The following is a 115,343-nucleotide window of genomic DNA, read 5'->3' as shown; positions in this document are numbered from 1 at the left end:
AAATATTTAGCCGCGCTTGAAGTCGCGATATCGCTTTGCCTATCGCAGATGACAAGAGGCCATCTTGCGTCGGCCTCAGTGCACTTCGTGTCTCGGCCGCGCGTACGAAAACATTGAGTGCGCCGGTTCGGTACATCGCACCGGCAGTCACACCATTCACTTCGTTACGCGCTGATTTTTTGAACCTAGGATATGTCTTAAGTAAGCCCAACACGCCGTCCCAAGTCGGCGCCTCGCTGCAGCATTGGATAACTTGCGCTCGCGGATCGCATCGTCGATGGTGGGAGAGTGTGGCTACCGATAAGCAGATGATTTGCGTACGCAAATTGTAAATGAAACAGGTTAGTACCACCAACGGTAAGTCAAGTTCGGGAGTGGGTCGGACGATGTCGGCAGAAGCACTAATGCAAGAACAAGGTGGTTTGCTAGCGCGCGCCTTCGCACACGAAAATGCTGTTGAACCTGTTGGTTAGCAACAGCAAGCCATTGCTAACCTTTTTGGTTCGCTCGTTTAATATCGTACAGCGCCTTAGGCACCGGTGATCATATCGTTGAACTGCGTGACGAATGCGGCCTCGTTTGGCCCGGCGTTATTGCGCATGGGTCTAGCGATCTCAACAACGGCCTCATCTGCGTCTTTGCTGAGTTCGTGCATTGTTTGTTCGATGAACGGAGCGAGCGGCATCGCCCTCGGTTCGTTCTTGCTATCCAGCAGATCGGTTTGAACCCAAGGCGGCGCAATCTCGATGACACGCACTGACGTGTCTTTGAGCCGGTAACGCAGCGATTGTGTGTACGAATGGATAGCTGCTTTTGTCGACGAATAGACTCCGGTAATCGCCATCGGCACAAACCCAAGTACGGACGATACATTGATAATCGTCGCGTCGTTTTGCAGTTTTAGATGTTCGACGAGCGCACCTGTTAAGCGGATCGGTCCCATCAAATTGGTGGTCAGCGTCGATACCATCATCGCGTCATCGATGGGGCGACTCAGATCGTCGATATGCATCACCCCCGCGTTGTTAAGCAATACGTTCAGCGATGGCCACTTGGCGAGAATTTGTTCTGCCGCCAAAGAGATGCTCTGCGGATCGGTGATATCGAGTTCGACCGCCTCCATTCCGGGATTCGCGGCGATCGTTTCGTTGAGATTAGCGCGGCGTCGTCCCGCGATAATGACTTGGTTGCCAAGTCGATGGAACGCTTCGGCAAGGCCTCGGCCGATGCCAGATCCGCCGCCAGTGATGAGTATAGTGTTGCCAGTTGTTTTCATGGATTTTCTCAGTGTGGAATTACATCGACGATGTCATACGAATGCTTGCTTTCGAAATGATGTCTATCACAGTAGAAGTTGAGAACGCGCCTGAGCCAAATGCGAAATCGTGAGGCCCAAACGGCTGCTTCGCATAGAAAATTGCGTATGGCGAGGCATTGTACGAATCAAGTTCGTGCCAGACCAAGTCAACGGCAACCTCATGCTAGGAGAGATTCGCTTATAAATTCGACCATTTCCGTCTGCGAGAACAAGGTTTCAAACTTTGAAAGTTCGCTTTCCTCTTCTAAACAGATTACATCGGCAAGGTAAGCGAGAGAGCAATAGGTCCGGGATGGGCGAGACGGTAGCCTACAGACACCTCTGATACCTAACGCGCTTCGCACGAAGTCTGGGACGCCTACACGTCCACTGTTGCAACTGCCGGGCCTTGTTTGAAAGGCGGCAAGTTGCGCGAGTTTTGCGCGGCCCATTCGAACTCGAACGACAGAGGCAAGCCGCATATGACCAGGCAAAAATTCGAGCTATCCCGCCGCTTGACCTATCAAATCGGCGACTGCCTGTGGGTGAGACAGCATTGGCAGATGGCTGGACGCCACGGTAAGGACTGTCGCGCTCATCCGGGCCGACATTTTCTGTTGAAGCTCCGGATGGATAGTGCGGTCTTCGCTAGCAAGCAGATACCAGCTCGGCTTTTCCCTCCAGGCCGGGGAAGTTATTTCAGCGCCAAGCGCGGCACCCGCCAATGGATTTTGCGTTGCGAAGATCAGGGCGCGCTCTTCTTCTGCAAGGTCTTGGGCGAACACCTCATCGACGCCTTCGCGAGTCAGCTTATAAAAGCCGTTTGCGTCAGGGCGCACAACCTCGAGTAATCGGGTAGAAGGTCCGCCCGCGCCGAGCGATCCTGCTGATTCGCCGGTATCGGGTGCGAACGCGGCGACGTACACAAGCCCCGCAACGTTTGGCTCGGAGCCTGCCTCCGTTATGACCGCTCCGCCATATGAATGGCCGACCAACAATACTGGCCCGTCGATCAGCGCAATCGCTCGCTTTACCGTTGCCACATCGTCTGCAAGTGATGTCAGGGCGAGTGAGACTGCGGTACCGCCGAGGCCCGCTGCTTCGGTGAGTGGCAGAACCCTTTCCCAAGCTGAAGAATTAGCCCATGCGCCGTGAACAAAGAGAATATTCGATACCCTCGCCATATTAATGGTCCTTTCTTTCAAGTCAGCAACGCGCTGTGTGTGCAATTTTAGACAAGTTTTGCGTCCTCGCGACCATCATAATGCGTCGATCTTCCCACCTTTTAAGTCGTCAGGCATTCGGTGCCGGTTGCTAAGCAGCGGGAAATCTACAATGGTCGAACGCTTGGCACTTTCCTGCCTTTAAGACAGGATTACGCACACGTAATTCGAGGCAGTGATTAGTGTTAAGCGTTTACTTAGGGTAACTTGGAGGCAACTGCAACGCCCGAACGATCAACTTTTCAATCGAGGAAGTTTTATGTATAACGTTTCTGTACTGTCATCTCGCGATTGGATCGCACTAATCAACCAACCATCATTAGATTCGTTCGCAATGCGGTTTTCGAAAGACGTGGCGCTCGAAGCATCTGTACTCAAAACGCCGATAATTGGCACCCAAGACATCCGGCGGTTCTTCGATGCGACTCGGAGAATGTACGAGTCGATTGCGTTTGTGCATGAGGCCTGCACTGACTCTCACACTTATCTTGCGTGGGAAGGTATCTATGCCGGCCATCCGGTCGCTGGCGTCACAGTTCTCGGCCGCAACGCTAGCGGCGTCATCAGCCACATTGGGCTGCACCACCGCCCCTTTGCGCAAGTTGTTGCTTTTTCAGCTGGCCTCGAAGCGATTCTATCGCCTAGCTAATTCGATCCATATCCATTGCCTGTGCGGACAAACCATCTGACGCTTCATAAGCCAAACACCGCGCACTCGTCAGATTCGCCGAGTGCGTGGTATGCAACTGCATCGCTTCAACTGCCGATATTCGATCGCATGTAGCCCATTACGTTTCAAGCAACTCTTTTAACGTCGACTCGCGTGTGCGGAACGTCATGATCACGAGCAGGCTGAGAGCAGCGAGTATGCCGCCGAAGCGCATGGTTGACGCAATGCTCAGGTGGTCGACCACCACACCGCCGCCGAGCGAGCCCACCGCAATAGCGATTTGCACGATACTGACGAACATCGATGAACCTGCTTCTGGGCGATCTGGTGATGTCAATTGCATCCACACGCTCAGACAGAGCGGTATTGCGCCATACACAACGCCCCACACCATGACCGTCGCAATCACGCCGATGTGCGATGCCTGCAACAACGGAAGCGCGAACAACGCGATCATCACGAGCGCACCCAGCACGAACAGTGAAGCCTTCAAATGGCGCGTGACGAATGCCGAAATCGCGAAGTTCGAGACGAATCCCACGATGCCAAATCCCAGCAGCACGGCAGTGATTCCTTGGCCGCCGAGCGACGCATTGCGCTCGAGAAAGGGCGCGATATACGTGTACGCCGCGAAGTGCGCGCCAAAGAGCAAGCCAACCATCAACAGGCTGCGTCGAACGTTTGAACGTGAGAGCATCGCGCGGAAATCGCTAGTTCGCATCGCGGCCTTCGGGGGGATCGAAGGCAATAATACGGCTTGGGCGGCCAACGCCAGGGCCGCGAGGATCGCGGTGGCGAAGAACGATATACGCCATGAAGTCATATCGGCGATCAACGTGCCGAGCGGCACGCCGATCACAGTGGCCAGCGTGATTCCCATGAAAATGGTTGCGCTCGCCCGGGCGGCTTGGTTTTCCGGGACCAACTGTCCCGACGCGCCCAGTGCGACGGTCCAGAAGCCGCCGAGACTCGCGCCGAGCAACGCACGGCCGATCAGCATGACAGCAAAACTCGGAGCGATAGCCGAGATCAAGTTTGAGGCCAGCAGCAGGGCGGCCAGTGCCAACAAAATCAACCGCCGATTGATGCGGCCGGCAGCGAGCAGCAGGACGGGTGCGGAAATCGCGGCGATGATGCCTGGCGTCGTCGTCATGAGGCCCGCCGTACCCGGAGTGACGCCGAGTTCACGCGCGATCTGCGGCAAGATGCCGACCGGCATGTATTCCGTCGCGACAAATGCAAAAGAACCCACCGCGACCGACAAAACGGCCAACCACGAATTCTGGCTCGACGCCGGCTCGACAGAAGTCCGGAGCACGTCCTCTGCGACAAGCGGCGGACTGGTAGACGAGTTGGCAAATTGATTGGCATCCATGATGTTCTCCGTTTCAAATAAATAATGTGTCAACGGTGCGTTGGACAGATCACAAACCAACCGTCGAACAAAACTGCTTCTAAAACGGAGAGTAGGCGGTTCAGTGGGGAAAGTGCGTCCCCTTAGAGACGACACGGGATCGCGATACCGGCAAACCCTTGCCCAGAGGCCCTGACCGACGGTCGCATCGATGTATGATCGAGGCGCACCGTTTTTAGGCGCACCTAAACAAGCCAATCCGAATATAGGTTGCTCATGGACAAGTTTCAGGCGATGCGAGCTTTTGTACGTGTAGTTGAAACGGGAACGTTCACAAGGGCTTCGGAAACACTCGACATTCCGAAGCCTACGGTCACACGACTCATTCAGACGCTCGAAGCGGATCTCGACACCAAGTTGCTCAACCGCACGACCCGTAAAGTCAGTCCGACCACTGACGGCATCGCTTACTACGAACGAGCCGTGCGCTTACTTAACGAGCTGCAAGAGGTCGAAGGCGTCATGACTCGGGCGAAAAGCAATCCGCGCGGCCGGTTGCGCGTAGATTTCCCTGTCCCGATAGGTCTAGGACTCATCATTCCCGCGTTACCTGATTTCGTCGCCCGTTACCCTGATATCAAACTGGATTTTGGCATCAGCGATCGGCCGCTCGACCTGATGGCCGAAAACATCGACTGCGTTGTACGAACAGGAAAAGTCTTGGATCAATCCTTGGTCGCAAGAAGGCTCGGAGATGTACGTCAGGTGCTTTGCGCGACCCCGGATTACTGGCTGAAACACGGGCGTCCCAAACATCCGTCTGGACTTGAGCACGGGCACGACGTGATCCAGATGGTTGCGGCTCAAACGGGACGGGCTTTCCCTATTGTGGTCAAGAGAAATGAGGAGGCGGTCGAAGTGATACCCGAGCGCACACTGACCGCCAACGATTCGACTGCATGCCTAGCGATGGGATTGGCGGGGCTGGGCGTTGTGCATGCGCTAACGTTCTTGAGCCGTATTCACATCGATAGCGGCGCATTGGAACCTGCTTTCGCCGATTGGTGGGCTGATCCCATTTCCGTCTTTGTCGTCTATCCGCCAAACCGGCATCTCAGCGCCAAGGTCCGAGTGTTTGTCGATTGGTTAGTCGAATTGTTTCTAAGCAGCGACACGGCGAACAAACCCGTTCTGCGCCAATGAAAAAGCTTTGATTGTTCCACCTATGAAATAAAGCACGCTGAAAACGGTTATTTATTGTTCAATAACGATCGCCTACTCTGTCTCCATTGCCACCCGAGCAGTCGCCAGCTAGGAAATGGAGTAATCGTATTTCCTCTGACTGCGCAACTAGCCCGTCGGCGTAACACTCATAGAATAGGTGAAGAACATGTCTAATCTCTTTAGCCCCATTAAGTTGGGTCAGTATCAACTCGAGCACCGCATCGTGATGGCGCCGCTTACCCGTATGCGTTCAGGAAAGGGCGACGTGCCCAACCAATTGATGCGCGACTACTACTCACAGCGTGCGTCGAAAGGCGGATTTGTCGTGTCGGAGGCGACCGTCGTATCGCCTAACGGCAACGGCTATCTCGGCGCGCCTGGCATTTATTCGGACGGACAGATTCTGGGGTGGAGAAAGATTACTAATGCCGTTCACGAGAAGGGCGGTCGCATCTTTCTTCAGCTTTTCCACGCAGGCCGTCAGTCGCATCGCGATATGCAGCCCAACCGGGTATTGCCTGTCGGGCCGTCCGAAGTCGAATCGGAAGGTCTGGCCTACACCGCCAATGGCTGGGTTCCGAGTACGCCTAATCGGGCATTGACCCAGGCTGAGGTAGTGTCGCTGGTCGGAGATTTTCGTGCCGCATCAGCCCGCGGTCTCGAGGCAGGATTCGACGGGGTCGAGATTCACGCGGCGAACGGTTATATCATCGACCAGTTCTTGCAGGACGGTAGCAACCGACGCGACGATGTTTATGGCGGCTCGATAGAAAATCGCACGCGTTTCCTTCTTGAAATCACGAAGGCGGTGATCTCGATATGGGGTAGCAATCGGGTGGGCGTGCGCCTCGGACCGGACGGCTCGTTCGGTGACATGTCGGATACCGACCCGGTGTCGCTCTTTACACATGCTGTCAAAGAACTCGACCGGCTGGATTTGGCTTATCTCCATCTGATCGAACCGAGGGTGGCCGGCAATGCTGCCGACGATACCCGCGTCCAGTATCCCGTCGCAGCTCGTCAATTCCGCGAGTCATTCCGGGGGGTGATCATCGTAGCCGGCGGTTTCGATGAGGCATCGGCGAAGGCGATCATTTCCGAGGGTAGCGCTGACCTGGTGGCGTTTGGTCGCTTCTTTATCTCGAACCCTGACCTGCCTGAGCGCTTTCGCCGAGGCCTTCCGCTCAATAACTATGACCGCGATACGTTTTACGGCGGCACAGAAATCGGCTACACCGACTACCCGTTCTATCAGGACTCTGCTGAGAGTCTCGTAGGCTCGACGGAGCAGTTTGCCTGAGTCGTAACGTTAGGGGTCCTACGCCGCGTTCTAAGGGTGGTGCAGGACTCTTCGATCTCCGAGGATAAGGCTGTGGCACTTGGCAACGTGAACGACATTGCGACGTTCGTCGCCGTGGTGAAAGCAGGGAGCTTCACGGCGGCGGCTCATCAACTTGGCATTACGCGCTCGGCGGTCGGAAAAATCATCGCCCGCCCTGACGTGCGTCTGCAAGTACGCTTGCTTCACCGTACGCCACGAAGTATCGGCCTCACAGATGACGGCTCGGTTTTCTTTGCGCGCTGCACACAGATTATTGAAGATCTCGAGGAGGTCGAAACGGCGATGGCTGCGCGAAGCGCGACGCCGAAGGGTGCTCTTCGAATCAGCGTTCCCGTCGCGCTCGGCCACACGTAGGTTCGATCGGTAATGGAATCGTTTCTCGCGAGTTGGCCAGCCGTGACCGTCGACATCAGTTTCACGGATAGATTCGTGGACTTGGCGGACGAGGGTATAGCATCGCCATAAGAATTGGCGAGCCAAAGCCGGACTCGCGGTTGATCGCGCGTACTGTGGCGACACAGCGGCTTGCAGTTTGCGCTTCCCCGAGTTATTTCAAAGAGAGGGGGCTACCGGCCGCGCCGTCTGATCTCGTTAATCATGAGTGTCTTCATTTGTAAGTGCCGGACGAATTCAGCCCTGGAGCTTTACTGGCACCGGGAATCTGGCAATAGAGACAAGCGGCCGCTTGCGCCTGGACAGCGCCGAAGCGCTTGTCGCAGCGGCTATCAACGGCGCCGGCGTGATCAATCTTCCGACCTATCTCCTCGCGACGGAAATTCGCCAAGGACGACTACAACCAGTATTGGAGACGTTTGCCGTCGCGGGAACTCCGATTCGCGCAACCTATCCGTCGCGCCGACATTTGACTCCCAAGGTACGCGTTTTTATCGATCAACTCGTCGACGCTTGGCAACCTGCACCGCCATGGGAAACATGAAACTACCGAACTGGTGCCGGATAAAAGGCCTATATTTAGCTTTTGGTTTCCGGTGTCACGAAAGGTGGGAACCGCGACCTTTGACAAGGGGGAACTTCGGTTAGATTGCTGCGTGTTGGCAACGCCGCCTGGAATGATCTTAAGGAGCTGGATATGAACGACTTGTCGGAATTTGCAGTGAATGCTCACGGCGGACTGCAGCGGTGGAATGAATTCACAGAACTCCATGCGCCGGTATCGATTGGCGGCGCTATTTGGCAGTTCAAGCAGCAACCTGGTCTATTAACCGACAAGGTGTTCTCTCTCAAGACGCATGTGGAACAGCTAACCATTACGCCGTTCACCACCGAAAACCTGCAAAGTGTCTTTGTTCCTGGGCGGATGACGCTGGAAACACTCGCTGGCGATGTGGTCGAGACACGCGATCGCCCAGAAGAGGCTTATGCGGGCCACACGATTGAGAGTGCGTGGGACAAATTTCACGTCGCATACTTTGCTAGCGAGGCGTTGTGGACTTATTTGACCTCGCCATTCCTTTACACCTATCCAGGATTTGAGACGGAAGAAATCGAACCATGGACCGAAAATGGGGAGACGTGGCGTCGCCTGAAAATCACGTTCCCCGACTATATTGCGAGTCACACCAAAACACAGATCACCCATTTTGGACCTGATGGGCTGATGCGGCGCCACGACTATACGGTCGACATTCTCGGTGGGGCGACCGGCGCGAACTATCCGACGAATTATCGGGAATTTCAAGGCATCAAGATGCCGACTACGCGACGTATCTACGCCTACGATGATCGCCTCCAGAAGGTGCCGGAGCCTTTGCTTGTCTCGCTTGACTTCGGCGATCTCAAGTTCATCTGACGCAATTTCTCCTAAGCATGAATATCGCAAGGCCGTGCCGTGACTTATGACGTCTTTTTCACTCCGCTTCGATTGGGAGCACTCCAGCTCCCAAATCGAATCGTCATGCCGCCCCTGACAAGGATGAGAGCCGATGCGTACGGCACACCCCAGGCAATTAGTGCGACGTATTACGCCCAGCGAGCGGCAGCGGGTTTGATTATCACTGAGGCGACAGCGATCATCCGCCAAGGCCACGGGTATCCGCAAATGCCCGGCATTTACACGCCTTCGCAAATAGCGAGCTGGCGCGACGTGACCGATGCCGTGCACGCAGAAGGCGGCCGTATCGCGCTGCAGATTGTCCATCACGGACGTTGGTCGCATTCTTCATATAACGCAGATGGCAGCCTGCCTGTAGCACCGTCAGCGATTGCCGCGCCTGGAATGGCTTACACGCCACAGTTCCAGCAGGTACCGTATGAAACGCCTCGGGCACTTGAATTCGCCGAACTTGCGAACGTCACGGCAACGTTCAGGCGAGCTGCAATCAATGCAGTCGAGGCAGGATTCGACGCCGTCGAAGTACATGGTGCCAATGGGTTTCTGCTCGACCAGTTTCTGCAGGACGGTAGCAACCGCCGTACGGACAGCTATGGTGGCTCAGTTGAAAACCGCGCTCGTCTGCTGCTGGAAGTGGTCGACAGCATTTCAAGCGAGATCGGTTCAAACCGCGTTGGCGTAAGACTGTCGCCACATGGCAATCTTGGAGGGCTAAGCGACAGCGCCACTGTTCCTCACTTCAGTTATGTGATCGGCGAACTCAGCAGGCGCTCTATTGCTTATCTTCATTTGATTGAGCCACGCGCGTCTTCGGCCGGATTGGGAGACGATGCAAGCGTGGACAGCGCAAATAACGCTGCGTTATTTCGTCATCTATTTGCCGGACCGGTGATCACCGCTGGCGGATATACGGCGGAGACTGGCGCCACGGTTTTGACTGATGGTCTTGCCGACGCAGTCGCGTTTGGGCGGATGTTCATCTCCAACCCTGATCTTCCTGAGCGCATTCGTCGTCAGGTCCGACTTAACACGTTCGATCGGGCAACAGCGTACGGTGGGAGCGCTGTGGGCTATACCGACTATCCAAGTATGACCGACTAGGGAACGGCAGTCTGAGACTTTGCAATTTAAAGTGTCGCTCGTTTCGGCAGCATAGTCCTCGCTCCATACGCGAAGACGTCGAAATCGACTAACTATTCTCCCGGGTACAGAAAACTTATCCATCTAAAGTAGCAACTAGCTCGGTACTTTCGGCTCACAAGCGTGTAGTCTCGTTCCACTGAGGGATCCTTAAATATGAACGATCATGCTACTAAAGAAGCAAATGCGCTAGCCATCGTAAAAGCCTTCTATCAGGGTGCGGCGGAGGGGAGAATTATAGATTTCGAGAAATTGTTGGATGATGATTTCAGGTTATTCGTTCCTGATTATCTTCCGTGGGGCGGTCAATACGACAAAGCAGGGTATGTGTCGATTCTTCCCAAAGTAGCGGCGATACTTGACTTCACCAGATTGTCGTATGAAAGCTTAACTGTCCAAGGTGAGCACGTCGTAGCGTTAATACGAATTGCTGTGCAGGGCACTGACGAATCAATACTAATCTCCGAACACTGGGATTGTGCTCAAGGCAAGGCAACACGGCTTTTGGTTGCCTATTATGATCCAAAAGTCCTGCTGGATAGGGTCGTGTAACGCTGGGAAGTACCTACATCCAAGGAGCTTCAATGACCGCACAAGACTTCTCTTCTCGTGACGATGTCGTTAATCACAACGTTTATGCCTCGGTGAGACGGAGAGACGGTCTCCCGCAGGAACTCTTTGCAAATTATTGGCGCGATGTTCACGCAACGCTTTGTTCGCGCTTGCCGGGACTCAACTTTTACGTCCAGCAGCACTTTGATAGAAATCACTACGCAAATTTTTGGCCCATGGCAGAAGGCGTCCGCCGGATCAATGCGATACTTGATGGTTCAGCTGAACTAGGTTTTGCGAACCTCGAGCAACAAGCTATCTTCGCTGAGGCGGGGACCATTCTTTACCACGACGAGGCTAATTTTATTGGTGAAGCGGTTGCCTACAATTTGCGTAGTGGGTCGCTCACGCTCATTGACAAAGATGAGAATGCTTCTCGTAATGGTGCCGACCCGTTTCATCGTATCCACTTGTATATGAGTCGCAAACGAGGCAAGGACACAACAGCGTGGCTTACGGAAACGAGCACGGCTCTATCGCAACATGACTCGGTTATCAAGTGGAAGCTGCATCTCTTGGATCCGTACGACAACAACAGGCCCGCGCCCCCGTCTCCGAATGTTGAGCACTATGTGGAAGAGGACCGATTGAATCTAGCGGTTGCAGAAATCGCATTTTCTAGCCCCTTAGCGGCACAATCGCTTTTCTCCTCTCGAATATTCAAAGAAGTGCATGCCCCGCAGGCACAACATGTTGGTGCGATTGGCGTGTATCTCGTAAAAGGGTTCTATACGTTCGTTCGTGACGGTTGTCCAACCTTAGCCGGGCTTCGCGGGAGTCGAGTTGCAGAGCTGATCACCGAATTAGGCGCAACGAACCAGCTCGATGAAAAGGTGATGGCGCGATTCGCTTCTCGTTAGCGCTTACTCTTTGTGTTTGTTGAAGGTAAGCGGCTCGGCTGGGCCGTGTCCTCACGCGCGCGCGAGTGAGGCATGATGCTGATGGCGTGTTGGGGTCCGTGTAGATCAAGGGAGATCGTGTCCACGATCGGCGATCGTGGGCACGATCCATCCAAATCTATCCAGATCTACCCGATTGAGAGTGTGGCGGGGTGAGGGGTTTTAGTTTGTCAGCCACATTCCAAGGCAGCAATTCGTCGATGCGAGAGATCTTGTGATTTGGCAGCAGTTCGCAGCTAAGCTCGCTCACTTGCTTGACCTGCGTGAGAAGCGAGATCCGGCAGCGAGCAGCCAGATCAAGAAAGCAAGTTACAGCCTCTCCAATGTGGTCACGTATCTCGAGAGCAAGCTTGAGTCGCTGATCGACTATCGCACGTGGCAACGTGTAGGACGGCGAATCTCTACCGGCTTCGTCGAGTCATCGATCAACCGAATAGTTGGCTGTCGAATGTGCAAGAGCCAGCATATGCGCTGGAGTCGCGTGGGAGCACACAGTGTCGTACAGCTGCGCGTCGCGCTGTTGAACCAAGAATTCCACGAACTCGCACGGCGACAGTTTCCGTGGATTGGACAGCGACGCGTTACGTGGCCCTGGCAGAGAACATCCCAGGGTTTTTAACGGCTTCCAACAACACCAGATGTGACGCCGATGCAAACCCCGTGGCGAGAGCAATGTCAGCCACCGGCACATTCGAATACACCAGCAGATCGTGCGCACGTTCGAGCCGCAACTGCACGTAATAACGTGCGGGCGTCGCGTTCAGATGGCGTAGGAAAAGCCGCTCGAGCTGGCGCGAGGTCATGGCTATATCGGTGCCGATCTGCGATATGGGCAATGGCTCGTCCACATGCGCGCGCATCAGTTCGATCGCGCGCCGGATGCCGCGCGGCAGGCTTTCGTGGTTCTGATCGCGCCAGCCGCGCTGTTCGTCGTCGCTGTCGCGGATGCGTTCGTGGTGGAACTGGTTCGCAACGCGGACCGCGAGTTCAGGACCGTGTTGTTCCGAAATCAACTGCAGCATCATGTCGATCGCAGCAATGCCGCCCGAGCACGTCATGCGGTCGCGATCGATCTCGTATATCTTCCCTGAGCACATCAAGCCGCGAAACTCTTCGGTGAAGGCGGAAAGATTTTCCCAATGGATGGTGCACTGGTATCCCTCGAGCAGGCCGGCGCGCGCAAGCAAATAACTTCCCGTCGATAACGAGCCGATCACCGCGCCCGTGCGAGCCGCCCGGCGCAGCGCACGCAGGTATTCCGGCTCGAGCGTGGGGTCGAGACGCAGGCCGCCGCAAACGAAGATGTACTGCGCGCGGGTCATGACATCGTCGAGCTTGTGCGCCTGTAATTCAATGCCATTCGATGCATGCACCGGATTGCCGTCGAGACTTGCGAGCGTCCAGCTATAGAGCGACTTGTTCATCAGCCGGTTCGCCGAGCGAAGCGGTTCTATGGCTGAAGAAAGACTCATCATGGAGAGGCCGTCTACCAGCAAGAACAAAAAGGCGCTTTCGGCATCGGATGAATCTGGCTTGTCGGCGGATGCGTCTGGGCGCGCGTGGGAAGTCTGTTTTGTCATCACACCTGGGCGTTGCTTAAAGGGCTTCGTCGGATTGCGCTGGCAGCCGGATGTGTCGCTCGATCATAGTCGAAGTCTACGCCGATGGCAGGCAAAAAAAGAGCCAAGGCACGTCTGCCCATGCCGCCACGCACGCTTATTTTGAGCGCGAAGCGCGGCGATGCCTGATCCATACGACGCCAGAAAAACACAACACTGATAGTGGTAAGAATCGTGCCCGCGACCGCGCAAATGGGCGTGAGCGCAGGGAAAAAGTCTCCGCTTTTATCGCGCGCAAAAGCTCATGCGCCGGCGTCGAGCATCAACCCGCAAAAGCCGGTGGCAACAGCCGGTTCAAGGCCGCTGGACCCAGTCGGCAGTTTGCCAGGCAAATCGGAAACCGGCTCGCGTTTAAATGGCGCTGCGGTTTCGCGCGGCTTATCGGTGGGATCTTCTGCAGGCATGGCGTAGTCGACGTGGCACAGAGTGCCAGTGTATTGCGATAAGGTCGTCTTCGCGCGTTCCACAATTGCACCGGCATTCGACCGGTAAGATTCAGGGCTTATATTATGGATTGCGCGACGCCATACGACCGGTCAATTCAAGAGCAAACGGTAGCCCAGACAACTACTGGCCTTAAGGTCTGAAGATGAACGAACCGCTTACCGCAAGCTTGGAAACACCTGACGCTGCAGACGCTGGTGAAGGAACGCTATAGCAACGCATGGTCGCTACAATCGATGCCGCCGACACGCAGGTCAGCGAGGTGCTTGGAACCTTGCCGAGCCATCGGTCATTGCGTAACTATTCGGACGAGCCTCTGCCTGCGGATATTCTCGAGACGATCATGGCTGCGGCCCAGTCGGCATCGGGTTCGTCGAATCTTCAGGTGTTCAGCGTAGTGGCCGTGCGCTATACGGAGCGCACGGCGCGCCCTGCTGGCTTTGCGGGCAAACAGAGGCATGTGGCGGCGGCGCCCTTGCTGACCGTGCTTATTGCCGACCTGTGCGGCTTCGGCGAATTTCTCATGCGACCAGCGTGAACGCCCTCGACCCGGATTACTATGAACGGCATTATCGCCTTGCGGAAAATGAGGCGGCACGACGGAGGTGGGACGACTAATCAGAAAGCAGTCGACGGATTTTGGGCGAGTTCGGCGAATTCGCGCCATGCAGCGAATCGCGCTGCGAGCTGCTCGCGATAAAGTGAAGCGCCCAGCAGATGCCGCTTGAGTGCGAAATGTTGCCGGATCGGTCCGAAACACGAGAGAAATTTCTGTGTGCGTTTAGGGTCGCGAAAGCCGCGCATGCGTCGCTCACGTTCGCGCGTGGGTTGGTGGCTGTTCTCGGCTCGGTTGTTCAGTCGGGCTGCAGCTTTGACGAAGACAGGCTTCACGTTAGCCAGTTCTAGGATCTCGGCTTTTGCCGCCGGATAGCTGCGTAACTGATCGGTGACGATTTTGCGCGGTGTCGGGCTCGAACGCGCACACGCTTGAAGAAGCGTTTGGCAGCGGCTTTATTACGCCGTTTTTGCAGCAGGATGTCGAGTTCGGCACCATGCTCGTCGACCGCACGCAACAGCAGGTACGGTTCGCCACGTAGCGCGACGAACATCTCGTCGGGTGCCACGTGCTACCCTTCTTGCGTCGCATCGCTTTCACTCGATGGGCAAAGCCCTTACCCAACTTGTCACACCAGCATCGGATGGTCTCGTATGTCACGATCACGCCGCGCTCGAAAAGCAGTTCCTCGATTTCGCGCAAGCTCACTGGAAGCGGAAATATTATCGAACAGCGCAGCTGATGAAACCAGCTGGGAAACGGTGACCGCGATAGAGCGATTTCGATTTCTTCACCGCGTCATCTTTTACGACCCGTCACGCAACCTGACAAGGCCATTAGCAGTCCAAGGGTGCGTTTTTGTGCGGGTCGCGTTTCGTATTGCAGCAATGGCACCGAATTGATGCGCAGTGAAGCTTGCATCTAGACCCTGCAGTCGGCCCTCGATCTGTGTTTGGTGGGGCGAATCAAAAGCTGTTTATGGGGAAATTGGCGTAGAGGTTGCACAGCTGTCTCAAATCCAGAGGAAATGTGGTTCTACGTCTCACTTGCGCCATATACGAAAATGGACAGGAATTGGATTGGAGTTTTGATTAACCGCTCGGGTCCATGAGGAACGCTAGCTTCGAAAGTCATAGTATCCCCGGGATGCAACACGTAGGTTTGCTGACCGTGGCGGTATTCGATGACGCCCTTAAGCATGTGTATGAATTCGATGCCCGGATGCTCGAAGACGGGGAAAGTTTCTGATTCGTCATCCATTGTTATTAGGAAAGGCTCAAAGTTTTTCCGCGGGCCTTGGTCGTACGCGAGCAAGTGATAGGTATGACCGCGTTTGGTGCCCTTACGGACCACTTCCATCCCTTCGCCTTTCTTAACAAGCTGTGCGCCACCTTCCGGTACATCGAATCTGCGAAAAAGCGTGGACATGGAAACACCGAGCGCATTTGCAATTCGACTAAGTACATCGAGACCCGTCGAGGTTTGAGCATTCTCGATTTTAGAGAGCATGCCGCGGCTGATGTTGGCTTGTTCGCAAACTTGCGCGATGGTCAGCCCGTGGCGCTGGCGAAGTTCGCGAATCGTCGTGCCGAGATAGCGCTCTAGCGAGTTCTTGTTGTCTTCGCCGTTTGGCATTGCTGGACCTCGTAGAAAGCCAAGAGAGTAGCAGATCGTAGATACGAGTCTGCCCGATAAGTTTCATGGAATGAAGTTTTGTTGCATGTTAATAATTTTTTGCTCATACTTCGAACCTGCTTGCCTAAGATGATTTTAGCGAGAGCTGGACGCTCTTCACTGGCCTCGAGCCGGAGTTCTCGCTCCTCAAGCGCTCGGTGACCGGCACGCTTGAACCGTGTGACCCGAGCGATACGCTCGCCAAGCCTTGTTACGACTATAAGGGGTTGTCGCGCACCCGCGCCTTCCTCGAAACGCTGACCGAATCGATGCGCGCGGTCGGGATCGACGTCTATCAGATCGATCACGAGGACGGGAATGGCCAGTTCGAAATCAACTACACGTACACCGACTGCCTGACATCATGCGATCACTTCGTGTTCTTCAAGATGGCGGCATCTGAGATCGCGAACGAGCTGGGTCTCATCTGTTCGTTCATGCCGAAGCCCTTCGCGAACCGTCCGGGTAACGGAATGCACATGCATATGTCGATAGGCGACGGAGAACGCAATCTGTTCGCCGACAAGAGCGACAAGCTTGGCATGGGCCTATCCACATTGGGTTACCAGTTCACAGCGGGTTTGCTTGCGCATGCGCCCGCGCTCGCCGCGCTGTGCAACCCGACGGTCAACTCTTACAAGCGCCTTGTGGACCATGGATCTTTACAAGGATATTGGTTCACCCGCACAAGTGGCCGCGCGATATGACTTCGCCGGCCTCAAGGGCACGCATCTGGTCGGCCATACGCGCATGGCGACGGAATCGGCCGTCACGCCGGATCGCGCCCATCCGTTTACGGCGGGTGACGACTTCTGCTTGGTGCACAACGGCTCGCTTTCCAACGCGCATGGCGTGCGGCGCAAGCTGGAACCACAAGGCATTCACTTCGATACCGACAACGATACCGAAGCCGCTTGTCGCTTTCTCGAATGGCGCCTGCGCGAGGGCGACACATTACCGGTTTCATTGCAGAAAGGCTTCGAGGAGCTCGACGGTTTCTATACATTTTTGATGGGCACCGCTAGCGAGCTCGCGCTGATCCGCGATCCGTTCGCGTGCAAGCCCGCGGTGGTTGCGGAAAACGACGACTACGTCGCGATCGCGTCTGAATTCCGGTCGCTCGCGCATTTGCCGGATATCAAGAACGCCAGGGTCTTCGAACCCGCACCCGAGGAGATGTACGTATGGAAAGCCTGAGTTTCGACCTGGGGCGCTCGACAGTACGGGAATTGAACCAGTTTCTGCATCAGCCGGCGAACGAGCTGGCCGGGCAGGTCGTCTCCGTGCTTGCCCCGAATGGCGCGCACAACCTCGCGGTGGGCGTCGATGCGCCCGTCAAGGTAACCATTGCCGGACATGCCGGTTATTACGCGGGCGGCATGAACCAGCATGCCACCATTGAAATCGATGGAAGCGCGGGCACCGGCGTCGCTGAAAACATGATGAGCGGCCGCGTGCATGTGAAGGGGTTTGCGTCGAACGGGGCGGGCGCGTCGGCGCATGGGGGGCTGCTCGTGATCGATGGCGACGCGGGGCTGCGCTGTGGAATCTCACTGAAAGGTGGCGACATCGTGGTCGGCGGCTCGGTAGGCAGTTTCTCGGCGTTCATGGCGCAGGCGGGCCGCATGGTGATCTGCGGCGATGCAGGCGACGCGTTAGGCGACTCGCTGTATGAAGCGGTTCTCTATGTGCGAGGTCACGTGAAATCCCTCGGCGCGGACGCCCAGTACGAACCAATGACAACTCCCGATCTTGAGGCGGTGCGCGAACTTCTCGATGCGGCCGGCATGGACCATGATCCGGCGTCGTTCAAACGGATCGCGTCGGCCCGCACGCTCTACCACTGGAACGCCGAAGCGAACCAGGAATATTGAACACACGCTCTCTGAGAAGGTCTCCATGGAAGCAAAATCGGTTCATTTCGCCCGCTTGCAGCAGGAAGAGTCGCAAGGCTACGACCGCAAGGCGATCGACTACATCCACTCGGCCGCGCAACGCGGGCTGTATGAAATTCGCGGTTTGGGCGCGAAGCGCCGCGTACCGCATTTCGACGACCTGCTTTTTCTGGGAGCATCGTTGTCGCGCTATCCGCTCGAAGGGTACCGCGAGAAATGCACGACGCGGACCGTGCTCGGTACTCGGTTCGCAACGAAACCGGTCGTGCTCGACATTCCCATCACGATTGCGGGCATGAGCTTCGGCGCGCTGTCGGCGAACGTCAAGGAGGCGCTCGGCCGGGCCGCCACAGCGATGGGCACCTCGACCACTACGGGCGACGGCGGCATGACACAGGAAGAGCGGCGTTCGTCGAAGACGCTGGTCTATCAGTGCCTGCCATCGCGTTATGGCTTCAATCCGGACGATGTGCGCCGTGCCGACGCCATCGAAATAGTGATCGGCCAGGGTGCAAAGCCGGGCGGCGGCGGCATGCTGCTCGGCCAGAAGATCAATCCGCGCGTGGCGTCAATGCGCACGCTGCCGGCAGGCGTCGACCAGCGTTCGGCGAGTCGCCATCCGGATTGGACCGGCCCCGACGACCTGGCGATCAAGATCCAGGAACTCAGAGAAATCACCGATTGGGAAAAGCCGATTTACGTGAAGGTCGGCGCGACGCGCGTGTTCAACGACGTCAAGCTTGCGATACACGCGGGCGCCGATGTCGTCGTGGTTGACGGAATGCAGGGCGGCACGGCGGCGACGCAAACCTGCTTTATCGAAAACGTGGGGATTCCGACGCTCGCGGCGGTGCGTCAGGCGGTGGACGCGCTCGAAGAACTCAACATGAAAGGCCAAGTGCAGTTGATCGTGTCGGGAGGCATCCGGACGGGCGCCGATGTCGCCAAAGCAATCGCGATGGGTGCGGATGCGGTGGCGATCGGGCAGGGCATGCTGATGGCGCTGGGCTGTAACAGCGACACCTATTTCCAGGACGGCGCGCTTCATTCGGCGGCGGCAGACTACGCCGCCCTGAACACGTCGCCGGGATTTTGCCATCACTGTCATACGGGCAAGTGCCCAGTCGGCGTGACCACACAAGACGCGTCGCTGGAGCAACGCCTGCAGCCGGACGAAGGGTCGCGCCGCGCACGTAATTACCTGAAGACGCTGAACATGGAACTCGCCACGATAGCCCGCGCCTGCGGCAAGCAAAACGTCCATCACCTCGAACCCGAAGATCTTGTCGCGTTGACTGTCGAGGCTGCGGCCATGGCGCGTATTCCGCTCGCGGGCACATCGTGGATACCGGGCTGGAAAGAGTAAGTCGAGTTGTCTCAGGAGATCTTACGGTTCTGCAAAGTTGAACGCCTTCCAATTTGATCCACCCATTCATCTGAGGCCCACCATGAGCAATCCGCAAAGCAGCACGCCCGCAGTGCCGGCATCTTCCGACGGCTTGCGTCCCGGCACATTGGGCTTTACCGAGGTTATCGGTCAATCCATCGCGAACCTGTCTCCGACCTTTACGCCGTCGATCAACGTGACCGCGATTGCAGCACTGGCGGGTGCGGGCACCTGGTTGATCTACGGCCTGTCAACCATCGGGCTGTTGCTGGTCAGCATGAGCATCATTGCGCTGTCAAGCCGGATCGCGACGGCGGGGTCGTTCTTCATTTACATCGCTCGCGCGCTCGGGCCGATGGCGGGCGGTATTGCGGGGTGGGGGCTGATTGCAGCCTACGTGGGAACCGCGATGGGGGTCGGCGCTGCCGGCGTGGTGTTCGTGCAGAATGCATTCGTGGCATGGGGCATCAATGTCCCATCGTGGGCGATTTACACGGTCTTCGTGGGCTTGGCCTGGTTCTTCTCCGCACGCGATGTAAAGCTTTCCTCGCGGTTATCGCTCGGGATCGAAGCGGCTTCCGTGGTGATCGTGGGCGGTGTGCTGATCTACGTGCTGGCGTTGCATCCGGAACATATCGTCGATCCCACGCAGCTGAAGCTGCAAGGGGTAAGCGGCAAAGGCATGGCGCAGGGAATGGTGCTGGGCATCTTCTCTTACGTCGGGTTTGAAAGCGCGGCCTCTCTTGGCCAGGAGACGAAGAACCCGTTGCGCGTCATTCCGCGCGCTGTCGTCTGGAGCCTGATATTGTCGGGGCTCTTCTTTATGTTCGTGGCGTATTCAATGACGATTGCCTATCATGATGACGCGACCAAACTTGGCGGTGATTCGGCCGTGCTCAACACTTTGCTCACGAGCGTCGGTGCGTCGTCACTGGGCCCGGTGTTTTATCTGATCGCTTCGGTCAGCGCGTTTTCGTGCGTGCTTGCGTGCATCAACTCATCGAGCCGATTGTTGTATTCGATGGGACGTTACCAGTTCGTGCACCGTTCCATGGGCATGGTTCACCGGACGCACCGGACGCCTTACTTAGCTGTCGCGTTCTCGTCGGTCCTGACCTTGGTCGTCTGCATTGCGATGCTCGGCACTGGCCCACTCAATACTTTCGGCTATACCAGTACGTTCGCTACCTTTGGTTTTCTTGTGACGTATTTTCTCGTCGCAGTGTCAGCGCCGATCTATCTGAAGAAGCAGGGCGAACTGAAGTCGATCAATGTCGTGTGGGGCGTGCTCGGCGCGCTTGCAATGGTCGGTGCAGTGATCGGCAGCGTGTACCCGGTGCCCGATTATCCCTACAACATTTTGCCTTATCTATTCGTTGCTTATATGCTTGTCGGCGCTGTCTGGCTGATGGCACTCAAGAAGCGCTCACCCCAGGTGCTGCAGAAGATCGAGCACGATCTGGAAGTTAGCGACGTGATGACTCACGGCAAAAAATAGATGAACGAACTTTTTTTCCTGGATAGCTCACCTGCATTGTTCGCGAGCAAGGTGCCGACGTTCTCGGTGACCGATCCGCTAATCGAGGCGGAATGAGCATCCAAGAATACGACATCCGGGTTCAGCCTGAGCGCGGCGAGTGCGCCGCGCTCGAGATCGGTTGCGTTTCTTCCACGGCCCGCAGCGCCAAAGCGGATCACATCAACGCAGACTATGTTGGCGTAATGTCTGGTGACCTAGCCGCCCGGGCTGCGCGCGGCATCACGATTGCGTTGGCCGATGGCATTAGCGGCAGCAAGGGCGGCCGGGTCGCGTCCGAACTCGCCGTGCGAACATTCATTGATGCTTACTACGGGCTGCCGCACACGTTACAGCCGGACGTGGCAGCAGGGCGTGCGCTTGAAGCAATACACGGTTGGCTGCATCATATCGGGCGTGTCGATCCCGAATTGAACCAGATGGCCGCTTGCTTCGCGGCGCTGATCGTGCGCCGAGCGACCGCTTATCTCGTCGCGGCGGGCGATGTACGGCTCTATCTGCTCCGAGATAGGCAACTCACCCAGCTAGGCGACGACGATGTGGTGCCGGTCGCCTTCGGCGCTTACGTGGCGCATGCGGTCGGCATGCATCCAGCGCTGGTAACGCGAATCGAGGCCATGGAGTTGCGAAAAGCGGACCGTCTGTTGCTGTGTTCCGACGGGCTGTATCGGCGCGTTCCGGTGCGTGAGTTGCAGGCGGTGCTGGCGGCAGGAGGCGCTGCTCTTGACACCGCGCGTCGGCTTAATGCGCTGGCGGTCGCCCGCGGCACGAAGGACGATGTGACCAGCGCAGTGATCGATGTCGGCAGTCTGCCTTTGCTCGATTTAGGCTACCTGGAGCGAGTGGTCGGCGCTTTACCCATTTTGGCTGTTCCAGATGCAGGAGATGTCGTCGACGGATACCTGCTGAAGAGCGTCCTGAACGACGGCTTTTATTCGCGGATTTTTACCGGCTACGATCTGGTTGATCCAGACACCGCGCTTGCATTGAAGTTTCCCAAGCCCCGTGTCGAGCAGGACGACAATGTACGCCAGTCGATCGTGCGCGAGCGCTGGCTGGCCGGCAAGATTGGCGATGAAGGTGTCCTCGCGCCGATACCCGTCGATCCCGCCCGGCAGACCCGGCTCTACGTAGTCATGCCGCTCGGCAAGGGTGTCACTCTCGAAAAACTGTTGGCAACACCGCCGCCTATTGCCCTGAACCGTGCGCTCGCGATCGCGCGAAATTTGGGCCGTTCAATCCACGCGCTGAATCGCCGCGAGATCTTTCATCGTGATATCAAGCCCGAGAACGTGCTTATCATCAAGGGCGATGCGACGCGCCTGCTCGATCTGGGATTCGGACATATGCCGGGCATGGGTGTACCTGAACCCGACGCTGCACCCGGGTCGCCTGCCTATATGGCGCCGGAGTTGATGAGAGGCGCAAAAGGGGATGCACGATCCGAAGTTTTCGCGTTCGGTGTAACGCTTTACCGCCTGTTCAGCGGCGGCCAGCTGCCCTATGGTTTCAATGGTCGCGTGCCGCTTTACCAGTACAGACCCGACGCGCCGGAATGGCTCGATCTGATCCTTGAAAAAACGATGCAGCCTGACCCTTCTCGCCGATATCAAGACGTGCTTGAAGTCTGCGCCGATCTCGAACGGTTTTCTAACGGGCGTGACACCTTGACGCCTGTTCGTCGCAAGTCCTTGCTCGAGAGAAATCCGGTGCTGTTCTGGCAGTTACTTGCGCTGCTATTGCTCGCGTTGGCAATGGGGTCGTTGATGCGACATTGAACACCATGATTTGGAACCAATGCTATGGACATCAATGCTGAAATCGCAAGAGCGGAAGCCAAGTGATTTGGAACATCGATGAGAGGTCTAAAGGCAAGAAGTATTGTCGACAAACCCTGTTTGGGACGAGAGGATGCCGCTTGGGCACAAACATCGAAGTTTCAAGTAATGACATTGCGGAGCTGACGCCGGGCGCTGAGAAAACCTAGAGCCGATATTATAAGCGGCTAGACCCTGTGATGTATGGAAGAGGGCGCTTTCGGCAATAGCCGAAAAGTGTCCAATTTTGCAGGTCAGTCCAGCCTGCGCCTTTTTCAGCCATTGACGGCAAGCATGTAAAAGAAGCGCAGGCCCTGCACAGTCAGGCGTACTTGATCGAGCCCGCCTCATGAAGTGAATCAGCAGGCCCTTGATGCTGATGGCTGTCCAGTTTTAATCGCGAAGATCCGCGATATACCGAAGTCGAATTTGGTCAGCAATAACGGCTGCGATAAGGATTGCTCCAATTACGACGGTCTGCAAGTAGGAATCGATACGTCCGAGGTTCATGCCGTTTTGTACCAAGTTGATAAAAATGGCGCCTAAGATCACGTTCTCAACCTTTCCGATCCCCCCTCTTAAACTCACGCCAGCAATAACGCATGCAGCGATGGACTCCAGGGGCATCGTGGTGCCAATGTTAGCTTCTCCCGAATCCAAGCGTGCGGTGAGCAGGACCCCAGCGACCCCCGAAAGTCCAGCAGACAGCACAAAAACAAGGAATTGCGATTGGCGTGTATTGATGCCAGATAGTAGCGCAGCCCTCTCGTTGCCGCCAACCGCGTAGAACGCGCGTCCGACCCGCGTCCAGTTTATAAGTAGATAGGAAGCGCCAATGAGCAGAATTGTGATCCAAATCGGGAAGGGAATACCAAGGAACGAACCGAAGCCGACGACCGAGCCAAATTTGGGTGGCATCCCATAGATTGGCGTACCACCGGTTAGAAAAAGTGCAATCCCAAAACCCATTGAAGATACGCCAAGCGTCATGATAAACGGCGACACGCCAAAGAACGCGACGCCGAAACCGTTGACGACTCCGACGAGGACACCGGAAAGGAAACCCGCCAGGCAGCCAACCATGATGACTAATGGGATCATGTTAGGCCATACGGTCGCCAAGAACGACATCGTCAATGCTGAAACTACCGACGTTAGGGCAAGGATTGTTCCAACGGAGAGATCGAACCCACCGGCGAGAAGGACCATCATCTGACCAAGGGAGACAATAATAAGGAATGCAGATTGGCGGATTACGTTAGTAAGATTCTCAAGCGTGAGGAAGTTCGCGGACATTGAAGTAAAAATTGCTACCGCAACCACTAGCAGGATTGGAAGCACGCCAAGCTTAACAAATATTCGCTTGAGTTTTTGCGAAAGCACGTCGGTGCGCTGCTTATCAAGAATGACGAAGTCCACACCAATATTGAGCTGCCGCTGAGCAGCATCGAAGTCAACACTTCGAACATACCAAAGAGCCGTGATACCGAGGGCGGATTCAAACAATTGATTCGTCATAGCTGGTTGGTTTTACAAGGGTGATTCTCGCATTCTGCCGCAATCACCCATGACCCATCTTACTGGGTGGGGCGCGCCTCAAGGGCTCGCTACGCCGGGCTCACGCCCGCCCTTGACCCGCCAAACCCACTATATGAACGGCCTCCTTTGCGCTTGGATTTCGTGTGCTTTGACGGACAGGATAGGCTGCGCCTCTATATTCGTACATGGACTCCCGCCTATGAGCAAGATCGGTTTGCATTTTGAGGGTCACGACTGCGTCCGTACATTCGGCTTCTGATGTGCTTACTGCCGCACGAGCCATCATGGAAATCTGCGCGCTTGCTCCTCATCGGCCTTCTGGCTTCGTACTGCAGCCGTCGGATATATCAGGATCTGCAAGCGCCGGTCCGACCGGTTCGCCATGCTTGCCGCTTCTTGCGCAATCGCGGAAGAAATGAAACAGTACTCGATATCTGAAGCCTGCTATGCAGCCCTGAAACAGCCGTTGCCCGTCAATATGGCCCAAGCGATGCGCGCCGTCTTGTTCGCCAGGGCGATCGCCGCGATGCTCACGTGACGGCGTTGCATAACGGATTTGATCCACTGGCTGTGACTGTCATTGCGCCGACTCACGAAGTGCATTACCGCGCGGGCACCCTGTACAAGCAAAGTTCTTAGATAAGTGTCGCCGCGCTTTGTGATACCGCCTAATCGCGTTTTGCCTCCACTCGATCTTTGCATCGGCGTTAGCCCCAGCCAGGCTGCGAACTGTCTCCCATTCTTGAACTGCGAGGGATCGCCCACACTGCTCACGAGCGCAGTCGCAATAACCGGCCCAATTCCCGGAACTGTAGCGAGCCGCTGGCAGGCCTCATTGCTTTTGAATATCTCCGCTATCTCGGTGGCAAGTTCGTCGAGCCATTGCTGCAATGCCTTCAGTTGCTCAAGGTACATTGATCCAAGCCGTCTTAGCAAAGTGGTGATGCCGGAATCGGGGTCGTTGACCAGCGCCATCACCCCCTTTTTTAACTGCGGAAGACCAATCGGGAAGATCACACCCTCTTCGGCAAACATGCTTCGGATCTGATTGGACTTGGCAGTACGCTCCAGGACCAGTCGTTGGCGCATGCGATGCACCGATTGCAGCGACTGCTGTTCCGCGCTTTTTATCGCGACAAAGTGGATGCCCGCACGAGTGACTGCTGCACAGATCGCAGCCGCGTCATTCGCATCGTTTTTGCCGCCGATGAGGAATGGCTTTACGTACTGCGTTGGTAGCAACCGGACCGTATGACCTAAGGCAGTCAATTCACGAGCCCAAAAATGCGATCCGTGGCAGGCCTCGATGCCAATCAGACCAGATTCGAGTTTTGCGAAGAACTTCAGCACGTCACTTCGGCGAAGCTTTCGCTGAATGACCACTTTCCCGTGGCGATCAACGCCGTGAATCTGAAACACGTTTTTTGCGATGTCTAGACCGATGGTAAGCGTAGGCATTGACGTTCTCCCAGGAGTTGGTGCGGTCAGTGTCGCCCCGGAGGGGGCGGGAGTCCATACCATCAACCTTGTTGCAGCCTGTTTAGCTGCGGGTCCCTATGAAAGCCGCTGACCCGCGCCTCATTCCACTCACGAGCTCAAGGCTCATGTGGGTTTTCAGGCTTAGCGGATCCCGGTCCAACCTGGTTCGTCATCACATTTGATAGCCAACGCAACCTTTCGATGAGGCATCCTGTCTTGTTGGTACTGCTTTAACAACACCAGCTATTCAAGCTGGCTTCACGCTCAGGTGATCTTTTCGGTAAGGGGTATCATGCGCCAATATTGCCCAGATCGTTCTCGCCATCTTGTTGGCGAGTGCGACTGTCACAACGTTCAATGGTCGCCGCTTTTTCATTTCTTCGATCCATCTACCAGGCTCCTTTGCGTGAAATAGCACACTGCGGGCGCCGTGAATTAGCAAGGTGCGCACATAGGTGTCCCCTCTTTTACTGATACCCAATAGCTGTACCTTGCCACCCGATCCGGTTTGCCCCGGAACCAGACCAAGCCACGCAGCAAACTCTCGTCCCGATTTGAAGGCTTTCGCGTCACCCATCGTTGCGACTGCAGCTGTCGCGGTCAGCAAGCCAACGCCTGGTATGGCAGATATTGCCTTGCACGCTTTATCCTCTTTCATCCACGCCTGCAGGCGTCGTTCAATTTCGACAATTTGCTTATCCAGAGTTATCAGCCCATTCCATTGTTCACGCAGCGTGTCGATCAGGATCGCAGGTAGCCTATCAACCAACCGTTCGAGCACGCTTGGTATCGCCTTGTCCAGCGCCGTGCGCCCCTGGCCCATCACTTCACCGTATTCAGTCAGCAAACCACGAAGGCTATTGATTTGCATCGTGCGGAATTTCACGAGTTGCTGTCTCATTCGGTGCAGCGCCAGAACAGCTTGCTGGGCTTCGGTCTTCACTGCAACTGCTTTGCTGGGCATTTGCGTTGCCATCCAGATAGCGCGCGCGTCGGCAGCGTCATTTTTGTTTCCAGTATTGAAAGCCTTGACGAATTTAGCAGGCATCAGCTTTACCTCGTGACCCATTTCGACGAGTCGCCGTGCCCAATGTTGCGCACCGCCGCAAGCTTCCATCCCAATCCGACACGGTAAGCGATTCGCGAAGTGTTCGAGAAACGCTGCGCGCTTGACCGGTTTGTTCACGATTTCACCGGTGTCAAGGTCGACCCAATGCAGCTGGATGACGTTCTTTGCGATGTCTACACCCACGATCGTATGTTGCATTTTGGACCCTCCGGTTTGTCTACGAAGATCTTCATGATCTCCCAATTTAGGCAGTTTGATGCCATTGGCCCGTGAGGCGCCTCGCGTGCGTCCTGACCGATGGGCGGAGGCCGTTCATATCATTCCACTACAAATTCAAAAGAGGCATATTTTCTTTGCAGAAGGACGGCTCGAGCATCCCACGAAGTCCGTATCCGAGACCAATGTTATTTATTAATTAGTATAACTAAGTAATCGATTAGCTGTGGAGGCTATCGAAGATGCTGCGTCAATACCAGTAATTTTTTGTGGCGTGATGCCCGTTCCTAAGTTGAATCCGACGCCATGCAGGAGGGAATGGCGCTTCGCAATCACCCTGTGAAGCATACGGCGAGGCGTCGAAGAGGAGGCTCCGTAATTCGCTTTCGTCAAATAGCCCTTTAGGGAAAACCCCCTGCGCACAAACGGAATTTAGCTCCAAAACCGCGAGTTGAATGATATGGACGCTCCCCACCTAACGTGGTGTTTGACGTTAATGGCACTGCCGCAACAGAAATGCAAAATAGGGTAGATCATATTAGCTTCGCCGGTTAATCAAAGGGGATCCGTCATGACACATACCGTCGTTGGTGTGGATATCGCAAAGAACGTGATGCAAGTTCACTGGGTTGATCCTCAGACGGGCGAGGTCGTGAATCGACCGATAAAGCGAGCCGCTTTTCTCGAATATTTTGCTAACCGCTCGCCTTGTCTGATAGGAATGGAGTCGTGCAGCGGGTCACAACATTGGGCGCGGCAACTGGTCCAGATGGGTCACCAGGTAAAGTTAATGCCTGCAAAGTTCGTGAAAGCGTTCAATATTGCAAACAAAAGCGATGCTGCCGACGCACGTGCCATATGGATGGCGACTCAGATGCAAAGCAAGCCTGTGGCAATAAAGACAGAGTCTCAACAAGCTGTCCTAGCATTGCATAGGATGCGTCAGCAGCTCATCAAATTTCGAACGATGCAGATCAATAGTCTGCGAGGCTTGCTCACCGAGTACGGCGAAGTCATTGGCACTGGCCGCGCTGCTTTAGAGAAAGGCATAATCGGAGTTTTCGCCCGACTATCAGATCGGTTGCCTGTGATGTTGATCGATACGCTTCGTGAGCAGTGGAACGGGGTTGATGAGATCGATCGGCAAGTCGCGCAGATTGAACGGCGTTTAAATGAATGGATGAAGAACAATGAGGCCGTCAAGGCGATTGCAGCCATCCCGGGCGTCGGATTGCTTAGCGCGACGGCGGCGGTTGCAACGATGGGCGACGCAGGAACGTTCAAGTCCGGCAGGGAGTTCGCGGCGTGGCTTGGTCTTGTTCCCGCGCAGAGCGGCTCCGGAGGCAAGGTAGCGTTACTCGGCATAAGTAAGCGAGGCGATACCTATCTCAGAACATTACTCGTGCATGGCGCTCGAAGCGTTATCTATCATGTCAAAGAGCCCGGGGCGTGGGTGGAACAGATGAAACTACGGCGTCCACTAAATGTCGTCATAGTAGCCATGGCAAACAAATTGGCTCGAATTATATGGGCAGTGCTCGCCCATCAAAAGCCTTATCAGAAAGGTCACAAGAGCGTTCGACCCATCTGACACCAAGTTTAAAGGCACGATGCTGTAGGAAAGGATGGAGTGTCCAAAGTTGCGGCGGTATTTGAGTGTAATGACAGAGCAGGTCGGACCTGGGATTCACCAAGCCTGAAAATTTGTCTGAGCCACTGAGCTCGTGAGTTGAATGAGGCGTGAATCCGCGGATTTCATAGGGGCCCGCAGCGAAGCAGGCTGCAATAAGGCTGATGGTATGGACTCCCGCCCCCTCCGGGGCGACACTGACCGCACCAACTCCTGGGAGAACGTCAATGCCTACGCTTACCATCGGTCTAGACATCGCAAAAAACGTGTTTCAGATTCACGGCGTTGATCGCCACGGGAAAGTGGTCATTCAGCGAAAGCTTCGCCGAAGTGACGTGCTGAAGTTCTTCGCAAAACTCGAATCTGGTCTGATTGGCATCGAGGCCTGCCACGGATCGCATTTTTGGGCTCGTGAATTGACTGCCTTAGGTCATACGGTCCGGTTGCTACCAACGCAGTACGTAAAGCCATTCCTCATCGGCGGCAAAAACGATGCGAATGACGCGGCTGCGATCTGTGCAGCAGTCACTCGTGCGGGCATCCACTTTGTCGCGATAAAAAGCGCGGAACAGCAGTCGCTGCAATCGGTGCATCGCATGCGCCAACGACTGGTCCTGGAGCGTACTGCCAAGTCCAATCAGATCCGAAGCATGTTTGCCGAAGAGGGTGTGATCTTCCCGATTGGTCTTCCGCAGTTAAAAAAGGGGGTGATGGCGCTGGTCAACGACCCCGATTCCGGCATCACCACTTTGCTAAGACGGCTTGGATCAATGTACCTTGAGCAACTGAAGGCATTGCAGCAATGGCTCGACGAACTTGCCACCGAGATAGCGGAGATATTCAAAAGCAATGAGGCCTGCCAGCGGCTCGCTACAGTTCCGGGAATTGGGCCGGTTATTGCGACTGCGCTCGTGAGCAGTGTGGGCGATCCCTCGCAGTTCAAGAATGGGAGACAGTTCGCAGCCTGGCTGGGGCTAACGCCGATGCAAAGATCGAGTGGAGGCAAAACGCGATTAGGCGGTATCACAAAGCGCGGCGACACTTATCTAAGAACTTTGCTTGTACAGGGTGCCCGCGCGGTAATGCACTTCGTGAGTCGGCGCAATGACAGTCACAGCCAGTGGATCAAATCCGTTATGCAACGCCGTCACGTGAGCATCGCGGCGATCGCCCTGGCGAACAAGACGGCGCGCATCGCTTGGGCCATATTGACGGGCAACGGCTGTTTCAGGGCTGCATAGCAGGCTTCAGATATCGAGTACTGTTTCATTTCTTCCGCGATTGCGCAAGAAGCGGCAAGCATGGCGAACCGGTCGGACCGGCGCTTGCAGATCCTGATATATCCGACGGCTGCAGTACGAAGCCAGAAGGCCGATGAGGAGCAAGCGCGCAGATTTCCATGATGGCTCGTGCGGCAGTAAGCACATCAGAAGCCGAATGTACGGACGCAGTCGTGACCCTCAAAATGCAAACCGATCTTGCTCATAGGCGGGAGTCCATGTATGAATGTAGAACTGCAGCCCATCCTGTCCGTCACGCACTGAAAGACCTGGCGCAAAGGGGGGCGTCCATGTAGACCGATTTATGCCCACTCGGGCCGACATGATTTTGTCAATTCACATCAGTGCGACATAAATCTGTCAATTGGCGTTCATCCCAAATCCCGAAGTCAAACGATGAGAAGAATTCGAATCCCTACCGAAGTTGCGAAGCTATCTCGATGCAGTTATCGCGTATCTGGCCTGACGAGCCCGGTGAGGACCGGGATCGCTTCATATTAAAAGTTGGTGCTCAAGAGGCCTAAATCAGGAAGCTGCTGGCGGCATTTTCCTACGCGCAGGATGCAGAAATGCCGAACGGTCACGCTACGGTATGAAGAGCAACCACTATGCTTAAACAGATGACTTCTAATTTTTTGGCCTACCTGTATCCCATATTTTCTTTGCGGAAGGACGGCTCGAGCATCCCACGAAGTCCGTATCCGAGACCAATGTTATTCGTTAATTTGTATAACTAAGTAATCGATTAGCTGTGGAGGCTATCGAAGATGCTGCGTCAATACCAGTAATTTTTTGTGGCGTGATGCCCGTTCCTAAGTTGAATCCGACGCCATGCAGGAGGGAATGGCGCTTCGCAATCACCCTGTGAAGCATACGGCGAGGCGTCGAAGAGGAGGCTCCGTAATTCGCTTTCGTCAAATAGCCCTTTAGGGAAAACCCGCTGCGCACAAACGGAGTTTAGCTCCAAAACCGCGAGTTGACGGATTTATACGCGTAGTGTTGACGAAATTATGTCGGTCTACGAAAGGTGTCGGTCAGCGCCCGCCAGATAAGAAGATTCAGGCAAAAAAAGGCAGCAAACTGCGGGACCCCAAATCACCAAAAAAATGTCCACTCTGTGGATAAATTAATGTCCGCGAAAGAGACGCTCCCATGTCGACGTGGTGGACTCTTTTGGATCGCGCCGACGAGGTGTTCTGCCGGAACGGCCGCTGGGCTGGGGTTACGCTTCCTAATCGAGTGGTCGGGGATGGCGTGCGAGGGTTGGAGCACGGCGACCCGAAACTGAACGAGCAGGCCAAACGGGGATCTAAAAATGTGGGGAATGCCGGAAACACTGCGATTCTCTACAAAGTACAAACATCACGTTCGCTGCCAACGTGTTGCCTACCGCTGCCTCCGGTTTTGACTGCACTCGGATGCCGTGACATCTCCTCGCGAGTTATGCGCTGTCTATGATTTGTAATAGCTGATCCCTGGCGATCGTCAATTACACGCTACAACCAGCGTTAAACGTTATGACCTGGCCATGCGCGGCTGCGAAACATATCGATGAAGGCACGCAGCGGTGCGGGAAGTTGCCGCCTGCCGGGATAATAGAGAAAAAATGTTGGCAGGGTCGGGCACCATTCTTCTAGAACGCGCACCAGTTCGCCTCTTGCGAGCTGGTCTGCCACCAGCGCCTCATGAATGTGCGCCAGGCCAATGCCGCTGAGCGCACCAGCAATGATCAGAGCCCGGTCGTCCGCGATCAGCGGCCCGGACACATCGATCTTGATCTCTTCGGAGTCTTTCGCGAAAACCCACGGGTATATCGCGCCACTTGGATAGCGTCGGCCGATGCAAGCATGTCCGGTCAGATCGTGAGGTGCTCCTGGCATGTCGCGGCCAGTGAAATAGCCCGGGGAGCCAACTACGGCAAAGCGCAAACGGGGGCCCACAGGGATGGAGATCATATCCTGGCTCAGATCCGGGGCCGCCCGAATTCCGGCATCGAAACCTTTGCCCACGATGTCTACGATCCCGTCATCGGTGACGACCTCGAGCGTGATGCCAGGGTAGGCTGCGAGGAACTCAGTCATTACGGGTTTAATGACGAGCTCAGCCGCATTGCGAGGCACGTTGAGGCGCAGCGTGCCAGTTGGTCGGCTTTTCAACAGGCCAATCTCTTCGATCGCCTCTGCGATTTCACCTAATGCTGGCGCCACTCGCCGAAGTAGATGCTCGCCCGCTTCAGTCAAGCAAATGCTTCGGTTGGTCCTGTTGAACAGCCGCATGTCGAGCGTTTCTTCAAGGCTACGAACGGCGTGGCTCAGCGCAGACGGGCCGACGCCTCGCTCTTTCGCGGCTCGACGGAAGCTTTGATGCCGGGCCACTGCAAGGAAAACCTCGAGCGCCGGCAGATTAGGCATGGTCACAGATGAGCTTTTTTTCACCATATCGTTGAGCAAATTGCCGGGGTCACAAGTGGGCGATAGGCCGCTACCATAGGTTCTAGCCTGTGCGGACGTGAAGTTTCGCAGCCATTCGCGCAGGACCGAGCGCCGCTAACTATCAGAGGATAAAGACATGACAACTGTTTTTTTTCCAAAGATGCCAGGAAGTCACCATCGGGTGGAATTGAATGGCATTCGGATTCACTACACCCTGGCGGGTGCTGGGGATCCGCTGGTGCTGCTTCATGGCTTTCCAATGACATCATATTATTGGCGCAAAGTCATTCCGGCGCTAGCGGAGCACTTTACCGTTATCGTGCCCGATCTTCGCGGCTGCGGTGATTCCGACCGGCCCTCCGCTGGCTACGATAAGCGGACGGTAGCCGAGGATATACATCGACTGGTGCAGCATCTCAAACTTGGGCCTATCAACCTCATCAGCCACGACGTAGGAATGATGGTCGCCTATGCTTACGCGAGTCGTTTTCCGGCGGAGGTCAAGCGATTGGTGCTGACCGAGGCCGCGCTTGCCGGCTTTGGCCTGGAGGCCCTGTTCGATGCCGACAAAAATCCGCGCATGTTTCATTTGCCGCTTTTTGAAGCGCCGAATGGATTAGCCGAGGCACTTATTACCGGGCAAGAATCGCTTTTCGTGGCTCACATGATGCGTCAACAAGCCTACGACACGACGGCATTGGATCACGACGCGCTGGAGGAATACTCGCGCCACCTCGCCGCCCCTGGAGCATTGCACGGCGGTATCGAATATTTTAGAGCCCACCGCATCGACAAGATTCATAACTTTGAACATGCGAGCTCAAAGCTACCCATGCCCGTCCTCACGATTGGTGGAACAGCAAGCTTCGGTGTCAATCTGGAGTCCGAGATTCGTCCGCTTGCGCAAAACTTACGCAGCGCGATGATCGACGAGTGTGGCCATTATCTTGCAGAGGAGCGGCCGGAGAAGCTAACCGAACTGCTGTTGAATTTCCTCTTGCAACCCGCGTGAGTACGATATGACTCCCATTCCGGACCATGAGAATCGTGCGACCGCTATCATCGAAGGGCGACACTTTAACGAAAATGATATTCAGGATGCCGAACTTAATCGCGCCCGGCACGCACTGGCTTACTTGAAGCGCAAGCTGGGCAATGAGGCGATGCGAGCCTTGCTCGACGACGACCTGCGCACGATGCACGCTCAGGTCCGTCAATGGGTGCAGGCGTCGTCCGGCCAATGGCGTACCGCTTCCGTGGAGTTGATCGTTCCTGGACCCGGTGCACATTCTTTCCAGGATTGGTATGTCGAAGCAATGGCCAACAAGCGTGAAGCTGAATTGCGTGCCGGCCATCCCGAACATTTCGTTAGCCATCCTCTATCGAATCAGGTTGAAGTGATCGAGAACATTGGCGAGACCGAATTGCCTTGGCGGGTGTTTTACCGCGGGCTGCCTGACGATTTCGTTTATCCGGCTCCCTGGGACCCCAGCTATGCATTGCACTACGGCATGGAAATCCTTGATGCCGATGGGGTAAGGGTGGGGTTCAGCATGCGTCAGTCGCGCGACATTGAAGAAGGGCTAAACCTTAAATTTACTACTGTTTTACCGTCGGCCGTCCCGGAGCAGATACTGAGCAAGCATCTGAACCACTTTGCGGTCGAGTTCCGAAACTGGACTCGTATTGCACGTGAGCGAGGCAACGAGACCTAAACAGGAGAACAGCTATGAAACTAAATTACTCAGGTGATGTGCCAAGCCAGACCGTCAACTCCGAATGGTATAGCGGCCAGGTGTGGACAACCGCACTTGCAGAGAGCGAAGCTCCGCAACGGCTGCATGTGGTACTGGCGACCTTCGCCCCGGGTGCGCGCACTGCGTGGCATACCCACCCGTACGGTCAGATACTCATCGCTACATCGGGATCCGGGCGCGTGCAACTCGCTGGCGAACCGGCGAAAACACTCAATCCGGGCGATAGCGTCACGATCGCCGCAGGTGAGCGCCATTGGCATGGCGCAGGACCGGACCAGGTTTTTACCCATATCTCGATTCAGGGGGCACGTCCGGACGGCACCATGGCGGACTGGTTTGATCTTGTCACCGACGAGGTGTACGCACAAGCGGCGCGGGAGACGCACTCATGACCTACCAGTCAATCAACCCATTTACGGAAGCTGTTCTCCGATCGTTTCCTGAGCACACTGATGCCGAGTTAGAAGCAGTTTTGGCCTCAGCCGAGCTGGCATTCCAAAATGACTGGCGGGGTCGCTCCTACGAGCAGCGCGGGGCGGTTTTGCGAAGGGCCGCGACGATACTTAACGATCGCATCGACCACTTCGCGGTTATTGCCACTCGGGAGATGGGCAAGTTGTTGCGCGAGGCCAGGGAGGAAATCGCTCTTTGCGCTGATATCCTACGCTACTACGCGGACAACGGGGAGGCGATGCTCGCCGAACGCCCGCTCGTTCTCGAGCGGGGCGAAGCGGTAGTGCATAGTAAACCCATCGGCGTGATATTTTGCATTGAGCCATGGAACTTTCCCTACTACCAGTTGGCGCGTGTTGCCGGCCCTAACTTGATGGCCGGGAACACGCTCATTGTGAAGCACGCGCCTAGCGTTCCTGAGTGCGCCTTGGCGTTCGAGGAGCTGCTCCGCGAGGCCGGGGCGCCAGCGGGCGCGTACTCAAACGTGTTCATCTCGAACGAGCAGTGCGCGAATGCCATCGCTGATCGCAGGGTGAAGGGCGTCGCGCTTACAGGCAGCGAGCGCGCTGGAGCTGCCGTTGCTTCAGAGGCAGGGAAGGCGCTTAAGAAAAGTACGATGGAACTAGGTGGTTCGGACGCGTTCATCGTGCTTGACGACGCCGATATCGACGAGGCAGTGCGTCTGGCTGTACAGGGACGGATGAACAACATGGGCCAGGCCTGCGCCGGCTCAAAGCGTTTTATCCTGCACGAAGCCATAGCGGACGCATTTACTCGCCGTTTTTGCGATACGCTTGGAACGTATGTTCCGGGCGATCCTATGGATGACCAAACGTCGCTAGCGCCGCTATGCAGCTTATCTGCGCTCGAACGTGCCTTGGCGCAGATCAACATCGCGGTCGCGCGCGGCGCCAAGGTGCTTTCAGGAGGCAATAGGCTGCAACGCTCAGGATATTTCCTGGCTCCGACGGTGCTGGTCGACGTCAGCCCGGATAACCCCGTCTTTAGACAAGAGTTCTTTGCGCCAGTGGCGATGGTCTTCAGGGTGGCAAGCGACGGCGAGGCGGTAGAGCTTGCCAACGACTCTCCCTATGGACTCGGCGGCTCCGTTGTTACCACCAACATCGAGAGAGGCAAGCGTATCGCGGCCCAGATGGATACCGGCATGGTGTTCATTAACGACACGGTGATATCTGCTCCCGATCTGCCTTTCGGTGGCGTCAAAAATTCAGGCTACGGACGCGAGCTCTCCGATCTCGGTATCCAGGAGTTCGTTAATAGAAAGCTGGTCACTGTGACGACGACTTAGCGGGTCCGCAAATTTTGGTACGCCGTTGGGGCGGGGCTTATGACTTACAAGCGATGAAGGAGACTTTCGTGAGCAGCAACTTGCAGACTGGTATTGTCGGCGCGAGCGCTGAGCGTGGATGGGCCAGGATATCCCACGTCCCGGCCATCCAGCAACTCGACGGGCTCGAGCTCCGGTCCGTCGTCACTCGGAAACAATCATCCGCAAACATGGCGGTTGAGGCGTTCGGCGCAGCAAAGGGATATGACGATCCGAAGGAATTGTTCGTCGATCCCGAAATTGACATCGTGGCAGTTGCGGTTAACGTTCCCTCGCACCGCGATCTTGTATTGGCCGCGCTCGCGGCGGGCAAGCACGTCTACTGCGAGTATCCGCTTGGCCGCAACGTCGCCGAGGCCGAAGAAATGGCTGAGGCCGCACGTAAGGCCGGAGTTCATGTTGCCATCGGCCTGCAGCTACGCGCCAACCCTGCGGCTGTCCGCGCGCGAGAAATGATTATGGCGGGCAAAATCGGGCGTGTGTTGAACGCACGCGTCGTGTCGTCGACCGTGGCGTTCGGTTCTCATATCGAGCACGCGATGACGTTCGCGGAGAACCCTGAGAACGGCGTCACCCTGGTCAGTATCCAGGGCGCACATACAATCGATCTCGCAATTGCTTTGCTTGGAGAATTTACTGACATCACCGCGCTAGCGTCTACCCAGTTTCCGCAGATTGCAATCGCAGGTGGCGCACCGCAACACCGGACGACCCCCGACCATCTTGCGCTTATAGCGCGGCTAGCCGGTGGCGCGCCGCTTTCAATCGAGGTGATAGGCGGCCGGCCTGCTGATCAGGCGGCCTTCCGTTTCGAAGTGATCGGCGAAACAGGAAAACTTGTCCTCATCGGAGGCGCTCCTCGCGGCGTTCAGTCGGGCGTGCTGCGCCTGTTTCTCGATGACGAGGAGCAAACCGTGGACGCGGGAGCAGTCGCTACCCCAGAGTCTGCCGTCAACGTCGCTGGCGTATACATGGCGCTGCGCGACGACATCACAAGCGGCACCCGAACTGCACCCGACTTCGACCATGCAGTTCGCGTAACGCGGTTGATAAAGGACGTGATGGCCGCATCACAGAGTGGTTCTCGCGTCTCTGCGTCCGACTGGCCCTGTTACTGAAGGCGACACGACTGACACGCACCCGCACGTGTACCGCGGCGGGGCGGCACGTCTCCAAGAGGATGCGCCGCGCCTATGAATCTCCACATAATCTATTGACGAGACCAGACCGTGCAGCGACGCTGTACCGCCCGCCGAGACGTGTGCGACATCCGCGCGAGCGCGGTCGCAAGCCCGCGCTCCCGTTCCCGAATCGACCAATAGCGTCCTAGTACTACTGTGTCATAAAACAAGGTGGCGCAATACAGCAATACGGACATCTCTGTAGTTGCTTGGAGATGTGGGCAGCAATTCGCCAGCGCAGCGTTGCGATCGAATCAGATACGTGTCGCTGCATGCGCTGGGGAGCCGCGTGGGGTGTAGTCCGCGGGTAAGGCAGGTATGCTGCGGACTTCGGAGTTTTTTTTACTGCCTTGACTCAGGCGCTGTGCGACGAGAAACCCGTAGGCGGCAATGCATAGGGATGCGTGATGATGAAAACCCCGCCACCCACGCCCCTCGAAGTGTCCGAGGCCAAACTCCTGCTTGAGATCCTGATAGTCACGCTCAATGCGCCAACGCATTTTGGCAACGTGAACGAGATGTTGCACAACCGTCTCTTCCGGCAAAGTTGAAAGCCAGTATTTGGTCGGTTCGATTTCGCCAATGGGCCATTCGATAAGCAGCCATTCTTCATCGCGTGGTGTAGCCTGCCAATTATCACGGTGAGAGGTCCGCACGCGCAACGCCGCAAAACGGGAACTTAGTGCGGCACGAGTGCCTTCACGCCACGAAACCGTGTGATAGCAAGATGGATCGAGCGCTAGTGCCAGGTCCTTGACCGCGACTGGATTATGTCCCGGTACCCGGCGTTGCAGGCTTCGAGGTCGGCCAACTTTGCCGGTTGAGGGTACAGCCGGCAGCGGGGCAAGTCCCGGTGGCCACACGCGTGTGCTCGACTGGATGCCCACGGCGTATTGCAAGCCGAGTTCGCCAACGCTGGCACGAAACGCTGCGTCGTTTCCATAACCCGCGTCAGCCAGCACCACTGCGTTCGGCGCACCACTTTGCCTTGCCTCACGCAGTTGCGCGATGGCGATCTGCGGCTTGGTCGCAAACTCAATCTCATCGGGCACACCGGCCTGCTGCCGTCTTGCCGGGTCGTCCGCCCATTCCCGCGGCAAGTAAAGTTGATAAGTGACTGGTAGGCTCGCCTCCTCGGTGGCTACAGACAAGCTCACAGCAACCTGGCAATTATCCGGCTTACCCAACTGCCCGCAGTATTGCCGGGCCACGCCCACCGAATGCTTTCCCTTCTTTGGAAAGCCAGTGTCGTCGATGATCCAGTACAGCCCGTTTGACGGGTCCATGTGCGGCAATACCCAGCGCCGAACCTGTTCCATCAATGCGGCGTCAGACCATTCGGATTTTGAAACGAAATGGTGTAGGGACTGATGACGCGCACTCACGCGATGCGGCTCGAGATGGGCTGCCAGCGGCTCGACACTTTTACGCGCAATCGGCAGCATCAACCCTTGGCAATAGCCCACCAGGCCGGCATGGCGATCACTATGTCCAATTGTGTCGCATAGGTGCTCCAGGTACTCATCGAACGATGTCTCCCAGTCCATCGCTTCCTCTTGTAAAGGATGAAGAAGCTCCTATAATGCCATGAATCTTATGACACAGTAGTACTAGCTTGAATCTCTATTTGATCCAATTGGCACCGTACTGCCCCTCGAAAGGCGGTTAATGGAGATTGTCACCTTTCGTGCGGCAGACTTACGATCGCAAACCGCAGCAGTTTAATGTCCGAGCGAAAAAATCGTAGCTCACACGCATGGTTGGGACTTGAATATTCATCGGAATATATGTTCAAGAAATCTTGCATCGATCATGCGATGCTATCGCTACGCTGTAATACCTCATGCAATATTGGAGTCTATTTTGACAATACATAGATTGCGCATGTCCGATTGCGTGGTGCTAAAAAATCCCGGGAAAAATTCCGTTCAAATTGTTTGGCCCGAGAACGCCCCGGATGCGATGGCCACCATAACCAGGGTCACAATGGAACCAGGAGCCGTTTCAGAGCGGCACGTCCACACGTCGTCTGAGCAAATTTGGATTGTGGAGCGGGGTGAGGCACTGCTACTTCTGACGGACGCAAGACCGGAGATTGTCAGGCAAGGCGACATCATCCGTACGCCTGCTGGTGAGATCCACGGGATCGAGAACACCGGAGCTGAAGTCTTTGCTTACCTTGCAGTCACTTGCCCTCCAGAAAATATGGCTACCTTCTATAAATCGCGAGAGAAATCAATGGGCCAAAAGTAACCAATGGGTTCTCGTCTAATCGACGCCCCCTCCCTCCGCAGTCTCGGGAGTACCTAATCTGACAGATCAGGCCATTGATATTTGTGACCTCATGGTCAAAGCGCGTAACGCTTTGCTCGCGTCCGTGCTATTAGTTTTCAGATGTAGAAATAGCTTAAACAGGCCCACACTCATGGCGAGAATGACGACGATCGCATGCACCTCGTTGACGCCAACTAAGCGGGCGATCGCCGCGTTGCTGAGCGATCTGAACAACCGGCCCTTCAAGAAGCTGCCTGGCTCACGCCTTAGCGTCTTCGACGAAATCGATCGCCCGGCACTTAGGCCGTTGCCCGAGCAGCCCTATCAGTACGCGGAGTGGAAGGTCGCGCGTGTCGGCCCGGACTATCACGTCGAGCTAAATCACCACTATTACTCGGTGCCGTATCGCTACGCGCGCGAACAGGTTGACGTGCGTCACACGAACAACACCGTCGAGATCTTCCATCGCGGTCAACGCATTGCCGCTCACGGCGAAAGCGCTCGCCGCCGTTCCCACACCACGATCGACGCGCACATGCCGCCGGAGCACCTGGCTGTCGCCAAGGGCTGGGATCCGGAGCGGCTGCGCAACTGGGCCGCCGACATCGGGCCCCCATACGGCGGCCGTCATCCAGCGCTTGCTGGGTGCCCGCAAGCATCCCCAGCAGTCGTATTGCACCTGTAGGGCTACGGGCGCGACCGGCTCGAAGCTGCCTGCCGCCGCGCCATCGATCTGAAAGCGCCGAACTACAACTTCACTGACTCGACGCTGAAGAACGGCCTGGACCGGAAGCCCGAACCCGCTACCGGGCAGGCCGACCTGCCGCTTGTGCATGCCAATATGCGCGGGCCTTCGTACTATCACCGAAGCTGAAAGGGAGTCCATATACTGCATTATCCCACTGTCGACAAACTGCACGCGCTGCGCCTGCCCGGCATGGCGACGGCGCTTGCCGAGCAACAGTCCCAAGACGGCATTGACCGGCTGGGCTTTGAAGAACGTTTGGGGCTGCTGGTCGAGCGTGAATCCAGTGAACGTGACTCGCGACAAACGGCGGCCCGGCTGCGTCGGGCCAGACTGAAGGTCCCCGACGCGTCGCCCGAGGACATCGACTATCTCACCGCCCGCGGCCTGGACCGGGCGCTCACCGCCCGGCTGCTGATGGCTATATTCATTCGTTGTACGTTCATCTACTGATCATTCTCGTGCATGGTCGAAGTTTTTTTGATCACGTCGGCATTCTCCTATCGGTTGCGATAGAGTGCCGCCTCGAGACGAGGAGTATTGATGGCCGACAAGCTCGCTGGAATGCAAGTCTTCGTAAAGACCGCCGAGTGCGGCTCTTTCACCGCCGCGGCCTCGCAGCTAGGTATGTCGGCACAGATGGCAGGGAAACATGTGGCGACCCTGGAAAAGCGGGTGGGCGCTCGCTTGATCAACCGATCCACCCACAGTCAGAGCTTGACTGAAGCGGGAAGACTTTATCTCGAGGGTTGCAAGCTGGCATTGGCCGCGGTTGAGGATGCTGAGGCCCGAGTGACTGACCAGATTGGTGTGCCGCAGGGGGCGCTACGAATCGCAGCCCCGATCGGTATTGGGTCAAGTCTTCTCATTCCGCACCTAATTAGCTTCCTCAAAGCCTATCCAGGTGTTTCCATCGAACTCAACCTGTCGGACCGAATCGTGGACGTCGTTGCCGAGGGATTCGACGTCGCCTTGAGAATCGGTAACTTACCCAATTCGGCACTCATTTCGAGGGTGCTCTGTCCCTACCGTATGATCACCTGTGCTTCCCCGGAATATCTTGCGGATCAGGGGATACCAGCAATGCCTGAAGAGCTCGAAGGTCATCAGTGTTTGGACTTCACTTTTCCGTCGCATCCGGCACCTAACCTGTGGTTGTTCAAGTCCGGTGAACACGTTGTGCAAGTTCAGCCGAAGGGCCGCCTAGTCGTGAACGACAGCCGATCCCTTATTGCTGCAGCACTCCTAGGATTCGGCATCATCCAAATCGGTGAGTCAAAGGTGCAGCAATACGTACGGAATGGATCCCTTGTCGAACTTTTCAAAGACTACGAAGGCCTGAGTCGACCGCTTCAAGTAGTTTTTGCTTCGCAAAAGCATCAGAACCCGAAGGTACGCGTCTTCATAGACTGGTTAGTACAAGCTTTCGCTGAACTCGGCTGAATTAGGTTCCATCGGAAAAGGTGCAATGGTCCCAACCAATCGTTTCGAATCTTTCGCCCCTGCCACGCTGTCTCAGTTTCATGATCAGCTTCGCAACAATTGGAGAGAAGACGAAGAAATTATTGCGGGTCGGCGTGACCAGGGTAGATATGAAGACGGGTTGGGCTGCAGTCTCCCACCTGCCGGCCTTTCGAGAGATTGACGGACTCGAACTGGCGGCACGGCGCCAAAATTCGGCCACACTGTTCGCCTCTCCTACTTGATTGCTGACTGCACCCTTTCGGCGCATAAAAGGTTAAGCGGTTAAACGCCACGAGTTGGCTAGTCTAAAGAGAGTCTGCTTATTTCGGGCGACTAACCTCCTAAAAGTAGCTCTTTACTTTCAACGATTTTATTTCATCGGCAAATTTCGCAAACGAAAGGGACGGTATCGCATGACTCACCCTGACTTGGAAGTCTTATTGAAACTGCGCATTAACGAGAAGCCGCTCGAGCTACAGGTCGATTCGCGGACGACATTGCTCGACCTTCTGCGTGAAAGGCTGGATCTGACCGGTACAAAAAAGGGATGTGATCACGGGCAGTGCGGAGCCTGCACGGTTCACATCAATGGGGAAGCGCAGCTGTCTTGTCTGACACTGGCCGTCATGTGTCAAGACACCGATATCCGGACAATAGAGAGCCTTGCCACGAGCGACGTTCTCCATTCGTTGCAACAAGCATTTATCGAGCACGATGCGTTTCAATGTGGCTACTGCACGTCCGGGCAGATCATGAGCGCGGCGACCCTTATAAATCAGCCGGTGCTAACCGATCCTGAGATCCGCGACGGGATGAGTGGCAATTTGTGCCGCTGCGCCGCATACCCCAATATCGTGGCGGCCATTAAGGCGGCATACCTCTCGAAAGGAATTTAGTCCATGCAGCCGTTCGAGTACGTCTGTGCAACTGATGAGGCCACCGCGATCGAACAGGTTGCCTCGGACCATACCGCCTCCTTCATCGCCGGTGGAACCACAATGGTGGACTTGATGAAGGAGCAAGTATTTCGACCAAGCCGGCTAGTCGATATTTCCCGCTTACCGATGTACGAGATTGCAGAGCTACCAGGTGGCACTTTGCAGATTGGTGCAAACGCCAAGAACGCAGTTGTCGCCAATCATCCCCTGGTCCGTTCACGTTTCCCAGGGCTTTCAGAAGCAATCTCCGCTGGTGCGTCCCGCCAAATTCGGTCCATGGCGTCTGTAGCCGGAAATATCCTGCAGCGAACCCGATGCCCTTATCTGCGTGATGTTCACCAGCCGTGCAACAAGCGGTCCCCCGGCTCCGGCTGTTCGGCTATTATTGGTTTCAACCGGCTACACGCGATACTCGGTCACACCGACGACGGTCCGACCGGAAGTCACAGCTGCATCGCAACCTACCCATCGGATATGGCAGTCATGCTCGCTGCCCTGGACGCAGTGGTGGTCACTCGCTCACGCGTTGGGGAAGAACGCTTCCTGATTAATGATTTACTGCGTCTTCCAGCTAACGAGCCCGGTCTCGACTCTAACCTGCCGCATGGATCGCTCATCATTGCGATTGAGCTTCCAATGTTTGGTGGGATTTCGCACTACCTCAAGGTTCGCGACCGAGCTTCGTATGCTTTCGCGCTGGTCTCCTGTGCGGTGGCAATTGATCTGCATGATGGACGGATCGACCACGTAAAGATTGCTTTGGGTGGATTGGCCCATAAACCGTGGCGCGCGCGGGAGGCGGAGGAGATGCTGTCCGGACACATTCCTTCGGACGAGCTTTTTCGAAGCGCCGCCCAATTGGCATTAACCGGTGCCAAGTATTTCTCACAGAATAACTTCAAGGGCCCCATGGCTATCGAACTTATCGCGCGCGGATTGCTGGAAGCTGCCGGCTTGGAACCTTTATCCGGTCCGGCGGGCTCTGTTTTCGCAGCTAACATCGGAGGCGTCGCGGCAAATCATGTTCAATAAATCTGCAGAAACTAAGTTTGTCCCGGTAGCCGTGGGACAGGCGACGCAGCGCGTCGATGGTCGCGCCAAGGTCACCGGAGGCGCACTCTACACTGCAGAGCACTCCCTGGAGGGTCTACTGTACGGCGTGGTCGTCGGCAGCGCCATTTCGAGCGGAAGCGTGACTTCCATCGATACAGAGTCTGTCATGGCATTGCCTGGTGTCGTCGCTGTTATCACACCCGAGACGGCGCCCCGGATTGGCGAATTACCCGAGAAGACCCAGGGAATTCAATATTCTGGCGAAGGAGGCCTCATTGAGATGATGGTTCCGATGCAAGACAATTCCGTAAGCTATGCTGGTCAGGCGATAGCTGTAGTTGTTGCTGGAACGTTTGAACAGGCCATTCACGCCGCAGAAATGCTCCATGTCGAATACCGGCGGAGAGATGCCGAATTGAACTTAGAGACGGCGAGCCGACGGTCGAAGCCAGCGTCGTATTGCGGAATGGAGCCACTCCAGCTTGAAACCGGGGATCCTGCCAAGGCATATGACGCGGCGGCTATCCGTATCGAGCGAACTTACGAAACACCAGTACACCACCACAATGCTATAGAGATGCTATCGACGATCGCGAAGTGGGAAACAAAGAACGGCGACGAACACCTGTTGCTTTACGACACGACACGAGTTCTCAAAAGTCTTAGCGCTGTGATAGCCCACTGCCTGGACGTGCCCGAATCGAATATCAAAATTGTCGTGAAGTTTCTTGGCGGCTCATTTGGTTCGAAAGCCTGGATGTTTGGGAACACCCTATTGGCAGCGGCATGTGCTCGGAAACTCGGGCGCCCCCTAAAAATCGCCTTCACTCGACAGCAAATGTTCGAGCTAAACGGTCACCGGCCGGCGACGCGTCAGGTGATGCGTCTAGGCGCATCGCGGACCGGACGAATCGCCTCATTGCGTCACGAGGCCGTCTCACATACTTCCATGGTGAGCGGATATCCCGAGCCGTCAACCGGCATGACGATGATGATGTACGGGATAAAGAATCTGGCAATCGCACAGGAAATTAGGCATTTAAACCTGCCAACCCCCATGCCCATGCGGGGCGTTGGCGTTATAGCGGGAGGCTGGGCACTGGAAAGTCTGCTCGATGAATTAGCGCACGAGCTCGAAATGGATCCCATTGACCTTCGTCTGGCAAACGAGGCAACTAAGGGCCCGTTCACTGATCTGCCGTTCTCGTCCAAGCATTTGCGAGAGTGCTTCGAGAAAGGTGGGGAGATTTTCGGCTGGAAACGGAGAAAGATGCAGCCTGGACTAATACGCTCTGGCAATGAAATGATCGGTTTTGGGGTTGCAAGCAGCACGTTGCCTGCCGTACTAGACGATGCCACCGCCCGCATTACCTTATTCGCGGATGGGACAGCGAAAGTACGGAGCGCTACCCACGAAATCGGCAACGGGGCTTACACCGTTTTCAAGCAAATCGCTGCTGACGCCATGTCGATGCCGATTGATGCTGTTGAGTTCGACCTCGGCGACTCCACCTTTCCTGACTCGCCCATCACCGCAGGATCACGCACTACCGCAAGCGTTGGCGCGGCAGTCCTGACGGCCGGCGCCAACCTTTTATCTGCGATCAAGGAAGTTGCCCGCCACGATCCTAATTCGGCTCTCTTCGGCCTGCCCGTCGAGCGAATCGTTGCGTCAAATGCCAGCCTTTCAGACAACACCGCGGGCGGAGCACGCGAAAGCTATTCTCAGGTGCTGCGCCAAGCAGGACGTGAGCTTGTGACCGCAACCGGAGTCCTCACGCCCGACAGAGACGACAAGAAATTCGAGCTCCACTCATTTGGAGCGATTTTCGCGGAAGTTCGAGTTGACCTTTCGACCGGGGTGGTTCGCGTCCCTAGGCTCACTGGGGTGTTTGACGTAGGCCGAGTCATCAACCCGCTCACAGCTAGATCGCAACTCATGGGCGGAATGATCGCAGGACTTGGTGCGGCACTGATGGAAGAGTCTTACTACGATCCGTACACAGGAAGAGCGGTAATCCGAAACCTAGCGGATTACCACATACCGTGTTGTGCAGACACGCCCGATATTACGGTAGAGACATTAGGAATTCCCGATGAGCAGATGGGACTGCTCGGCGCCAGGGGGCTGGGCGAACTTGGAACGAATAATGTCCCCGCGGCGATCGGCAATGCGATTTTCAACGCCACTGGCAAGCGGCTCAGGAATTTGCCGTTGACCCCAGATAAGTTCTTCTAAGAGACGGTTTCAAAAAGCCGGGTTTGTGTACCGCTATGACTTCGGTGACGACTGGCACCACGATATCCACGTCGAAGACGTAGTATGCATCGGTCATCAAGTCAGCCGTGAGGCCTGTGTCATTGCAAGTGCCGCTGCATGGCCGTCGGAAGACGTAGGTAGCGCTAGCGGCTATCAAGAAATGTTGAGTGTTCTGGGCCAGCGAGCCCAATAGCGAGGAGACTCAGGAATACAGGATGTGCGCTAGTCCACTGCATCATTGACTTGGCACCGGGCGAATTCGACGGGAAGGATCGTCATATTTCCATTTGATTGGTTTACATGCCGGCCAGTCGCTCGTTGAGGAAGCGCCCCGACCAACGTGCGATGAAACGTGAGTCGCAGCCCAGTGCGCTCATGATCCCGTCGCGCGATTCACCGTCCTCGAGCATCAAGATCAGTTTTGCATGTCGCACGTCCGCCGCGCGCACCGTTCGGCTGCGTGCCGCTGAAAGTAATTGCGCACGTTCGGTATCAGTCAGATTCATTTTTCCCATGCCCTAAATTCGAACATAGACGGGGTGCCAAGTCAATGACGCAGTGGACTAGTGATGACTTCGATATCGAGTTCTTCGACCGGCGTGCCACCAACGCTACCCTCTTACTCATGGCCCGGAACAACTGGGGCAAAAAAGACACGCAAATCACCGGCCCTATCGATCATAAAAACCACTTCGGTGCGCTTAACTGACTGCTTACCGTCAAAGTGAATCAAGATTTCAATGCAAATCGAAGACATGCAACAGTACAAGGGCTTGGTCGTTTCTTCCGACCACTAAAATTTGTGTCTCAGTCCCGTCGATACGCTTACCTGCCGATTAGTAGACGACGGAGCGCCTACGGTATAGATGGACGCGATTTTGACATAGTGTCCATTGACCAAGGTCGACGCGTCGCCAGCGGCCAGTTGATATTCGGCAGTGACATACAGCTCCGTACGCGTTGAAAGAAAGTAATCTGCGCCAAGAGTGAGTTGATGCCACTTAGGTTTACTGCTTTTCCCCGCCTGACCGGGAAGATCGGTGGCATGGCCATCGGTATAAACGTAGTCCGAAATCAACAAAAGGGACGGCTTAATCAGATAACGGAGACTGACATCGTAATTGTCCAGCTTTCTGCCCGCGCCATCGTTATAGTCGAGAATGACGCGGCTGAAACTGCTCGCAAGCGTTGCCAGACCCAGCTTGACGCTGGCTGAGGCCGTACCAATGCGCTGGCGCGCGACCCCGCCATCAATGTTGTAGAAGAAGGCGCCGCTATAATCGTCACCCGACGTGGTGGTCGCGCCGCCGACTGCACCGCTTCCGTTCGTCGACGAGTTGGGATGATTAAGCTCGAAGTAGCCGGCTCCAAACGTGACCGGGCCGCCTGTGTAATTGAGCGCGGCCGACCATGCACGGTTATTTGCGAAGCCGTCTCCCGGTTGCGATCCGGCTTGATTGCTGAAGCCGTAAAGGCCGTCGGCGGAGAGGCCGCCGAAGGACGCCGACCGAAACTTCACCGAATTGTTCACCCGGAAAGTTTGTGTGAGATTGTCGCTATCGCCGATATGCGTTGACGGTGCCCAGATGTACGAACCCACGGACGGCGCCACCATGTCCGCAAGCGGATCGTATTGTCGGCCGAACGTTAAAGTGCCCACGTTCGCTTGCGACAGTCCGACGAAGGCCTGCCGCCCGAACAGACGTCCTCCTTGTTGCAAACTGCCATTTGCAGCGTTGAATCCGCTTTCAAGCATGAAGATTGCAGCAAGGCCGCTGCCCAGGTCTTCGCTTCCTCGCAGGCCCCAGCGGCTTCCGCCCAGCTTGCCAACGGTCTCTTGCCAGGCGCTCGCGCCTTTCACATTGTTAGTGTAGGAAACCCCGGCGTCGATAATGCCATACAAGGTTACTGAGTTTTGCGCATGGGCACTGGGCAGGAAAGCAGTCAATGCACCTGCGGCGAACACGGTAAGGCCTGGCCTTTTTCGGATCATGGCTATTCCAGATATTTAATATGGATAACTGAACAAACAGATTTTGGGTTACATCAGGAAGTACACAACCGTTGACCGCTTACATCATCGCGCAAAGGGCGATCAACTTTCCATGTCCCGCGTGCTCTCAGATTGCAAGACGATGCAGGCCACCATCGATCGGGATCACCGTCCCGGTCACATAGCTCGCCAGCGGAGACAACAGGAACGTAACCACGTTGGCGAACTCCTCCGGTTCGCCGAACCTGCCGATCGGGATGTTGCGCGAGATGTACTCCTGGCGCGATTCGGCTGTCGGATGCAAGGTTTCGAGTATCTGGCGGCTATTGATCCGGCCCGGGGCGACGCAGTTCACCGTGATGCCGTTTGGCGCGAGTTCGGACGCAAGCGCCTTCGACCAGCTCTGCAACGCCGCCTTTGCGGGGGCCGCCGCGTTCATTTTTGCGCCGACGACTGCACCTGTCACATTGATTATGCGGCCCCACCCAGCCTTGATCATCTGCGGTGCCATTAGTCCCGTAAGCCGGCGCGCGGCGTAAAAATTAAGGTCGATGGCTTCGCTCCACACGTCCTCGTCATTATTGTCACCCATGGGACGGGAACCGCCCGCGTTGTTCACCAGCATTGCTATCTCGCCCAGTGAGTGCATGGCTTGCGCTGCCACTTGTTCAACACCGGCCGTCGTCGATACATCGCCAATGCACAGAGTGGGCTCGGACAGTCCCAGTGCTCTCAATTCGTCTCGTAACGCCTCGAGCGCTTCGGCATTGCGCCCGGCAATCGCGAGCCGGGCGCCTTCGCGCGCCATAGCTTGCGCGATCGCGCGTCCAATGCCTGAACTGGCGCCGGTAATCAGGCAGGTGCGTCCGTCGAGTTGCAGGTCCATCGGTTCACCTCTTTTAAGTCATCGATCCGATATTAGATGCGGTAGGTTTTTTCGGCATTGCTCTGGAACAACGCGGTGCGCTCGCTTTCGCTGAAACCGAGCGTTATATGATCGAACGCGTTCCAATAGCTCGCATAATCTCGCGACATCTTGTCGACAGGAAAATTGCTTGCGAACATGCAGCGGTCAATACCGAAGATTTCGATGGTTTCGAGCACGAGTGGCCTGATGCTGTCGACGTTCCATTGGCGGTCGAGGAACCCGAAACCTGATATCTTCACCGCTACGTTCGGGCGCTGCGCGAGCAGCCGCATGCCCGTACGCCACGCTTCGAGATACTGCACCGACGTTTCCATTGGCAAACCCGTATGCGTGAGTACGAACTGGACATCGGGATTGCGTCCGATCAAGTCGGCTCCGAAGGCCATGTCGGAATGGAAGAGCTGGATATCGAACGACAGATTCATTTGCCGTAGCAGCATGAAATTGCTAGCCCAAAGCTTACTCTCACGCGGGTCCGTGGCGGCCGGATCGACCTTGTGCTGGATCAGGCTCTGCCGGATACCACGCATGTTTGCGGACTCACAGTGTGCTGCGAGGACATCCGCAGCATTTGTTGCGCCAAGATCCGCATACGCCACAATAGCGTGTGGAAACCCGCGCGATGCGGGTGCGTCGGCAACTTGCTGCAGCCAGCGCGTTTCGCGGACCGGATCGCGGGAATCATGTTCCGCCTGGATATGTACCGCCTTTTCCACGTCGGATCCCGCGATGTCGCCGAGAAAATCTTCGATTAGATAGTCTTTGCGGATCGCCGCATAATCGCCGATTACGCGTGGCTGGACGTTGTCAGTCAGCCAGGGATAGTAGTTTGTTTGAAGGTCCCAAATATGAAAGTGGGTATCGATCTTTTGCATGCGATGCTCCAATGAAGAGGTTTAGGCGAAGACGATGACACCGTCGTACTCAGAGAAAACCGGTGGATAGCCACGGGAACGCTGCAACGATCACGGTGCCCGCGAACAAAACCAGCAAGTAGCGCGCGATCGGGCGCATGCCAACGGAAGGATCGATGCGCGCGACGGCGCAAGCAGCGTAGTAGCCCACCCCGAACGGTGGGGCGAAAAGCCCGATTCCCATCGAGAGCACGACGACCATTGCATAATGAACTTCGTGCACGCCGAGCGCTTTGGCAATGGGAAACAGCAACGGGCCGAACAACACGATGGCGGGTATACCCTCCAGCACGCTTCCCAACACCATGAACGCCACGATCGAGACCGCTAGGAATGTGGCTCTTCCGCCGGGCAGACCCGCCAGCAGCGCGGCAAGTCCTGTCGAGAAGCCCGACTGCGTGAGTGCCCATGCCATGGCCGTTGCTGTGCCGATGATCAGCAGGATGGCGCCGGAGAGCGACGCAGTGTCGGCGAGCGCGTGCCAGATGCGGCCCCATGCGACCGGCTTGCGAAACAGCACGCTGATCAGGACCGCATAGGCGAGCGCATAGGCGATTCCGACGGTCGAAACCTCAGTTGCCGTCGCGATCCCTTTAATGACGGCGAAGCGCACGACGAACGGCAACACGAGCGCGGGGAGCGCAACGACAAACGCGCGCGCGATCTCGGGCCAGGTGGAACGCGCTGCCTGGTCGCTGTCGTGTCGATACTTGAACCACACGCCCGCGCATAGCATCAAGCCAAGCAGCAGAGCGGGCATGAGGCCGCCGACGAAGAGATCCGCGATCGACACGCTCGTGACGGAGCCGATCGTGATGAGCACGATGCTTGGCGGCACGGTTTCGGTCTGCGCGCCGGTCGCTGACAACAGCGCGATCAGATCGCCATCCTTGGCACCACGCGCTCGCATCTCGGGAAACAATACGGGAGCGACCGCCGCCATGTCGGCGGCCTTCGAGCCCGAGATACCGGATACCAGGTACATCGCGCCGACCAGCACATAATGCAAGCCGCCACGCACGTGACCGAAGAGCCGGGCGAGCAGCCCGACCATGGCTTTTGCCATGCCCGTCACAACCACGAGCGCGCCGAGAAAGATGAACAGGGGCACTGCGAGCAGCACAAGATGCGACATGCCTTCTTCCATGCGGCCGATCATGACGTCGGTCGGCGCGTGCGTGACGATGCTCAGATAGGCGAGCGTCCCCAGCCCGAAGGCGAAGGCAATCGGAACGCCGGCGAAGATTGCGCCGCCGACGATCACCACAAAAAAGATCAGCAGGTTGTAGAGACCCATTGCGACAATCGACGGCTTGCAGAGATAAAGCGCGGTGGCGATGACAGCGATCAGCGCGAGCGCCAGTGCGAAATCGGGCAGGCGGACTTGGCGTCCCAGGCGTAGCAATCCGAATACGATCATGAGCCCGATCCCTGCGGGCAAAGCGGCTGCGCGCCAGACACCGGAGATCGCCAGCGAGTCGGTTTCGATCGGAAATTCGCTCACCGCATACTGGATCGCCGGCATCAGCAAGATGGCGAGCAACATGAGGCTTGCGGTCATGCTGAAGGCATCGAAGCGCGCGCTCGGCCCGCGTCCCTGACGGCTCACGAACGCGACCATGCGCATGTGCTCCATGCGACGGTACGCGATCGCGGCGCCCAGGCTCGCGACCCAGGCGAACAGCGTTGACGCGAGTTCATCGCTCCAGGTCAGCGGCTGGTGCAGCAGATAACGGCATGACACGCCCGCGAGCAGCAGCGCAACTTCGATTGCCAGTGCGCAGGCGGTGACAGTTTCAACGAGGGTGCCAAGCCACCTGTCGCAGATGCCGGCGCACCGTTGCCATAGCGACGATGCGTCGTGCTCGGCGCGTGACATGCGGGTTTCGATCATAGCCTGTAGATTTCTCACGCTGAACTCCCGGAGAAGACGGCGATATTAAAAGCGGACTCAGCCGATGTGCCCGGCGTACTTTTCGAGCAACGCCCACATGTCGGGACCGAAGCGCTTCTTCCATTCTTCGTAGTAACCGGCCTGGCGAAGCGCCACGCGAAACGGCTTCGGGTCCACCTCGATGACCTGCATCTTTTTATCCTTGGCCAACACCCCGGCGAAGCGCGCTTCGAGCGCGACCACGTCCGCGCGTTGCGCAAGGGCGGATTCGTTGAGATTCCTCGATACGACCGCGCGCAGGTCTGCCGGGATCTGGTCCCAGGTCGCCTTATTGACGAGCGATAGCCAGCCGTCCCACATGTGGCGCGTGAGCGAAACCGACTTTTGCACTTCGTACAGCTTCGCGAAGTAGAAGGTGGTAAGCGGAAGCTCGGTGCCGTCTACCACCCGCGTCTGCAACGCGGAGTAAATCTCGTTCATGTTGATCGTGGTCGGCGATGCGCCGAAGGCTTCGAACAAAGAGATCCAGAGCCGGCCGGGCGGTACGCGCAGCTTGAAGCCCTTGAGATCTTCGGGCTTTCTCACCGCGATGGCGGACGACGTGATCTCCTTGAAACTTAGGTCCCATACCTTCTCCTGACAGAAGAGGCCGGCCGCCGAGATCCTGTCGCGCAACGCGGCGCCCAGGTCGCCGTCCATGGCCGCCCATATTTCCTTGTAGGAGGGAAAGGCAAAGCCAACACCGACGATCGCGCATTCGGGCACGAGCCGCGACAGGATCACGCTCGAGAGCGTGAACATGTCGAGCGCGCCGGAGCGTAACTGGCTGAGCATTTCCGTGTCCGAGCCAAGTTGACCGTCGGGGAAAAGCTGGATATCCACGGCGCCGTTGGTCTGTGTGCGAATGCGCGTGAACGCCTCGTTCAGCCTGACGTTGAGCGGATTCTCGATATTGACGTTAGTGCCGTATTTGAGCTTGATGGGCGCCGCGGCACGCGCGAGCCGAGGCATGGCGACGGCGGCGCACACTGCGGCGCCCGTTGTGAGCACGCGGCGGCGCGCCTGGGATTTCTTTGACATGGTCACGCTTGTCTCCTGCTATTTTGTTTTAGCGCCGCTTAGCACGGCTACCTGCAGCCAATTCTTGACGAATGTTCAGATGACGTTGAGCGCACGCAGTTCCGCGAGCCGGGCAGCGCCGATGCCGAGTAGCGAGTTGAGTACGCTGTCGGTATGCTCACTAAGTACGGGTCCGAGCCAGTTGACTTGTCCAGGCGTGCCACACAAGCGGGGGACAACATTGGCCATGGTCAGTTCGCCCACACGATCGTCCTTAACCGTCAGCAGATTGCCACGCTGCTGGTAGTGCGGGTCGTCGAAAATCTCGTCGATTGCATATACCGGACCGCAGGGAACCTGCGCCTTGTCGCAGGCGTCGATCACCTCCTTGAGCGTACCCGAGCGGGTCCATGCGGTGACGATCCGGTCAACCTCATCGCGATCCGCAAGGCGCTGTGCCATGGTCGCGTAGCGCTCGGGCGTCGCGAGTTCCGGCTGCAACATCAGCACCGCAAGCCGCTCGAAGAGCTTGTCCGTGGTGCACGCTATGGCTACCCACCGGCCATCGCGCGTTGGATAGTGACTGTGCGGCACGACAATGGCAGTGGCCGCGCCCATTCGCTGGCGAATGATCTTCTTCGCGCCGTAGGCCGGAACGAGTTCATCCAGGATGCGGAACATGCTCTCGTACAACGCGACGTCGACGACCTGGCCCTCGCCCGTGATGTCGCGCGCGCGCAAGGCGAGCAGCACGCCGATCGCGCCGAAGAGCCCGGAACCGTAGTCGGCGAGTGTCGCCGAGCCGGGCGTGACGGGTGGCCCGTCAGGATCGCCAGCGAGGAAAGACAGGCCGCTGAATGCGTTGGCGATGCGCCCGAAGCAGGGGCGGCCGGCGTACGGGCCGGTTTGTCCGTAGCCTGTTATGCGCAGCATGATGATGCGCGGGTTGATCGCCTTCAGGTCTTCGTATCCCAGCCCCCAGCTTTCGAGCGTGCCGGTCTGGAAGTTCTCGCACACCACGTCTGACTCTGCCACGAGTCGCTTAAACAGGTCAGCTCCCTCGGGCTTGCGCAAGTCAAGCGTGACGGATTTTTTGTTCCTTGCCTCGGTAAGCCAGGCAAAACTGTCGCCCGATGCCGACGCATTGCCAAGTCTCCTGCACGGGTCGCCAACATCCGGCAATTCGACCTTGATGACCTCTGCACCGAACTCGCCCAGCAAGGTGCTGGCGAACGGGGCAGCGAGAAAGGTGGCGGCATCGATCACGCGGATGCCTTGCATCGGCATGGTCTCGGCCACGGGGGACTGGGGCGATGTATTTAACGTCAAAATGAGACTCCTGAGGGTTTTGATTCAGACGTGTTCGGGCTTGCTGGCGCGCGTCGCGAGGCTGTGTCTTTCGATCAGCCGCTGGGCGCGGGACACGATGGGATAGTCGACGAATCCGCCCTCCACGCGAATTGCCGATATCCCGGCCGCTTCCGCCTGCCTGAAGGCATCGACGATCGCCCGTGCTTTCGCCACTTCGGCCTCGCTCGGAGTGAACACCTCGTTCACCACCGTCACCTGGTCCGGATAGATACAGAACTTGCCGCCGAAGCCGAGCGTGCGTACATGCACCGCGGAGCGCCTGAGACCTTCTATGTCGGCTATATCGACGTGGGCGGTGTCGATGGGCGGCGCGAGTCCCGCGGAGCGCGAGGCAACACACAGCCGGGAGCGGGCAAAAAGTAATTCTTGCTCGGCGGCGGTCCACTCCATGCCGAGATCGTTGACGTAATCGCCCGCGCCGAAAGCGAGGCGCTTGACACGCGCCGAGCATCGGGCGATCGCCTCGACGGTATCGAGTCCGCGTGCGGTTTCGATGATTGGCATGAGTTCGATCGCTCCGCTTTCCAGCCCGCGCTCACGCTCGAGTTGGCTGATGATCCAGTCGGCGATGGCAACATGTTCGGGGCCTTGCACCATCGGCAGGATCATGCCTCCGAGACCCGCGACGACGACGGCCTGGAAATCCGCGAAGGCATAAGGCGTGTCGAGCCCATTGATCCGCACGAACACGGGGCCATTGGTCAGACCTGCTATCACGCGGGCGGCGGTAGCGCGCGCCGTCGCTTTCTCGCTAGCAGCGACAGCGTCCTCCAGATCGAAGATCGCGGCGTCCGCACCGCATTGGGATACTTTGGCGAGATGTCGTTCGTTGGAAGCCGATGCAAAGAGTAGTGTGCGCACTAGTTGCTCCTCGCTTGCGGCGGCTGGCTATGCCGCAGGTTTACCCGCGATTGAGGTTGCATGTCTTGTCTCCATTCGTTTTAGGTCTTGGCGACCTTATGGTGATTGAAAAGTATCACCTGAAGGGGCAAAATAAAAGTGCATAAGGAACATACGGCTAATAACGTTTTTGCATGAGTAAGCGTGAATCCTAAAAATCTCCGGTCTTTCATGAAGGTGGTCGAGTTCGGCACGTTCAACCGCGCGGCGGGGCAGTTGCGCATTACGCAGCCGGCGCTGAGCCGCCGCATTAGTTCGCTCGAAGACGAGGTGAAGACCAAGCTATTCGACCGGCACGGCCATGGCGTCACGTTGACTGACGCGGGTATCGTGTTGAGGGATCATGCGGAGGGCCTGTTGCGCCATCTGGAGCAGGTGCAGTGTGAGTTGACGAGCCGAGCGTCTACGCCGAGCGGTAGCCTCTCGGTCGGACTGCCTGCGCCGTTCAGAAGCATCGTGTCCAGCACGCTGATACCGGCGTTCTGCCTGGAACACCCGCAGGTGAAGCTGCATATCTTCGAAAACACACCGCTCTTGATCTTCAACCTCCTGCAGGCGGGTTCGCTCGAACTTGGGGTGATTTCGGGCGAAGAGCCGCCTTCGGGCCTGACCTGTGACCCCTTTCTCACGGAGAGTCTCTTCCTGGTCGGCGCGACGAAGCACGGCCTGCAACTCGACTGCCCTGTGTCCGCGGCGCGCCTGCCCACACTGCCGCTCGTCCAGGCGCCATTTCCAAGTGCCGTGAGAACGCTGCTAGCGCGCTACTTCTCCGGCGGCGAGGCGCTCAGCTACAACGTCGAGGTTGACAGCTATCACCTGATGATCGACATCGCGGCATCAGGTCACAGCTTTACCATCCTGCCTTTCTCGGCTATTCGGGAGCATGTCCAGTCGGGACAGATATGCGCGGCTCCCATCGCCGAACTGCAAATGCATTGGGTTGTCGCACGTCCGGTCGAACGCCAGATTTCGGTCGCTGCGCGGCGCTTCGAGAACTCCCTACGGCGCCTGACGTATGAAGAGGTGCAGAGCGGTCGTTGGCTTAGCGCGAGTTACCACGACGCGCAATAGGCCCGCATTTTCAAAGTGAAGTGCGATAGGGATCAATGTCCAACACCGGAAGACGGGACTGGCCGACCCTCGTTTAAAAGCTGCGACTTCGAGCAGGCGAACGGAAAGATAGCGCAGTGGATAGGCATTCGAATCTGCACCGACATTGGTCCAACAAAGCCCCTTGGAAAGATGGCTGACCACCTTGCCGGGAAGAATGCCGGCCGTTGACCTAAGTTAGGTGAGGGGTGTGATCCGCGAGACAGGCGTGCGGCCTATGGCATCGCTTGGACGCCCGCATTGGAAGGCGCGTGCGTGTTCCACGGCGGCGGATCGAACAGCGCCGCTATCCAGTCGATGAAAGCCCGCGTCTTCGCGGGCTCGTGCCGCAGCGACGCGCGCACAATATTCAGCTTCTCATCCACCGCGCCGATCCATTCTGGCAGCACATGTACGAGGCGTCCGTCGCGCAGTTCGCGGCCGATGAGCCAATCGGTGGCGAGCATCACACCGGCGGAGCCGAGCGCGGCGTGGATGGCCGTGTCGATATCGTCCGTCGAGAGGCGCGAGCGGATTCGCACCGTCTGATGCGCATCTTTCTTGCGCAGATGCCTGAGATGCCAGACCGGATGCGTCATGAGCGGCGTGAAGCCAATGCATGCATGGCGCTGCAGATCGCGCGGCGTGTCAAGCGGGGGGTTTGCCGCGAGGTAGGCGGGCGACGCGCACAGCAGCCTGCGCATCGTGAGCAGCGGCTTGGCGACGAGACGGCTATCCTGCAACTCGCCGATCCGCACGCCGACGTCGTGCCTTCCTGCGATCAAGTCGACGAAGCTGTCTGTATAGTTGCATTCGACGTCCAGCAGCGGATAGCGCACGAGCAATTCGGGTAGACGCGGAGCGATCCATTTACGCCCGAAGCCAGCCGGCAGACTGATTCGTAACAGGCCGCTGGGTGTGGTCGAAAGCACACGGGCTTCCTCATGGGCGGCGCGGAGAATCGACAAGGCTTCGTCAGCCCGGTCGCGAAAACGCTGGCCGGCTTCGGTGGAGGAAACCCGCCGTGTAGATCGTTCGAGCAGGCGAATACCGATACGCGCCTCGAGCGCGGCGACACGGCGCGACACGACCGACCCGTCGCGCCCGAGTTGCCGCCCCGCAGCGGTGAAACTTCCCGTTTCAAGTACCGCGAGGAATGCGCCGATCTCGTCCGCCTCGATCCCATCCATTGCTGCGCCTCCTGCAAGAGTGTCGTGTTGCAACGGTGGATTATAGTGCCCGCCCGCTGTTACGCTGGTTGCTACTTAATTCAAGGAGCAATCAATGAACACGACCATGCGTGCCTATACGCTGGAAACCGGCAAGAACTACAAACTTGCACAGCGCGATATGGGAGTTCCCAGCCCGCAAGCCGACGAGGTCTTGATCCGCGTGCATGCCGCTGGCCTGAACTATCTGGATCTAATGGTTGCATGGGGACGCTTGGGCGCAGTCGACGCGGCGTTCGTGCCAGGCACTGATGGAGCCGGAGAAATTGTGGCTGTCGGCGAGCGCGTGCGCGGCTGGCGGGAGGGAGATCGCGTGATTGCCGGATCGATCGTGGACTGGGCGGCGGGACCGCTCACGCGCGAAGCCGGCAAGCGGCTTCGTGGCGTTTCGATGCCAGGGTCGCTTGCGGCCTTTGCGGTCGTCCCCGCGACTGCACTCGTGCGTATTCCGGATGCGCTGCCCTACGTGCAGGCCGCGACATTACCGATTGCGGCGACCACCGCGTGGAATGCGATCGTTGCGGGGAACGTGCGGCCCGGATCAACGGTCGCGTTGCTCGGCACTGGCGGTGTGAGCCTTTTTGCGCTGCAGTTTGCGAAAGCGGCGGGCGCGCGCGTTTTCATCTCATCGTCGTCGGACCAGAAACTTGCGCAAGCGCGCACGCTCGGCGCCGATGAAACCATAAACTACCGTACGACGCCAGCCTGGGATGAGGTGTTGCTCGCAGCCACCGACGGTCGGGGGGCCGACCTGGTCGTCGAGACCGTGGGCGGCGACTCGTTCAAGCGCTCAGTCAACGCGTCGGCGATAGGCGGCACGCTATACTCCGTCGGTTTTGTCGGTGGAATGGATGCGTCGTTTCCACTGCTGGATGTGATGGCGAAGACGTTACGCATCATCGGCAGCCAGACGGGATCAACGGCTAATCTCGCGGACGCGGTGCGCGCGCTTGCACAATCGGCTATCGAACCGGTTATTGACCGAGTATTCCCTTTCTCGAATGCACAGGATGCCTATGCATATCTGGAAAAGGGTGGACACTTCGGCAAGGTAGTGATCGATGTCGATGCATCTTTGGGGGACAAATGACCTAAACGTCACCGCAGCGAAGCATCAATTTGTACAAGCGAACGCGGTATAGGCGAGCAAGGATGTATGCGCGCGCTAACCGCTTTTCGCAAAGGCGACAATGTATAGTCATCCGCCTCTGAATCTGGGGTGGGCGGGTTTGGCGGGCCAAGGGTTCGCTACGCCGGGCTTCCGCCCGCCCTTGACCCACGAACCCGCCCACTTCAAATTCAAAGTAGGCTGTATAGCTTGGCCTATATCTATGGGTGCGCTTGATGTTAAAACCTGTAAGACTGGTAGTTGCCCCGATCGCGGTGGTGTTGTCTGGTTTTGCTGTGGCGGCGGAGCGGCCAGCGCCAAGTTATTTGCCGGCGTCAGTTGCCGCGGCGCTCGAGAATGCGCCTGCAATCGTAGAAGGTGCTTCGGGCAAAAACGTCAAATCGACGATCTATGTCTTTATGGACCCCAACTGCATCTTCTGTCATTACGCGTGGAAGGCGTTCCAACCGTACGAAGCTGCCGGGTTGCAGGTGCGTTGGATCCCGATAGGCTTCCTGAAACCGGATTCGCCAGGCAAGGCCGCTGCGTTACTTCAGGCGCAGAACGGTCCGGCTTTGATGCGAGAACTTGAGACTAAATTCTCCGAGAAGGACGAGTCCGGTGGTATCAAGCCATTGGAAAAGGTGCCGTCGGCGACGCAATCGAAGCTGGACCGCAATGCAAAGATATTTCATCACCTTGGCTTTGATGGTACGCCGACGATCATCTATATGACGAGCGGCCCCCGGTGGGCTGATGTCAGCGGCTTGCCGCCTTTGAGCTCATTGCCGACCATGCTGAATTTGCCGGAACAACCGATTATCGATCCGTCTTTGCAACGGTTCCGCTAAAAGTCATTCGCACGTAGTGTGAAAACGGCTGTGCCGCGGTTCACGGTCCGCTTCGAGGATCGCTTCCCTTCGGACTGAACCTATGGTTTGCAACGGGTTTTTGCTTCGGTATGCGTCAGTCGCAATCGGCTGAGAGTGGCCGATTCTGTTCGCAAGGACTTCCCCTCAGAGTCAAGTTTGGGGTTAAGTTTTCTCACGCTGGCGGTTCCGTAGTGATGGCCATGCAGGTGGTCCAGTCGTTTGCGCGGTCATGACACATCTCCGGTTTTTCCCACTGCTGTGTGCGATGCAATTCCAGGAATAGACTGCGTCTTTGCAAACGGCCTTGGTGCCCTTTATGTCGGGCGGGCCACGATATGAGCCGCACAGGAGAACCCTGTTTGAAAAACCGGCGATCAGGCATGGGGCCGTGACCCGCATGCAGTTGTGAGTCGCCAAGAATCGTCGGGTTCTTCTCCCGTTCGGTCCGACCTCGTCTTGCTATCGCGTTGAGCGGTAATTGAGTTTCAGGGCAATCAGGTCATGTTGCTGTGGGTGATACAGATGGCAATGGTGGGTTCATGGGATGGCGCTGCCAGGCATTAGCGTCGTAGCGCTCGTCCTTGGCGAGCATCGCCCAAAGCATTCTCGCGTGCTTGTTTGCAATCGCGATCAGCGTCTTGTAATAGCCTTTGCGTTCGTGAAGCTGCCTGATCCATCGTTGCAGGCGGCCTGCGTGCGTGGGGTCGGCACGCAGTGCCGACTGCAACGTACTTCGGGCTCCCTGGACAAGCAGCGTTCGCAGATAGACGTTTCCGCGCAGGCTGATGTGACCCAGCCGCGTCTTGCCACCCGAGCTGTGCTGGCGTGGGGTTAGGCCAAGCCAGGCGCCAAATTGTCGGCCATTTCTGAAGACCTTCGCATCGGGAACTGCCGCGGCCTGCGCACTTGCGGTCACCGGGCCGACGCCGAGGAGCTCGCTGGCACGCCGTGCAACGTCGCTGCTCCTCGCGTGAGCGGCAATCTGCCTGTCGCAGGCGTCGTTCGACGGAATTCTGTCAATCCGGAATCGCTGTACAGCAAGGAAGGGCCGATCCGAGTTGACCTTGGCGTTCATTCCAAACCCCGAAACCAGCTGACGGGAAGAATTCGGATTTCTACCAACGATTCGTAGCCGCTCCCGCTTCGGTATCTTCAATATCGATTTTCTTCCATTTAGTCGAGTTTATACACGACCTATGGAAGACGAAAAATTTCAGGGAACCTCAGGGTTTGGTTGCGCTTGCTGCCGAGCGCCATCACGACAGCAAGCAGAACATTCGCATTCTGATTGCATTTGGTCAGCTGGGAAAGTCCGTTGCCTCCGATGACGTCGTTCGACGGAATTCTGTCAATCCGGAATCCATGTACGCCAGGAAGGGCCGGGTCGAGTTGACCGATTTATGCCCACTCGGGCCGACATGATTTTGTCAATTCACATCAGTGCGACATAAATCTGTCAATTGGCGTTCATCCCAAATCCCGAAGTCAAACGATGAGAAGAATTCGAATCCCTACCGAAGTTGCGAAGCTATCTCGATGCAGTTATCGCGTATCTGGCCTGACGAGCCCGGGAGGACCGGGATCGCTTCATATTAAAAGTTGGTGCTCAAGAGGCCTAAATCAGGAAGCTGCTGGCGGCATTTTCCTACGCGCAGGATGCAGAAATGCCGAACGGTCACGCTACGGTATGAAGAGCAACCACTATGCTTAAACAGATGACTTCTAATTTTTTGGCCTACCTGTATCCCATATTTTCTTTGCGGAAGGACGGCTCGAGCATCCCACGAAGTCCGTATTCGAGACCAATGTTATTCGTTAATTTGTATAACTAAGTAATCGATTAGCTGTGGAGGCTATCGAAGATGCTGCGTCAATACCAGTAATTTTTTGTGGCGTGATGCCCGTTCCTAAGTTGAATCCGACGCCATGCAGGAGGGAATGGCGCTTCGCAATCACCCTGTGAAGCATACGGCGAGGCGTCGAAGAGGAGGCTCCGTAATTCGCTTTCGTCAAATAGCCCTTTAGGGAAAACCCGCTGCGCACAAACGGAGTTTAGCTCCAAAACCGCGAGTTGACGGATTTATACGCGTAGTGTTGACGAAATTATGTCGGTCTACGAGCGCGGGAAGTCGAGCACCTGGCAAACCCGTTGCAATCCAAAGGGCTTGCCGACGCTTACGGAGATCTCGTGGCTCATGTCGATGATCTCCGAGCGCTCAACGGGCGACGGGCCTGCCGCTCGCGGTCTTTGTTCAAAATCTCGATTGTCATCGTGAGCTCGCCGACGCGCCGGACGGCCTCGTTGAGTTGGGCTTCCAACGGATCGCTAGTGCGTGCCTTCAGGCCTGCCTCCATGCCCGCCAGAGCCTGTTTACGCCAGCATTCAAGCTCGGCGATCGTCACGCCAACTTCGCGCGACACGGCATCGACGGGTTCGCCGCGCAGCAATCGAAGCACCACGCCACGTTTGCGCCCGGTCGACCAGCGTTTGACTTCGGCGGCGCCAGAGGCGTTTCCAGTCGCGCTACGCGCGCCTTCCAGCGCCTCTGGCGCAACTGCATTCGCATCAACTTTCTTCAAGATGAACTACTCCAGTTTGGAACACATGTTTTACCCTAAATCTGTGTCCAGAAAAACCGGAGGCGCCGCACCCTTAACAGATCTATTTCCTCCTTAGGTTCATGCAGCGGCCGAGTTTGTCCTGGCCCGTCGTTCGAAAGGATTCTTTCGATCGGAACCTTTACCCAGCGGTGCGAGCAGGCGTCGACGCGTGAGTCCTTTTTAACTTAAGTGGAGCCGCGCCACTTACGTTAGTTGAAGGCTCGAAAACTATTGCAACGGGGCTTCATGTGGACATGATATATCTCGGTCTACGTCCAACAAGGAGATAACCCCGCAGGAGCCATGACCCTTGAACATGGCAGCCATGACGATAATTCGTTTGCGAGCGTTTTTTTGCGAACCTAAATTCAGTTTGCGCGCTGGACATCACCCGGCGGCATCCTCACCACGGAGCCGATAGTGCCATCGATTAAACCAGGCAGAAGACAAGTCATCAAGTCACTGGGTGCCGCGATTGCGGTCTCGGCGTTACCGGCACCGTTTATTTCAGCGCGCGCGCAAACAGAGAAGTTCAATGGTACGACGCTGCGCCTCCTTACGTGGTCCGACGACACCGGGCTCGCGGCGCTCAAGAATATCGCTGCGACGTTCACAGCCAAGACCGGTGCAAAAGTTATCGCGGATCGCGCCGATGGCACCTCCGGAATGGTGGCTAAACTGAAAGCGGCCGGCGACAAGCCCCAATATGATGTCATCACGCTCGCGGGCGTGGGTGCATCCGGTCTCGCTGATGCCGGCTTGCTGACCATGCCGGATCCCGCGAAGCTGCCGAATCTGAAGGACGTGCCAGCGGCATATCGTTCTGGCGCGAATGGCTTTGGCGTAGGCTATCTGCTATGGACCGATGGCCTGATCTACAGCACGTCAACCTTTAAGCAGGCGCCCAACAGCTACGAAGTCATGTGGGACCCGAAATACGCCGGACGCATTTTTTTGCCGCCTCCCGAGTGGGTCGAAGCGGTTGATACGGCGATCATCGCTGCTCGGCTCGCGGGCGGTTCTCAGCAAAACATTGATCCAGGTTTCAAGAAGCTCGCAGAGCTGAAAGACCGCGTGATGACGCTCGGCGAGAATCCCAATCAAGTGGCGGACCTGTTTCGCACAGGCTCTTTGGATATCGGCGGCATCTATTCGCCAGCATTTTTCCCTGATGCAATTCGTAAGCCCGAATACAAGATGGGCGTGACGTATGGAATGAAAGAAGGGTTTGCAGCGCAACTTATGTTCACGGTGATTCCGAAGGCGCATCCCGGCGATATCGACCTGATCCACGCGTTTATCAACCATTCGCTCGATGCAGGGGTGCAGGGCAAGATGGCTGCCGACGTACTGAACGGGCCAGTGAATTCGAAAGCCGTGATCGCGCCGCAAAGCCTCGCGCTCGTGCCAAGCCCGAAGTTGATCGCGGAAAAAGCTATTCTTCACGACGATAAATCGCTCGCCGCCGTCCAGGAAGCTTGGATCAAGCGTTATACGGAGATTTTCTCGGCATGACGGCGGCGCCGTCTCGCGCTGAGCTATCTATCGCGCGCCGGACGGCGCAGATGAGCGCGTCCGCGTCCAACAGGCGCGCGTGGCTGCTGCTGATGCCGATCCTGCTATTCCTCGCCGTGCTGCTCGCCGCAGCACTTGTCGTGGTGCGCATGAGTTTCGGCGTACGCGCGGAAGACGGGCATGGTTTCACGCTGGAAAATTATATAGCGCTGGCCGAACCCTACTTTATGCGGTCGATGTGGCTCACTGTGCGGCTCGCCGCTGAAAGTACGGTGATAGCCGTGCTCCTGGCGGTACCCGTCGCGCTCGCCATGTCGCGCGTCGAATCGCGCATCGCGCGACGTCTGCTGTTGGCCGGCGTCCTGCTGCCGTTGCTCGTGAACCTGCTTCTGCAAGGCTATGGCTGGCTCGTAATTCTTGGGCCGGCGGGATTACTAAACCGCTTGCTGATGGCGCTGCACATCACACATCGGCCGTTGCTATGGTTGTATCGCGAGCAAGGCGTCTTGCTCGGGTTGATTCAGACTGCGTTTCCGCTGGCCGTTCTGCCGTTGTCGAGCGCGTTCAAAGCAATTTCGAGGTCGTATGAAGAAGCGGCTGCCACATTGGGTGCGAGCCGCCTGCAAGTCCTTCGCGATATTATTTTGCCGCTCGCTGCGCCGGGCCTTGTTTCAGGCGCGATGCTCGTATTCGCATATAACATGAGCGCGTTCGCTGTACCGTTGTTGCTCGGAGGCCGGCGCGTACCAATGCTCGCGCTGCTCGTGCACGATCAGGTTGCACCGCTGCTGAACTGGCCAGGTGCGTCTGCATCGGGCGTTGCTCTGATGGTCGTCGCGCTCGCCGTGGCGTCGTCTTCGCGGCGCTTGGCCAGGCGTGTTCACGGCTGGCTCGGAGTCGACCGGTGAGCGTGTTGCTCTCCCGCCGCCTGCCTGGGGAACTGGGGCGCGCGACCAGCGTGTTTGCCACGATCGTACTCTTTCTGGCCGCGGCGCCAATCCTCACGATGATCGTGATGTCCTTCGGCGTCTCCGGCACGCTCCAATTTCCGCCTGCCGAATTTAGTTTCAAGTGGTATCGCGCTGCGTGGCAAACCTTTGTCTCACCGGATGCTACCGATGTTCTGTCAATCGGCGAAGCGCTGCGCACGAGCTTAACAGTCGCGGTATCAACCATGATCATTGCAATTGTGGTGTCCGTACCTGCCGCGTACGCATTGAACCGCTACACCTTTCGCGGCAAGGATCTAGTCGAGCAACTGGTTGCGATGCCGCTCGTCTATCCGATGGTCATGCTGGGACTCTCGCTCCTGCTCGTGTTCAATGCCCTCCCGGTTGAGCTGGGCATTGGCCGGCTCATCATCGCGCATGTGATTCTGGCGTTGCCCTTCACGGTGAAGAATTGTGCGGCATCGGTGGCAAATATCGGCGCCGAATTCGAGGAGGCGGCCACGGTTATGGGCGCATCGCCGCTGCGTGCGTTAGTCGATGTGATCCTGCCTCTAATGCGCCCCGGCATTCTCGCTGGCATGTTATTCGCATTCATCGTGTCGTTCAACGAATTCACGGTGACATTCTTTCTATACAACATCGACACGATGACGCTGCCCGTCTGGCTCTACAGCCGTACGGTTTCGTCTCTGGATCCGACAGTTTTTTCATTTGCAGTTTTCATCGTGCTGATCGATTTCGCGCTGATCTGGCTCCTTGAAAAACTGGTCGGCGATGCCGGTGTCGCGATCTGACTCAATGCCACTTTCATCCAGGAGGCCGTGATGAGCGATCTAAATATTCAGCATGTATCGAAGTATTTCGGCGCGGCTACTGCGCTTGATGACATCAACCTGAACCTTCCAGATGGCAAGCTCGTCTGTTTTCTTGGCCCGTCAGGGTGCGGCAAGACAACCTTGCTGCGTCTGATTGCGGGCCTCGATACTCCCGACGAAGGTAGTCTACGTTTCGGTGACCGCGAGATCACGAATGTTCCCGCGAATCGCCGCAATTTTGGCATGGTCTTTCAATCACTCGCGCTTTTTCCACACATGACGGTAGCGGCGAACATTGCCTATCCGTTGCGACTGCGTAAGCTCGACAAAGCAGCGCAAACGCAGCGTGTGAACGAGATGCTGGAAATGATTCAGCTGCCACATATGGCGCAAAGACCTGTGGCGCAACTGTCCGGCGGTCAGCGGCAGCGCGTTGCAATTGCCCGCGCGATCGCGTCGTCGCCGCGTCTGTTGCTGCTTGACGAACCGCTTTCCGCGCTCGACGCAAAACTGCGCGAAGCCATGCAAATTGAGATCCGCCGACTCCAGCAACGCCTGGGTATTTCGATGATCATGGTCACGCACGATCAGCGTGAAGCAATGACAATGGCCGACCAGATCGTCGTCATGGGGGAGGGCGCATCGCGCAGATCGGTAGCCCGCTCGATATCTATCGGAATCCGGTTAACGAGTTCGTGGCTGATTTCATCGGTCTAGGAAATCTGCTGCCGGTCACGGCTGACACGCCTGGCACTGTGCGGCTAACAGGAGGACAACCGGTCGTGGTGAATAACGTCGTGCCAGCAGGCGCGTCATCGCTCAGGTTGCTCATCCGACCCGAGGACGTCCGCCTGCGAAGCAATTCGGAATCGTGTGGTCCAAATCGGCTGGAAGGCCGCGTCACGTTCATTCGCGATGTCGGTGCGTCGCTTGAGGCCACCGTCGATTGCGCCGGGGTCGTGTTCACGGCGGCGACTACGTCTTGCACAACCCCCGGTCTTATCCTCGGCGCGCACGTGATCGTGGATTTGCCAGTGAAATCGTGCAAGCTCGTCGCTGCGTGATTACGGTTGATCTGCTTTCGGTGTTGTCGATTTAAGCAGACTCTCGAGCGCGGGAGTCGTGAATGGTTAATACTGCGATGCGGCGGATTTCGCGCGGAGGCATTGTCAGGTTGTTGGGTCGGTCAAGTTAGATGTCGCGATGAAGAAATCGAAATTGCTCTATCGTGGTTACCGTTTTCCAGCCGAGGTCTTCAGTTGGGCGGTGCGCTGGTATTTCCGCTTCCAGTTGAGCTTGCGTGACATCGATGAACTGCTCTTCGAGCGCGGGGTGATCGTGACCTACGAGACGATCCGTCCTGGTGCGACAACTTCGGTAAGGCTTTGCTCACCGAGTCGAAGCCGCGCGGCGCAAGCCCAGTAGTACGTGGCACATTGACGTGATACTTGTCACCCTGCGTGGCCAGCCGTACCTGCTGTGGCGTGCGGTAGACGAGCATGGCGCCGAACTCGACATCCTGGTGCAAAAGCGGCGCGACAAGGCTGCCGCAAAACGCTTCTTGAAGCGAGTGCTGCGTTTGCAAGCGGTGTCGCGTAAGATCGTCACCGATCAATTGCGCAGCTGTCCGGCGGCAAAAGTCGAAATCCTGGAACTTGCGAAGGCAAAGCACATGTTCGTCAAGGCGGCAGCCCAAATTAAACAACCGGGTTGAGAACAATCATCAACTGACACGTGAACGCAAGCGTCGATGCGTGGCTTTCGAGACGTGCGCATGCAGCGACACGTGCCTGATTCGATCGCAAGACTGCGCCGCCGAATTGCCAACATCTTCAAGCGATTTCAGAGATGTCCGCGTTGCTGCGCTGCTCCCTATGGTTTTAAGATGGTAGCCCCTCACCCTTCCGGGTATAGGGCCACCGAAGAACGGAGCGTGCGACTTTCACCGCACTCCGCTCGCGCACAGCATTAAGCGTCCTGTGACGCCGGTCCCGTCGCAACGCACGAGCCCTTCGCAGGCGATCATATTGTTGATTCGCCTCATCGCTGAGGCGAGGAGCCCTGGGCGATTTTGCAATGGTCACCCACAAGCTTCCCCTCTATGAACCGCAAACATGGACCTACGACAACTGCACCACACGGAAGTCTGCATTTTTTCAGATCAGGGCAAATTTGGACCCCTATGTGCCCTATTACTAGCCACCCTTCGATTTTTCCGCGTTCTCATACCCACTTGTCCAACAGCTTCCCTTGCAGGTCACCTGCCTTAACCGAAACACTGGCGTGGGCGGACACTTGGGCTTACCGTGTTCCACGTAAAAGACAAGAGCGGGCAGGTTCTGCCTTTTCGCCGGCAGTCATGTTTGTCCGCGTGCACCGAGTGTCAAACGGAGCATCCGACTGCTTGCCTTTTTGGCTCAAGCCTAACAGCGCCTTTGGCTTGCATACCATGACGACGTTTATCAGCAGTTCGCTTCTGCTAACCATACTGCCCAACCTAGCACCCGATCCGCCTTGGCGCTGGCAGACAACGGCTCTCTCTCACGAGATCACCGCCGCTCGATGAGCGAGTTACATTGTCCCAGTGGCTTCACCCGGAGCTATTACCAATTCCGCATGCACCGGTAGGTTACGATTGAAGGCACAATCGGTTTCCTTCCGGCCGAAGCTAGATGAAACAATCTTCTACGCGACTTCACGTCGCACTAACACAGTAGTACTAGGGCTTTCGGACTCGTTGCATCCGTGCACCTTGGCATGCGGCACCAATGCGAGACCTCGTCGATTGGACGTGCCGCAGGGCGGCGGCCTGCCTGTCGCGCACAACACCGCATGCAGCGCATCGCCGCTTTGTCCTTTAAGCCAACAACGTCGCATGCCATGGTCTTGCTTCACGTGGTCAATGATCGGTTCAATTGCCTGGCGTCGCTTGAGCCAGCGCCGCTGTGGGTTGGTCAACGTCTTGTGTTTGCCACGGTCAATCAACTGTACCGGGCCAAGTTCAGCGTCAACACCGCGAAAGCCGAGATCAGCAAGTAAATAAGCAGGGAACTTTCTCAGGAGAAGAGTCATACTCGGTACATCCAAGTGAGTGGTCCTTGGATACGGTTGCACGCCCCGTCATTTTTTGGATTATCTCGAAGCTACCTGGGCACGTGACCTGCCAGGGTGACAGTGGAGGCGTCAAGGAAAGTTCATGGCTGCATTCAAACAGGCGAGATGGTCCCACCGTATTGCCATACTGCTAGCGTGTATTGCTCTGGTTATCGTAGGCGGTTGGGGCGTCATGGTGCACGAACTCAAACTACAAGTGGCCGAGTTACTAGGTCCCAACGGGTCCGCGGAGCGCATCGACGTGGGATTTTTCACCGTCACGCTTAAGCGCGTCGAGTTACGCGCTCCACGAGAATGGCCTACAAAGGATTTGTTTCGTGCGGAACACGCGGCAATAAAACTCGAATGGCGAACGATTTTTACGCCCAGCGTTCACGCTGAGTACGTCTTCGTCGATCAATACTATTTATCAGTTGTTCGGGCGCGTAACGGTAGCCTTCGCGTGTTGCCGCGCTTCACGTCCGAAGAGCGGGAAGCGGATGGGCAGTCCTGTGCAGCAGCCAAGCGCGCGAACGCCGACAAGCTGATCGACTATATCGTGCTCCGCAACGGCACCGTTGATCTTGTTGATGAGACAATTCGAACGCCACCCTACCGCATCGTGATCACGAACGCCGGCGGTGAAGTGCGTCATTTACGCCTTCCCGATCTGTCAAATCCTACGATCATTGAACTAACGGGTTCTTTGCACGGGCCGTCGCACGAAGGGGTAGTGTCGAGCAAGGGGTCGATCATCCTTGCGAACAGCGACTCGCGATTGCAAACGCACCTGCGCAACGTCGATATCACCTTGTTTGACCCCTATCTAATCAGGGAGGCAGGCAGCACGGCGAAGGCGCGCGGCGGAACGATCGATCTCGCATTGGACGCGACCATTCAAAACGGACGTATCCGTGCCCCCGGCTCCGTCGTTCTCAAGAATCTAGAACTCGCACAAAGCAAAAAAGCGGGCGATACCATCGCGTCCGTGCCAGCGAAATCAGCCGTAGCGGCGCTTAAAGACTCTTCAGGAACCATCAAGCTCAAGTTTGAACTGGATGGCAACCTTCGCGACCCTCATTTTTCCCTGACACAGAGCGTGGGCGCGGAAATCATGAAAGGCTTTCCCAATGCGGTGGCTTCGGGAGCCAGCGGGATAGTGAAAGGGGCAACGCAGGCCGTAGAAGGCATCGGGCGCAAATTGGGAAGCTTGCTCTCGAAATAACTCCATTGGACGGGCCGTTGTCAGGCTGGCCAAGCCCTGAGAACCACCAATAAAGACAAATTTATGGAGCGTTCTTTTTTCCCGGGGCAACGCGCCATATCGCGTTGCCGACATCGTCCGCGACTAGCAAGGCGCCGTCTTTATCGACAACGACGCCAACGGGCCGTCCTTTCGCATGACCTTCTGAATCGAGGAAGCCATCAAGGAAATCTTCGGGAGGACCCGACGGTCTTCCATTGGCGAACGGCACGAAAACCACTTTGTATCCTGTGCGAGGTTTGCGGTTCCAGGAGCCATGCTGCCCGACGAAAGCGCCGTTCCGGTAGTGATCCGGAAACAATGATCCTTTATAGAAAACAAGGCCAAGCGAGGCCGTATGGTTGCCTAATGCGTAGTCTGGAACGACGGCTGTCGCCACGAGATCGGGCCGCTGCGGTTGCACCCGTTGGTCCACATGCGAACCATAATAGCTATAGGGCCATCCGTAAAAGGCGCCCTCGTGTACTGCGGTCATATAGTCAGGAACCAGGTCGTTGCCGAGATCGTCGCGTTCGTTGACGGCGGTCCACAACTCGCCGGTTTGGGGTTGCCATGCGAGCCCATTTGCATTGCGCAAACCGGTCGCGAAGGGACGCATAGTCCCTGTCTTGATATCAAAAATGAGAATTCGTGCACGGTCCGATTCCACATCGATACCGTTTTCAGCGGCATTGCTGTTCGAGCCGACCGTGATGAACAAGTGAGCGTTGTCCGCGCTTGCGATGATATTTTTTGTCCAGTGATGATCGATCGGACCGGCCGGCAGCTCAGCTACCTTTACGCCCGGGCTATGGATCATAGTTTCGCCCGCGACATAGGGAAACCGCAGAAGGGCATCTGTGTCAGCTATGTACAGATCGTTGCCGACCAACGCCATGCCGAACGGCGAATGGAGGTTCTCGATCAGGACGGTCTTGGTCGCGGGTTCGCCGCTCTCGCTCGCCTTGCGCAACAGGATGATTTTGTCGGGGCTCGGTACGCCTGCGCCCGCGCGTTTCATGACCTGCTTTCTGACCCACGCCGTGAACCGTTTGATCGGTCCGCCTGTCTGATCGTGTACCTCTGGCGCGTCAGCTTCGGCAACGAGCACGTCGCCGTTCGGAAGCACGTACAGCCAGCGAGGGTGATTGAGGTCACGCGCGTATGCGTTGACGGTGAATCCCGCCGTTGCCTTTGGACGATCCGCTTGGCTGAAGCTTCTGACAGGTGCGATATTGACCGTCGTGATTATTGATTTCGCGGGAGCGGGCAGAGGCGGTGCGGGACCGAATCCGGTTGTTTCCGGCACAGTGGAGGTCGCGCCGCATGCGGCAAGACATCCGCTTAGAATTGCGACCAGTGCGATTCTTGCAATTCCATGGCTCATGTCGCGGGTCCTGATAAAGACAGGTTGATGTGGGTTTGCATGCGTGGAAGATGAGCGTACTGACTAAATGATTAAGCAACACTGCCGGTATTGTTGCGAACGCCGGCCTGCTTCCATCTGGCGAAGGCAGCCCAGCCGGCCCACGTCGCGGCGAAAACGCCGACGACCGCATAGCCGATTGCTTCTGAGTGATCGTTGAGACTTGAAATCGCGTCCCAGAATCTGCCGTGCAGATCGAGATAGCGGGTAATCAGTCCAAAGGCTTCAATGGCACCAACCACGACGGCGACGCCTACAGAAAAGCCCGTGATAATGATGTTGTACGAAAGTTTTCGAACCGGATCGATTTGGGCCCAACCGTAAGCGCCTTGCATCAGGATGCTGTCGCTGGTATCGACCAGGGCCATGCCGGCGGTGAAAAGCAACGGGAAAATCAGAATAGACCAGACCGGAAGTCCGCGGGCGGATCCGGTAGCCGATATGCCGAGTATGCCGACTTCGGTGGCGGTATCGAATCCCAAGCCAAAAAGAAAGCCTAAAAAATACATGTGCCAGCTCTTGTTGATGAGCCGGAAAAGCGGACGGCACAATCTGGCGAACAAACCGCGACTGACGAATAGCTGTTCAAGGTGTTCATCGGTGTGGGACACCCCGGTGTGAACGCGCTTGAGCGCGGTAATGGCCGAGCACAAAACTCGCAGATTGACGCAAGCGATGGCGATGAGAAATAACGCAGATATCAGGGTACCAATCACCGCGCCAATCTCTTTGAGATTCGAATACCGCTGATCCAGCGTTGTAGCTGTGACTGCAACGAACGCCGAGGCAAGGACGACGATTGTGGAGTGCCCAAGTGAAAAAAGCAGACCGACGCACAGGGGGCGTCGACCTTCTGCTCCGAGCTTGCGCGTTACGTTGTCGATTGCGGCGATGTGATCCGCGTCGACTGCGTGACGCAATCCGAACGAATACGCAAGAAAGCTGGTCCCAATCAACAAAGGGTAACCGCGGAACTGCAAGAACGCCATTGCCCATGCGGCTGCGTTGAAGGCAAATAGTCCGAGATAGAGCAGCTTGATCTTGCTCCTTATCGAAGCGCCGAAGCCATCGGGCAATAATGCGTAGGGTTTAGGCATGGGCACTTGCGAGCCTCGATCGAATGAGTCGGAGCGTTAAGAGGACCGCACCCGGCGCCATCGGGGAAAGTCAGCGGTGGGGCAGGGCGCTTTTGCACAACCGGCGCATCAGGTCGCAGGGCCCGGCGCGAGGTCTTCAACTCCGGGCGTCAGTCCACCGAGAAAGTCGGGGTGCTTGGCAGTCGTATCAAAATAGTTTGATGTTTTAAATAGCTCGTACTTACCTTCCATTGCCAGTTGCCTTGTCTGATCGGCCATGGCTGCCACTTGGTCTGCACTCATTGGCTTGAATGTACGCGTAGCTTCGAAGGCCTGATTCAGTACTTTTTCATTGTCGATGCCAGTGATGACCACCGAAGTCGGCATATTCAAGGAGAAATGAAGCATGTCCAGAGGCGTAAGCGACAAGCCGCTTTTTAGGATCACACTGTCGCCGAAAGTCTTCATGCCCAGCACGCCAATTTGTTGTTTAACAAGTTCAGGAACCACCAGATGTCCAAAACTGCGAAAGTGCGCGTCCATGACATTGAGGGGCATCTGGACCGTGTCAAACTGGAAACCGTGGCGTGCCGCAGTGGCCAGCATGTAGAGATGTATGCGTGGGTCCTTGTGACCCGTAAAGCCGATGTACCGAACCTTGCCGGCCTGCTTGGCGGCCACCAGCGCTTCGAGCGCGCCATCTTTTGCAAAGATGCGGTCAGGATCGTCGAAGCGGAGGATTTCGTGAAACTGCACTAGGTCAATATGATCAACCTTCATACGTTGCAGCGACTCGTCAAGTTGTTGCTGCGCGGACATCTTGGTGCGTCCGTCTATCTTTGTCATAAGGAATGCCTTGTTCCTGTAGCCGCCTTGTGAAAGCGCGGTGCCCATGCGAATCTCGCTTTGACCGCCGTTGTAATCCCACGAGTTGTCGAGGAAATTGATGCCGCGGTCAAGCGCGGCCTGAATCAACTTGACCGCCATTTTTTCATCGACTGGCGGCTTGCCTATGTGCGAACCGCCCAGCCCAATCGCAGACACCTTTTCACCCGTGCGCCCTAGTGTGCGGTACAACATGTCACCGCGCCGTTCGCCTGGATCGGTGACCCGAAGTAGCATGCGCGGGTCGAGGTTACCAACAGTTCCGTCTGCGTTGGTCGACATGTCTGCCGGGGAGGCCTGCGCCGAGGCCGTTCCATGAGCGGCGGCTGCCGCGGCGCCTGCTGCCGTGCCTTGCAGGAAGGTACGTCGTTTCATGACCGGTTCTCCTGAGATATCAATGAGGATTCGTGCGATGTGGAAACCGCCTGCACGGCGGCGTCGATGGCATTGACAATGCGTATTGCCGCGCAGGCAGCGCCAAAGCCATTGTCGATATTCACAACTGAAATGCCCGGCGAACAGGTTGCGAGAATGGCGTCGAGTGCGGTGCGCCCACCTGTCGCCACGCCGTAACCTACCGACGTCGGCACCGCGATCAAGGCGCTTTTGATCAACCCTCCGACGACTGTCGGCAACGCGGCGTCCATTCCGGCAATCGCGATCACGACCGGGAACTCGCTGATCGCTTCGATACGCGTCATCAGGCGCCACAGTCCGGCGACACCGACATCCACGAAGAGGGTCGCGTCTTCGCCATAGTGGTGAAGCGTGCGTTCAGCTTCCCTAGCGACTGGAATGTCCGATGTACCGGCTGCAAGCAGCGCAATGCGTGACGCCTTCGACAGAGGTAGCGCGCTGCCTGCTCGCGCGGTGGAGGACACCGCGCAGTAATCCAAGCAGCCGCGTACCGTCTCGGGAATCGCATCAAATTGCGACTGCGACAGCCGTGTGATGAGCAGACGTGCTCCACGTTCGACTGCTGCTTCCACAATGAACGCGATCTGTGCGGGCGACTTGCCTGCGCCATAGACTGCTTCTTCCAAACCGGTCCGCTCGGCGCGCCTGAAATCCAGTTTAACTTCGTCCTGAATCATGCCTGCCTCGTCAGAAATGCGCTGCCAACCTTATAGGGCGCGAAGTATGGCGGCGACCCCATGAGCGGCCGACCTGTTGCTTCACCTTCTGCCTTGATCGCAGCGATCAGGTGAGCGGTTATCGAAGGCGTCAGCGCTGCGAGACTCTGGTCGTCTAGCTCGATAACGACGCTCAACGCCCGCACGCGGCATCGCACCGTGGCAGCTGTGAGCGCCGCTGCAACCAGCTTCTCGACTCGATGAACAAATTCAAGTGATGGCGCTTCAATGCGTATTCCCGTTTCTATGCGGCTGGACAAGCATGGGGACGACGGCAGGTCGGCGATCGATTCCAGGCCCATTTCGCGGGCAATGCGCCGTACGCCGGCCTTGTCGATACCCGCTTCTATATAAGGATGCCGGACGTCGCGCTCACGCGCCGCATCGAGTCCCGGCCGATATTCACCCAGATCGTCCGTGTTCGCGCCCGACACGATCTGTACATTTGTTTGCGCCTGAATGGTGGAGTAAAGCTGGCTCTTGCAGAAGAAGCAGCGATTGACCGGATTCTCGCGGTAGTGCGCATTGCCGAACTCATTGGCGTCGATCACGGATAGCGACCAGCCTTCCACCGCCGCGACATGCCTGACACGCTCCGTAGCTTCGGCGGGCACAGCGGGCGAGCTCGCGTGCAACATCCTGACGGTGGCACCGTTGCGCTTCCCAGCGCGATGCGCGACACAGGACAGTGTCATGCTGTCGACTCCGCCGCTGACCGCGACGGCGATATCTCCAAGCGAGTCCAGTATCTGGATCAAAGCAGCGAACATGGTTTCCTCTGAGGTAAGTCAGGCTTTGTCGGTTAATGCGGCTTGCACGGCCCGCGTGCGTGTCGCCATGCGTTGAGCATGGTCTTGCCGAGCCATGACGTCATCGGCCTCGGCTTTCGCAGAGATCCCGCCGGGCCGCTCGACACTTTTCACCCGCACGCGCTCGCCGTCCACGTCCACCTCGACTGCCCGGCGCGCGAGGGCAGCTCCGTGAACTAGGTGGTATCGGAGTCCAATGGTGGTGGTTTCGCGGAAGCAGGCATCGAGCACAGCGTCTATCGCTCCCGGCGATGCCAGCACCCGCACCGATGTCGCCATGCGTCCTTTTTTTCCGAACACGGCAGACTGCACGACGTCGAAGATGTGCTCGTGCGCGCGCAGGTGGGAAAGGCCCATTGCGAGATCCTCCGCGCTCTGATCGTCAACTTCGAATTCAATTACAGCAAGTTGGCGATGCGTGTCGCCCGTTGGCGCTATAGATCTGGTGTCGTCAAACACGAGCGCTCGAACGCAGTTGCTGATGCCATCGAGTTTGCGCGTGCCAAATCCGAGTCCAGAGCGAGACAATTTTCCTGAGACCCGGTTCGTCGCAGCTTCGCCGCGACACAGGTATTTGAGGATTGCCGCACCGGTCGGTGTGACGCGTTCTCCCGGGACCCCGTCGTCCACCATGTCGAAACCTTCGAGCAGTAGTGCGGTAGCTGGAGCCGGAACCGGCATGATTCCGTGCGCAGTCTTGATTCTGCCGCCACCGATCGGGATGGCGCTGACGGTCCAGCTCGCACTAATCACATCGATCAGATAAGCCGCGCCGACGATATCCGCAATCGAGTCCCATGCGCCTACCTCATGAAACACAACCTCGCTCGGCGGGACGCCATGTACCTTTCCTTCAGCTTGCGCGAGAAGCTCAAAGATGCTAACCGCATGCTTGGCGATTGCCGCAGGCAGGTCTTGCCGGAGTCGCGCGCGAATATCACTCCAGTGCACATGGTCGTGACTGTGTCCGGGCGCATGTTCATGACGTATGGAAGCGAGATGCCGTCCGCCTGATCCTGCCAGTTCCACACTGAACGTGAAACCATTGAGTATCGAATCGTTGTGCGGATGCAAAGTGCACTGGACACCTCTATCGCTGAACATACGCTCGACAACGCGAATCGTTTCACTTGCATGTTCAGGGAAGGCACTCAGCATGGTTGCGATGAACATATCGCCAGCTATTCCACCAACTAGGTCGAGATGAACTCTCATGTGTTTGGTCTGTGCAAAAAGCGAGGGAGGAGAAACGTACGAACTGCAATAGCATGGTTTGTTCCTGTGCCAGAATTTGGACATCGCCCTTCGTTTTTCCATTGCGTTCAATTGAAAACCGAACCTGACCTGTGCTTTAAGCCGCAGATACCCTTCACTACATGAAATTGAGGTGAGGCCTGCCGACAAGTTTTTAACTTAAGGGTTCAGCCGAGATCTTTCTCGATCCGATGTGGCACGACCCCTAGCTTTCGGTTTGGTGAAAGTCGTAATGTCTCGCTAAGTTAGTACAGCAATTGTTCAAGTATCCTGTCATAGGAAGCCGCGCGTTTAAGAGCCGGTGGTGCCTTAAGTCTTACCCAAATCGGACCGAAAGCCAGACGTTCGCATGGCATCAATCAGTCATGCTGAATAGCGCGGAGACAACCCTTTCGTATTGCTTCAAGCCAACATTTCATCGGTAACCCCGGAGTGTTCATGAAAACACTTTTTCTGCAAGCGCCTTCGTACGATGGTTTCGATGGCGGAGCCGGATCGCGCTATCAGGCCAAGCGGGAAGTACGATCATTCTGGTATCCCACGTGGCTTGCGCAGCCCGCGGCGCTGGTACCGGACAGCCGCGTACTCGATGCGCCCGCCGACGGTTTGTCGGTCGCAGATACGCTTGAAATTGCAGCCGGCTATGAACTCGTTGTCATCCATACCAGCACGCCCTCGTTCCCCACCGACGCGCTCTTTGCCGAAGACCTGAAAAGGAAGAACCCGACTGTCTTCATCGGCATGGTGGGTGCGAAGGTCGCAGTCGATCCGCACAACTCGCTGGCGGCGAGCGATGCTATCGACTTTGTGTGCCGGGAAGAATTCGATTTCACTTGCCGCGATGTTGCGCAGGGTATTCCCTTGGCCAATATCCAGGGCCTGAGCTATCGCGCAGCGGATGGTTCGCTTGAACACAACGAAGCGCGTCCAATACTGGAAAACATGGACGAACTGCCATTCGTCGCGCCGATCTATAAACGCGATCTGAAGATCAAAAATTATTTCATCGGATATTTGAAACATCCGTATGTATCGATCTATACCGGTCGCGGCTGCCGGTCAAAATGCACGTTCTGCTTGTGGCCGCAGACCGTTGGCGGCCACCGGTACCGCACACGGTCGGTTGATAACGTGCTGGATGAAGTGAGGTGGATTCGCGACAACATGCCTGAAGTAAAGGAGATCATGTTCGACGACGACACTTTCACCGACTTCAAGCCGCGCGTTGAAGAGATTGCGCGGGGGCTCGGCAAGCTCGGCGTGACATGGTCGTGCAACGCAAAAGCGAACGTCCCTTTTTCCACGCTGAAGATCATGAAGGAAAATGGTCTTCGCCTCTTACTGGTGGGTTATGAATCAGGCGATGACCAGATTCTTCTCAACATCAAGAAAGGATTGCGCACGGATATCGCGAGGCGGTTCAGTGAGGACTGTCGCAAGCTCGGCATCAAGATCCACGGCACGTTCATCCTCGGCCTGCCAGGCGAGACGCGCGACACAATCGAAAAGACCATCGAATACGCAAAGCAAATCAACCCGCATACCATCCAGGTGTCGCTTGCCGCGCCATACCCGGGCACGACGCTTTATAAGCAAGCCATAGAAAACGGCTGGATGCAGGAAAACAAGGTCATCAACCTCGTCAGTTCAAAGGGTGTGCAGCTGGCGGCGATTGGCTATCCGCATCTGTCGCGCGACGAGATTTATCACGGGCTTGAGACCTTTTATAAGCGCTTCTATTTCCGTCCATCGAAGATTTGGGAAATCGTGCGGGAAATGCTGGTGAGCTGGGAAATGATGTGTCGGCGCTTGCGCGAAGGCGTTGAATTCTTCAGCTTCCTCAGAGCCCACAAGGCATGAGGGTTCGTGTAACCCGGCTCGGCATTGGGCGATGAAGCATTCCCTCTGGATTGCCTGCGTTGTCGCGATCCTTTGTTCGACGGCATTGCTCGCCTATCTGCTTCCGGGCGATTTTGCGCAATGGGTGCAGGGCCCCGCTATGTGGATCACCGCGTCATGCGTGGTCTTCGGCGTCAGCTACACCGTAGTCGCTACCTTACTCGTGCGGCGCTTTTTCTCGCGGCCGGTGGTCGAGGCCACGACGTTTCCCGCGGTGACCATCGTAAAGCCGCTGCATGGCGCGGAACTCGCGCTGATGCAAAACCTCGTTTCGTTCTGTGAGCAAGACTACCCGGGGCCTATCCAGTTTCTGTTCGGCGTGCATGATTCGCGCGACGTTGCGCTCGACGTGGTCCGCCACGTACGCGGGCTTTTTCCGGATGCGGACATCACCGTAGTGTCCGACGCCCGCTTGTACGGGCCGAACCGCAAGATGAGCAACGTCCTCAACATGCTGCCCGAGGCCCGTCACGATATCCTTGTCTTCGCGGACAGCGACGTGGCTGTGGAGCAGAACTATCTACGACGCGTGCTCGGGGAGCTGCATCAACCTGGCGTGGGTCTTGTAACGTGCTTGTACTGGGGGAAACCCGACGCCGGTTTCTGGGGCAGTCTTTCCGCCGATGCCAGCAATTATCAGTTTCTGCCGGGCGTTGTACTTGGTCTGGCGTCCGGTATGGCGCGGCCGTGTTTCGGACAGACGCTCGCCATGCGCCGCGCTACGCTCGAGAAAATTGGCGGCTTTTCGCAGTTCGTCCATCATCTTGCCGAAGACCATGCCATTGGCGAGGCGGTACGTCTTGCCGGGGAGAAAGTCGTCGTGCCTGCATTTGCGGTGACCCATGCGTGCGTGGAAAAAAACGCGGCCGAGTTTGTCGCGCACGAGTTGCGATGGAGCCGAACGATCCGTACTATCGATCCTGCCGGACACCTGGGTTCGGTGCTGACGCATCCGCTGGCCTTTGCCTTGCTGAGTGTGGTGGTGTCGGGCGGCGCAATGTGGGCGTGGACCACCGTCGGAACGGCAATCATCGCGCGGCTTGCGCTCAAGCTTCAGATGAACAAGGCGCTAAGACGACCGGCTGCGGGCATCGCGCTGTTGCCGATCTGGGATATTGTGCTGTTCGCGGTCTACCTGCTGAGTTTTGTTTCATCGCGTGTGGTGTGGCGCGGTTTCAATTTCACGGTGGGACGGGATGGCTTGCTGGTTCCGGTCACCGAGGAATGAATGTGGTGAAGCGTTATTTGGGAGGCGCGGCGGCGCTCGCCGGATTGATCACCGCGGTATGGCTGGTCGCGCACGAGAACCCCGGCGCGGTGGTCGCGCTCATGCGCACGGCCGGGTGGGGATTGTCTATCGCGGCGATGGCGCATGTGCTGCCCATGATCGCAAACTCGCGCGACTGGCAAACGCTGATTCGCGGGGCAAACCGGCCCGCGCTGTGCCGCATGCTGCACCTGGTATGGATTCGCGAGTCGGTCAACAGCATGCTGCCCGTCGCGCGGATTGGCGGCGAAGTCGTGTCGTTCCGATTGATGGCGCGCCGTGGGCTGCGCCCAGCGACAGCAGCGGCGAGCATCATTGTCGATATGCAGTTGACCGTCATTAGCCAGCTCGTGTTCACGCTTGGCAGCATCGGGTATCTGGCGGCGCAGTCGAGTTCGAGCATGCTGCGACTGTCCGCCGAACTCGCACTTGGCGCGGCCGTGCTCGCGCCATTTCTCATTCTCTTCGCACTGGTTCAGCACGCGCGTCCGTTTGAACGCATGGCACGGTTCGTCAACCGGATGTGCGGCGGTCAGCTTGCCGAACTCGTTGGGCACTCTGGCCGTATCGATCAATCGATGAAACTGATTTGGCGCCGCCGCGGCGTCATACTCCGATATGTCTTTTTCTGGCAGCCGGTTCAGTGCCTGCTGACTGCACTCGAGTTATGGCTTGCGCTGCATTTTCTTGGTGTCACGGCGGGTTTCGGGAAAGCGGTCGTGCTGGAACTGCTCATTCAGGCTGTGAGCAGCGCTGCGTTTTTCGTACCCGGCGCGCTCGGGGTGCAGGAAGGCGGGTTCGTGCTGATCGGTGGCGCATTGGGGTTCGATCCGGCAACAAGTCTCGCGCTTGCGGGCTCACGGCGCATCCGCGACCTCATCATGTTCCTGCCCGGACTGGTCGCGTGGCAAGTCGCCGAAGCAACCGGCGCATCCTATCCCCCCGAAAGCCGTCCCGCCGGCGCGCGCATCAGTCCCTGACTTACGACCTGTGCGCGACGCGTTCGGCATGTGCGAAGACATCGGCGAAACCGCCGCGCAAAGCGCCGGTGGTGCGCACCGCTGCCGCCACGCGCGGTGAGAGCAAAGCGGCGAGTTCATCGGCCGGGCGATAGCCGGCCATCGATGGCGTTACGGGCGCAGCGCTTTCATCGGCGCTTGCGGGGTGCAAATAGATCTCTGTGACGCCATCGTGCAAGTGTTCCAGCGCCTCGATCAGCGCTGCCTCGTCCATCCGGCCGCTTTGGGTGATACCAATGACCCGATCGTTGTGCGCAATGCCGTGACGGTCGAGCCGCGCATTGACCAGCGATATCCATGGAACCAGCGCGGCAGGGATGTTATTTTCGCGAGGAAGCCGCATTGCACGCATGCCAAACCCGCGGCCAACCTTGAGGATGATCGTAAGCACTGTCGGATGGAGGTGAAAGTGCTTGTGGGTGTTCACGTGGTCGAGCGCAAGGCCGGTTGCAGCAAACGCCTCGAATTGCGCGCGAATCTCGCGTTCAAGCTGAGCGCGTGCATGCGGCAGGAAGAAGAACCGTATGCCGTCCCGGACCATCGCGTCGCCGAAGCGCCCGGTGCGATTGACCAAGGAGGGTATCTCCGATGCCGCCAGGGTTGCCTGTCCGTCCGCCAGGACCAGATGCAAACCCACGCGCAGATCCGGCATCTGCCGCGCGCGTTCGATGGCGTCTGCCGCTGCATCTGCGCCGACCATGAGGCTTGCCGCGCTTAGCACGCCTTCTTTGTGCGCACGCTCCACGGCGACGTTGACGCGTTGGTGCAAGCCGAAGTCGTCGGCGGTGATGATAAGCGCACGCGATACGCGGCTTGTGTTTGCGAGGCGGGTGGCCAATGGCATGCGCAATGTTTTCATGCGGACTTTTTTTTCACGATGCTAGGTTCGATCAAAGGCTTCGGGACCATCCGGCTGGTTTTTGGCCGGAGCATTCTCGTCAATGCGGATCCGGCTCCCGCGCCACATCACGTGCGATCCGAACGCCGCCACTACCCACTCGGCCCAGAAGAGCAAGTCGCGCAGGGGAATCAGTGGCAAGTCGCGCAGAAACGCACGCCAGTCACGCGCCCGGCGCCAGTGCAACAAGACGCGCGCGCTGACGCCGAACGACGTGCAGAGGTCCGCCAGCATGTCTGCCATCCCTGCTGAGATCGAGCCGCCGTTTGCGTTATAACCGAGGCCGAGAATGAAACTCGTCAGCAGCCAAGGAGATGCAAACGAGATGAGAATAAATGCAAAGCCGAGTGGATGAACTGTTCGGATCGTGCGAAGCCAGCGGGTCTCGCGTTGCCAGAGCGAGACGAAATCACGCTCGGTCACGTCCGTCGAAACAACGACTTCAGACAAATAAGTGCATAGCCCCCGTTGGCGGATTTCGTGAGCGATCGAATAGTCGTCGGCGACGCAGTTTTTCACCGCCGTCAATCCGCCAATAGTATCCAGGGTCTCCCGGCGCATGGCGAGCGTCGCGCCGAAACCAAAGCGCTGCGAACCGGTGGCATGGGCGAGATAAACGGACGGCACAAACCATTCATCGATAAAAAGCGCACCCAGGCGCGTCCAGAAGTTTCCGACCCGGCGCGCGCGATACAGGCAGGTCACAATGCCGACGCCCGGTTGTTCAAGCGGTGCAGTGACTTTCACCAGGTAATCCGGCTGAACCGCGATGTCGCTGTCGGCCATGACAAACACTTCATGGCGCGCGTGCTGCTCCATGTTGATCAGGTTGCTGACCTTGTGGTTCGCTCCGTGGAGTGTTGCGTCCACAACCAGCGTGATGTCGACGTCGGGATAGGTGGCCCGCAAGCGTTCCACCACTGCGACAGCAGGGTCGCTATGCGAAGACACACCGAAAATGAGCTGAAAGCAGGGATGGGTTTGTTCGCAGAAAGTTTCGAGGTTCGCGTAAAGGCGAGGCTCGAATCCACATAACGGTTTAAGCACGCTGACCGGTCGCGGCTTCGCCGGAACGGCGCTATTCACCATTGGAGGGGCGTATCCGTGTCGAACGAGTGCAACCACGGTGATGTAGCACGCCGAAAGACAGCATAGTGCAATCAGAATCCATTCCGTCGCGGGCAGCGGCGTCCAAGTCATCGCGATCCCCGTCAAATCGTTGCGGGCCCCGCTCATTTGCACCGGCAGGCACGAATGACCGGGAATCCGGGATGTCATCAGGTCGTGAGGCGACTCGCCAACACCTCGATTGAACCTGGCTGCGTCCGATCATAGATAGACATTCAACGATTACAATTAGCGCGCGCTTACATAGGTTTGCATGAACGTAAGCATTGCTACGCGAAATGGACCGATACTTTGGTACTTCAAGCGCAAATGTAGACACCCTCGCTTCCACTAAGTATTTTCTAAGTATCCGGGCTCAGGCTGCTCGATTCAAACCTTTAAGGACATACACATATGCGGCAGGACTCCCTAACCATACCGTCTGCGTATAGCAGCCCTGCACGTTTTTTTCATTGGGCAACCGTGCTTCTTCTTGCGGGCCAATTCGCGATTGCGTGGACCATGCCCGATGTGCATCATGGCACCCAGCCGGTCGGGCTGATTGCGTGGCATTTGTCGGTGGGCATCCTGATCTTGCTGCTGGTGGCCGTGCGAATTGTCTGGCGCTTCACCCATCCGGCACCGCCCGAGTTGCCAAGCATTCCCCGTCCGCTAGCAACGGTTGCGCGCTTTACCCACTGGGCTCTTTATCTTTTGCTGATCGCACTGCCGCTGATGGGATGGGCCAACGCTTCATCCAGAGGGTGGCCGAGCTTTCTGGGCACGCTGTTGCCGTTGCCGGCCTTGACACCAGAAGGATCGCCATTCGGACATTTGCTTGGCGACTGGCATAAGGTTTTTGCCTGGGTTCTGCTCGCGCTTGTTGGACTGCATGCGGCGGCTGCACTTTTTCATCACTTTGTTCTCCGTGATGCCACGCTTCGGCGCATGCTCCCCACATCGCGTGAATAGCGCTTAGCAAGCCGCCAATTGCGGGATGAGAAATAGTTGCATCGCACTCAACCGCGGTCCAAGGGTTATAGCGTCTCGTTGCATACGTGAACGTTATTGTGCGAATCGTTCATTCACGCAAAATGCGGAGACGCAGCATGGCATCGAAATCCGAGCTCAAACGATTTCGCAGCAACTTATCCGATGAACTCGACAGCGCCGCGCTCTACGAGACACTTGCCGGCGCCGAGCGCGATAGCGAACGCAAGCAGGTTTATGCAGAATTGGCTGCATCGGAGCGCGACCACGCGCGCGTCTGGTCCGAGAAATTGCGCGCCAACGGCGTGAATGTGAGTACGCATCGGGCAAGCGTCAAGACGCAAATGATGCGTGCGCTCGTGCGTGTGTTCGGCCGGAACTTCGTGCTCAAGACGGTCGCAGCGTCGGAATACGCCGATCGGGACAAATACGCCGGTCAGCCGGATGCCGCGGGTATGTCGGAGGAGAGCATCGTCATGCGGGCATCGTGCAGGAGGTTGCTAATCGCGGGGCGCCCGGACAGTCGCGTGGCAAACAAATCGCATCGGCTGAGTCGTGGCATCCGGGGGTAATGCCGGGAAACGATTTGCGCGCGGCCGTGCTTGGCGCGAACGACGGACTAGTGTCGAATTTTTGCCTGATCATGGGCGTTGCTGGGGCGGGCGCACCTGCCAGAACCATTTTGCTGACTGCGTTTGCCGGACTCGTGGCCGGCGCGTGTTCCATGGCGCTTGGGGAATGGCTGTCGGTCACGAACGCACGCGAACTCGCGCGTACCCAGATCGCGAGAGAAGCCGACGAACTCGAACACACGCCCGACGCCGAGCGACACGAACTCGCGCTGATCTATCAGTCGAAGGGGCTCGACGCGGCAGAAGCGCGTCGCGTCGCAGCGCAAATCATGCGCGACAAGGATAAGGCGCTCGATACATTGACCCGCGAAGAACTCGGACTCGACCCAGCTGAATTGGGCGGCAACCCCTGGACTGCCGGTCTTGTTTCGTTCTTTCTGTTTTCGATTGGTGCGGTGTTTCCCGCACTGCCGTTCGTCTGGGCGCATGGCGTGAGCGGGATTATCCAGTGCATCGTGCTCAGCAGCGTGGGATTGGCTGCCATAGGCGTGTTCACGTCGCTTTTCAATGGCCGAGGGGCGGTGTATTCAGCAGTAAGGCAGATTCTGATCGGGATGGTGGCCGCAGGGTTTACGTTCGGTGTGGGCAAGTTGCTGGGTGTATCGATGTCGTGAGATCAACTGACCCGGATGCTTTTCGCATGCTATGTAAGCCCCTGCTAATTGTTGTAACGCCTTCTGAACCTATGATGAAGCGTAGGCCGGCTTTGAAGTGGGGGGGCTGACAAATAAATACAAACCCCGACTGTCGCGGTGAGATAGGCCGGTCCACCCATATCCCGCCGACGCGTCTCGCGGCGGCACGATGAAAGCACAATGTTTCAACAGGTTCGAAGGTAGGGCGTCATGTCAAACGGTTGGCTGGATAGGGTGGGAGCTGTCGCGGGGATTTTGCTTGGCGTCGCAATTCCTGCACAGGAGGCCATGCGCACGCGTAGAGCAATAGGCGCGCATTTGGCCGATCGCATCCGAGAAACCACGGATGCATTCGATGCTGCAGAAGCACTCGCGCGACAAGCGTTGTGCGCTGTAAGCGGGCCAGCGGGCGAACGCGCTGTTTTCGCTGCGGCTTACAACCGTTCGTATGTCGAGCATATCTTGAGACGCGTGGATGCCGCCGCCAATAGCGCGGTAAAAAGTGTACCCGAAGACGCAACTGGTTTTGTCATTGCGACGGCGCACGCTCGAGTCAGCATGCGCGATTTCTTCGATAACCTTACGGTCGCGAATTTGACGACGTCTTCGCCGTCCGCACTGAGCACGTTGTTCGATCGGCTTGCCAGCGATCTGCGCGAGGTCCACACCGCAGGTGAGCGTATGCTGAAGATGCGGCACGTCGGAATGGCGGCAATCAGCATGTGTCGCGCGTTCTGGGATAACCGATGAGAGTGCTATTGGTTGAAGACGATTGGATGATCGGCGAGGTGGTCAGGGACGCGTTGAAGGACGCGTCATGCGGGGTCGACTGGGTGCGCGACGGACAGCAGGCGCTAAGCGCAATCAAGGTTCACTCCTACGAAGCCGTCCTGCTCGACCTTGGCTTACCGAAGGTCGACGGCATGAACGTTCTGAGCGCCATTCGTGCCAGCAACAATGCCATACCTGTCCTGATCATCACCGCACGCGACGCGGTTGCCGACCGTATTCGCGGCCTGGATAGCGGCGCCGATGACTACGTCCTAAAACCTTTCGAAATGTCCGAAGTGCTCGCGCGCTTGAGAGCGATTGTGCGTCGCCGTGCCGGTGTCGCCGCGCCTGTGCTGACCAATGGCATCATATCGCTGGATCCTGCCACGCACGAAGCATCGTCGCCAGGAATATCCTTAAGGCTTTCCGGGCGCGAATTTGCGCTGCTGCATGCGTTGATGATCCGCCCTGGTGCGATCCTGTCGCGTACCGAGCTCGAAGACGGCATTTATGGCTGGAACGAAGAGGTTGAAAGCAATGCAGTTGAATTTCTGATTCACTCGCTGCGACGAAAACTCGGCAGCGATACGATCAAAAACGTCAGGGGTGTCGGATGGATGGTATCGAAAGGCGGGTAGGGCAGTCGCTCCAGTTGCGCTTGTCCATGTGGCTCGCAACTGCCGTTCTTTTGAGTGCCGTCGCGGCAGGCATTTTTTCGTTCAAGGCCGCGTTCCACGAAGCCAACGAGATCCAGGATCAGCAACTCAAGGAAGTGGCTACGCTCGTCACGGCGGAAAATGTGGAATCCATGGCGGAAGGCTCCGTGCATTATGTGCCGGAGTTCGAGCCGGAGGCGAAGGTCGTAGTGCAAAAGCTAGGCAAAGTCAACACGCAGCGCCTGCTCGACTTGCCCCCTACGCTGTCTGATGGCATGAGGACGCTGACTCTCGGCAACCGCGAATGGCGCGTTGTGGTCCGCACACTGGCGCCGGGTACCCGCGTAGCCGTTGGCCAGCAGACCTCCGATAGAAACGAAATCGCACGCAACAGTGCGGTCGCTACGCTAATTCCGTTTCTTTTACTGGCGCCGGTGCTGGTCGGCGTCGTCTTCCTGTTGGTCAGGCATATGTTTAAGCCCCTCGCGCGGCTTGCCGCCGAACTCGATGCCCGTCCTGATCACGATCTTTCAGAAATACGGGTTACCGGCGACCCGCAGCTTCCGGCCGAGATCGTGCCATTTCTTGTTGCCAATAACCGCATGCTCGCGCGCGTTGCCCAGTCGGTTGCGCTTCAGCGGCGTTTCGTAGCCGACGCAGCGCATGAATTGCGCTCGCCGCTTACTGTGCTTTTGCTGCAGGCAGAGCGGCTGGATGTGTCGGAAATGTCGACGCAGGCGCGCGAACGCTTTACTGCCTTGAGCAATGGCCTCACGCGCACGCGCGCGCTCGTCGAGCAGTTGCTGACGCTCGCGCACGCGCAGGAGGGCGACGGCATTGAGGCGAATCTCAGCCCGGTCGCGCCGGCATTTCGCCGCGTGCTCGAAGACCTGATTCCACTTGCGCAGGCGCGCCAGATCGATATTGGCGTGACCGGAGATTCAGACGTTTGGGTCCCCGCCAATGAAGCAGACCTGGGCACGGTGCTAAAGAACCTCGTCGATAACGCAATCCGCTATACGCCGGCGGGCGGGCGCGTGGACTTGTCGGTGCATACGAAGGACGGTCGTACGTCGATCGTTGTCGAAGACAACGGTCCGGGCATTCCCGAGGAAGAACGCGCGCGGGTGTTCGACCGATTTTATCGTGTGCTTGGCTCGGGGCAAAGCGGGTCTGGGCTTGGGTTGTCAATTGTGCAGACGATCGCGACCCGGATAGGCGCATCACTTGCGCTAGGAGACGCAGTCTGGAGTGAGCGCGGCGGCCTTCGCGTCACATTGACTTTTCCGAGAATGGACCAACCCGCTGAACCGGTTGAAGCAGCGTATAAACGCCCGATGAGCCGGGAGCTCGTCGCATAAATTCAGACCGTCACGCTTTTGCGGAATGTGGCCGAAACAGCTTTCGTCTCTATTCTGAGCGCAGCCCGCTTAGTTGCCTGGTTGCGAGACCTCATTGGCGTAAATCAGGATTCTGTCTACTTCAGCTAGAAGAAAGTCTTGGTCCGGGTCGAGGCCGAGCGACTGAAGAATTGTTGGTGCGACCCGAGTGGTCGTGACGGGCGAGGCGACGGTACCTGCACGGCGAAGTCCCGCATAAGACACGACAAGACCAAGATGGCCATCATCGGGTGCGTTGCCGCCGTGCTCTTCGTCTTTGGTTTTGCTCGATGTGTAGATTACCCCCGGATTCGGCTGCACTATGATATCCGGCGTGCGACGGCGTGCAGGGTCCCCGAACGTATTTTCCATGCGCTCGCCCGAAATATGTAAGTTTGCGGTCCGTCGGCGCAGATGCCGGGCACGTTGCAACCCAAATTTGCCTAGAGCGTTTTGACGGCGGCATCGGTCTGGCGACGATCGCGCAACCAAATAAGACTGACATCATCGCTTTACACGAATCCGGTTGCGGAAAGGCCGTGCCGTCGTTGAGGTTTCCTGTTTTGGTGACGTTTTGGCCGAAGTTCCCGTTGGCATCGAGGTAACCATTCGCCTCTAGCAGCGCGGTAACGGTGTCACCGTTTTTAATGAGCTTCGTGTGATCGGTCGGCGACTGACCGTGCTTGGCCGTCACAATGATCATCGTTGATGAAAATCTGGAAATTGGCGCCGAACAACGTGGGTACTTTCTCGCGAGTTGTGCCAGTCGAATCCTTGCCGTTGATCTGATTGATCGGTGCATTTGGTGCATTCACGTGCAAGTCGTCAAACTTTGCCGTATGTGAGTAGACATCGGTGTAGTTTGTTTTTGTTGCAGGGTCGATGGAATTAATCTCAGTGCGCGCGAGGTCGTCTACGCCCAGCCCTGATGGACCGTTAAGCCAGTCGTAACCCCATGCGTGTTTACTGCTCATGCAGTTCTCGCGTCGCGTTTGTGTTGCTTGATGACTCCGAAAACGGTGTTCGTCTTAATGTAGTCGTGCGGGTACACGGGTGTACACACACCCTTGACCATGGCGTGCGGAGGGCTTGCGGATTGAAAGTTCCGCCTCCGTCGAAATGAACTAGAGCACCGCCATTTTCGGCATCAATTCCAGTGGTTTCGTCGAAGACAAATTCCACCCTTGCTTGCGAGAGCACGTCGGGTCGCCCGGCGCATAGAGCGTCCGATCGTAGGAGACGTCATAGAAGAGCCCGGCGGTCTTCGGCGAACCACCGGTTGTAAGCGCAGCAAGCCCCGGGTCAGTGACTACTGCCGACGCCGGTTTGCCACGTACCTCCCAGAGCATGAATCAGGGCCACGCTGGCATCGAGCCGGCGTGCGTCGATCTGTTCACGTGCGCGCTCGTTATTCAGCGCGATGGTTTGCGCTGTGACGACGTCCAGATAGCTGACGGCGCCCGCCTGAAAGCGGTTTTTCGTGAGCTTCAGTGCAAGCGTGGCGGCGGACGTGGCGCGTTGCTGACTGGCTGCTTCGTCCTTGAGCGCGTTCAGCGCGGAGAGGCTGTCTTCGACCTGCTGAAACGATGACAGCACCGACTGCCGGTAATCGGCTACTGCGCCCTCGTATTGCCCGTTCACCTCGGCGAGCGTTGCATTACGGCGGCCGCCATCGAATAGCGTGCCGGCCAGTTGGGGGCCGAGTGCCCAGAAGAGACTCGGCGCAGTGAGCCACGGCGCGAAGAAAGAGCTCTCAAGACCCGCGCTCGCCGACAACACCAGGTCAGGGAAAAATGCTGCATGCGCTTCGCCAATCTGCGCATTCGCCGCGGCGACCCGACGCTCGGCGGCGGCAATATCGGGGCGGCGAAGAAGCAATTGCGATGGCAGTCCGACTGGTATCTGCGGTAGTGTGAACGTCCGCCCGACCGGCGCGATCGAGAACGTCGATGCGGGTACCGCGATCAGCGTGGCAATTGCATGTTCGAGCTGGCTACGCTGAACGACGATGTCCGTGGCCAGGGTACGCGTGCTTTCGAGCTGGGTCTGCGCCTGCGCGACAGCGGACGCGTCGATTGCGCCATCGCTCAATTGCTGCCCCAGCAGGTTGAATGCGGCGGCGTACGCGGTGACGGTATCGTCGAGCAGCTTTTTCTGCGTGTCGAGCGCACGAAGATCAAAATAGTCAGTGGCGATGTCGCTCGCCACCGACAAGCGCACGGCTTCGAGGTCGGCGGCGCTTGCATCGGCGCTTGCCTGCGCGTTCACCGCGGCATCCTTGATGCGGCCAAAAAGGTCGGGCTCCCAGCTAGCCGTGAGTCCGGTCGAGTAGTCTGGAATGGTCTTGCCTGCAAGCGACCTGCCCTCGAGATTCTGCGAGGTCCGGTAGCGCTGCTGCGACACGTTCGCCGAGATGCTGGGGAATAATCCCGCGCGCTGGTACGAGACGAGTGCACGGGCCTGCTCCAGTTGCGCCACGGCCTTTTTCACACTCTGGTTCGACACGTTCACGCGCAACTCGAGTTTGTCGAGATCCGGGTCGTGGAAAACAGTCCACCATGGCCCGCGCGACGCTGTGTCGCCCGGCGCTGCCACCGTCCAGGCTGGCGCGTTGGCAAAATGGGGCGGCACGATGACATCCGGTCTGGTGTAGGAGGGTATTGTTGAACACCCGGTCAATGCGAGAAGCGCCCCGCAGCTCAGCCGGCACGAAAGTCGTGAGAGTGACATGGTCCTGATCCTCACGACGCGTTCGGCGCAATGCGCACGGACTGCCCGGCGCTGATTGCATCGCCGGGATTGTCGATTACGCGATCCGTAGCATTCAAGCCAGTGGTGACCTCAATGCTCGTGCCGAAATCGCGTCCAACGCCGACCGCTTTGAGCGCCGTCTTGCCGGCAGCATCCACGACGGCGACAGTCACGCCATCGGGCCTGAAGAGCAGCGCGCTGACGGGCAGGTCGAGTGCCGGATGCGGATTTGCGAGCCCGAGATGAACCTGCGCATAGGCGCCCGGCATCAGCGCGCCGTCGCGATTATCGACGTCGACTTCCACACGCAGCGTGCGGCTGACCGGATCGATAGAACCCGTATCGCGCGCAACTTTTGCCGCAAAGCGTTTTCCCGGGAATTGCTGTACGCTCAGATAAACCGCTGTGCCGGACGTGACATACGGTGCATCGTTTTGCGGGACATCGACGAAAACGCGCAATGTGTCGGTCTGCTGCACATGAAAAAGCTCACCCGTGTTGCTTCCCAGTCCCGGCGTGCTGCCCGCGCTCACAAGCGCGCCTACATCCACGTTGCGCGCGGTGATGACGCCACTGAACGGCGCGGTCACCTTCTCGTACGAGACCAGTTCCGACAGCCGTTTCACGTTGGCAATCGCAGATTGCAGCATCGCGCGCTTGGCGTCACGGTCGCTGCTCTTGGTCTCCGCGTCCTGCTGCGATACCGACTGCGTGGTCAGCATCTGCTGCCAGCGTTCCGCGGTGGCGTCGGCGTAAGCGAAGTTCGCCTGCGCGGTGGCCTGATCCGCACGCGCTTGCGCGAGTTGCGCATCGAGTTCCGGTGTCTGGATGACCGCCAGCGTCTCACCTGCAGAGACCTTGGCACCAATGTCGCGCGTCCAGTGTTGAACGTAACCACTCGTGCGCGCGTAGATCGCAGCGTCGGCAAACGGCGTGACGGACCCGGGCAGCAGCAGCTCTTGCTGCGCGGGCGCAACGCTAGGTTTGATCACCGATACGACCAAGGCGCTCTGTGCATTGGTTTGAGCGGTTAGCGCCGTGCTCGCGTGCAGCCGGGGCACGATACCCAGGATCAGCAGCGCGGTAGCGGCCCCGATCAGTGCAATGGGCAAGACATACCGGCGCCGGGCCCGATCGGCCGGGGCGACATCAGACTTGGGTGGATCGGAATGCGGATTCATTGAAATGCCTTGTTTGCAGGTTGATGCGCAATATTGCGGATTGACTAGTGAGTAGGGCGAGGTTCCGGGCCGTTTGCTTCCACCGGGCCATCCTTGCGTTTCTTTTCACGCCGTTCGCGCCACGCGTGAACCATGCCGAAGACCACTGGCACGAATAGCAGCGTCGAGACCGTGCCGATTGCGAGGCCGCCAATGACAGCACGACCCAAAGGCGCGTTCTGTTCGCCACCGTCGCCGAGTCCGAGCGCCATCGGCAACATGCCTATGAGCATGGCAAGTGCTGTCATGAGCACTGGCCGGAAACGGCTGAAACCTGCTTCCAGTGCAGCCTTTAAAGGTGGCGCGCCACCTTGAAGCATCTCGCGAGCGGTGTTGATGACCAGGATGCTGTTCGCGGTAGCAATACCGATACACAAAATCGTTCCCGTCAACGCCGGCACGCTGAGCGTCGTGTGGCTGGCAAACAGCATCCACGCTATGCCTGCAAGCGACGCAGGCAGGCCGCTGATGATGATCAGCGGGTCGAGCCATGACTGGAAGTTGACGACCATCAGCAGATAAACGAGCACGACGGCGAAGGCGAGTCCCATGCCGAGGCCCGTGAACGAGTCGTGCATCGACTGCACCTGACCACGAATCACGATCGATGATCCCGCGGGCAGTTTTACCTTTGCCTGATCGACGAGCGTGGTGACGTCCGCCGCTACCCCGGCAAGATCGCGCCCTTGTGCGGATGCATAGATGTCGAGCACGGGCTGCACGTTGTAATGCGAGACCACCGCTTCCTGCGATACCCGCGACATCGTGGCGAGCGATCCCAAGATGTTCTGCGGCGCGCTCGAGTTGGCAACCTTGGTCAACGGCAGGTTGGCAAGTGTCTGAAGCGAATGGATATCGTATTGCGGGACTTCGGCCATCAACGGATAGCTCACGCCGTTTTTTGGATCGAGCCAGAAATTCGGCGTTGTTTGCGAGCTGCCCGAGAGCGCAATCAGCAGGTTCTGCGCAACGTCGTGCTGTGTCAGGCCGGCCTGCAATGCCTTGGTGCGATCGACATCCAGGTTGATTGCCGGTTCGTCGCCTGGCTGCTGGATGCGGGCATCGACAAGACCGCGCACGCCGCGCAGCTTCGCTAGCAAATCGTTCGCGACCACGCGATTCTGGTCGAGTTTGGCTCCGACGATCTGGATGTCGATGGGCGCCGGCAAGCCGAAGTTTAGGATCTGGCTGACGATATCAGCGGGCAGGAACGCGAATGTGACACTTGGAAACGCGTTCGTGAGGGTGTTACGCAGCGTCGTCACATAGCCGGCTGTCGGCTTGTGGCCGGGCTTGAGCGACACCATGATGTCCGCATCTTCCGAACCGATCGGGCCGGAAGACGCATAGGTCAGGTTGATCCCGCTCACCGGCACGCCGATGTTGTCGAGCAGCGCGGCCTGTTCGGACTTCGGGATCACCGTGTTGATTTTCGCTTCGACTTCGTCCGCGATGCGAGCGGTCTGTTCGATCCGCGTGCCAGTCGGCGCGCGCATATGGAGGCGAATTTCGCCGGCATCGACTGTCGGGAAGAAGTCCTGTCCGGTGAACGGAATCAATGCCAGTGAACCAACGCACACGAGCATGAAGATCGGCAAAAACATGCGCCAACGTTCAATAGCGCGGCCAAGCATGCGCTTGTAACCGCCGCGAAACTGTTCAAAACGACGCTCGAACGCGGCCTGGAAGCGGATCAGCACGCCGAAGCGGCCGGGGGGCGCGGCGTTGTCGCGGGACCGCGCTTTCATCAGGTACATTGCGAGCGTGGGAATCAGCGTGCGGGAGAAGAAGTAAGACGCGATCATTGCAAACACGACTGCTTCGGCCATCGGCACGAACAGATATCGCGCAACGCCGCTCAGCAGGAACATCGGTACGAACACGATACAGATCGACAGCGTCGACACGAAGGTCGGCACGGCAATTTCGCCCGAACCGTTCAGGATGGCATCGTGCAAAGGCGCGCCATTCTCCAGGTGGTGCGTGATGTTTTCGATGGCGACCGTTGCGTCATCCACCAGGATCCCGACCGCGAGCGCGAGGCCGCCGAGCGTCATAATATTGATGGTCTCGCCCAGCACGGAGAGACCAATGAGCGACGTCAGGACGGCCAACGGAATGGTCACAGCGATGATCAGCGTAGCGCGCCAACTGCCGAGGAACAGGAGGATCATCAGCGCGGTCAGGCATGCCGCGATCAGCGCTTCGCGCACGACGCCTGTTATGGCCGATTTCACGAAGACAGACTGATCGCCGAGCGGCGTGACCACGAGCGACTTGGGCAGCCCGGCGGTGATGTTCGGCAGCATCGACTTGATCTGGCTGATGATGGTCAGCGTCGACGTACTGCCGGTCTTCTCGACTTCGAGCAGGGCCGCACGCGAACCGTTGCTGCGCACGATGTTCGTTTGCGGCGCGTAGCCGTCGCGAACCTGCGCGACGTCGCGTACATACACCACGCCGCCATTGACCGTCTTGATCGGCAGGTTGTTTAGCGCCGCGACGCTCGTCGTGCTGCCGTTCATTTGCACGTTGTACTCGCGCGTGCCGATCTTCGCCGTGCCGCCCGGCAGGATCAGGTTCTGCGTATTGACGGCGTTGACCACATCGAGTGGTGAAAGACCTTTCGCCTGCAACGCGCGCGAGTTGATGTCGACCATGATCTGCCGTACCTTGCCGCCGAAGGGCAAGGGCACAGCCGCACCTTGAACTGTCGCGAGTTGCGTGCGAATAAAGCTGTTGCCGAGGTCATACAGGGTTTGCTCAGGCAGCGACTTGCTCGAAAGACCCAGCTGCAGGATCGGCACCGTTGAAGCGTTGTACGTGATGATATTCGGTGGCAGGGTTCCGGGCGGCAGCACGCGCAGGATCGAGGCTGAGTTCGATGCTGCTTGAGCAATCGCGCGATTAATGTCGGCGCCGGGGTGGAAGAATACCTTTACCACTGAGACGCCATTGAGCGACTGCGATTCAATGTGTTCGATATCTTCGACGTCCGAGGTCAGGGCGCGTTCATAGTTCGACGTGATCCGGTGCGCCATGTCCTCGGCGGAGAAGCCGTTATACGACCAGACAATGCTGACCACCGGGATATTGATGCTTGGGAAGATATCAACCGGTGTTCTGACAATTGCAAGCGGCCCCAGGATAAAGAGAAGGATCGCAAGGACGATGAACGTATAAGGCCGGTTGAGGGCGAGTCTGACGATCCACATAGGGTTTCCTGAACGGTGAGCCGTAAGAACACGGTCGGGCTTCTTGATGAGCGAGTCTCGCCGACCCGCACTTACCGGATACCGTCGAGTTAATTACAAATACGTCATGTTGAAAACGCCTCCGAATTGCCGTTTGCAAGCGGCTCCCACAGTTATCAATCTTGTAATGGAATGGTCGGCTTGCTGTCACCCTCGTCCTCGCACAATGCATTCAGGCTGTCTCACAACGAGAAGTCATGATCAACGTTCAAGAGGTGTCAACTATGAAACGCGCAATCCAGGCATTCCTGATGGCTGCTGTCCTTACCGCTCCGGCCCTGACATTTGCACAGAGCAACAACGACCCGATAACCCAAGCCCAGGTCAAGGCCGAACTCGTGCAGATCGAAAATGCCGGATATCACCCTGCACAGAAAGGCCTGCATTATCCGGACGATATCCAGGCTGCCGAGGCCAGGCTGAACGATCAAGCGAACACGGGGTACGGAGGTGCGGTCAACGGTACGACTGGAAGCGGCAGCACTGTCAATGCGCAGCCCGACTCAAACTGATGCGTGTCTATGCCCGCCGAATCCGACGTCCCGGCCGCCACGAATCGCAGATAACAGTTTTGTAATCGCGATGCGAAGTGACTGGCGTAATATCGATGCAAGTCAATCAACGCGGCGCCGAGGCAAAAACATGAGGATCCTGGTCGTTGAAGATGAGCAGAAGGCACTCGCTTATATCAAGAAGGGCCTCGAGGAAGCGGGTTATTCCATAGACACAGCAGCGGACGGCGCCGAAGGCCTGATCCTTGCGAGAGAAGAAAATTACGACGTCATCGTCCTTGACGTGATGTTGCCGACTATGGACGGATGGGCTGTCCTCAAGAACCTGCGGACCTTGAAGGCTACGCCAGTACTTTTCCTGACCGCACGCGACGACGTCAGCGATCGCGTTCGCGGACTCGAGCTGGGCGGTGACGATTACCTCGTCAAGCCATTCGCGTTTGTGGAGTTGCTCGCGCGTGTGCGCACGCTGGCGCGGCGCGGACCACCGCGGGAAAGCGACCTGATCACCGTCGCCGATCTGGAGATCGATGTCACGCGTCGCAAGGTGCGTCGGGCGGGCAAGCGCATCGAGCTGACGCCCCGTGAATTTGCATTGCTGCAATTGCTCGCACGCAAGAAAGGCGAGGTGATGAGCCGCACTCAGATCGCTTCTTACGTATGGGACATGAATTTTGACAGCGACACAAACGTCGTGGAAGTGGCGATCCGCCGCCTGCGCGCGAAGATCGACGAAGAGTTCGAAGTAAAATTGATCAGCACCGTGCGCGGTGTCGGCTACGTGATCGACACGCGAGAAGACGACTAATGCTGAGGCGCGCTCGGTCCCGCTCGCTGACAGCGACGCTCGCGCTGGTATTTGCCGGCACCACGCTTGCCGTTTTCGCACTGGTCGGCAGCTACGTCTACCTGGCGCTTGCGCACGAAGTGCGGACTCAGGACGATCTGGATATCGTGCTCGCAACCCGTCATACCCGCCGGCTGGTGGAAGAGCTCGCCGATACCCGCGATCTACGTATGCACGACGAGCGGATCGAGAGCCAGGTTCTCGGCAACGAGGCTTTGTCGGTGGAAGTGCTTGACGCAGAGGGACAAGTGCTGCTGCAGCATAATCGTCTCGAAACGGCGGACCGGCTGTCATGGCCTCCCGACGTCATTGCGGCGTCGCGGCAGATCACAGCCGCGGCGATCGTCGAGCGTTCGGCTACCGACAAGACACCTTTCCGGCGCATCGCTGCGATGGGGCGGCTGGCCGATGGATCGGACGTTACGATCATCGTGACGCGCAACATGCATGACCGATGGCTATTGCTGGACCAGTACCGGGACCGGCTGCGTTATGCAGGGACTGCTGGCGTCCTGATCGCGTTCCTGATGAGCTATCTGCTGGTACGGCGTGCGCTGAGTCCGCTCCGAGCGATTGCCCGTAGTGCCGAGAACTTTACTGTCGACAATCTTGCTTCGCGCATCAAGGTAGGTAACGTGCCGCAGGAGCTCCAGACACTGGTCGTTTCACTGAATACCATGTTCGCGGGATTCGAGCAGGGCTTTAACCGGTTGTCCGGGTTCACCGCGGACCTCGCGCACGATATGCGAACGCCGCTGGCAAATCTGCGCGGCGCGACGGAAGTCGCGCTGGCGAGGCCGCGCTCGTGCGAAGATTATCAGGCGGTACTTGCGTCCAATCTGGAGGAGAGCGACCGGCTTTCACGCATGATCGAGAACGTGCTGTTTCTTGCGCGTGCAGAACATCCAAATTTCGCGAAGCACACGCTGGAATTTAGTATCGGTGATGAACTGCTGCGAATCGCGGAATATTTCGAAGGCATTGCCGATGAAGCCGGCGTACATTTGCAGGTAAGCGGCGGCGGGCGGCTCTGCGCAGATGTAGAATTGTTCCGACGCGCGGTCAGCAATTTGCTCGCGAACGCAGTCCGCTATACGCCACGAGCGGGCAAGATCACGCTCGATGCCAAGGCCCTGGATGGCATGATGCGCGTCTCGGTGACCAATCAAGGCGTTCCGCTCGATCCGGCTTTAATCGAGCGCGTGTTCGATCGGTTTTATCGTGCGGACCCGTCCCGTGCCGGCAGTCACTCAACAGGCGGATCAACCGGATTGGGACTCGCGATCGTTCGGACCATTATGGAGCTGCACGGCGGTCGTGCACACGCTGAAAGCGAGTGCGACGCGACTCGCTTCGTCCTTACCTTTCCTCTCACAAAAGGCCGGACCTAGCCACCTCGCGCACAAGGTCGACGCGTCCTGTGCGGCGGCCGCCAAAGATAACGATTTCGTGATGACGCCGTCAGCGTCGCGCCAGTGTCTGGGGTCGACAATGAAGACCAATCGCTTTGTTTTCGTTGCCATCGACATTGAGGACACCCGTCATGAAACTGCTCGTCTGCGCCGTTGTAGCCTTTGTCGCGCTTATTTCCGTGACATCGTTTGTGCAATCGTCCAATGCTCCATTGACCCGCAGGCAAGTCCTAGAGCAAGTGATTCAACTTGAGCAGGTGGGATACCGGGCGAGTACCCACGATTCGGACTATCCACGCGATATTCAGGCGGCCGAAGCGAAAGTGTGGGCGCTCAACGCTTCGTCCCATAGCGCATATCGCACGGCCGCTGCGCACGCGTCTGCAGGCGTACAGTGAGTCCGGCTACCATGGGCACGTTCAAACGCGCACAGCAATCAATTGACGAACCGATTGACCGATTGAGCCGTCATCGCGCATTCGCCGCAGCATATGTGGCCGCTGCTCTGAGCGATGTGAACGAACCGGAGCGTCGGGCCGGCGGGCTTCTTGCTCCCAGGACAGTAGCCGAAGCATATGGAGAGCTTGGTGCCGTTGCGAAAGCAGGGCAGGTCAGCCTACGCGTCCGTTGATCGAGCGATGGAATGGAACGGTGAACACAATGACGTGAAGTCAGCGAGGCCACTCAAGGTCCTTGCTTTGCGGATTTGAAGTGGGAGAGATTAAAAGCCCCTTCACGCAAAGTCTAACCGAGATCCGAAAGAGATCCGATGTTAGCATCTTCGGCCGTAAATACTCTTGCCGTTGTGCCGTTTCCGCTCTTGAAAGTAGTTCACGTCAAATCAGCAAAGGTTGCGAAGTATGCACGCTTCGGCACTCGGCCAGTCCATGCGCGGCTGTTACTCATAGGCAGTTCTACCGGGCAGGCGAGTAGGTAAGAAACCTACTCGCCGGCCCTGAAAAGCCTAGCGGTGTTCGTTGTCGCCCAGCTCCGTGCCCGGTGTCAACGCCACTCCACGCAGCACCTCACCAAAGCCAGCCGAGCGCAACGTCACGAATCGCAAATGCTCCGCTGCGCTTTTGTCCTTCAGTACGTCTTGCACCGCAACCAGACGATTCGGATCAGCACCGGTGTCGCCATTACCACTGACGGTGGAGGTCGTCGCCCATACCGTGACGATGCCGTCGCGGCCAACATGACCGACGATGTTGCGTAGTCCGTCGGTCGCAGGCGTCCAGGGTAATCCCGTTGCGGCATTACTACCCATCGGATAGCCGTGTACTGAATACGGTTTTCCCAGCCCAAGGCCGTCGACCAAGGTATAGGCTAAAGTCCATATGCGGCTCGCTGGATTGAATACCCATTTTTGCAACCCTGCACTCTTTTGAGCCGCGGCGTGCGTGAATAGGTCACCGCCACCGGTGTAGCCATCTCCCTCATCGGCGACATAAAGCGTATTGGAATCGGCGAACCACAAACCGAACGGGAACATGGCGGCCGGTGTCACCTTGTTTGAGGTGGAGGGGAAGCCGGCAAGGATGCACATGTTCGAGGGCAGCCCGTCACTTTGGAGCGTAGCCGGGGCATAGGCAAGTGGATCGACCGGGAGCTTCGCATGAGGGGCGGGAATGCCTGTGCCGTTCGGACATGCGTTACCGGTCGTGTCCACGAAATACACCGTGTTGACGCCATTGCTGCCGCTGCCCTTCGTCATGTAGACGACGTTGTTGAATACCGTGAGGCCACGGAAGTTATCGTCTTTGCCTATCTTGTCAGCCGAGACGCCTAGTTTCGTTACCGAGAAGCTGGCAAGTGGCGTGGGCGTCGAGGGAGTCTGTTGAGCTTCGGGTAGGGTGGATTGAGCTATAAACTGCGCACCTGCGCCCAAGACCACGCCTGAGGGTTGCGGGTTACTGCCGTTGCCTGCGTTGCCGGTCGTGAAGAAGAATCGCTTGTCGCCCTCTTCAATCAGGACAGCCGAGCGGCCGTTGTTGCCGCTGTAGGCATTTGTTTCGGTGAAAGTGAAACGTCCGTCGCGATCGACGGTTGCGACCGCGCGATAAAACGCCTGGCCGTCAGGATTGGTCGGATCGACTGCTCCGGGTGTATTGGAGTTCGAGACATCGATCTGGTTGATCGGTGCAACATAACCCATGAACGTGAGCGTCCGGCCGTCTGGCGTGAGGTGCAGGCCGACCTCTGACTTCGAACTGAAACTCGTTGCTAGATGATCGCCTTTTGCCGCCGGATCGGTTGTGTAGGGCACCTCCAGGCTACTGATCGGGAAACCGGTGGGCGTCAACTGGTCGAGAAATATCCTCGATGAAATACCGAAATTTGAGTCGTAGAGGACGTTGTTCCAGACATACGGATAGGTGCCGTCGCTGGTGGCTCCGCTCGGTGCGCTGCATCCTGCGCGTGTCTGCTGACAACCGGGCGGGAGCACCGTGCCTGGCGTTACAATCGCAGACTGGTTGGGATAGACGCTGCGGCTCACGACGAGATTGCCGGGGAAAAATTTGCTGGCGTGCTCGTCATCAGAATCACGGTTATTGGCGAAAGCGCTGGATGCAGCGCCGCTGACGATCGAGAGGGCAAAGGTAAACTGGACCGACCTGCGAAGGACCGGCCAGCCGTTTTTAAGTGACATGTTTGTACCTCGTTGACAAACTTTGAAAGAAACAGCGGCCCTCGTACGGCCGAACTACTCACGGTACGAGGTATTGATGGTTTAGCGGTCGATGTCAAAACCCGGCAGAACGCGGGTGCCTTCGCGGGCGACGGATTGCAGGAGGTCCGGGTCGAGCCCGAGGGACTGAAGGATCGTCGGTGCGACCTGAGTGGTGGTGACGGGCGCGGCGACGGTACTTGCGTGACGCAGTCCCGCATAAGACACGACGAGACCAAGGTGACCGTCGTCGGGTGCATTGCCGCCGTGCTCTTCGTCCTTGGTTTTGCTCGACGTATAGATCACGCCCGGATTGGGTTGCACGATGATATCCGGCGTGCGGCCGCGTGCTGGATCGCCGAACGCATTTTCCATCCGCTCGCCAGAAAGAATATAGGCTTGCGGTCCATCAGCGCAGATGCCGGGCGCATTGCAATCGAGGTTCGCGCGCAGCGTCTTGACGGCGGCGTCCGTCTGGCTGCGATCACGCAACCAGATCAGGCTAACGTCATCGCTTTGCACTAATCCGGTCCCGGAAAGACCGCTGCCGTCGTTGAGATTGCCTGTCTTAGTGGCATTCTGGCCGAAGTTGCCGTTGGCATCGAGGTAACCGTTGGCTTCGAGCAGCGCGGTAACCGTGTCACCATTCTTGATGAGCTTCGTGTGATCGGTCGGCGACTGACCGTGCTTGGCCGTCACGATGATCATCGTTGATGAAAACAGGTTTCGCTGCTTGAGTTCGCTGACAACGCGCCCGAGCGAATCGTCAACGTAGGCAATCGCGGCGGCGACTTGCGGACCCGGCGTGAAGCTCGCGTCGAGGTAACCGCCGCCGCTTGAAACAGTCGCTTTTTGGGCGACGCTCAGCGTCTGGAAATTGGTGCCGAAGAGCGTTGGTACTTTTTCGCGAGTTTTGCCGGTTGAATCCTTGCCGTTGATCTGGTTGATCAGTGCATTCACGTGCAAGTCGTCGAACTTTGACGTATGCGAGTAGACATCTGTGTAGTTTGTTTTTGTTGCTGGGTCGATAGAGTTGATTTCAGTCCGCGCAAGATCGTCTACGCCCAGCCCTGACGGGCCGTTGAGCCAATCGTAGCCCCACGCGTGTTTGTCGGCCCATGCCGTCCGCGCATTTTGTTTATGTTCTTTGATGACTTCGAATACGGTGTTTGTCTTGATGTAGTCATGCGGGTAGACGGGCGTACACACGCCCTTCACCATAGCGTGCGGGATTGCTTGCGGATTAAACGCTCCGCCTCCGTCGAGGTGAATCAAAGCGCCGCCGTTCTCGGCATCGATACCTGTCGTTTCGTCAAATATCACGTTCCACCCTTGCTTGCCAGAGCACGTCGGGTCGCCCGGCGCATAGAGCGTGCGATCGTAGGAGACGTCATAGAAGAGTCCGGCCGTCTTGGGCGATCCACCGGTTGTGAGTGCGGCAAGCCCCGGGAACGAATCCGACAAGCCGGGCGTATGTGCGTTCGTATAGGTCACGCCTGACTTGGCAAGCAAAGCCAGGTTAGGACAAGTGTTCGCCCCAATGCAGCGTGCGACGTCCTGTTCATGCATCCCATCGACGCTGATCAACAACACGCGTTTGGGCGCGTTGTCGTCGCGAGCACTGGCGTTCAGGCTCGCCATTGCCATGAGTACTGCAACGAATACGGTTCGGGTATTCCATTTCTGTGCGGCTTGACGCATTGCTTGTCTCCATGAGATGCGATATTGGGCCTGCTTGAGTCCTCAAAAAGTCCTTACCGTAACTTTCGAGGGTGGCGCAACGGTATCAGCCGCTCATGAAGGATTAGTTACACGTTCGTTTGTATTCCTGATGTTTACGATTGAGTATTGGGTTTGTCAAAATTGGACATGGAAATGTAATTTGATGAAAGCCGGCGCTAATAAATACCTCTCGCTTGCAGCGAAGGCGGTTCGCGCGCCTTGACTTTTTTGTCTCGTTTTACCGGGTCAAGATAAGAAAGATAAAGCTCCGGCAAGCGGTTTTAGCAAGCGCCCTCCAATATTGCATAGTGTTATATCGGCAATAATCGCAGGAGCTTTCCTTATAACTAAGCTTCAGCGAAGTCTCAAGTCAGTAGGAATCCGTCACGTCAAAAAAACCGGGGCTGCGCATTCCCGTATTCTCATACCATCGCATGACGGGTGATGGCGAGCGGTCGATTCTTTTGACTTGAGAGCGCCCCGGATCCTGATAGCCGAGCAATGCGCGGTTCCATGGCCGGGCTCAGGGCCCTAGGGTTCGGGCTGATCGCCGCCAGCAGCTACTTTGCTTAACCATTGATGTCCATCATGGCACCGACGTTGAGTTGCCATCTTGGGCAGGTAATTCGGTGGTTTCGCTCAGTCCACCCCGGGTATTGCGTTGGGCTTGTGTTTATCGTGCAGCTTGGTGATCTTATTGAGACCCGTCGGCCCGTATTGCTCACGCTAACCGGTATGCGTCGCGCAGTTGTTGGTGCTGCAAGTGCCTCACATGCCGCTATGCTCACTGCGGTCAGCAGGTTTTGCTAACGTTGGACTATGCGCGTCGAATCACAAGCTGGAACCACTGTACCAAATTGCGTTGGGTCGAGCGCTTGCTCGCGCGTGTTCCCGATCAAGATGATTGAGACGGTTAAGTTTTTTTTCGAGACGACCGCGCATGGTGCGATGTCATTGCGGTGTAGATAATTGTCTCACTAGCAGGCGCATCGCCAGCCAATTTAAAGGGGTAAAGTCATGTTGGATTGGTAGCAGTATCGGGAGCAGTTGTTTGGCCGCATCAACGAAATCGCGACACTTGTACCAGACTCGGTGAAAGGGTATCAGACGTTGTCGAATGCGGGAACGAAGACCAACCATCTGGATGCGAACACGCGCGAATAAATTGCGATCGCAGTTGCGGTTATGCTCCGATGCGACGGTTGTACTGCGGTGCACAGTGCCGAGGCAGCGAAGCTGGGCGCGACGCGAGAAGAGGTCGCCGAAGAGCTTGGTTTCGCTATCGCAATTAACGCTGGCGCCACGATGGTCTATTCGGCCCGAGTGATGGACGCCATTGCGTAGTAGTCGCGTTGTTGTCTGTTGGTGCTAGACGGGAGCAGAGGACTCTTGCCCCATTCTCTTGCCGTATGTGTTGTTGGAAGCCGGCAAAAAGACTGGGAGACACGTGCGCGAAAGGGTATCGGTTCCCCTGACTATGAGACAGGGAGCCGTCGTGCGATGCACGATCGTTCTTAAGTTAGATAACGACGATGGGAGTGTGGTGAAGCGAGTTGAGGTCGTGCCGTTTCCCAAGCCGACCGAAGACCAGACACCCGCACGCTCTCATACCGATTGCATCGAAGCAAGACGTCGAGCTTGTAGCCAATAGAAAGCGAAGCCGAAACCCAGTACGGCGTGTTGCATCACAGGTCCCCAACCATGCTGATCAACGACCCCACCCAGCACGCTCCGCAAATCCAGGACAAACGTGACGCACTGCACCGCGAGGTTTGCGGCCAGAACCGCGCCAAGAGAACGCGAGTAATCAGCCTTGGATGAGAAGCCGTTCAACAGCCCGAATCCAAGCAGGAAAGCGCCGATGTCGCGCGCTAGAAGCGTTGCTGTTGGACTTAGGGCGGGTCCAAAGGTGCTCATGAAGTACTGCGGAAAAAACAAAAGACCCAAACCGAAAAGCAGGCCAATTGCGGCGTTGATAAGAAGAAAGGTGGATCGCGTCATGAAATTCTCCATTGCGTCGGGGATTGGAAAGAGATGTCGTGCCTAGGCCGCCGAACGAACCGGGAAACGCCGTGGTGTGCCGATGTAGGAAGTGTAGAGTTGCGCGATTGTGATTACTATCTGCATAATTGAAGATGAAGCAGTGCACAATTCGCATTAATTCGATCGCGCCAACGGATGGGTATATGAAACGAAATGGTCTCTTCGAACTTAACGCCGTGATGGCCGTGGCAAGCCACCTGAGCTTTCGCAAGGCGGCCGACGATCTAGGCATTTCCGCTTCAGCGCTCAGTCATACGGTATCGGACATGGAGGCCCGCATGGCGGTGCGTCTATTTCACCGTACCACCAGGAGCGTTGCTTTGACGCAGGCGGGGGAGACATTTCTGGCGCAGATCAGGCCGGCATTACGCCAAATCGCTGACGCGATGGAATCCACCAACGCCCACCGGGACACTCCTTCCGGGTTGCTCCGCATCAACTGCTTCGAAGGAGCCGCCTCACTGATCCTGGCACCTTTGGTTTTAGAGTTCTTGCGACGCTTCCCAAGAATGGAGGTTGAAATCGTCGTTGAAGCCAACTTATCTGACATTGTCGGCAGCGGCTTCGATGCAGGCATCCGATTCGCCGACAATGTCCCCAAAGATATGGTCGCGGTCGCCTTGACGTCATCGCTTAGCATGGCGATTGTGGGGAGCCCGGAATATTTCGCGAAATGCGATAAGCCGATCGTTCCCGACGACTTGATGGCGCACAGATGCGTTCGCGTGCGTATGTCCAGCGGCAAATTGTTCCAATGGGAATTCGCCCGTAACAGTCAGGCGGTGAAGATCACGCCACCGGGCTACTTGACACTTAATCGTGAGGCTTTGATCCACAAGGCGGCGCTCGAAGGGGCGGGACTTGCTTGTTTGGGAATGTGGAGTATCCGCGAAGATCTCCGCCTAGGACGACTGATACGCGTCCTCGAAGACTGGTCGCCCGACTTCCCAGGGTTGAGCCTTTACTTCTCTGGGCATCGCAACCTGCCCGCGGGACTTCGTGCTTTTGTAGACCTGATGCGCGAGATAACGATAGCCTAGGGTGCAACGATTTAAGCATCTTTTGGCCCTTTAGCACATGGCCGTTTCGCCTCCGTTAGGCGCTTAAGCGATTGCCACAAAATAAAACAGCACACGAACGTCGGTGCCGCATCGTGGCCTGCGCTGTGCGCAAGGGGCGCGTCAGGCATGTCCCACAGCGCCGAAGTTTACGGCGTTGAGAGTCGGAAACCGGATCTGGCCAAATACGAGGGAGTTGTTCCAATAGCGGCGATTCCGGGAATTAGCACGTTCCACTATCCAGGCTGGGTAGCGCGGTAAACACATTCCCGAGTACATGTCATCAGACGTTAGAACGCGCCTCCGGCGATGCGAATGCGCCATGATGTACGTTCGGCAGGTAGCGGCGGAAGAGTCCCCCGTCGAGCGTGATGACATGCACCAATCTCGGTAATAGGAATTCGGTATGTTTTCGAGCATCACTTTCTAATGTGTTGGTGACAAAAAAGACGCTGCTTTATCCAATCTTTTGGACCACATGCCAGGATGCCAAGCTCCAATGACCAACCCCCGAAAACGCTCGCAATCGATGCCGCCGGAATATCCGCACTGACCGCTCGACGCCAAATAGGATGCAACGACGAATGCCACGGTAATAACGATTGCAGACTTTTGCACTCTCGCTCCATCGCCGACAGTAACGTCCCCAGCATATCTTTCGAGTGATCGATTTTTTTTCGTATGATTAATTAGTTTGTTATGTTAATTTTCGCCAGCATCCTTGTGGGCTGATGATTGTGGCATTGAACGAAGCAAACGAAAAGCCTCGACTACAGGCGAGGATATCTGGTGAACACCGCCGGCATGCATGCCAAACCGGTCAACAACGAAATGACCACGGCGTTGTTCATCTCCTAACCATACAACCTACTGTAGGCATAAATTGGTAAGAAAAAGCAGAACCGAGGCAGCGATTTTCACGGCGCGAGAGCGCTGAACTTTTCTCTTATCAACTTGGACGAACATTACGGTAACTTAGTTGTCGGATCAAAAAATTTACTAACCAAGGAAATAGATAGTATGGCATTCGTGATTCGCAAGGACACCGGCAAGAAATTGGGCAGACGACTAACCGGGATATTCCAAAGCATAGCCGCTGTGTTCGCAGTGACTATCGCTGTTTTGCCGTTTTCCGCGCAAGCGCAAAGTGGGACGGGCGACATCGTCGGAAAAGTTACGGTAGGTTATCAGGGATGGTTTTCGGCTGGAGAGGGAACACCCCCGGATGGTCTGGCGTGGGAGCATTGGTCGACCAACAACAAGCTGCCTGCGCCTGCATCAGCAAATATTGCAATTAAAGCATGGCCAGACATGCGTCCCTACCAAACGCTTTACGGAAGCACTCCAATGCAATATCAGAGTGGCTTCGGTACGCTTGGTAACGGCCTGCCGGCGACTTTATTCAGTTCCTATAATCGTGACGTGGTGGACATCCATATGAAATGGCTGGGGGAGTATGGTAAGCCCACCGTTGCGATCCAGCGCTTTAATCCGACCGGAGCTACTGCAGCCACGATCAATGCTGGAAATGTGCTTGCTACTGCCCCTAAGTACGGGGTTAAATTTTACATTGATTACGATATAACGGGATGGACTAACTACGCTACCGAAATCCCAAACGACTGGACCAATGTGATAAATGGCCAGTTGCAGATGACGGCTTCTCCATTCTATGCCAAACAAAATGGAAAGCCAGTCGTGCAGCTTTGGATCGCAACTTCTACCAGCAGCACAACTCCTAAGCAGATGCTTAGCCTTATTACTTGGCTGAAAAATCAGGGGCTTTATGTGATTTTGGGTACATCGCGCGGTTGGCGCACTGATGATCCTGCTTGGCTTCCCGTCTACAACGCAGCAAATATGATTCAGCCGTGGATGATTGGATCGATTGGCAATATTAGTGATTCGGATGCAGTGAAACCTCTTTGGCAGGATGATTTGGCTTATGCAAACGCCCACGGATTCGATTTCCAAGCGGCAGTGCTTCCAGGCGATAACGCTGGGTCACCTCCACAGCGTGTGCATGGAGATTTCATGTGGGAGCAATTCGCGAACGCAGTTTCCACTGGAGTAAAAAGCGTGTACGTCAGTATGTACGATGAGTATAACGAGGGAAATCAAATAATGCCAACCGCTGAGGACGCTTCGATGAGCACGGGCGGGTTACCTACGCTTGATATCGACGGGACTCATTGTTCGGCAGACTATTACATGCGCCTCACTGATGATGGTCAAAAAATGCTGCAAGGGCAACTCGCACTAACATACACGCGGCCCACACAGCCTGTCGTTCAAGTCCAAAAGTTGATCCCTGGCACTACCGTGTCGTTCCAAGCAATGGCAAATGGGAACGATGTCACTGCGGATAACGCTGGCGCAAGCCCCTTGATCGCGAACCGTACCACAGTCGGTCCGTGGGAACTATACATGGTGGTCGATGCTGGCAATACCAACATCGCCCTTAAATCGTTGTCTAACAATCTTTACGTTACCACTGGCAGCAATGGATCAAGTCCTTTAAGTGCTAGCACTGCATCAATTGGATTACGAGAGACCTTCACGGAGGTGCCTGAAGCGGATGGAAATATTGCTTTGCGCGAAACAGCGAGTGGTGCGTATGTCACGGCGGAAAGCGCTGGCACGGCCCCGCTCGTTGCTAATCGTACCTCCGTGGGCCCTTGGGAGACATTTATTGTGACCGCACATTAGCAGTAAGGTCGTGAACTCTGATCTTGCTGCTGGTTGAACACTACTCCCTTCGATCTTTCGGCTCCAGCGGTAATTACACGGCCATCGGTCAGTTGCAGAATTGTTTTTTACGGTGCCGACCTTGACACTCGAGCGACAAAAGTCTGTCCGATGCCGAGGCGACACCGTGCCACACCGTTCGCAACGCCTTTGGCAGGTCCGTTCACGCCCGGCAGGGAGGTGCGTGATGTGAACCTGAAAAGGCTTGGCGCGCTTTGATCGCATGTCAACGTCTAAACCGTAGGCGTTCTCATGTCCAAGGGAGCTGACTGTCTATCCGTACGGGGCGACCTCATTTGCATATAGGGAGGTGGAGATCGAAACATACATCGTATAGCGCCGGCCATGATTCAACAACTTAAGGCATCCCAACGACTTCCAATTAGTGCATCGAGCGATTAAACGCTACGTGCGACCAATGCTAGAATTTAAGATCCCACGAAATTTGTCGATTGCGTGCCCTGTACCGAACCGTTGCACGGATTAATTGCTACGAACCTTCATGAATCGGAAACCTGGGCAAGTGCGCGATCCAGGGCGATGAAATGTAACGCTGACAATCGCCGCTCAACCACGTAGGAGCCGTCATCCTGCTAGGCTCGCTGCCCCTTGCCGTTCCTCTCTTGAAGGAGGCCGTATCACGCGCTTGACGGAGAATGCACTGCAGAAGCAGAGCAGATGTTGGATCACTGGCGGGCCCCGGAGCCCGACTATCCAGAACGTCAGACGCTGATTAGCTGCCTTGCGGAATAGTAAATCTGAGCGGCAATTGTTTTGACGTTTGCCCGGATCGACTAAGCCTGTAAACGTTGCGAAGAGTCCCCTGGTAAATTGACCCTTAGCAGACCGGCGAAGGATGTGTGGGGGACGGCCGCCTTGCCGCAATGATCATCGCCAGCGATTGGTCGCTGCTGATTTTTCAACTTGAGCTCGGTTTTATACGTTAGTTTCAATCATGCACGTACCCTTAATTCTCTAGATCGACCACGCAAGCGGGCTTTAGAAAATTGATCGTCGTATCTTGACCAATTAATCCAAAATACGTATGATCACCAGATGCCACGCAAAAAAGAATTCGACCGTGAAGCAGTTCTTCGTCTTGCGATTGCCGTGTTTTGCGCTAAAGGCTATTCAGGAGCCTCGACCGACGACCTTCTGCGGCATATGAAGATTGGGCGACAAAGTATGTATGACACATTTGGCGATAAGCGTGCTTTGTTTTTGGAAGCATTGCAGCGTTATAACGCCGATAGTATCGCCGAGTTTTGTCATCACTTGCGAGGCGGTGGTGCGTCGTCGCCTTTAGCGGGCCTCAGGTCCGCGTTGTACCACTACGCTGACAAATCACCTGCTCATCATAGTCGTGGATGCATGGGTGTCAATGCTATATGTGAGCTCGGAACCCAGGATAAAGAGGTTTCACATATCAACGGTGCAAGTGCCATGGTGCTTGGCGCAGCACTTGTCAATATATTTGCCGAAGCCAAGACCAATGGAGAGTTGAGCACAGACATTGATGAACAGGGCGCGGCAGCATTCATCGGGGCGACACTGGTTGGGATGAAGGTCAACGGGCGTGCGGGTGCTTCCACGTCGCAACTTCGACAATTAGTCGATTTCGCTATGGCGGGATTTGAGAAAAGCGTCCGAGTACCTTAGTTTTCCGTTCATCGCGATAAATTTACGAAGTAAGCGTCTCACGTATTCTTTTCGTCACTCACCCTCCGAAGCTCGGATTGGGTGTTTTTTTCTCCTATTCTGGATCATTCTGTCCAGAATAACTGTAAAGGATTAACGTTGAAAGCGATAGTAATGGAGCGATATGGTGCCGCCGAAGTACTGCAATTCTCCGAACGGAAAAGCTCGGCCCCTGGTAGTGGTGAAGTGCGAATAGATGTAGTGGCCGCCGGCGTCAATTACATGGACATCGGAACTCGTGAGGGTCTTTTTAAATTGGTCCCACTACCCTTTACTCCTGGCGTGGAAGGAGTGGGGCGGGTGGCTGAAGTCGGAGCCGATGTTGTCGACTTTAAAGTAGGAGACCGTGTAGCGTGGTTTTTTGTTTGGGGAAGCTATGCCGAACAATTGATCGCACCCGCGCATTCACTAGTCCATGTCCCCGAGGGCGTCTCGGATGAGACCGCTGCGGGACTTCTCATGCAAGGGCTGACCGCGCACCATTTTGTGACTGAGACCTACGCGATTCAGCCTGGCGACACCGCATTAGTACACTCTGCAGCTGGCGGCGTTGGAATGATGCTTTCTCAGATGATTAAATTGCGGGGCGGGCAAGTCATCGGTCGGGTCTCCAGCGCAGACAAAGTAAAAGCCGCTGAGGACGCGGGCGCCGATCAAGTCATCGTGGCCGACTATGGTGATTTCTCAAAGGAGGTGCTTGATTTAACCAGAGGAGAGGGCGTCGCAGTAGTGTACGACGGAGTCGGCGCGGATACCTTCTACGCTTCGCTCGCCTCCCTGCGCCATCACGGAGTGCTGGCTTACTACGGGCACACGATCAAGGCCCTTCCTCCCATTGACCTGCGCACGCTTCCCCGGAGCGTATTGGTTTCCTACCCAACTGTCGGCGATCACGTGCGTACGCGGTCCGCGCTCGTTGCTCACACAACGCAATTGTTTGACTGGATCAAGGCGGGAAACCTTAAGGTGAACGTAGGGCAGACCTACCCCTTGCACGACGCGCCGCGCGCTCACGAAGATATTCAGTCGCGGCGCACGACGGGGAAGTTGTTGTTGCGTCCATAACGAACGTCAATTTTTGCTTTGCGATGCAGCTGAAGTCACAGAGTTGGTTTGCTACGGCAAAGCCCATAGCGATGCCGTAGTGGCATCGTCTGTGGCAACGGTTAGATTTGTGTCGGCGTTACTGTCACGTCATGCAAACCAGCCACACGCATGGTTCGACGGACGGACGGACATGCGATAGTCTCCTTGACCGGAACGCCATCAACCCAGACTCCACGCAACTAGTTGACCCGTGTCGTCGGACTATCAACAAGTATCGCGGTTAGCTCCGTTTTTCTGTACCGTCAGTGCGAACACACACTAGCCTATGTTAAGTGCGGTTTCAGGATATGCACTGATTAGTCCCTCAAGCGCTACCGTGTTACGGGGAGTAAGCACAAAACGGTCGCCGTGGTAGAGAACTGCGCTAGCTAAAGCGTAACCCAAACCACTTGAACGACCGATAATCCACCGGACGCATCAATGATCGACCTTCGACGTCGTTTGGGACCGGAGCCCCGCTCGCAAGGTGGCCGGATTCGATTTACCAAAGAAGGGTGCGACTCCAGTCGACCGTAATGTTACGCAGGGCCAGCCAGATGAACTTGCTGGCCGCGCAGCTGGAAATTAGGAACCGCGCCGATGGCCACGAAACTCGTTTGCTCGGCGACTAATTCTAACCAGCCCTCATGAGACGCAAACTCGGGCAAGTGCCCGATCTAGTGCAATAGAATATAACGCTGACAATCGTCGCTCAGAGCCGTAGCCGCTAGTCGCAGCGTACAACTGCGCGGCGCATTCCGGTTTGGAGCGCAAAGCTTCGGTCGAAGCTAATTGCTGGATGAAGGCGGTCTGAAGCTTGTCAAGCTTGGGTCTGATCTGGTCCTTCAAACTAGCGCGAGGTGAAGTAGGTGCTTTACCGTCGCGATGCCACTGTGCCATCAGGCCGTATTGCACGAGCTTGTTGGCCTCGATTTGATCCGAGAAAAAGTCCCGAGCAAAGCCTTCGGGCACACCTACGGCTGAACTCTCTAAAGCAGCAGTCGAGATTACTTGCTTCTCTCTCTCCAGATCTTCTACCGACTTTCGAGTGTCCCATTTCGTCAGCGCGACGTCACGGGCGACGTCCAAGCGAGTAACAGTCAGCTCAATGAGCGGGTAAAATTCTTTGTTTGGCGCCGGGTTCGCGTTAGCAAGACCGCTTGCGCTCAGCAATGTAGCTGCAACTACTAGATTATCCAATTTCGCGATTTGTCCAAGTCTGTTTTTCATCTTTAGTAATCCGTGTTTATTGCGATACTTCCCAACGAAGATGCAGCGAATCCCGCCGCTCTGCTCTCGCGACTGGTACTCGGGTAGCGACGCCGTCAATTTTTCCAGGACGTTGCGCGTTGATTGCGTCGAACTCAATGGTGAGTTCGATGTCGTGGTTGTGTGAGAAGAAGTTACCGGGGCGTGTTGCGTATTGACTTCGACCAGTTTGGGAATTGCTCCCGAAGGTCGTGTGCACTGAGCTCGCCTTATCACGTAGTACTACCGTTCCACGGAAGTTGCGCTTCAAAACGTTGAGCATTGAGGGGCTAACGGAAGTGCCGTCACGTCTTTTGAACATCTGAACCCTCGGTGTTTCGGGATTGCTCGCGGAAATAGTGGGAAAAAAGAATCCTTCATGTCGCCGATCAAGAGTATGAGGGTCGGCGCAGAGGTAGGTTTTGACTCCGCGTGGCCTGTTAGCGTCAAAGGTCATTCGCCTTATGGCCGGTAATCATCCTCGATCGGAACACCATCAACGCAGACTTCACCAAACTAGTAGACTCGCCGGTGTCGTCAGGCTATCAGCGAGCATCGCGATTAGCTCCCTTTTCTTCACTGGCAATCCGAGACCACACGAGCCTAGCTTAATATCTTCGAACCTGCGCAGTCGGGGGTAACGTCCGGTTCATTTTATTTCAGTGACGAAGCTATCGCGACTACGCCGGACTTTTTTCAGGTTCACGAGCCAATCACCTTCGGCCGCCCGATAACCTAACGGTAGCATGACGACGCTACGCAACTTCTTTGATTTCAAATTGAGGATCTCATCGACTGCTGCTGGGTCGAATCCTTCCATCGGGGTAGCGTCAACCTCTTCGAAAGCCGCAGTAATCAAGGCAACTCCTAAGGCGATGTAAGCCTGTCGTGCGGCGGCCTGATGGTTAGCCTCCGCTCCTCGATTGGCGACGATGCCAAGCAACATCTGGCGGTAATTTTCCCAACCCTCGTTTTTCAAACCTCGGACTTCGTTCGTCAGGTCGAACATCATATCGACTCGATCAGGCGTGATGTCGTCCCATGCAGCGAATATCAGAAGGTGGGAACAGTCGGTCACTTGAGCTTGGTCCCAGGCCACGGTTCGAATCTTTGCGCGGATATCGGCGTTGCTGACTACAATCAATTCAAACGGTTGGAGCCCGCTTGAGGTAGGTGCCAGCCGCACAGCTTCAATGATACGTTCGAGTTTTTCGACAGGCACGCTTTTCTTTGCATCGAACTTTTTGGTCGCATAGCGCCACGTTAGTCTTTCATCTACGGTCGTCATTACTTTTCCCTGAGGGAGATTTGCAAGCAGACAGCGTCAGCGACGCTCCCGCGGTGATACCCTTCATGCGCCCGCAGGTTAAATTGCGGGCTGCAAAAAGGGCGATTGGTTTCCTGCCCGAATGTCGGCGGTCACATGCGTACACGGGTCGGACACAATGCCCACACAACGCGGTTGTTTGAGTGGATCAAGGAGAGAACCTAAGGTCGACGTCGGACGGATCTACCCGCTACCCGCCGCATCGCGCGCTCAGTTGGTTACTCACTCGGGGCGCGCGGCAGGAGCATCACGTTGCGTCCATAGACATCAATTATGTGGTCCTTGTAGTGCGCCAAATTACTCGAGGGGGAGTTCTAACGCAAGGCCCACAGCGACACGCAATCGTGATTGTCTCTGGCTATGGCCAGCATGTTTAAGCTTTATCGCCGGGATACGCAACATCGAGCACGACCATGTTGTGCAACGGGTCAGGGTCACGGCCACCCACCGTGGCCGTGTTGGTGACAAACCCGCCGCGCAAAGATGTCGAAATTATATGCATTTAAGTAGTCCTACCCGGCGCTTCCCTACTGCCGCCTCGCTGAACATTATTTTCCTGTCCACGCCTGCGGCTTCTCTCCGGCTAATTGAGGAAATTTCTCTTCGAGCACGTCCGGGTTGTAGCCGGCGGCTTCAAACAGGTGAGAGAGTGACGCCTCAGCGGCACGGCGCACTTTGCCTTGATCAACGTCCACGAGTTTGCCCTCGAACTTCCGAAAATGTCCGGCGACCATGACGGCGTCAACATGTGAGCGATCGGCTGCATGCACGACAGTACCGAACGCGTTGTTGGAGGGGAACAGACTAATATTGTCAGTGCGAATAAGGATAAGGTCAGCTTGCTTACCTGGTGTCAGGCTTCCTATGCGATGGTCCAATCCAGCACAACGTGCGCCATCGATAGTCGCCGCCTCGAGAATGGATCTGACGGTAACGGGTGACGGCGCGGCGGCGTCGTTTTGATAGCGGCGGCTCTGCGCAATTGCACGCTGCAACGAAAAAGCCACGCGCATTTCGGAAAACATGTCGCCGCCGTAGGCCGTTTCCAGATCGGTACCGATTCCCGGGCGAAGACCATGGTCAATGGCGGCCTGATAAGCGAAAACCCCGCCTGCCAATGCATATTGCGCGTCTGAGCGCGGGTCGACGGTGATACTTACCCCTGCATCAGCAAAGACCTGCCATGCTGAATCGGGAAGGCTGGTGCAATGGTTGAATATGTTGCTTGGGTTAAGCAAACCCACCATTTGATCAAGCATTGGTGCCATCGGATCGAGGAATTCCGAAAGGGTGCGCAGACCCACGCGGCTGGCCAAGGCCCATATTGTCGGATCGGGCTGGCAAAAGATGCCGAGCGTGAGCAATTGATCATCCGACGCGAAGCGTTCGGCTTTGAGACGCTCGAGGTCGTGTGGCCAGTGTTCAGCCCAGCTCCCCGCGAGCGGGCGACCAGGCATATGGAGTGCGCGCAAGCCTGCTTCCTGAAGCGCGTCGATGCAGGCGTCCGTGTGTTCAGGGCTACGCGCATTATGAGAGGCGTCAACGACGGTGGTCGTTCCACTATCCAAACAGCTCAACGCTGTCAGAAGGTTACCTATGTACATGTCCTCGGGGCGATAGAACTTGCCCAGCGTAAAGTGGGTCGCGTCGATATAGTCGCCCAGGGTATCCACGTTAGGCATCAAGCGGCGAAGGGTGCCCTGCCAAGCGTGGCGATGGGCATCCACGAATCCCGGCAGCACAATCGCATCGCTAGCCTCGATCACCTGTGCTTCGCCGACCTGCAGATCAACGCCGACCGCGGCGATTTTGTCGCCCTCTACCAAAACATCGCCGCGAGTAAAATCGCCGAGTTTCCGGTCCATTGTGAGCACGGTGGCTCCTTTAAACAGAATGCGTTGCTGTGTCTTCGTAGTCATGAGAATTCCTTAGGATGAACGTTGAATGGTATCAGCTGGTAACCTAGTGTAAAATACGCACCTTGACGACACTAAGTCACCTTGAGGAAACCGCACGTATGTCCAAATTGTTCGATATAACGCTTCGCGAGGATCGGGTTTTACTCGATCTTCTTGGTGATAAGTGGACAATTCTGGTGTTCGGCTCACTTTGCGATCACCAAGGGCGCCGGCGTTTCAATGCGATACGTCGCGATATCTCGGGCATTTCACAAAAAAGTCTGATCCAGTGTTTGCGGCGCCTGGAGCGAAATGGACTCGTTAAACGGCACGTAATCGATACCGCTCCCCTTGGCGTTGAATACTCGTTCACCGAACTCGGGCGTACGCTGAACGAGCCAGTCAGCAGTTTGCTTGCGTGGACTGCAGCGTACGGGGGCGCGGTGCGAGCCGCCCAAAATGCGCATGACGAGCGGATCTCGACGTTCGAGCAGCGGGACAGCCGACAGTCTGCCTAGCTCGAGGCATTCATTGTCAACACCGACCTGGCGTGCGAACCCGCGGATCAACGCCTAGAACATTTTGGGGTACACGCTGGTAGATCTGGGCATACCCGCACTCTTCCCCTGAGGGAAGTCGGGCTGATCTGACAAAACGGGACCTCTCGCCGGATCCTATCCGTTGAAGTCGGTGCTACGGCTTACCGCTTCATACTCGGCATATTCCGATTGCTGTGCGTCAAGACTAGCGACAATGGCAGGATAGGCGTCGCTACCAAGAA

The 115,343-nt window shown here is 56.9% G+C and carries 89 protein-coding genes and 13 pseudogenes (1 of these 102 only partly in view); 58 read left to right on the top strand and 44 right to left on the bottom strand.

Annotation, left to right across the window (positions count from 1 at the left end):
- Positions 1-529: 529 nt before the first annotated feature.
- Both AXG89_RS29925 and AXG89_RS29920 read right to left on the bottom strand, forming a co-directional pair.
- Positions 530-1,276, bottom strand: coding sequence for an SDR family oxidoreductase (locus tag AXG89_RS29925; protein ID WP_062172867.1), 747 nt, complete (start codon positions 1,274-1,276; stop codon positions 530-532).
- Positions 1,277-1,800: 524 nt separating this feature from the next.
- The gene (locus AXG89_RS29920; RefSeq protein ID WP_062172869.1) at positions 1,801-2,481 is read right to left on the bottom strand and encodes an alpha/beta hydrolase; all 681 of its coding nucleotides are present in this window, start codon (positions 2,479-2,481) and stop codon (positions 1,801-1,803) included.
- Positions 2,482-2,779: 298 nt separating this feature from the next.
- On the opposite strand from AXG89_RS29920, the gene AXG89_RS29915 reads away from it, so the two are divergent.
- Complete coding sequence (locus AXG89_RS29915) at positions 2,780-3,169, top strand: hypothetical protein (RefSeq protein WP_062172871.1); 390 nt, start codon at positions 2,780-2,782, stop codon at positions 3,167-3,169.
- A 139-nt stretch (positions 3,170-3,308) separates the two neighbouring features.
- Here AXG89_RS29915 and AXG89_RS29910 read toward each other — a convergent pair whose 3' ends face one another.
- On the bottom strand, positions 3,309-4,565 hold the full coding sequence (locus AXG89_RS29910; RefSeq protein WP_062172873.1) for an MFS transporter: 1,257 nt from the start codon (positions 4,563-4,565) through the stop codon (positions 3,309-3,311).
- Between the two features lie 255 nt (positions 4,566-4,820).
- Between AXG89_RS29910 and AXG89_RS29905 the strand changes: the two genes are divergently transcribed.
- The 8 genes and pseudogenes from AXG89_RS29905 to AXG89_RS29870 all read left to right on the top strand — a co-directional run.
- On the top strand, positions 4,821-5,747 hold the full coding sequence (locus tag AXG89_RS29905) for a LysR family transcriptional regulator (RefSeq protein ID WP_062172876.1): 927 nt from the start codon (positions 4,821-4,823) through the stop codon (positions 5,745-5,747).
- 187 nt (positions 5,748-5,934) lie between these two features.
- On the top strand, positions 5,935-7,068 hold the full coding sequence (locus AXG89_RS29900) for an alkene reductase (protein ID WP_062172878.1): 1,134 nt from the start codon (positions 5,935-5,937) through the stop codon (positions 7,066-7,068).
- 72 nt (positions 7,069-7,140) lie between these two features.
- Positions 7,141-8,047, top strand: a pseudogene (locus tag AXG89_RS29895) (LysR family transcriptional regulator).
- A gap of 153 nt (positions 8,048-8,200) precedes the next feature.
- Positions 8,201-8,920: a hypothetical protein gene (locus tag AXG89_RS29890; RefSeq protein ID WP_062172880.1), complete on the top strand. Its 720-nt coding sequence runs from the start codon at positions 8,201-8,203 to the stop codon at positions 8,918-8,920.
- A gap of 105 nt (positions 8,921-9,025) precedes the next feature.
- Positions 9,026-10,063, top strand: a complete 1,038-nt coding sequence (locus AXG89_RS29885; RefSeq protein WP_236873535.1) for an alkene reductase — start codon at positions 9,026-9,028, stop codon at positions 10,061-10,063.
- A gap of 195 nt (positions 10,064-10,258) precedes the next feature.
- On the top strand, positions 10,259-10,654 hold the full coding sequence (locus AXG89_RS29880; RefSeq protein WP_062172884.1) for a hypothetical protein: 396 nt from the start codon (positions 10,259-10,261) through the stop codon (positions 10,652-10,654).
- Between the two features lie 32 nt (positions 10,655-10,686).
- Complete coding sequence (locus AXG89_RS29875; RefSeq protein WP_062172885.1) at positions 10,687-11,574, top strand: EthD domain-containing protein; 888 nt, start codon at positions 10,687-10,689, stop codon at positions 11,572-11,574.
- Positions 11,575-11,833: 259 nt separating this feature from the next.
- Positions 11,834-12,232, top strand: a pseudogene (locus AXG89_RS29870) (ISKra4-like element ISBusp5 family transposase); the annotation flags it as partial.
- Here the strand turns inward: AXG89_RS29870 and AXG89_RS29865 are convergent.
- Entirely contained in the window at positions 12,195-13,193 is a 999-nt protein-coding gene (locus tag AXG89_RS29865) for a GlxA family transcriptional regulator (RefSeq protein ID WP_062172887.1), read from the bottom strand. The pseudogene AXG89_RS29870 and the gene AXG89_RS29865 sit on opposite strands and share 38 nt — an antisense overlap.
- Before the next feature lie 281 nt (positions 13,194-13,474).
- Positions 13,475-13,699: a hypothetical protein gene (locus AXG89_RS42460; protein ID WP_062172889.1), complete on the bottom strand. Its 225-nt coding sequence runs from the start codon at positions 13,697-13,699 to the stop codon at positions 13,475-13,477.
- Between the two features lie 197 nt (positions 13,700-13,896).
- Between AXG89_RS42460 and AXG89_RS29860 the strand changes: the two genes are divergently transcribed.
- The gene (locus AXG89_RS29860; RefSeq protein ID WP_062172891.1) at positions 13,897-14,214 is read left to right on the top strand and encodes a nitroreductase family protein; all 318 of its coding nucleotides are present in this window, start codon (positions 13,897-13,899) and stop codon (positions 14,212-14,214) included.
- A gap of 80 nt (positions 14,215-14,294) precedes the next feature.
- Here the strand turns inward: AXG89_RS29860 and AXG89_RS29855 are convergent.
- A pseudogene (locus AXG89_RS29855) lies at positions 14,295-14,785 on the bottom strand (IS6 family transposase).
- 482 nt (positions 14,786-15,267) lie between these two features.
- Entirely contained in the window at positions 15,268-15,867 is a 600-nt protein-coding gene (locus AXG89_RS29850; RefSeq protein WP_062172894.1) for a helix-turn-helix domain-containing protein, read from the bottom strand.
- A gap of 146 nt (positions 15,868-16,013) precedes the next feature.
- On the opposite strand from AXG89_RS29850, the pseudogene AXG89_RS29845 reads away from it, so the two are divergent.
- The 6 genes and pseudogenes from AXG89_RS29845 to AXG89_RS29820 all read left to right on the top strand — a co-directional run.
- Positions 16,014-16,577 (top strand): annotated as a pseudogene (locus AXG89_RS29845) (type III glutamate--ammonia ligase); the annotation flags it as partial.
- Positions 16,558-17,103 (top strand): annotated as a pseudogene (locus AXG89_RS29840) (class II glutamine amidotransferase); the annotation flags it as partial. The pseudogenes AXG89_RS29845 and AXG89_RS29840, both read left to right, overlap by 20 nt.
- A complete protein-coding gene (locus AXG89_RS29835) occupies positions 17,091-17,780 on the top strand; it encodes a protein glxC (RefSeq protein WP_062174184.1) in 690 nt (229 codons plus the stop codon). The pseudogene AXG89_RS29840 and the gene AXG89_RS29835, both read left to right, overlap by 13 nt.
- Positions 17,781-17,805: 25 nt before the next feature.
- Positions 17,806-19,167 carry an FMN-binding glutamate synthase family protein gene (locus AXG89_RS29830; RefSeq protein WP_062172896.1) on the top strand — a complete coding sequence of 454 codons (1,362 nt, stop codon included), beginning with the start codon at positions 17,806-17,808 and terminating at the stop codon, positions 19,165-19,167.
- An 82-nt stretch (positions 19,168-19,249) separates the two neighbouring features.
- The gene (locus AXG89_RS29825; protein ID WP_062172898.1) at positions 19,250-20,686 is read left to right on the top strand and encodes an APC family permease; all 1,437 of its coding nucleotides are present in this window, start codon (positions 19,250-19,252) and stop codon (positions 20,684-20,686) included.
- Between the two features lie 92 nt (positions 20,687-20,778).
- The gene (locus AXG89_RS29820) at positions 20,779-22,503 is read left to right on the top strand and encodes a bifunctional protein-serine/threonine kinase/phosphatase (protein WP_062172900.1); all 1,725 of its coding nucleotides are present in this window, start codon (positions 20,779-20,781) and stop codon (positions 22,501-22,503) included.
- 432 nt (positions 22,504-22,935) lie between these two features.
- Here AXG89_RS29820 and AXG89_RS29815 read toward each other — a convergent pair whose 3' ends face one another.
- From AXG89_RS29815 to AXG89_RS29805, 3 genes are all read right to left on the bottom strand, one after another.
- Entirely contained in the window at positions 22,936-24,060 is a 1,125-nt protein-coding gene (locus tag AXG89_RS29815) for an ABC transporter permease (RefSeq protein WP_082771658.1), read from the bottom strand.
- A gap of 465 nt (positions 24,061-24,525) precedes the next feature.
- Entirely contained in the window at positions 24,526-25,539 is a 1,014-nt protein-coding gene (locus tag AXG89_RS29810) for an IS110 family transposase (RefSeq protein ID WP_062172902.1), read from the bottom strand.
- A gap of 268 nt (positions 25,540-25,807) precedes the next feature.
- Positions 25,808-26,827 (bottom strand): IS110 family transposase, encoded by a 1,020-nt coding sequence (locus tag AXG89_RS29805; protein WP_062172904.1) that lies wholly within the window; start codon positions 26,825-26,827, stop codon positions 25,808-25,810.
- A 589-nt stretch (positions 26,828-27,416) separates the two neighbouring features.
- On the opposite strand from AXG89_RS29805, the gene AXG89_RS29800 reads away from it, so the two are divergent.
- Positions 27,417-28,436, top strand: a complete 1,020-nt coding sequence (locus AXG89_RS29800) for an IS110 family transposase (protein ID WP_062172906.1) — start codon at positions 27,417-27,419, stop codon at positions 28,434-28,436.
- Positions 28,437-28,702: 266 nt separating this feature from the next.
- On the top strand, positions 28,703-29,716 hold the full coding sequence (locus tag AXG89_RS29795) for an IS110 family transposase (RefSeq protein ID WP_062172902.1): 1,014 nt from the start codon (positions 28,703-28,705) through the stop codon (positions 29,714-29,716).
- Between the two features lie 1,547 nt (positions 29,717-31,263).
- Here the strand turns inward: AXG89_RS29795 and AXG89_RS29790 are convergent.
- Entirely contained in the window at positions 31,264-32,205 is a 942-nt protein-coding gene (locus tag AXG89_RS29790) for a LysR family transcriptional regulator (RefSeq protein WP_335671983.1), read from the bottom strand.
- 118 nt (positions 32,206-32,323) lie between these two features.
- On the opposite strand from AXG89_RS29790, the gene AXG89_RS29785 reads away from it, so the two are divergent.
- The 5 genes from AXG89_RS29785 to AXG89_RS29765 are packed head-to-tail and all read left to right on the top strand — an operon-like array spanning position 32,324 to position 36,863.
- Entirely contained in the window at positions 32,324-33,199 is an 876-nt protein-coding gene (locus AXG89_RS29785; RefSeq protein WP_236873536.1) for an alpha/beta fold hydrolase, read from the top strand.
- Positions 33,200-33,206: 7 nt separating this feature from the next.
- On the top strand, positions 33,207-33,902 hold the full coding sequence (locus AXG89_RS29780; RefSeq protein WP_062172908.1) for a hypothetical protein: 696 nt from the start codon (positions 33,207-33,209) through the stop codon (positions 33,900-33,902).
- A gap of 14 nt (positions 33,903-33,916) precedes the next feature.
- Entirely contained in the window at positions 33,917-34,336 is a 420-nt protein-coding gene (locus AXG89_RS29775; RefSeq protein ID WP_062172910.1) for a (R)-mandelonitrile lyase, read from the top strand.
- Positions 34,333-35,706: an NAD-dependent succinate-semialdehyde dehydrogenase gene (locus AXG89_RS29770; protein ID WP_062172911.1), complete on the top strand. Its 1,374-nt coding sequence runs from the start codon at positions 34,333-34,335 to the stop codon at positions 35,704-35,706. Before AXG89_RS29775 ends, AXG89_RS29770 begins: the two co-directional genes overlap by 4 nt.
- 53 nt (positions 35,707-35,759) lie before the next feature.
- Entirely contained in the window at positions 35,760-36,863 is a 1,104-nt protein-coding gene (locus AXG89_RS29765; RefSeq protein WP_082771586.1) for a Gfo/Idh/MocA family protein, read from the top strand.
- Between the two features lie 317 nt (positions 36,864-37,180).
- Here the strand turns inward: AXG89_RS29765 and AXG89_RS29760 are convergent, their stop codons facing one another.
- Positions 37,181-38,473 (bottom strand): IS701 family transposase, encoded by a 1,293-nt coding sequence (locus tag AXG89_RS29760; protein WP_062172822.1) that lies wholly within the window; start codon positions 38,471-38,473, stop codon positions 37,181-37,183.
- 265 nt (positions 38,474-38,738) lie between these two features.
- Here AXG89_RS29760 and AXG89_RS44990 point away from each other — a divergent pair, with 265 nt between their 5' ends.
- The 8 genes and pseudogenes from AXG89_RS44990 to AXG89_RS44985 all read left to right on the top strand — a co-directional run bounded on the left by AXG89_RS44990 (position 38,739) and on the right by AXG89_RS44985 (position 45,853).
- Positions 38,739-39,179 carry a cupin domain-containing protein gene (locus tag AXG89_RS44990; RefSeq protein WP_082771587.1) on the top strand — a complete coding sequence of 147 codons (441 nt, stop codon included), beginning with the start codon at positions 38,739-38,741 and terminating at the stop codon, positions 39,177-39,179.
- Between the two features lie 181 nt (positions 39,180-39,360).
- Positions 39,361-39,885, top strand: a complete 525-nt coding sequence (locus AXG89_RS29750) for an IS21 family transposase (protein WP_062172918.1) — start codon at positions 39,361-39,363, stop codon at positions 39,883-39,885.
- 201 nt (positions 39,886-40,086) lie between these two features.
- Positions 40,087-40,380 (top strand): annotated as a pseudogene (locus AXG89_RS29745) (ATP-binding protein); the annotation flags it as partial.
- A 108-nt stretch (positions 40,381-40,488) separates the two neighbouring features.
- Positions 40,489-41,388, top strand: coding sequence for a LysR family transcriptional regulator (locus AXG89_RS29740; protein ID WP_062172920.1), 900 nt, complete (start codon positions 40,489-40,491; stop codon positions 41,386-41,388).
- 434 nt (positions 41,389-41,822) lie between these two features.
- On the top strand, positions 41,823-42,305 hold the full coding sequence (locus tag AXG89_RS29730) for a (2Fe-2S)-binding protein (RefSeq protein ID WP_062172924.1): 483 nt from the start codon (positions 41,823-41,825) through the stop codon (positions 42,303-42,305).
- A 3-nt stretch (positions 42,306-42,308) separates the two neighbouring features.
- On the top strand, positions 42,309-43,379 hold the full coding sequence (locus AXG89_RS29725) for an FAD binding domain-containing protein (protein ID WP_069638430.1): 1,071 nt from the start codon (positions 42,309-42,311) through the stop codon (positions 43,377-43,379).
- A complete protein-coding gene (locus AXG89_RS29720) occupies positions 43,369-45,639 on the top strand; it encodes a xanthine dehydrogenase family protein molybdopterin-binding subunit (protein WP_062172926.1) in 2,271 nt (756 codons plus the stop codon). Before AXG89_RS29725 ends, AXG89_RS29720 begins: the two co-directional genes overlap by 11 nt.
- A 25-nt stretch (positions 45,640-45,664) precedes the next feature.
- The gene (locus AXG89_RS44985; protein WP_162916119.1) at positions 45,665-45,853 is read left to right on the top strand and encodes a plasmid pRiA4b ORF-3 family protein; all 189 of its coding nucleotides are present in this window, start codon (positions 45,665-45,667) and stop codon (positions 45,851-45,853) included.
- 103 nt (positions 45,854-45,956) lie between these two features.
- Here AXG89_RS44985 and AXG89_RS29710 read toward each other — a convergent pair whose 3' ends face one another.
- The 8 genes from AXG89_RS29710 to AXG89_RS29675 all read right to left on the bottom strand — a co-directional run bounded on the left by AXG89_RS29710 (position 45,957) and on the right by AXG89_RS29675 (position 54,680).
- The gene (locus tag AXG89_RS29710; protein ID WP_236873508.1) at positions 45,957-46,166 is read right to left on the bottom strand and encodes a hypothetical protein; all 210 of its coding nucleotides are present in this window, start codon (positions 46,164-46,166) and stop codon (positions 45,957-45,959) included.
- 287 nt (positions 46,167-46,453) lie between these two features.
- A complete protein-coding gene (locus AXG89_RS29705) occupies positions 46,454-47,653 on the bottom strand; it encodes a porin (protein ID WP_062172930.1) in 1,200 nt (399 codons plus the stop codon).
- A 127-nt stretch (positions 47,654-47,780) separates the two neighbouring features.
- On the bottom strand, positions 47,781-48,539 hold the full coding sequence (locus AXG89_RS29700) for an SDR family NAD(P)-dependent oxidoreductase (protein WP_062172932.1): 759 nt from the start codon (positions 48,537-48,539) through the stop codon (positions 47,781-47,783).
- Positions 48,540-48,571: 32 nt separating this feature from the next.
- Positions 48,572-49,456 (bottom strand): amidohydrolase family protein, encoded by an 885-nt coding sequence (locus AXG89_RS29695; RefSeq protein ID WP_062172933.1) that lies wholly within the window; start codon positions 49,454-49,456, stop codon positions 48,572-48,574.
- 49 nt (positions 49,457-49,505) lie between these two features.
- Complete coding sequence (locus tag AXG89_RS29690) at positions 49,506-51,374, bottom strand: TRAP transporter large permease (RefSeq protein ID WP_062172935.1); 1,869 nt, start codon at positions 51,372-51,374, stop codon at positions 49,506-49,508.
- A gap of 72 nt (positions 51,375-51,446) precedes the next feature.
- On the bottom strand, positions 51,447-52,469 hold the full coding sequence (locus AXG89_RS29685; protein ID WP_062172937.1) for a TRAP transporter substrate-binding protein: 1,023 nt from the start codon (positions 52,467-52,469) through the stop codon (positions 51,447-51,449).
- A gap of 75 nt (positions 52,470-52,544) precedes the next feature.
- Positions 52,545-53,777 (bottom strand): CaiB/BaiF CoA transferase family protein, encoded by a 1,233-nt coding sequence (locus AXG89_RS29680; protein WP_062172940.1) that lies wholly within the window; start codon positions 53,775-53,777, stop codon positions 52,545-52,547.
- A 24-nt stretch (positions 53,778-53,801) separates the two neighbouring features.
- Complete coding sequence (locus AXG89_RS29675) at positions 53,802-54,680, bottom strand: HpcH/HpaI aldolase/citrate lyase family protein (protein ID WP_062172941.1); 879 nt, start codon at positions 54,678-54,680, stop codon at positions 53,802-53,804.
- A gap of 183 nt (positions 54,681-54,863) precedes the next feature.
- On the opposite strand from AXG89_RS29675, the gene AXG89_RS29670 reads away from it, so the two are divergent.
- Positions 54,864-55,790, top strand: coding sequence for a LysR family transcriptional regulator (locus tag AXG89_RS29670; protein WP_162916120.1), 927 nt, complete (start codon positions 54,864-54,866; stop codon positions 55,788-55,790).
- Between the two features lie 254 nt (positions 55,791-56,044).
- Here AXG89_RS29670 and AXG89_RS29665 read toward each other — a convergent pair whose 3' ends face one another.
- Positions 56,045-56,998: a LysR family transcriptional regulator gene (locus AXG89_RS29665; RefSeq protein ID WP_069638431.1), complete on the bottom strand. Its 954-nt coding sequence runs from the start codon at positions 56,996-56,998 to the stop codon at positions 56,045-56,047.
- 94 nt (positions 56,999-57,092) lie between these two features.
- Here AXG89_RS29665 and AXG89_RS29660 point away from each other — a divergent pair, with 94 nt between their 5' ends.
- A complete protein-coding gene (locus AXG89_RS29660; RefSeq protein WP_236873537.1) occupies positions 57,093-58,127 on the top strand; it encodes a zinc-dependent alcohol dehydrogenase family protein in 1,035 nt (344 codons plus the stop codon).
- 254 nt (positions 58,128-58,381) lie between these two features.
- Complete coding sequence (locus tag AXG89_RS29655) at positions 58,382-58,996, top strand: thioredoxin fold domain-containing protein (RefSeq protein WP_082771589.1); 615 nt, start codon at positions 58,382-58,384, stop codon at positions 58,994-58,996.
- Positions 58,997-59,516: 520 nt separating this feature from the next.
- Here the strand turns inward: AXG89_RS29655 and AXG89_RS29650 are convergent.
- A pseudogene (locus tag AXG89_RS29650) lies at positions 59,517-60,011 on the bottom strand (transposase); the annotation flags it as partial.
- Positions 60,012-61,210: 1,199 nt separating this feature from the next.
- On the bottom strand, positions 61,211-61,597 hold the full coding sequence (locus AXG89_RS29645; protein ID WP_062173208.1) for a transposase: 387 nt from the start codon (positions 61,595-61,597) through the stop codon (positions 61,211-61,213).
- Positions 61,598-62,038: 441 nt separating this feature from the next.
- Here AXG89_RS29645 and AXG89_RS29640 point away from each other — a divergent pair, with 441 nt between their 5' ends.
- The 5 genes and pseudogenes from AXG89_RS29640 (at position 62,039) to AXG89_RS29620 (ending at position 66,870) form a co-directional block, all read left to right on the top strand.
- A complete protein-coding gene (locus AXG89_RS29640) occupies positions 62,039-63,133 on the top strand; it encodes an ABC transporter substrate-binding protein (RefSeq protein WP_062173211.1) in 1,095 nt (364 codons plus the stop codon).
- A gap of 50 nt (positions 63,134-63,183) precedes the next feature.
- On the top strand, positions 63,184-64,041 hold the full coding sequence (locus AXG89_RS29635) for an ABC transporter permease (RefSeq protein WP_236873539.1): 858 nt from the start codon (positions 63,184-63,186) through the stop codon (positions 64,039-64,041).
- Entirely contained in the window at positions 64,038-64,877 is an 840-nt protein-coding gene (locus AXG89_RS29630) for an ABC transporter permease (RefSeq protein WP_205583092.1), read from the top strand. Before AXG89_RS29635 ends, AXG89_RS29630 begins: the two co-directional genes overlap by 4 nt.
- Positions 64,878-64,907: 30 nt before the next feature.
- A pseudogene (locus AXG89_RS29625) lies at positions 64,908-65,962 on the top strand (ABC transporter ATP-binding protein).
- A 139-nt stretch (positions 65,963-66,101) separates the two neighbouring features.
- Positions 66,102-66,870: pseudogene (locus AXG89_RS29620) on the top strand (IS6 family transposase).
- Between the two features lie 839 nt (positions 66,871-67,709).
- On the opposite strand, the pseudogene AXG89_RS43650 reads toward AXG89_RS29620, so the two are convergent.
- Positions 67,710-67,931: pseudogene (locus AXG89_RS43650) on the bottom strand (IS5/IS1182 family transposase); the annotation flags it as partial.
- A 163-nt stretch (positions 67,932-68,094) separates the two neighbouring features.
- Here AXG89_RS43650 and AXG89_RS29610 point away from each other — a divergent pair.
- On the top strand, positions 68,095-69,216 hold the full coding sequence (locus AXG89_RS29610; RefSeq protein WP_069638432.1) for a DUF748 domain-containing protein: 1,122 nt from the start codon (positions 68,095-68,097) through the stop codon (positions 69,214-69,216).
- Positions 69,217-69,277: 61 nt separating this feature from the next.
- On the opposite strand, the gene AXG89_RS29605 is transcribed toward AXG89_RS29610, so the two are convergent.
- The 6 genes from AXG89_RS29605 to AXG89_RS29580 form a co-directional block, all read right to left on the bottom strand.
- Positions 69,278-70,621, bottom strand: a complete 1,344-nt coding sequence (locus AXG89_RS29605) for a PQQ-dependent sugar dehydrogenase (protein WP_062173221.1) — start codon at positions 70,619-70,621, stop codon at positions 69,278-69,280.
- Between the two features lie 71 nt (positions 70,622-70,692).
- A complete protein-coding gene (locus AXG89_RS29600; RefSeq protein ID WP_236873540.1) occupies positions 70,693-71,649 on the bottom strand; it encodes a HoxN/HupN/NixA family nickel/cobalt transporter in 957 nt (318 codons plus the stop codon).
- 216 nt (positions 71,650-71,865) lie between these two features.
- Entirely contained in the window at positions 71,866-72,996 is a 1,131-nt protein-coding gene (locus tag AXG89_RS29595; protein ID WP_062173225.1) for an aldo/keto reductase, read from the bottom strand.
- The gene (gene larB / locus AXG89_RS29590; RefSeq protein ID WP_069638433.1) at positions 72,993-73,715 is read right to left on the bottom strand and encodes a nickel pincer cofactor biosynthesis protein LarB; all 723 of its coding nucleotides are present in this window, start codon (positions 73,713-73,715) and stop codon (positions 72,993-72,995) included. The genes AXG89_RS29595 and larB overlap by 4 nt, the downstream gene beginning before the upstream one ends.
- Positions 73,712-74,524, bottom strand: coding sequence for an ATP-binding protein (locus tag AXG89_RS29585; protein WP_062173227.1), 813 nt, complete (start codon positions 74,522-74,524; stop codon positions 73,712-73,714). Before AXG89_RS29585 ends, larB begins: the two co-directional genes overlap by 4 nt.
- Positions 74,525-74,542: 18 nt before the next feature.
- Entirely contained in the window at positions 74,543-75,736 is a 1,194-nt protein-coding gene (locus tag AXG89_RS29580; RefSeq protein ID WP_236873541.1) for a LarC family nickel insertion protein, read from the bottom strand.
- A gap of 519 nt (positions 75,737-76,255) precedes the next feature.
- On the opposite strand from AXG89_RS29580, the gene hpnJ reads away from it, so the two are divergent.
- From hpnJ to AXG89_RS29565, 3 genes are read left to right on the top strand one after another with little or no spacing between them, the layout of a single operon-like run.
- Entirely contained in the window at positions 76,256-77,677 is a 1,422-nt protein-coding gene (gene hpnJ / locus AXG89_RS29575; protein WP_062173230.1) for a hopanoid biosynthesis associated radical SAM protein HpnJ, read from the top strand.
- Between the two features lie 31 nt (positions 77,678-77,708).
- Positions 77,709-78,944, top strand: coding sequence for a bacteriohopanetetrol glucosamine biosynthesis glycosyltransferase HpnI (gene hpnI, locus AXG89_RS29570; protein ID WP_082771590.1), 1,236 nt, complete (start codon positions 77,709-77,711; stop codon positions 78,942-78,944).
- A gap of 5 nt (positions 78,945-78,949) precedes the next feature.
- Positions 78,950-79,963, top strand: coding sequence for a lysylphosphatidylglycerol synthase domain-containing protein (locus AXG89_RS29565; RefSeq protein WP_082771650.1), 1,014 nt, complete (start codon positions 78,950-78,952; stop codon positions 79,961-79,963).
- Position 79,964: 1 nt separating this feature from the next.
- On the opposite strand, the gene hpnK is transcribed toward AXG89_RS29565, so the two are convergent.
- Together hpnK and hpnI (AXG89_RS29555) are read right to left on the bottom strand one after the other, a co-directional pair.
- A complete protein-coding gene (hpnK, locus tag AXG89_RS29560; RefSeq protein ID WP_062174064.1) occupies positions 79,965-80,846 on the bottom strand; it encodes a hopanoid biosynthesis-associated protein HpnK in 882 nt (293 codons plus the stop codon).
- 36 nt (positions 80,847-80,882) lie between these two features.
- Positions 80,883-82,100, bottom strand: a complete 1,218-nt coding sequence (gene hpnI, locus AXG89_RS29555; RefSeq protein WP_062174066.1) for a bacteriohopanetetrol glucosamine biosynthesis glycosyltransferase HpnI — start codon at positions 82,098-82,100, stop codon at positions 80,883-80,885.
- A 390-nt stretch (positions 82,101-82,490) separates the two neighbouring features.
- On the opposite strand from hpnI (AXG89_RS29555), the gene AXG89_RS29550 reads away from it, so the two are divergent.
- The 5 genes and pseudogenes from AXG89_RS29550 (at position 82,491) to AXG89_RS29530 (ending at position 87,052) form a co-directional block, all read left to right on the top strand.
- Positions 82,491-82,979 (top strand): cytochrome b, encoded by a 489-nt coding sequence (locus AXG89_RS29550; RefSeq protein WP_335671989.1) that lies wholly within the window; start codon positions 82,491-82,493, stop codon positions 82,977-82,979.
- 137 nt (positions 82,980-83,116) lie between these two features.
- A pseudogene (locus AXG89_RS29545) lies at positions 83,117-84,243 on the top strand (VIT1/CCC1 transporter family protein).
- A gap of 309 nt (positions 84,244-84,552) precedes the next feature.
- Positions 84,553-85,014 (top strand): hypothetical protein, encoded by a 462-nt coding sequence (locus AXG89_RS29540; RefSeq protein WP_062173236.1) that lies wholly within the window; start codon positions 84,553-84,555, stop codon positions 85,012-85,014.
- Entirely contained in the window at positions 85,011-85,673 is a 663-nt protein-coding gene (locus AXG89_RS29535) for a response regulator transcription factor (protein ID WP_062173238.1), read from the top strand. The genes AXG89_RS29540 and AXG89_RS29535 overlap by 4 nt, the downstream gene beginning before the upstream one ends.
- Complete coding sequence (locus tag AXG89_RS29530) at positions 85,649-87,052, top strand: sensor histidine kinase (RefSeq protein ID WP_062173240.1); 1,404 nt, start codon at positions 85,649-85,651, stop codon at positions 87,050-87,052. Before AXG89_RS29535 ends, AXG89_RS29530 begins: the two co-directional genes overlap by 25 nt.
- A gap of 69 nt (positions 87,053-87,121) precedes the next feature.
- Here AXG89_RS29530 and AXG89_RS44980 read toward each other — a convergent pair.
- The 4 genes and pseudogenes from AXG89_RS44980 to AXG89_RS29510 all read right to left on the bottom strand — a co-directional run.
- A pseudogene (locus tag AXG89_RS44980) lies at positions 87,122-88,371 on the bottom strand (alkaline phosphatase family protein); the annotation flags it as partial.
- Between the two features lies 1 nt (position 88,372).
- Entirely contained in the window at positions 88,373-89,800 is a 1,428-nt protein-coding gene (locus AXG89_RS29520; protein ID WP_062173245.1) for an efflux transporter outer membrane subunit, read from the bottom strand.
- An 11-nt stretch (positions 89,801-89,811) separates the two neighbouring features.
- Positions 89,812-91,002, bottom strand: coding sequence for an efflux RND transporter periplasmic adaptor subunit (locus AXG89_RS29515; RefSeq protein WP_062173247.1), 1,191 nt, complete (start codon positions 91,000-91,002; stop codon positions 89,812-89,814).
- A gap of 44 nt (positions 91,003-91,046) precedes the next feature.
- A complete protein-coding gene (locus AXG89_RS29510; RefSeq protein WP_062173250.1) occupies positions 91,047-94,256 on the bottom strand; it encodes an efflux RND transporter permease subunit in 3,210 nt (1,069 codons plus the stop codon).
- Positions 94,257-94,519: 263 nt separating this feature from the next.
- Between AXG89_RS29510 and AXG89_RS29505 the strand changes: the two genes are divergently transcribed.
- The 4 genes from AXG89_RS29505 to AXG89_RS29490 all read left to right on the top strand — a co-directional run bounded on the left by AXG89_RS29505 (position 94,520) and on the right by AXG89_RS29490 (position 97,464).
- Positions 94,520-94,807: a DUF4148 domain-containing protein gene (locus AXG89_RS29505; RefSeq protein WP_062174068.1), complete on the top strand. Its 288-nt coding sequence runs from the start codon at positions 94,520-94,522 to the stop codon at positions 94,805-94,807.
- Positions 94,808-94,937: 130 nt separating this feature from the next.
- Entirely contained in the window at positions 94,938-95,615 is a 678-nt protein-coding gene (locus tag AXG89_RS29500; RefSeq protein WP_062174070.1) for a heavy metal response regulator transcription factor, read from the top strand.
- Positions 95,615-97,045 (top strand): heavy metal sensor histidine kinase, encoded by a 1,431-nt coding sequence (locus AXG89_RS29495; protein WP_062173252.1) that lies wholly within the window; start codon positions 95,615-95,617, stop codon positions 97,043-97,045. The genes AXG89_RS29500 and AXG89_RS29495 overlap by 1 nt, the downstream gene beginning before the upstream one ends.
- Positions 97,046-97,197: 152 nt before the next feature.
- Positions 97,198-97,464, top strand: coding sequence for a DUF4148 domain-containing protein (locus AXG89_RS29490; protein WP_069638434.1), 267 nt, complete (start codon positions 97,198-97,200; stop codon positions 97,462-97,464).
- 566 nt (positions 97,465-98,030) lie between these two features.
- Here the strand turns inward: AXG89_RS29490 and AXG89_RS29485 are convergent.
- Positions 98,031-99,716 (bottom strand): hypothetical protein, encoded by a 1,686-nt coding sequence (locus tag AXG89_RS29485; protein ID WP_062173256.1) that lies wholly within the window; start codon positions 99,714-99,716, stop codon positions 98,031-98,033.
- An 81-nt stretch (positions 99,717-99,797) separates the two neighbouring features.
- Entirely contained in the window at positions 99,798-101,435 is a 1,638-nt protein-coding gene (locus AXG89_RS29480; protein WP_062173259.1) for an alkaline phosphatase family protein, read from the bottom strand.
- Positions 101,436-102,503: 1,068 nt separating this feature from the next.
- Here AXG89_RS29480 and AXG89_RS29475 point away from each other — a divergent pair.
- Positions 102,504-102,800: pseudogene (locus AXG89_RS29475) on the top strand (carboxymuconolactone decarboxylase family protein).
- A gap of 261 nt (positions 102,801-103,061) precedes the next feature.
- On the opposite strand, the gene AXG89_RS29465 reads toward AXG89_RS29475, so the two are convergent.
- Entirely contained in the window at positions 103,062-103,457 is a 396-nt protein-coding gene (locus AXG89_RS29465; protein ID WP_062173261.1) for a hypothetical protein, read from the bottom strand.
- A 185-nt stretch (positions 103,458-103,642) separates the two neighbouring features.
- Between AXG89_RS29465 and AXG89_RS29460 the strand changes: the two genes are divergently transcribed.
- The 4 genes from AXG89_RS29460 to AXG89_RS29445 all read left to right on the top strand — a co-directional run bounded on the left by AXG89_RS29460 (position 103,643) and on the right by AXG89_RS29445 (position 110,068).
- The gene (locus AXG89_RS29460; RefSeq protein ID WP_062173263.1) at positions 103,643-104,539 is read left to right on the top strand and encodes a LysR family transcriptional regulator; all 897 of its coding nucleotides are present in this window, start codon (positions 103,643-103,645) and stop codon (positions 104,537-104,539) included.
- Positions 104,540-105,577: 1,038 nt separating this feature from the next.
- Entirely contained in the window at positions 105,578-107,266 is a 1,689-nt protein-coding gene (locus AXG89_RS29455; RefSeq protein ID WP_062173266.1) for a hypothetical protein, read from the top strand.
- A gap of 1,095 nt (positions 107,267-108,361) precedes the next feature.
- Positions 108,362-108,964, top strand: a complete 603-nt coding sequence (locus tag AXG89_RS29450; RefSeq protein WP_062173268.1) for a TetR/AcrR family transcriptional regulator — start codon at positions 108,362-108,364, stop codon at positions 108,962-108,964.
- A gap of 81 nt (positions 108,965-109,045) precedes the next feature.
- Entirely contained in the window at positions 109,046-110,068 is a 1,023-nt protein-coding gene (locus tag AXG89_RS29445) for a quinone oxidoreductase family protein (protein ID WP_335671984.1), read from the top strand.
- A 666-nt stretch (positions 110,069-110,734) separates the two neighbouring features.
- On the opposite strand, the gene AXG89_RS29440 is transcribed toward AXG89_RS29445, so the two are convergent.
- The 4 genes from AXG89_RS29440 to AXG89_RS29430 all read right to left on the bottom strand — a co-directional run bounded on the left by AXG89_RS29440 (position 110,735) and on the right by AXG89_RS29430 (position 114,583).
- Positions 110,735-111,457 (bottom strand): chorismate mutase, encoded by a 723-nt coding sequence (locus AXG89_RS29440; RefSeq protein ID WP_062173271.1) that lies wholly within the window; start codon positions 111,455-111,457, stop codon positions 110,735-110,737.
- A 529-nt stretch (positions 111,458-111,986) separates the two neighbouring features.
- Complete coding sequence (locus AXG89_RS29435; protein WP_062173273.1) at positions 111,987-112,625, bottom strand: NAD(P)H-dependent oxidoreductase; 639 nt, start codon at positions 112,623-112,625, stop codon at positions 111,987-111,989.
- Between the two features lie 412 nt (positions 112,626-113,037).
- Positions 113,038-113,166: a hypothetical protein gene (locus AXG89_RS44210; protein WP_257792713.1), complete on the bottom strand. Its 129-nt coding sequence runs from the start codon at positions 113,164-113,166 to the stop codon at positions 113,038-113,040.
- Between the two features lie 46 nt (positions 113,167-113,212).
- Positions 113,213-114,583, bottom strand: a complete 1,371-nt coding sequence (locus AXG89_RS29430) for an amidohydrolase family protein (RefSeq protein ID WP_062173275.1) — start codon at positions 114,581-114,583, stop codon at positions 113,213-113,215.
- A gap of 98 nt (positions 114,584-114,681) precedes the next feature.
- Here AXG89_RS29430 and AXG89_RS29425 point away from each other — a divergent pair, with 98 nt between their 5' ends.
- On the top strand, positions 114,682-115,080 hold the full coding sequence (locus AXG89_RS29425) for a winged helix-turn-helix transcriptional regulator (RefSeq protein WP_062173277.1): 399 nt from the start codon (positions 114,682-114,684) through the stop codon (positions 115,078-115,080).
- A 156-nt stretch (positions 115,081-115,236) separates the two neighbouring features.
- Here the strand turns inward: AXG89_RS29425 and AXG89_RS29420 are convergent, their stop codons facing one another.
- On the bottom strand, positions 115,237-115,343 hold the final stretch of the coding sequence (locus tag AXG89_RS29420; protein WP_062173279.1) for an oxidoreductase. The gene runs 727 nt beyond the window's last position; 107 of the gene's 834 nt are visible here — the last part of the coding sequence; its start codon lies off the right edge, out of view — the gene reads right to left on this strand; the stop codon is at positions 115,237-115,239.

Source organism: Burkholderia sp. PAMC 26561 (assembly GCF_001557535.2).
Lineage (GTDB): Bacteria > Pseudomonadota > Gammaproteobacteria > Burkholderiales > Burkholderiaceae > Caballeronia.
The sequence above is the reverse complement of the archived record's forward strand: the minus strand, read 5'-3'. Positions and strand labels throughout refer to the sequence as shown.

Bases quoted from the DNA above. Each gene is read 5' to 3' on its own strand.
- AXG89_RS29485 (WP_062173256.1), bottom strand. From the start codon at position 99,716: ATGTCACTTAAAAACGGCTGGCCGGTCCTTCGCAGGTCGGTCCAGTTT.
- AXG89_RS29740 (WP_062172920.1), top strand. From the start codon at position 40,489: ATGGCCGACAAGCTCGCTGGAATGCAAGTCTTCGTAAAGACCGCCGAG.
- AXG89_RS29655 (WP_082771589.1), top strand. From the start codon at position 58,382: ATGTTAAAACCTGTAAGACTGGTAGTTGCCCCGATCGCGGTGGTGTTG.
- AXG89_RS44990 (WP_082771587.1), top strand. From the start codon at position 38,739: ATGCGATGCTATCGCTACGCTGTAATACCTCATGCAATATTGGAGTCT.
- AXG89_RS29635 (WP_236873539.1), top strand. From the start codon at position 63,184: ATGAGCGCGTCCGCGTCCAACAGGCGCGCGTGGCTGCTGCTGATGCCG.
- larB (WP_069638433.1), bottom strand. From the start codon at position 73,715: ATGATTCAGGACGAAGTTAAACTGGATTTCAGGCGCGCCGAGCGGACC.
- AXG89_RS29920 (WP_062172869.1), bottom strand. From the start codon at position 2,481: ATGGCGAGGGTATCGAATATTCTCTTTGTTCACGGCGCATGGGCTAAT.
- AXG89_RS29595 (WP_062173225.1), bottom strand. From the start codon at position 72,996: ATGAAACGACGTACCTTCCTGCAAGGCACGGCAGCAGGCGCCGCGGCA.
- AXG89_RS29435 (WP_062173273.1), bottom strand. From the start codon at position 112,625: ATGACGACCGTAGATGAAAGACTAACGTGGCGCTATGCGACCAAAAAG.
- AXG89_RS29465 (WP_062173261.1), bottom strand. From the start codon at position 103,457: ATGACGCGATCCACCTTTCTTCTTATCAACGCCGCAATTGGCCTGCTT.
- AXG89_RS29865 (WP_062172887.1), bottom strand. From the start codon at position 13,193: ATGACAAAACAGACTTCCCACGCGCGCCCAGACGCATCCGCCGACAAG.
- AXG89_RS29800 (WP_062172906.1), top strand. From the start codon at position 27,417: ATGACACATACCGTCGTTGGTGTGGATATCGCAAAGAACGTGATGCAA.
- AXG89_RS29460 (WP_062173263.1), top strand. From the start codon at position 103,643: ATGAAACGAAATGGTCTCTTCGAACTTAACGCCGTGATGGCCGTGGCA.
- AXG89_RS29900 (WP_062172878.1), top strand. From the start codon at position 5,935: ATGTCTAATCTCTTTAGCCCCATTAAGTTGGGTCAGTATCAACTCGAG.
- AXG89_RS29805 (WP_062172904.1), bottom strand. From the start codon at position 26,827: ATGCAACATACGATCGTGGGTGTAGACATCGCAAAGAACGTCATCCAG.
- hpnI (WP_082771590.1), top strand. From the start codon at position 77,709: ATGAAGCATTCCCTCTGGATTGCCTGCGTTGTCGCGATCCTTTGTTCG.
- hpnI (WP_062174066.1), bottom strand. From the start codon at position 82,100: ATGACTTGGACGCCGCTGCCCGCGACGGAATGGATTCTGATTGCACTA.
- AXG89_RS29700 (WP_062172932.1), bottom strand. From the start codon at position 48,539: ATGGACCTGCAACTCGACGGACGCACCTGCCTGATTACCGGCGCCAGT.
- AXG89_RS29490 (WP_069638434.1), top strand. From the start codon at position 97,198: ATGAAACTGCTCGTCTGCGCCGTTGTAGCCTTTGTCGCGCTTATTTCC.
- AXG89_RS29825 (WP_062172898.1), top strand. From the start codon at position 19,250: ATGAGCAATCCGCAAAGCAGCACGCCCGCAGTGCCGGCATCTTCCGAC.
- AXG89_RS29860 (WP_062172891.1), top strand. From the start codon at position 13,897: ATGGTCGCTACAATCGATGCCGCCGACACGCAGGTCAGCGAGGTGCTT.
- AXG89_RS29600 (WP_236873540.1), bottom strand. From the start codon at position 71,649: ATGGCGTTCTTGCAGTTCCGCGGTTACCCTTTGTTGATTGGGACCAGC.
- AXG89_RS29540 (WP_062173236.1), top strand. From the start codon at position 84,553: ATGCGCACGCGTAGAGCAATAGGCGCGCATTTGGCCGATCGCATCCGA.
- AXG89_RS29730 (WP_062172924.1), top strand. From the start codon at position 41,823: ATGACTCACCCTGACTTGGAAGTCTTATTGAAACTGCGCATTAACGAG.
- AXG89_RS29765 (WP_082771586.1), top strand. From the start codon at position 35,760: ATGAAGGAGACTTTCGTGAGCAGCAACTTGCAGACTGGTATTGTCGGC.
- AXG89_RS29880 (WP_062172884.1), top strand. From the start codon at position 10,259: ATGAACGATCATGCTACTAAAGAAGCAAATGCGCTAGCCATCGTAAAA.
- AXG89_RS29795 (WP_062172902.1), top strand. From the start codon at position 28,703: ATGCCTACGCTTACCATCGGTCTAGACATCGCAAAAAACGTGTTTCAG.
- AXG89_RS29505 (WP_062174068.1), top strand. From the start codon at position 94,520: ATGAAACGCGCAATCCAGGCATTCCTGATGGCTGCTGTCCTTACCGCT.
- hpnJ (WP_062173230.1), top strand. From the start codon at position 76,256: ATGAAAACACTTTTTCTGCAAGCGCCTTCGTACGATGGTTTCGATGGC.
- AXG89_RS29430 (WP_062173275.1), bottom strand. From the start codon at position 114,583: ATGACTACGAAGACACAGCAACGCATTCTGTTTAAAGGAGCCACCGTG.
- AXG89_RS29775 (WP_062172910.1), top strand. From the start codon at position 33,917: ATGAAACTAAATTACTCAGGTGATGTGCCAAGCCAGACCGTCAACTCC.
- AXG89_RS29850 (WP_062172894.1), bottom strand. From the start codon at position 15,867: ATGCCAAACGGCGAAGACAACAAGAACTCGCTAGAGCGCTATCTCGGC.
- AXG89_RS29720 (WP_062172926.1), top strand. From the start codon at position 43,369: ATGTTCAATAAATCTGCAGAAACTAAGTTTGTCCCGGTAGCCGTGGGA.
- AXG89_RS29515 (WP_062173247.1), bottom strand. From the start codon at position 91,002: ATGAATCCGCATTCCGATCCACCCAAGTCTGATGTCGCCCCGGCCGAT.
- AXG89_RS29425 (WP_062173277.1), top strand. From the start codon at position 114,682: ATGTCCAAATTGTTCGATATAACGCTTCGCGAGGATCGGGTTTTACTC.
- AXG89_RS29660 (WP_236873537.1), top strand. From the start codon at position 57,093: ATGAACACGACCATGCGTGCCTATACGCTGGAAACCGGCAAGAACTAC.
- hpnK (WP_062174064.1), bottom strand. From the start codon at position 80,846: ATGCCATTGGCCACCCGCCTCGCAAACACAAGCCGCGTATCGCGTGCG.
- AXG89_RS29750 (WP_062172918.1), top strand. From the start codon at position 39,361: ATGACGACGATCGCATGCACCTCGTTGACGCCAACTAAGCGGGCGATC.
- AXG89_RS29905 (WP_062172876.1), top strand. From the start codon at position 4,821: ATGGACAAGTTTCAGGCGATGCGAGCTTTTGTACGTGTAGTTGAAACG.
- AXG89_RS29890 (WP_062172880.1), top strand. From the start codon at position 8,201: ATGAACGACTTGTCGGAATTTGCAGTGAATGCTCACGGCGGACTGCAG.
- AXG89_RS29605 (WP_062173221.1), bottom strand. From the start codon at position 70,621: ATGAGCCATGGAATTGCAAGAATCGCACTGGTCGCAATTCTAAGCGGA.
- AXG89_RS29530 (WP_062173240.1), top strand. From the start codon at position 85,649: ATGGATGGTATCGAAAGGCGGGTAGGGCAGTCGCTCCAGTTGCGCTTG.
- AXG89_RS29915 (WP_062172871.1), top strand. From the start codon at position 2,780: ATGTATAACGTTTCTGTACTGTCATCTCGCGATTGGATCGCACTAATC.
- AXG89_RS29690 (WP_062172935.1), bottom strand. From the start codon at position 51,374: ATGTCACGCGCCGAGCACGACGCATCGTCGCTATGGCAACGGTGCGCC.
- AXG89_RS29455 (WP_062173266.1), top strand. From the start codon at position 105,578: ATGGCATTCGTGATTCGCAAGGACACCGGCAAGAAATTGGGCAGACGA.
- AXG89_RS29665 (WP_069638431.1), bottom strand. From the start codon at position 56,998: ATGGATGGGATCGAGGCGGACGAGATCGGCGCATTCCTCGCGGTACTT.
- AXG89_RS29535 (WP_062173238.1), top strand. From the start codon at position 85,011: ATGAGAGTGCTATTGGTTGAAGACGATTGGATGATCGGCGAGGTGGTC.
- AXG89_RS29875 (WP_062172885.1), top strand. From the start codon at position 10,687: ATGACCGCACAAGACTTCTCTTCTCGTGACGATGTCGTTAATCACAAC.
- AXG89_RS44210 (WP_257792713.1), bottom strand. From the start codon at position 113,166: ATGCATATAATTTCGACATCTTTGCGCGGCGGGTTTGTCACCAACACG.
- AXG89_RS29760 (WP_062172822.1), bottom strand. From the start codon at position 38,473: ATGGACTGGGAGACATCGTTCGATGAGTACCTGGAGCACCTATGCGAC.
- AXG89_RS29685 (WP_062172937.1), bottom strand. From the start codon at position 52,469: ATGTCAAAGAAATCCCAGGCGCGCCGCCGCGTGCTCACAACGGGCGCC.
- AXG89_RS29580 (WP_236873541.1), bottom strand. From the start codon at position 75,736: ATGTTCATCGCAACCATGCTGAGTGCCTTCCCTGAACATGCAAGTGAA.
- AXG89_RS29820 (WP_062172900.1), top strand. From the start codon at position 20,779: ATGAGCATCCAAGAATACGACATCCGGGTTCAGCCTGAGCGCGGCGAG.
- AXG89_RS29510 (WP_062173250.1), bottom strand. From the start codon at position 94,256: ATGTGGATCGTCAGACTCGCCCTCAACCGGCCTTATACGTTCATCGTC.
- AXG89_RS29725 (WP_069638430.1), top strand. From the start codon at position 42,309: ATGCAGCCGTTCGAGTACGTCTGTGCAACTGATGAGGCCACCGCGATC.
- AXG89_RS29810 (WP_062172902.1), bottom strand. From the start codon at position 25,539: ATGCCTACGCTTACCATCGGTCTAGACATCGCAAAAAACGTGTTTCAG.
- AXG89_RS29780 (WP_062172908.1), top strand. From the start codon at position 33,207: ATGACTCCCATTCCGGACCATGAGAATCGTGCGACCGCTATCATCGAA.
- AXG89_RS29830 (WP_062172896.1), top strand. From the start codon at position 17,806: ATGGAAGCAAAATCGGTTCATTTCGCCCGCTTGCAGCAGGAAGAGTCG.
- AXG89_RS29610 (WP_069638432.1), top strand. From the start codon at position 68,095: ATGGCTGCATTCAAACAGGCGAGATGGTCCCACCGTATTGCCATACTG.
- AXG89_RS29710 (WP_236873508.1), bottom strand. From the start codon at position 46,166: ATGAATCTGACTGATACCGAACGTGCGCAATTACTTTCAGCGGCACGC.
- AXG89_RS29885 (WP_236873535.1), top strand. From the start codon at position 9,026: ATGCCGCCCCTGACAAGGATGAGAGCCGATGCGTACGGCACACCCCAG.
- AXG89_RS29695 (WP_062172933.1), bottom strand. From the start codon at position 49,456: ATGCAAAAGATCGATACCCACTTTCATATTTGGGACCTTCAAACAAAC.
- AXG89_RS29785 (WP_236873536.1), top strand. From the start codon at position 32,324: ATGACAACTGTTTTTTTTCCAAAGATGCCAGGAAGTCACCATCGGGTG.
- AXG89_RS29705 (WP_062172930.1), bottom strand. From the start codon at position 47,653: ATGATCCGAAAAAGGCCAGGCCTTACCGTGTTCGCCGCAGGTGCATTG.
- AXG89_RS29585 (WP_062173227.1), bottom strand. From the start codon at position 74,524: ATGTTCGCTGCTTTGATCCAGATACTGGACTCGCTTGGAGATATCGCC.
- AXG89_RS29450 (WP_062173268.1), top strand. From the start codon at position 108,362: ATGCCACGCAAAAAAGAATTCGACCGTGAAGCAGTTCTTCGTCTTGCG.
- AXG89_RS29495 (WP_062173252.1), top strand. From the start codon at position 95,615: ATGCTGAGGCGCGCTCGGTCCCGCTCGCTGACAGCGACGCTCGCGCTG.
- AXG89_RS29520 (WP_062173245.1), bottom strand. From the start codon at position 89,800: ATGTCACTCTCACGACTTTCGTGCCGGCTGAGCTGCGGGGCGCTTCTC.
- AXG89_RS29910 (WP_062172873.1), bottom strand. From the start codon at position 4,565: ATGGATGCCAATCAATTTGCCAACTCGTCTACCAGTCCGCCGCTTGTC.
- AXG89_RS29500 (WP_062174070.1), top strand. From the start codon at position 94,938: ATGAGGATCCTGGTCGTTGAAGATGAGCAGAAGGCACTCGCTTATATC.
- AXG89_RS29480 (WP_062173259.1), bottom strand. From the start codon at position 101,435: ATGCGTCAAGCCGCACAGAAATGGAATACCCGAACCGTATTCGTTGCA.
- AXG89_RS29770 (WP_062172911.1), top strand. From the start codon at position 34,333: ATGACCTACCAGTCAATCAACCCATTTACGGAAGCTGTTCTCCGATCG.
- AXG89_RS29835 (WP_062174184.1), top strand. From the start codon at position 17,091: ATGGAAAGCCTGAGTTTCGACCTGGGGCGCTCGACAGTACGGGAATTG.
- AXG89_RS29815 (WP_082771658.1), bottom strand. From the start codon at position 24,060: ATGACGAATCAATTGTTTGAATCCGCCCTCGGTATCACGGCTCTTTGG.
- AXG89_RS29925 (WP_062172867.1), bottom strand. From the start codon at position 1,276: ATGAAAACAACTGGCAACACTATACTCATCACTGGCGGCGGATCTGGC.